The sequence below is a fragment of the Glycomyces sambucus genome, assembly GCF_900102815.1.
Classification (GTDB): Bacteria; Actinomycetota; Actinomycetes; order Mycobacteriales; family Micromonosporaceae; genus Glycomyces; species Glycomyces sambucus.
The window spans coordinates 1-111797 of sequence record NZ_FNGF01000001.1; the positions used below are offsets into that span (position 1 = coordinate 1).

A 111797-nucleotide genomic window follows, 5' to 3' on the forward strand; every position below is an offset into this window, starting at 1 on the left:
GGGGAGTTCGGTGCGGCGTGCTCGGCGGTCCCGGCCGACGGGGAGGGCTCCTTCACCGGCATGGCCGACGACCCGGTCGCCACCGCCGCGTCCAACAACCCGGTCCTGTCCACGCTCGTCACCGCGGTGGGCGAGGCCGACCTGGTCGACACGCTCAACACCGCCGAGGACATCACCGTCTTCGCGCCCACCAACGACGCCTTCGCCAAGATCCCCGAGGCCGACCTCAACGCCGTCCTCGCCGACCAGGAGACGCTCACCAGCATCCTCACCTACCACGTCGTGCCCGGCCAGCTCGCGCCCGACGCGCTCGCGGGCGAGCACACCACGCTTCAGGGCACGAGCCTGAGCGTCGAGGGTTCGGGCGAGGAGTTCACCGTCAACGGCGAGGCCGCCGTGGTCTGCGGCAACGTCCAGACCGCCAACGCGACCGTGTACATCATCGACACCGTCCTCATGCCCGCCTAGCACACTCGCACCGCACCAGGGGCGCCTCGGTTCCCGGCCGGTCTCGGCCGGGAACCGTTCCATCGGGCGTCCCGGTGCGGTGACCTACTCGCGCGCACTCGAGCAGACGGGCGGGGCTCCCGTGTCCGACACGGCACGGGAACGGCTTGACACGGCCGGCCCCGTCGAACGACTACACAATGCCATCGTCTGTGTCCGGGCCGGTGGGCCCGGACGCGAGCAGCGGCGGGAGAGCGCCGGCCAGAAGCCGTTCTGGCCGGCGCTCCTTCGTGTCCAGGTTCGGCACGGACGCGCGGCGATTCCCTCCGCACAGTGCTGTCCGAGCACGGTCGCCCCAAGGAGCCCGCGGGCCCTGAAGGATCGGTGGGCAGGCTCGCGTGAAGGAGCTCAAGTCGCCTCAGGGTGCGTCCGGGACGCCGATCGGGACGTGCGCGACCGCCGGTCGGGTCGGGGCGTTCGACCCGCCCGCCGGTTCCTGGGTGAGGGCAATGGCGGTGGCGTCGGCGAGGTCGTCGACGACGAGGGTCGCCGAAGTCTCGCCGGGGTGCATGATGCCCGCCGAGACCGGGCCGTCGGGCTCGAGCAGCCAGACCTGGTAGGCGCGGTCCTCACCGATCGCAGGAAGCTCCGCAACGGTGATGACGGCCTGGTCGAGTTCGATCGAGGCGGTGACGGTGACCGTGCCGCCGTTCGCGCCGGTCGCGGAGGCGACGGTGGCGTCCGGGGCGTCGATGACAGCGCTGACCTGGGCGTCGGGCCCGTCAGGAGTGAGCTGCGACCAGGTCAAGGCCGCACCGGCGAGGGTGATGGCGAGACCGAGTGCGGCCGCGGCCAGCGTCGAGACCACGCGCGGCGCCCGTGTGAGGCGCGCGCTCGCGACCGGGGGCACGGGGTCCGGTGCAGCGTCGCGGGGCGGAGGTGTGTCCTGCACGGTCCGCCGGGCCGCGGCGAGGACCCGTTTGCGCAGGCGCGGGGGCGGTTCGGTCGCGGCGGTGTCGGCGAGGCGGGCAACGGCTTCCAGCAGCGCGCCCGCCTCCTCGGCGCAGGAGGGGAAGTCGGCGAGGTGCGCCTCGACCAGGGCCCGCTCGCGGGCGTCGACCGCATCGACGGCCCAGGCGCCGATCAAGGAGTGCGCCTCGCTCATCGGGTCCCTCCGGCGGGCCCCGCCGGGCGCCCAGCGCGAGCAGCGGCCGGCTGCGAGTGCCCGCATGCCGCGGTCCGGTGTGCGGTCATCATCCCACCCCTTGTCGCTGAACGCCTGTACCCAGGATTCGAGACCGGGGCCCGCCCGGATGGGTGCGCCACCCGATCGGCTCGATCGCGATCCGGCACCCGTCCGCGGCCGCATCGGCTCCGAATCGGTTCGGACTGGACCGATCGATCACGGGGAGCGTTGATGTCCGAGCAGGGTGCCCACACCCATCGCAGGGAGAGCCGGCCGCAGTTGTCGGCGGTGTCGGGCATCGACCCCGACACCCCCGAGACCCTCCTGCACCGCACCGCCTTGGGCGATGAGGAGGCGTTCGCGATGCTGTACGACCGCTGCGCCCCGCGTGTGTACGGGCTGTGCCTGCGCATCGTCCGCGACCCCGCGCAGGCCGAGGAGGTCGCCCAGGAGGCCCTGGTCGAGGTGTGGCGCAACGCGACCCGCTTCGACGAATGCCGCGGCTCGGCCAGAGCCTGGATCACCACCATCGCCCACCGCAAAGCCGTCGACCGGGTCCGGTCGGCCCAGGCCGCCGGCGACCGCGAGCGCCGCGTCGCCACCGCGTCGGTGGAGATCGAGTACGACCAGGTCGCCGAGGCCGCCGAAGGCCGCCTTGAGCACCGCCAGGTCCGGCGCTGTCTGAAGACGCTCACCGAGCTGCAGCGGCAGGCCGTCACGCTCGCCTACTACGGGGGCCACACCTACGGCCAGGTCGCGACGTTGCTCGACACCGCCGTGCCGACGGTGAAGTCCCGCATCAGAGACGGCCTGCTGAAACTGCGCGACTGCCTGGAGGTGGCCCGATGAGCACCGACGAGCACGCCCTCATCGGCGCCTGGGCCCTCGACGCCGTCGACGCCGCTGAGCGTGAGCGCATCGAGGACCACTTCGAATCGTGCGCCTCGTGCGCGCAGGAGGCCGAGGAGCTTCGTGAAGCCGCCGCGCGCTTGGCCGACGTGACCCTCGCCGACCCGCCGATGCGCCTGCGCGGCAGCGTCCTCACCGAGATCCGCCACACCCGCCAAGCAGCTCCCGCTTCCCGCGCCGCCGAGCCCGACCGGCGCTCCCGTCGCACGGCGCGCCGCAACGACGCTCTTTCCTCACCGCACCGCCGGGCGCGGCACGGCCGCTGGCGGCTGGCGTCGGGCGCGGCCGCACTCGCGGTCGCAGCCGCCTTCGCCGGCGTGATCGCGACCTGGTCGATCATGTCGGGCACGGCCCCCCACCGAGCCCGATCCGATCGCGGCCGTCCTGGCCGCTGCCGACGCCGAGGTCGCCTCCACCGACGCCCAGGGCGGCGGCACCGTCACCGTCATCGCCTCGGCCGAACGCGATCAAGCGGTGGTCGTGGTCGCGGGCCTGCCCGACACCGGCAGACCGCGCGTACCAGGTGTGGACGGTCGAGGGCACGACACCGGTCTCAGCAGGCGTGATGAACCCAGGCGACTCCTCGGTGACCATGCTCATCGAGGACACGAGCGGCATCGAGGTCATCGCCGTGACCGAAGAACCCGCAGGCGGCTCCCAGACTCCGACGCTGCCCATGGTCGCCGACATCGCCCTCGACGCCTGACACCGCGGCACCGGTGGTGGGCGCCCCGCGCAGCCGGTGACCCGCCACCGCGCCTGCACAGCTGCGCGGGCCGAAGCCGCGTCGCCCGTGCTCCGCGGCGCTGCGCGGGGCCTTGCCAGGTCGGTCGAGCGTGCGGCGATCCTGTCGAGGCCGGTCAGGCTGCGATACCGCCAGTTGGCCGGTCCCAGGCGCGGTGTGCGGCGATCGCGTCGGCGAAGGCGTCGAGGAACGCGTCCGGCAGTTCGCCGCCGTCTGCGGCGGTGGTGACGACGCCGTGGTCCTCGACCGGCTCGGTCCCCTGTGCGACCTCGGCGTCGATGCGCGCGGTCTCCAGCAACTCGGCGCCGGTCCCGAAGGCCGCCAGCGCCTTCCCGTGCTTGTACGCCTCGGCTACGAAGTGGACCGCGCGCCCGTCGCGGCCGAGCGCGGCCACGCTGTCGGCACCTCCGGGGACGGCGACGGCGTCGTACAGGACCGAGGCCATCGTGGGCAGGGCGCGGTCGACCTCGACGTCCTCGCCGGACGAGGACCTGACGGCCCCGTCGACGAGTCCGACGACCTCGGCCACCGCGCCGCGGCGGCGCAGGTCGGCGACGAGGCTGGTCAGCCCGGCGCCGTCGACGCCGTCGGCGGCGAGCACCGCGATCTTGCGGGTGGCGACGGTGCGCACGGGCGCGGTCAGCTGCGACAGGGCCGGTGAGGTGCGGCCGTGGTTGTCGGCGCCCTGGTCCGGCGCGGGTACGCCGACGCCTTCGGCGACGCGCTGTGCGAGTCCGAGGTCGATCCAGCGGAGCTGGTCGACCACGCGGGCGCGGATGTCCTTGTCGGTCACTTTGCCGAGCTCGAAGCGGAACGCGGCGACGATGTGCTCGGCCTCGACCTCGCTCATGGAGTTCCAGAACAGGGTCGCCTGACTGTAGAAGTCCTTGAACGACTCCGAGCGCTCCCTGATCTTGGCGCCCTCCACTTTCTCGGTGTAGTGGCGGTAGGAGCCTTCGGCGCCGGGCGCCGGGTCGTTCCCGGAGATCGTGTTCTTGTTGTAGGAGGTTCCGGAGGTGTGGACGCGGTGCTGGCCGTAGCCGTCGCGCTGGTCGTTGTGGACCTCGGCGACGGGCCGGTTCACCGGCAGGTGCGCGAAGTTCGGGCCGCCGAGGCGGATGAGCTGGGTGTCGAGGTAGGAGAAGTTGCGGGCCTGGAGCAGCGGGTCGTTGGTGAAGTCGATGCCGGGCACCACGTTCGCGGTGTGGAAGGCGATCTGCTCGGTCTCGGCGAAGAAGTTGTCGGGGTTGCGGTTCAGGACCAGCTTCCCGACCGGGCGCACGGGCACCTGCTCCTCGGGGATGAGCTTGGTGGCGTCCAGGAGGTCGAAGTCGAACGCGAACTCGTCCTCCTCGGGCACCAGCTGCACGCCCAGCTCCCATTCGGCATGGTCGCCGGCCTCGATCGCGTCCCACAGGTCGCGCCGGTTGAAGTCGGGGTCGGCGCCGGAGACCTTCTGGGCCTCGTCCCAGACCAGGGAGTGCGTGCCGAGCGCGGGGGTCCAGTGGAACTTCACGAAGGTGCCGCGGCCGTTCGCGTCGACCAGCCGGAAGGTGTGGACGCCGAAGCCCTGCATCATCCGGTACGAGCGCGGCAGTGCCCGGTCAGACATGAGCCACATGATCGCGTGCAGCGTCTCGGGCTGGAGGGACACGAAGTCCCACAGGGTGTCGTGGGCGGAGGCGGCCTGCGGGATCTCGTTCCGCGGCTCGGGTTTGACCGCGTGCACGAAGTCGGGGAACTTGGCCCCGTCCTGGATGAAGAAGACCGGGAAGTTGTTGCCGACCAGGTCGTAGTTGCCCGCGCGGGTGTAGAACTTCACGGCGAATCCGCGCACGTCGCGGGGTGTGTCGGCCGAGCCGCGCGAGCCGGCCACGGTGGAGAAGCGCACGAACACCGGCGTGGTCTCGGCCGGGTCGGTCAAGAACGACGCGGTCGTGAACTCGGCGAGCCAGTCGTCGTAGGGCTGGAAGACGCCGTAGGCGCCGGCGCCGCGGGCGTGGACGACGCGTTCGGGGATGCGCTCGTGGTCGAAGTGGGTGATCTTCTCCCTGACGTGGAAGTCCTCCATCAGGGTCGGGCCGCGCCCGCCCGCCTTCAGCGAGTCGTCGGTGTGGTGGACGCGGACCCCCTGCTGCGTCGTCAGCGCCTCGCCGCCGTCGGCGATGCGGTCCTGGTCGAGTTGGAGGTCTTTGCGGTCGCGTGCGGACTCGTCGGTCATTGCGGTTCCCCTTCACGTGGTCTCGCGCAGCACCCTACCCACCGAAATCACTATCAAACGGTGAATGCTGCTCAAGAACGGTATTTCAGTCAGGGTCGCGCTACGCCCGGCGAATGAACGGCGGTGCCGCGGGTATTCGGCCGTGCCGGGCGAGGCCCCGGCGCGAACGGCAGCGAGCGATCAGAGCGTGAGGGGACGCGATGAAGGCAGTGGTGTGGCACGGGGTCGGGGACATCCGGCTCGACGAGGTGCCCGATCCGAAGATCCAGGAGCCGACCGACGCGATCGTGCGGATCACCCGCAGCGCGATCTGCGGCACCGACCTGCACATGGTGCGCGGGACGCTCCCCGGCATGGTCGAGGGCACGATCCTGGGCCACGAGGCGGTCGGCGTCGTCGAGGAGGTCGGCGCCGCCGTCCGCGGCCTGCGGCCCGGCGACCGGGTCGTCATCCCCTCGACCGTGGGCTGCGGCACCTGCTCGTACTGCCGCGCCGGCTACTACGCCCAGTGCGACACCGCGAACCCGAACGGGCCAGCCGCGGGCACGTGCTTCTTCGGCGGCCCCGAGTCGACCGGGCCGGTCGACGGCCTCCAGGCCGAGTACGCGCGCGTGCCGTACGCGATGACCGGCCTGGTCCCCATCCCCGACGCCGTCACCGACGACCAGGCGATCCTGCTCTCGGACATCTTCCCCACCGCCTGGTTCGGCGCGAAGCTCGCCGAGGTGAGCCGCGGCGACACCGTCCTGGTGCTCGGCGCCGGAGTCGTGGGCCAGTTCGCGATCGCCTCGGCGAAACGGCAGGGCGCCGGGCGGATCCTCGTCGTGGACGGCATCGGCTCCCGCCTGGACAAGGCGCGCGAGCAGCACGCCGAGACGATCGACTTCAACGCCGAGGACCCCGTCGCGGCCGTCAAGGATCTGACCGGCGGCATCGGCGTCGACCGGGTCATCGAGGCCGTGGGCGTCGACGCCCAGCGGCCTGAGGCCGGGCCTGCCGCGGCGCAGGCCGCCGAGAAGGCAGAGCAGTTCGCGCAGGAGGTCCGCGCCGCCGCCCCAAGCGCCGAACCCGACGGGGACCTGTGGGTGCCGGGGGACGCACCGAGTCTCGCCCTCCAGTGGGCCGTCGAATCGGTCGCCAAGGCCGGGAGCATCGGCGTCATCGGCGTCTACCCGGCCGGGTTCAGCAGCTTCCCGATCGGCGACGCGATGAACAAGAACCTCACGGTCAAGATGGGGAACTGCAACCACCGCAGGTACATCCCCGACCTCCTCGACCTGGTCCACACCGGAACGGTCGACCCGACCGCGTTCATCACGCGGCACGAGCCGCCCACGAGCGCGATCGCCGCCTACGAGTCCTTCGACCGCCGCGAGGACGGCTGGCTCAAGACCGTCCTCGACGTCGCCGAGGGGTGAACTCCGGTTCGCGCGGTTCTTGCAGGCTCTGCTTGCCGCCTCGGCCGGTGGGGAGGTCGGCGACGCGGGCGCCGGCTCGGAGCAGCGCCGCGGCACGAGCGGCGATGTCGCCGAGTCGGCTGATCGCGAATCCTTGACGCCGGCTCCGCTGCGCGCTTCGCACGTCAGGTCGGTGTCAGCGCCGTGTCAGCGGGCCGGACCACTCTTGCGGCATGAGCAACCACACCACCACCACCGACACCACCCGCCCCGAGCTCCAGCAGGTCCTGCAGGACATGGTCGACGCCGGCATCACCGGCGTGCAGCTGCGCGTCAGCGACGAGCACGGCGACTGGTACGGCACGGCCGGCACCGGCGAGCTCGACGGCACCGAGCCGCCCGCGCCCGGCGCGCACTTCCGCATCGGCAGCAACACCAAGACGTTCACTGCCGTCGCGGTCCTGGCGCTCGTCGCCGAAGGCCGGATCGGGCTCGACGAACCCGTCGCGACCCACCTCCCGGCCTTCGGCTTCGACGAGCGCATCACGGTGCGCATGATCCTGCAGCACACCAGCGGCGTCTTCAACTTCACCGGCGAGTACTTCGAGGACGGCACCTTCAAGCCCGGCATCACCTGCCAGGGGCAGGCGTGGGTCGAGGCCCGCTTCGACGACCACACCCCCGAATCCCTCGTCGAACTCGCCCTCGCCAACGAGCCCCGCTTCGCCCCCGGCGAGGACTGGAGCTACTCCAACACCAACTACGTGATCGCCCGGCTCGTCGTCGAGGCCGTCACCGGCCGCACCCTCGCCGAGGAGATCGAACGCACCGTCCTGGCGCCCCTGGGCCTGAAGGACACCGTGGTCCCGGGCTACTCCCCCGAGATCCCCTCGCCGCACCTGCACGCCTACTACCGGTACGAGGAGGACGGCCAGGAGCAGATCGTGGACGTCTCCCGCCAGAACCCGTCCTGGATCGCCACCGGCGGCGACATGATCTCCACGAGCGCCGACCTCCAGACGTTCATCACCGGCCTGGTCGGCGGCAAGCTCCTGCCCGCCGACCTCACCGCCGAGATGTTCACTCCCGAGGCCAAGGTCGGGTACGGCCTGGGCGTGTTCGTCCAGGACACCGAGTACGGCAAGGTCATCACCCACAACGGCGGCATCACCGGCAACGCCGGGCTCATGTACTGCTCCGCCGACGGCACCCGGTCCTTCACCGCCGCGCTCAACTACGTCGACGACGCCGCCATGACCGCCAGCACCGCCTTCCAAGCGGGCCTGGCCGCGCTCCTCGGCGCCGTCTTCGCCAAGCCCTCGGCCTGAAAGCCGCGTCGCTTGAGCGCCTGACCGGCGAGCACGGCAGCGCCCGCAGTCCCGATATGGAGGCTGCGGGCGCACTTCTGCTTCTGCGCTCGGGGCCGAATGCCCTGGTGCGAGGTCAGTGGGAGCGGCGCAAGGCCGTGAAGCGGTCGCCGACGAGGTTCACGCGCTCTCGTCGTCTTCGAGCCCGACGGCCCGGCGCAGCTGCTTGCGGCAGTCATCCAGGTCGTGGGAGTCCGGGTCCTCCTTGGCGGTGTGCTGCATGAGATCGGCCAAGCCGTCGGCGAGCGCGTTGAGCTTGTGCTGCACGGCCGCATCGTTTCGCGACTCGGTGTTCTGCAGCAGCGCCACCATGAGGAACGTGATGATCGTGGTCGTCGTGTTGATGATCAGCTGCCACAGCTCCATCGGCAGCCAGATGATCGACGGCGCCCAGATCAGTACCAGTAGCAGGCAGAACAGGAAGAACGGCGCGCGAGCGGCGAGCTCGGACGCCTTGGTCGCGAACTTGTCGAACGGACTGGTGCGGCGCGAGATGTCCTCCGGCATCGTCGCCGCGTCGCCCTTGTGCTTCTTCTCGGTCATGGTGCCCAGATCCCCCGCCGCTCAGGTGCGAACAACCGGTTCGCTCCAACGTATCGCTGTCAGTGATGGGTACCCGGTTGCGGCAGCGCGTATCCGCACGGGCATTGCCGCACCGCGCTCCGTGCGGCGATCAGGCGCGCCGGGAACGGCTTGGCGGCCCTATTTCGTTGCGGTGAGCATGCGTTCGCGCAGTTCGTCCAGGGTCTGCTTGAGCAGGCGGGAGACGTGCATCTGCGACAGGCCGACCGCCTCGCCGATCTGCGCCTGGGTCTGCTCCTCGAAGAACCGCAGCGCCAGAATCCGCTGCTCCCGCTCGGGCAGCTGCTGCAGGAGCGGCGCCAGGGCCTCGATGTCGTCGACCAGACCCAGCGCCAGATCCTCAGCGCCCAGCGTCTCGGCGAGCACCCCCGCCCCGGTGCCGGTGTGCGCGGGCTCGTCCAACGACACCGAACGGAACGCCTGGCGCGCTTCGAGCCCTTCGGCGACCTCCGCCTCGGACACGTCCAGATACTCGGCCAGTTCCGCCCCGGTCGCGGGGTGGCCGAGGGTCTGGGCGAGGTCGGCGGTGGCGTTGTTGATCGCGATCCGCAACTCCTGCAACCGGCGCGGGACGCGCATCGGCCAGGCGGTGTCGCGGAAATGGCGCCGCACCTCACCCATGATGGTCGGCACGGCGTAGGCCAGGAACTCCTTGCCGAAGGCCGGATCGAAGCGGTCGACGGCATGGATCAGGCCGACCGTGGCGACCTGGATGAGGTCGTCGGTCGCGATCCCCTTGCGCGAGTATCGGTACGCGATGTGCTCGGCCAGCGGCAGATGGCCGCAGATGAGCCGGTCGCGGACCGTCTGCCGGTCCGGATCGGACTCGGGCATCGCGGCCAACCGCTCGAAGAGCGGACGGAACTCGCCGTACTCGTCGCGAGCGCGGGCCGGTCGATGGACGGATTGCTCGGTACGTGCGTCGTGCTCGGGTGCCATGGCAGGCCACCGCCTCGCGGTCCTCTGGCGCGTCAGACCGGTACGAGACCGGTCTCGGATCGACCAGGTGAGCGTGCGCCCGGGCTGGGACCGGCAGACCGTGCCCCCCTCTGCGGTGAGCGTGCGCCCCGGGCGGTTTGAGGACCGCCGTCTCCGGCATCGGCGTGGGCCACTCGGACCGTTCTCTTCCTGCTCCGGGTCCTTCACCTCAAGGAAGACCCTGCACATCGAACGAGCGGCTCCATCGATACCCCCACCGTAACCCCGATCCCCGCAGAAGTCGCCCTGGTGACCGTTCCGGGCTTTTCCAAACTCAGACACCATGCCAGATCCGACCCAGAGCGTCCTTGCACTACTGCGCTGGGTGCGAATCGGAGAACGGTTGCGGACCCTCACGCCGGGTACCTGGGACGAGACACGGCGGCCGGACTCGGCCACTGAACTTGCCGAAAGCCTGGAATCGGAGGACGCGACGAGGATGAAGGCCCACACAGCACTCGACCGAGCGGGCATTGAGCAGGTCCGAGCCGCGGTCGCACCCGTGCGGTCGCGCGGCCCGTTGAGCGACGCCCTCTGCTCGATCCTGTCGCGGCCGGGCCCGAGGCCGGTTCCTTCGCAGTCGATCGGGCATCTGCCCGAGGCGGCGAGGGAAGCGCTGGCGTCGAGCGGAAGTGTGATCGAGGACGAGGACCTCCAGTTGTCGCTGTTCCTGCTGTACGGATCGGCTTACGGGTCGCTGCGGTGGATCGACGCCTCATGGGAGTGGCACCCGGACCTGATCGCCACCCGCGGGCTGCTGGAGCAGGCGTTCGAGGCGCACATGCGATCAGCGGTCAGCGTCGCGGACCCACCGCGGGCATCGCGCGAAGCGGTCGCGGCCTGGCTGTTCACCGCGACCGCCCCCGGCCCGGGACCGAGCCTGGCGCGGTTCGTCGCCAAGCGGGCGTCACTCGAACAGGCGCGGGAGTTCCTGATCCAGCGCAGCATCTACACCCTCCGCGAGGCCGACCCGCACTCGTGGGCGATCCCGCGGCTGACCGGCCGGTCGAAGGCCGCGCTGGTCGAGATCCAGTCGGACGAGTACGGCGGCGGCGATCCGGCGCGGGTGCACGCGGCCATCTTCGCGCGGACGATGCGCGGCGCCGGACTCGACGACCGCTACGGCGCCTACGTGGACGACGTCCCCGCCCTCACGCTCGCCTCGCAGAACATGATGTCGATGTTCGGCCTCAACCGGCGGCTGCGGGGCGCGATCGTCGGACACCTCGCGGCGTTCGAGATGACCTCCTCGCTGCCGAACCGGCTCTATGGCGACGGGTTCCGCAGGCTCGGCTTCGGCCCCGAGGTCACCGCCTACTTCGACGAGCACGTCGAAGCCGACGCCGTCCACGAGCAGATAGCGGCCCGCGACCTCGCCGGCGCCCTCGCCGAGGACGAGCCCGCCCTCCTCGACGACATCCTCTTCGGTGCCCTCGCCTGCCTGCGCATGGACGCATGGGTCGGCGACCGCTTCCTCGACGCCTGGCAGAACGGCCGGACCACCCTCAGGCGGGCCCGCACACGGGGAGGCGAATGATGCGCGACGACGACCCCGTGACCTTCACCGCGTGCCCGGACGGTCCGCTCATCGTCCGCGGGCCCGCGACGTTCATCGACGAGGACGGCAACCCGATCGACCAGCCCCGGCGCGCGGTCGCGCTCTGCCGCTGCGGCGGATCAGCGATCAAGCCCTGGTGCGACGGCACCCACAAGGTCACCGGGTTCACCACCGGTCAGAGCGATCGCGATTGACCCGACGGGTACGGCTCGCCCTCGGCCGGTTCGGGGCGCCGGAAGGTCCAGGAACGCCGTGATCCATCGAGTCGCCATGCGCGTCAGACCGATTCGTCGCGGAGCGGGGTGGTCGCCGGTCCTTGGAGGACGGTGCCGTCGGTGTCGAAGCGGGAGCCGTGGCACGGGCACTCCCAGGTGCGCTCGGCATCGTTGAAACCGACGACGCACCCCATGTGGGTGCAGGTGGCCGACCGGGTGTGGAGGTCGCCGTCGTCGTCGCGGTAGACCGCGCGCAGGCGCCCCTCGACGCGGATCACCGCGCCCTGCCCGGGTTCGAGCTCGTCGGGCGAGTGCGCGGGCGCGTGGCCGATGCGGTCGCCGACGAGGTGCTTGACGGCGGTCTTGGAGTTCGCGGCGATCGGGCCGGCCTCCTTGACCGGATGGAACCGCGCGGGGTCGAACAGGGCCGCCCACGGTGGCGGCGCGTCCGTGACGAGACCGGTGATCAGCCGTGCGGCGACGACGCCGTTGGTCATGCCCCAGCCGCCGAACCCGCAGGCCACGTACAGACCGTCGCCTCCGGGCATCCGCCCGATGTAGGGGACGCGGTCGGGCGTCGTGTTGTCCTGGGCGGCCCACCGGTACGCGATGTCCCTGGTGCCGAAGCGGTTCGCGGTCCAGGCGGCGAGCTTCCCCAGTTGCCTTCCGGCGCCGGGGTCGCCGGGGGTGAAGGCGGCGCCGGTGACGAGCAGCAGCCGCTCCCCCGCGCCGTAAGGGGCGGTGCGGACCGAGCGGGTGTCCTGCTCGGTCGTGACGTACATGCCGCCCGGGTCGGCCCCCGCGGGGATCGGCGCGGCCACCACGAACTCGCGCTTCGGCGTCAGGCGCGGGAAGAGGCGGACGCGGTTCACGATCGGGAAGTGCGTGGCGATCACGGCCTCGCGGCATAGGACGGCGGCGCCGGACTCGACGGTGAGCCGCTGGCGGTCGCCTTCGGACTCGACGTCCACGACACGGGAGTGCTCGAAGATCCGCCCGCCACGGGCGATGAAGTCCGCGGCCAGCGCGAGCAGGTAGCGGCGCGGGTGGAACTGCGCCTGGTACTCGACGCGGACGGCACCGGCCACGTCGAACGGCAGCCCGGTGTCGGTGGTGAAGGACGCCTCGAGTCCGGCCTCACGGGCGGCCTCGGCCTCCGCCTTGAGCCCTGCCACGGCCTCATCGGACTGGGCGTAGGCGAATGCGGGGCGCATCTCGAAGTCGCAGTCGGCGCCGAGTTCGTCGGCCGTGGCGGCGACACGCGCGATCGCCTCGGACTGCGCCGTGGCGTAGTCGCGGGCCGCGTCGATACCGAAGGCGTCCTTCAGATGCGCGTAGATCGACCCGTGCTGGGCGGTGAGCTTCGCGGTGGTGTTGCCGGTGACGCCCTCGGCGATCCGAACGGCCTCCACCAGTACCACCGACAGGCCCGCGACCGCGAGCTCACGGGCCGCGGACAGGCCCGCGATCCCGCCGCCGACGACGGCCACGTCGGCCTCGGCGTCGGATCGCAAGCGCGGGTACTCCGGGCCAGGCGCCGTGGCCGTCCAATAGGAGGCGAGATCGTGACGGGTTGCGTTCATGGCCACCGAGTACCCGGCCCGGCCCTCCGCACTCACTGGCCGCGTGCTTCCAACGGGCGCAGGCCGCGGGCCGGAAGGGCGCCGAGGAGGGCGAGGCGCTCCTCGCCGGGCGCTTGACCGGCGTACACGGCAGCGCCCGCAGTCCCGGTGTGGAGGCTGCGGGCGCTCCTCGCTCACCCGGAGGTCTCGGTCGTGTCGTGGGACTCGCCCACGGGCTTGGACTCGGGTGAGCCGCGCTGGCGCAGGTAGACGCTGATGACGGCGATCGAGCCGATCGCCAGGAACTCGGACTGCCAGTTCTGGAGGGTGCGGTTCCAGAAGTCGGCGCTGCCGACGTAGCCGAGCCACGTGAGCGGGTCTTGGAGCTGGGCGAGCCGTTCGGCATTGTTGGCGCTGCGGCCGGCGATCGACTGCGCGAGCCAGGACAGGCCGAACAGGACGCCCATGACGGCGCCGAGGGATCGCGAGAACACGGCGGTGCGCCAGCCGCCCGCCCGCGCCCAGGCGGGCGAGTCCGCGGTGGCGAACCGCCCGACCTTCTGCTCCCGATCGGGCTCGGTTCCGGTCTCCTCGACCCGCTTCGACTCGGGTGAGCCGCGCTGCACGAGCCAGACCGTGGCGAACACGTACAGGAAGAATTGGAGGTACTCCGACTGCCAGTTCTCGGCGACGTCCACGGCGAAGTCGCTCGACGTCACGTACTGCACCAAGGTCACCTGCGCACCGGCGTCGGCGAGCTGCCGGTCGTTGTAGGCCGCCTGCCCGGCGAACGCCTGACCGATCAGGGCGGCGAGGAACAGCAGCCCGAAGCCGATGCTCAGGCCGTTGTCGCGCAGTGCTCGCTTCATTCCTCTCCTCACAGCCGCAGCAGACCGACGACGATGAGGTAGGCGAGCCCGATGAGCGTGAACGCCAGGTACGCGGTGAACATCGTGCGCTTCACGCGCCCACCTCGCACTCGTAGGGCCGCTCGCCCTGCGGGCGGCATCCGGCGGCCACGACCTTCCAGCCGTCCTCGAATTCGGCGAGGAACAGGACGTCGTCGCGAGTGCGCACCTGCGCCCTGTCGCTCCACACGTCCACCGCGCTCGGGGCCGCGTCGGGCAGGCCGAGCGCGCCGATCGCCTCCTCGCAGGGCGCGCCTTCCGACGCGGCCAGGCCCTGGGCGGTCTCGGTCGCGAGCGCCGCGCAGGCGGCCGCGCCGTCGCCCTCCCGCAGCGCCGACACGAACGCCTCCGCAGCGGCCGCGGCGGCGTCCCCGCGCTGCCCTGCACCGCACCCGGCGACCGCTCCACCGCAGACCGCCAGCGCGCAGGCCAAACCGCCCCATCGACGCATCACCGCTTCATCCTCGCTTCCCAGGTCTCCTCCGGCATGGCGAACGCACCGAAAACGTCACTTCCGGGGCGGGTAAGGGTCGTGCTTGAGGACGCGGGCGAGGTGGGCGGCGTTGGCCGCGAGCGCCTTGTTCGTTGCGGCGACGGCCTCGGGGATCTCGTCGAGGTCGTTGTAGTCCTTGGGCTTCATCGCCTCGGAGTTCCAGTAGGTGCAGCCCTGGGCCGGGACGGTGAAGCCGATGTCGTCGAGCGCCTGGAAGCAGTCGGCGACGATCTTGTGCGCGCCGTCCTCGTTGCCGACCACGGCCACCGCGGCGACCTTCCCGTACATCGACGGCCGGCCCTCGTCGTCGGTCTCGGAGAGCTCGGCGTCGAGGCGTTCGAGCACTCGCTGCGCGATGCTGGAGGGGTGGCCGAGCCAGGTCGGGGTGGACAGCAGCAGGATGTCCGCCTCCAAGACCCGTGCGCGGATTGCCGGCCACTGGTCGCCGTCGCCCATGTCCGTCTCGACGCCGGGCCGGACGTCGAAGTCGACGACCCGGATCGAGTCGCCGCCGACGCCGTGGCCGCGCAGCTCGCCGAGGACCTGGCTTGCGATCAGGTCACTGCTGGACGGCGCGGGCGAGGGCTTGAGCGTGCAGGTGAGCGCGAGCGCCTTCAATTCGTGATGCATGGGCATGCGTTACCCGGAAATGCCGGCATCATTCGGACAGGACTCGATGCCGGACTGCGAGCGGATGGGTGAAGCGGGGCCCGCCGGGGTACGAGCCGACCATGGTGCGGTTTTCGGTGCGCGGCGGCTTGGAGCGGGATCTGCGCGGGGCGTGGGGTTTCGCGCGCGACGTCCCCCGCCGCGGATCGTGGGCCCAGGAGACGGCGGTCCAGGCGCTGAAGGCCGGGATCGCGGCCGTGCTCGCCTGGTTCCTCGCCGCGCACGTCCTGCACCTCCCCCAGCCCTACCTGGCACCGTGGGTCGCGCTGTGCATGGTGCGCCCGACGGTGCACTGGTCGGTGCTGACCGGGCTGCGCCAGGTCGCCGCCGTGGTCCTCGGCGTCCTCATCGCGGTCGCCGCGGTCGCCCTCATGCCCGGCAAGGAGCTCGCGCTCGCTGTAGCGGTGCCTGTGGCCTTTCTCGCGAGCACCTGGCCGCGCCTGGACGACCAGGGTCTCAACGTGCCCTTCACCGCACTGTTCATGGTCGCGCTCGACACCGTGGAGGGACCGTTCGTGCTGTACCGCCTCACCGAGACCGTCCTGGGCGCAGGGGTCGGGATGGGCGTCAACCTGCTGCTGGCGCCCCCGTTCCGGGTCCTGACCGTCGCGGCCCGCGCGCGCCGCAACGCAAGGGACGCGGCTGCACTGCTGCGCGACCTCGCCGCACGGCTTCGCGAGACCGAAGCCGGCGCCGTGGACTGGTCGGCGCGAGCGCGACGGTTGGAAGACGACGTCGCCGCGACCGGGGAGGCGCTCCAGCACGCTCGCGACGGCCTGCGGCTCAATCCGCGCAAGGGCGAAGCCCGCGTGCAGGATTCGGTGTCCGACGACGCGGAGGCGCTGGATCTCGTCCGGCGGATCGCCCGTGCCACGCGCGCCCTCGCCGACCTCGTCGAGGACACCCGCAGCGACCGGATGCCGGACCTCTCGCTCGACCCCGGATTCCGGCCCGCGTGCGCTGACGTGCTCGACGCCGCGGCCGACGCCACCGAGCGGCGCATCACCGCGCTGCTCTCGCGCGAGGACGACCCGGGCGATGACGGCACCGACCTGACCGCGGCGCTGGACGTGCTGGAGCGCCGGGCCGACCCCGACTGCGACGACCGCCCCGAGACCGAGACGCAGGGCGCCCTGCTGATGGCCATGCGCCGACTCGTCCTCGCGATCACCCGCTGAGCCCGCGTACCAGCCCCTATCCGGGCATGGTCTCGCCGCCGAGCGGGGCGAGCACTTCGCCGCTGTAGAACGAGGACAGGCGGTTCGACGCGAAGAACACGTACGAGGGCGCGATCTCGTCGGGATCGGCGGCCCGGCCCATCGGCGTGTGCTCGCCGAACTTCGCCACGTGCTCCTCGGGGAGCGTGGAGGGGATGAGCGGCGTCCACACCGGTCCGGGCGCGACGCAGTTGACGCGGATGCCGCGCTCGGCGAGCGCCTGCGCCATCGAGTAGGTCCAGGCGATGACCGCGCCCTTGGTCGCGGAGTAGTCGATGAGGGTCTTGTTGCCGCGCAGGCCGTTCACCGACGCGGTGTTGACGATCGAGTCGCCGTCGCCCAGGTGCGCGAGCGCCGCCGCGGTCACCCGGAAGTAGCTGGTCACGTTCACCTCGAAGGTCCGCAGCCACTGCGCGTCGGTGATCTCCTCGGGCCGCTCGACCGGGGTCTGGGTCGCGATGTTGTTGACCAGCAGGTCGATGCCGCCCAGCGCTTCGACCGTCCCGTCGACGGCCTTCTGGCACTGCTCGGCCGACCCGAGGTCGCCCGGGAGCAGCGCGCACTTGCGGTCCTCGGCCTCGACCAGCTCGGCCGTGCGCCGGGCGTCGTCGTCCTCGGAGAGGTACGCGATCGCCACGTCGGCGCCCTCCTTCGCGAACGCGACCGCGACGGCCCGCCCGATACCGGAGTCCCCGCCGGTGATGAGCGCCTTGCGGCCCGCGAGGAGGCCGCTGCCCTCGTAGCCCTCCATCGCGTCGCGCGGCCGCGGCCGCATCTCGTCGGTCCGTCCGGGCGGCTCCTGCCGCTGCTCGGGCTTGCCCATCGCACCGTCCCCCTCCGTCGCCTGCGGCCCCTCGCGGGGCCTTGTGGCCGGCGGGTACCCGCGCCTGGTGGGCGTACTCATTGCGGGACGGGGCGCCTCCGCCGGAGGCGCCCTGTTGCCGGTGCTCGGCGGACCCGGTCGTAAACCACGGCGATGGCGCCGAGTTCGCAGCGCTTCTGGCTCACCAGTCTCCATTGGCTCGCCGGGAAGGGCCGGTCGAACAGGCGCCCGGGCGGCGCGGCCTCAGGCGGTCCGGTCGGCGGTGTGGGCGAGGACGGCGGCGACGACCTCGTCCCAGACCCGCGGCGGGGCGATCTCGTGGCCGGTCCGCTCCATCGGGAGCAGGCGGGCGCCGGGGATCGCATCGGCCAGCGCCTCGCCGTGGCCGAAGGGGAACATGGGGTCCTCGGTCCCGTGGAGCACCAGGGTCGGTGCACTGATGTGAGGCAGCCGGTCGCGCCAGGGCTCGCCGGCGTCCAGCAGGAACGGGTTGGTCATCTGCGCGGCGAGGTCGGCGGCGCGGTCGAAGGTGAGCGCGGCCGACTCGCGGACCGCGGCCTCGTCGAACGGGGCGGTCCGGGCGGCGTAGGGGCGCTCGCCTTCGACGATGGCGTCGACGGCGGCGGCGCGGTCCGACCAGTCCACCGGTGCGGGCTCCGCTTCGAACAGCGCCTGGATCTCGGGGGCCGGGGCCGGCAGGTCCGGGTGGTGGTGGCCGGGGCCGCCCGGGGTGCCGGAGGCGAGGGTGAGGGTCGCGACGCGCTGCGGGTGATCGAGTGCCAGGAGCTGCCCGACGGCCGCGCCCTGGGACATGCCGACGACGTGCACGGCCGCGAGTCCGAGTGCGTCGATGAGGCCGGCAGCGTCGTCGACCAGGTCGCGGAGGGTGTAGGCGGGGGCGCCGGCCTCGCTCGTGGTGGAGCGTCCGGTGTCGCGGCCGTCGTAGCGGATGACGAACCGCGGGCCGTCGGCGAGGCGCCGGCACAGCGCCTCGGGCCAGTTGACCATGGAGTGGGCGGCGCCGTGGATGAGCAGGACGGCCGGGTCGCCGGGCTCGCCGAACGTCTCGGTGCACAGTTCGACGCCGTTGGCGGTGAGGAGCTTCTCGTCGGAGGACATGGCTGCGGACCCTTCTCGAAATCTTCGTTACGTGTAACGAAGATGACCGTATCCCGATGTTGGTTACATGTCAACAACGGGCCTATGCTCGGAGGATGACCGACACCGACCGGCCGCGCCGAGCCTCGGTCGCCTGGGCGCGCTATCGCCGGATGCGCCAGATCCTCGACGCCGCGGTCGCCCGCGACCTCGAGCGCGAATGCGACCTCTCCCTGCCCGAGTACGAGGTGCTCGCGGCGATGGAGTCCACCGAGGACCAGTGCATCCGGGTGAGCGCCCTGGCCGACCGGATGGGGTGGGCGCACAGTCGGCTGTCGCGCCAGCTCGGCCGGATGCAGCGGCGCGGCCTCATCGGCCGCGAGCCCTGCGACCTGGACGGCCGGGGCGACGACGTGGTCTTCACCGACGCCGGCACGAGCCTCCTGCGCACGGCCGCCGTGGCGCACCGCGACGCCGTCGAACGCCACTTCACCGACGCGCTGACCGAACGCCAGCTCGACGAGCTCACCGCCATCGCCGAGTCGATCGACGACCACCGCGCCTCCGGTGCCGAGACCCGCCCGCGCACAGAACCGGACACGCCGAGCGCCTGAGCCCCGCATCCGACGCTCCTCCGACCCTGGCCGGTCACGGTACGACCGATATTTTGACGTGATTTTGAGTTCACTGCGAGTTCACTTGAACCTGCCGAAACTTAACTACTGGTGTTCCCAAGCGTGAAGGAGCACCATGAGTCAAGCCGACGGACCTGACGCCGGCCATCTGCGGCGCACCGCGAGTGCGCTGCACTCGTTCAACCGGTTCGAGATCAAGTACCTGCTCTCCTATGAGGACGTCCCGCGGCTGCGAGAGGCGCTGCGTGCGCGCATGGAGGCCGATCCCTACTCGGTCAAGGGCGGGTATCCCGTCTGCAGCCTCTACTACGATTCGCAATCCCTGCGCTACTACTGGGAGAAGATCGAAGGGCTCCACTTCCGGCGCAAACTGCGGATCCGCAACTACGGTGAACGCCACGAGCTGACCGACGAATCCCCGGTCTACGTGGAGATCAAGCAGCGCGTCAACCGGGTCACGCAGAAGCGGCGCGTCAAGGTGCCGTACCTGCTGGCCCGGCGCCTGTGCAACGACGGCGTCCTCATCGACCACCTCCCCGAGCAGCGGCCGTTCCTCGAAGAGGTCATGGGCCTGGTCGATCGACACGGCCTGCGTCCCACCGCGATCACCGCGTACAACCGAGAGGCGTACCTGGGCTCCGACGCGGACCTGGGGCTGCGGGTGACGATCGACCACCGGGTGCGCGGGCGCGACCGCGACTTCCACCTCGGCGCCGAGGTCGAGAACCGCCTCATCATCCCGCCGCAGAAGGCGGTCGTGGAGGTCAAGGCCAACGAGCGGGTCCCGTACTGGGTCACCGACACGGCCGCGCGCCTGGGCATGGAGGTCGTGCGGGTCTCCAAGTACTGCCAGAGCGTCGAGGCGCACGGCCTCGCCCCCCGCTCGGTGTTCCACGTCCCGGTCGAGGAGGACCACGACGTGCACTCCAAACCCGAGCACAACGCGGTCGCCGCACCCGTCCACTAGTCAGCGCCCCGGACCGCCCGCAGCCGGGCGGGACCGGTGGTCCTCCCCGGGGCCGGCGTGCCCCAGTCAACGGAAAGCGAAACGCTTCAATGGATTTCCTGAACACCCTCAACGACAGCACTGGCGAGTTCAGCTACCTGGACATCGCACTGTCGCTGTCGTTGTCGTTCGTGCTCAGCTGCGTCATCGGCATCGTGTACCGCAAGACGCACCGCAACGTCTCATACAGCCAGTCCTATGTGCAGACCATGATCGTCATGGGCGTCATCATCGCGATGATCATGCTCATCATCGGCTCGAACGTGGCCCGGGCCTTCGCGCTCGTAGGCGCCCTGTCGATCATCCGGTTCCGCAACGCGCTCAAGGAGACCCGCGACGTCGGGTACATCTTCCTGGTGATGGGCGTGGGCATGGCCTGCGGCACCAGGTTCTACACCCTCGCGGTCATCGCCACCGTCGTCATCTGCCTGGCGCTGCTGATCATGCACCGGTTCAACTGGTTCCACCACGCCGTGCAGCGCCAGGTCGTCAAGGCGCAGGTCCCGGCGCACGAGGACCTCTCCGGCGAGATCGACGACGTGCTCATCCGCCACACCGACGAGTACGAGCAGGTCAGCATCGAGACGATCAGGGGCGGTGCGCTGACGGAGATGACCTACACGGTCAAGCTCAAGAAGGGCACGAGCGCCGCCGACCTGCTCGCCTCCCTGCGCGAGGTCATCCAGGGCCAGCAGGTGACGGTGCTGACCGGCTACGACCAGACGGACCTGTAGCCGTGCGCGCCCAGGGCCGGAGACTCCGCCACCGCCTGCCGGTGAGCCTGCGCCACTACTGGCGGCTCATCGCCGGCTCAGTGGGACTGGTGCTCGCGCTCGCCCTCGTCATCGGCACGGTCCGGGTCTCGGCCCTGGCCTACTCCGACGACAACGAGGGCTTCACGGTGAACTGGGACGTCGAGGGCACCGTCGACCTCTTCGACACCTCGGCGGCCCATGAGATCTCGCTGGAGTATGACGAGGCCGACTACCAGGACATGGTGGCGACCTTCCAGGACTCGGGAGAGAAGGAGTGGATCAAGGCCGACATCACCATCGACGGCACCACCATCAGCGACGTCGGCATCCGCCTGAAGGGCAACTCCACACTCGCGAGCCTCGGCGGCGGCATCGACACCGGCGGCGCCGAAGGCGGGAGGGAGATGCCCGAGGGCATGGAAATGCCTGAAGGAATGGAGATGCCGGAGGGCATGGAGTTCCCCGGCGGGGGTGAGATGCCCGAAGGCGGCATGGAGTTCCCCGGCGGGGGTGGCGGCATGGGCGGGATGTCCTCGCTCAGCTTCGACGAGCCCGAGAACCTGCCGTGGCTGGTCGACTTCTCCAAGTTCATCGACGGCCAGGTCTACCAGGGCAACCAGCAGATCACCTTCCGGGTCGACTCCGGCATGGGCTCGTCGTCCCTGGCCGAGGCCACCGCGATCGGCATGGTGGGCGACAGCGGCGAGGCGAGCTACGACTACACGTACTCGACCATGTCGGTCAACGGCTCCGAGGCGGTCACCCGCCGGGTCGTCGACGCCATGGACACCACGTGGGCCACCGAGGAGTACGGGGCCGAGGCCGGGGTGCTCTACAAGGCGCGCGCCGGAGGCGACCTGTCCTACCAGGGCACCGACCCTGAGGACTACGAGGACGACTTCAAGCAGGTCAACATGGAGGGATCCGATGAGCTGCAGTACATCGTGGACTTCCTGCAATGGCTTGAGGACGCCGACGACGCGACCTTCACCACCGAGCTGGGCCAGTGGGTGGACGTGGACTCGTTCGCAAACTACACGGCTCTGCAGAACCTGATCACCAACGGCGACGACATGGCCGGGGCCGGCAGCAACTACTACCTCTGGTACGACTTCGACACGGGCCTGCTCAGCGTCATCACCTGGGACCTGGACCTGACGTTGAACAACGCGACCCTGGCGCCCGATGAGACCGCCTCGATCGGCGGTTTCGGCGGCGGCGGTGACGGCGAGGGAGGCGGATTCCCTGAGGGCATGGAGATGCCCGAAGGAATGGAGATGCCCGAAGGCATGGAGTTCCCCGGCGGCGGTGAGATGCCCGAGGGCATGGACGGCGGCGGGTTCGGCATGGGTTCGGGAGCCTCGGACTTCAAGTCGCGCTTCATCGAGTTGTTCGGCGACGAGTACATGTCCGCCTACCGCGACCTGTACGAGCGCTTGTACGCCTCCGGCGCCGCGATCGAAGCGCTCGAGACCGCGCAGCGGGCGGCCGAGCTCAACGGCGGCGACGTCGGGGAGGACGCCGAGGCGCTGCGGGCGGTCATTCAGGAGCGCACCGAGTTCCTGGAAGGGGAGCTCAGCGCCTCCGCCACGGGTGAATGACCGAAGGCCGCGTGGGCGGTGCCGGCCTCGGCACCGCCCACGCGATCGCGTGCCTCACACGTGCGGCGCGAGGTCACGGGCCGCTGACGAATCGGGCAGCAGCACTTGGAACGTGGCGCCGCCGCCCGGAGTGGCCGACAACCGCACGCAACCGCCGTGGGCGGTCACGATCGCCACCACAATGGACAGGCCGAGGCCGGAGCCGCCTTCGTCGGTACCGCGGCGCCGTGCACGGCCCTGGTCGAGGCGGAAGAGTCGCTCGAAGATCGCCTCCGCGTGCTCGGGCGCGACACCCGGTCCGGTGTCGGCCACTTCGATGACGGCGGCGGGGAAGGACGGGGAATCCCCGATCTGCGCGAGCCACGGCGTATCCGGCTCGGGTCCGCGGCCGATCCGGACGGTGATGTCGCTTCCAGAAGGCGTGTGCCGCAACGCGTTCGCAACGAGGTTGGTGACGACCTGGCGCAACCGGGGCTCGTCGCCTTGAAGCTCGACCGCGTCGAGGAACTCGTCGTCACCGCCGATGAGCGGCTCGAGGGCGATGAACCGGTCCGGTTCGCGCAGATGCGCGGCGCCGATGACGTCGGCCGCGATGCCGAGCAGGTCGACCTGTCCGAACTGGAGCGGCCGTTCGCGGTCGAGGGCCGCCAGGAGCATGAGGTCGTCCAGCAGCAGCCCCATGCGGCGGGCCTCGGCTTCGATCCTGCCGATGGTCTCGTCCAGGACGGGGCCGATCGGCACCCCGCCGCGGTGGTACAGCTGCGCGAAGCCCTTGATGGACGTCAGCGGTGTGCGCAGTTCGTGCGAGGCGTCGGCGAGGAACTGGCGCAGGCGCCCCTCGGACGCGGTGCTGGCGTCGAGCGCGGACTGGATGCGGGTGAGCATGGTGTTCAGCGCCAGGCCCAGCCGGCCGGTCTCGGTGTGCGGGTCGCAGTCGGCCACCCGCTCGGCGAGCCGCCCGTCGGCGATCGCCGCGGCCGTGGACTCCATGCGGTCCAGGGGGCGCAGGCCGGCTCTGACCACCCAGAAGGCGCCGCAGGCGAGGAGTCCGAGGATGGCGAGCGTGACGGCGCCGCCGATGAGCAGCAGGCTCTCGGTGGCGGCCTCGACCTGGTCGGCGGAGAGCGCGAGGACGGCGAAGCCGCTGTCGTCCGGAGCGGTGACCACCAGGACCCGCCACGCGTGCCCGTCGTCGTCGGTCACGGTGCGCGACTCGCCAGACGCCGCTCGCTCCGCCAGGTCACCGAGGTCGGTCAGGGCGGCGGGCTCCGACTCGGTCCGGGCCTCGCCGATCGCGTACTGGTACTCCCCCGCGGCGTCGTACGCGTAGACGCGCGGGTTGTCGGGCATGTCGGCCGCTCTCGCGCTCAGCGGGAAGGACTCGTCCGGCGGCGTGCGCGGCAAGGGCATCTCGCCGCTGAGCTCCGCCGCTCCCCGGAGCTGGTCGTCGATGCGCTGGGTCAGGACGTTCTGCAGGAGCGCGGTGGCCGTCAGCATGGCGAGTGCGAGCGCCAGCCCGCAGATGCCGACGATCGTGACGGTCATGCGGGAGCGGATCGTCCAGAACCGCCAGCGCCGGGGAAGCGGCGGCTTCCTCACCGCGGGAGCCGCAGCGCGTAGCCGAAGCCGCGGATCGTCTGGATGAGCGGCGCTCCGCCCGCGTCGATCTTCCTGCGCAGGTAGTACACGTAGGACTCGACGATGCGCCCGTTGCCGCCGAAGTCGTAACCCCAGACGCGGTCGAGGATCTGGTCCTTGCTGACGACCTTCCCCGCGTTGACCATCAGGTAGTGGAGCAGGCGGAACTCCGTCGGCGAGAGCTGGACGGGCCGCTTCGCCCGGCGCACTTCGTGCAGTGCCTCGTCGAGTTCGAGATCGGCGTACCGCAGCACCTGCTCGTCCCGCGGCACGGCGATCTTCGAACGCCGCAGGATCGCCTGGACCCGGAGGATGACCTCTTCGAGGTCGAACGGCTTGGTGACGTAGTCGTCGGCGCCGACGGTCAGTCCGGCGACCCGGTCGCGCACCGAGTGGCGGGCGGTGAGGAACAGGACCGGCAGCTCCGGGAGGTCCGCGTGGAGCCGCTTGGCGACCTCGAAGCCGTCCAGGTCCGGCAGCATCACGTCGAGGACGACCAGGTCGGGGCGAAACGACTCGGCGGCACGGAAGCACTCGGCGGCGTCGGTGGCGACCACGACGTCGAAACCGGTCAGGCGCAGGGTCGCCGACAGGAGCGCCCCGATGTTCTCCTCGTCGTCGACGACGAGGATCCGCGACTTCGCGGCGGCCTGATCCGCACCTCCGTACATCCCGGTGACGGCGGCCGCGGAGCCGGAGTTGGCGTCGGTCATCGTCCCTCCCTCGCGCGGTTCGGGTCGCGCGACGGAGGTGACGACTCGCTCGTGGCGGCAGGATCGTGCCGGTTCGGCAGGGCGCTGGACTGGTGCATGACCTGATCGTGGCACCGGTGACTGAATGCGGCCTCAGTCCCAACTCAAAGATCGCTCAATGATGCGGCTCCCACGCGCCTTCGAGCGGGTTCCGAGCCGCTTCTGGTACTCGCGGGCCTTCAGGATCAGGAGACGGGCAGACCCCCGAGCCCGGCGGCGAGTCCCAGGCCGGCGCAGACGCCGAGCACGCGCAGGACCGGCCACTTCAGGACGAACACCAGGACCAGGGCGACGACGGTGATCGTGAGCGCGACGGGCTGGAGGGAGGCGAGTTCGGGGAGGGTGAAGTGGAGCGGTCCGGCGTCGACGTCCCGGCTGTCGGTGAAGAGGGTGTTGAGGGCGAAGAAGAGGGCGAGGTTCGCGATGACGCCGACCACGGCGGCGGTGATGCCGGTGAGGGCCGCCGAGAGCTTCCGGTTGTCGCGGAGTCGCTCGATGTAGGGGGCGCCGAGGAAGATGAACAGGAAGCAGGGCACGAACGTCACCCACGTGGTGAGGAGTGCGCCGAGGACGCCTGCGGCCCAGGGGTTGAGATCGCCGGGATGGTGGTAGGCGCCGAGGAAGGCGACGAACTGGACGACCATGATGAGCGGCCCCGGCGTGGTCTCGGCCAGGGCCATGCCTTTGACCATGTCGGTGGCCGAGAGCCACGCGTAGTGCTCGACGGCCCGTTGGGCGACGTAGGCGAGGACGGCGTAGGCGCCGCCGAAGGTGACCACGGCGGTGCCGGAGAAGAACAGCCCCTGGGCGGTGAACACCGAGCCGGTGCCCGTCCACAGTGCGACCGCGATCACCGGTGCGGCCCAGAGGATCAGGCCGACGGCGATGATGCGGATCGCGCGCTTGGCGCTGGGGGCGTCGTGGTGGAGGACGTCATCGGCGATGAGCGGGGCCGGGCCGTCGTCGGCCTTGCCGTGGCCGCCGTGCTTCAGCACGCCGGGCTTCCAGCGCCCGATCGCCCATCCGGCGAGAGCGGCCGCGGCGATGACGATCGGGAACGGGATACCGAACAGCGCCAACGCGATGAAGGCGGTCGCTGCGAGTGCGATCAGCAGCGGGTGGGACAGGGCGCGCGTGCCGACGCGGTGGACGGCTTGGGCGACGATCGCGACCACGGCGGGCGCGAGCCCGGCGAAGAGGGCGGTGACGATCGTGGTGTCGCCGAAGGCGACGTAGACGATCGAGAGGATGAGCAGAGCGAGCATGCCGGGGATGACGAACAGGATGCCGGCAGCCAAGCCGCCCCGAACGCCGTTGAGGAGCCAGCCGACGTAGATGGCGAGCTGCTGGGCTTCGGGGCCGGGCAGGAGCATGCAGTAGTTGAGGGCGTGGAGGAACCGCTGCTGGCCGATCCAGCGGCGCTCGTCGACGAGGGTGCGCTGCATGACGGCGATCTGCCCGGCCGGGCCGCCGAAGGTCTGGAGCGAGATCAGGAACCAGGCGCGGAGTGCGGTCCGGAACGGGACGGCGTCGCCTGGGACGACGGGCGGGTCCGGTACGGCGGCGGGGCCGGTGCGGTCGGCTTCGGTGCTCATGGGCAAGGGGTCCTTCGCGTCTCAGGCGGGTTCGCGGCCGAGGAGGGTGGCGCGCCGGTAGTACTCGTAGAGGCCGTCGAACAGGGGAGCGGTGAGGGCGACGGTCTGCTCGTCGTCGCCGACCATGGACAGGGCGCGCAAGGCGATGTCGATGCCGTGGGCTTCCGGGACGTCGAACCGCTCGTCGTCGAGGTCGGCTTCGTGGACGGTCTGGGCGAGGCGCCACAGCACCGGGTCGGTCAACTCGTAGCGGCGCAGGATGGTCTCGAACGTGCAGTCGCCGCCCTGGTGGCCCAGGTCGACGCCGCGCATGTCGAACGGCGTCGCCTCCTCGGGGACGTCGGCGGGGTCGGCGACGAACACGAACTCGGCGTCGGGGTCGACGGCCCGGCGGATGAGCCAGATGCACGCGGCCCGGTCGATGTGAATGCCCGCGCGCGTCGCCCACTTCACGACTCCACCGCCTCGGCCGCGCTGGTGTCCTGGAGGCCGGCGACCGCGAGGCGCGCCTGCTCGCGCTCGGACGGCGGGAAGTAGTCGCGGCGGTTGATGCGCCGGAGTTCGGACCGCAGCCGCCGCGCCACGGCGGCCCGCTCGGCCTCGGGCAGCTCGACGGCGGCCGCGGCCGCCCCGAGGACCGCTCGGTACTCCGCGGCCCGGGCCTCGGCCATGCCTGAGGCGAGCTCGCGCTCCTGCGCGGCCGCGGCGGGCCGGGCGATCCAGATCGCCGCCGACCCGCCGCCTTGGACGGCTTCGTCGGCGATCCACTCCAGATGCTCCCGGGTCCTGGCATCGGCCGGCAACGCGACCAGCCCATCGGAGATCTGCGCGACCCCGAGCCGCTTGAGCTTGCGCCACAACGCGATCCGCGGACTCGACGGCTCCCGCGGCATCCGGTACGACAGCAGCACCCACTCGCCCGATGAAGACTCGCCAACACTCATGTAACCATGGTTGCATGAAACCATGGTTACATCAAGCGTGGGCTGCGAACCCTCGGTTCGCGACCCGGCTCGAGCTCCACGGGATCGCCGCCGTCGGCGCAGGTCGGCCACGAGGCGGGTCGGTCTCAAGGGCCGGCATCCGCGCGATCGGCGCGGCGGTCCGCGGGCCGGTCCTCTTCTCCGAGACCCTGGCACTCGCCAAGGCGCTCTGGCCACCGCCCGGGTCGGCGTAAATCGTTGAACGCGGACGGAATCGGTCCTGGTTCGGCATGATCATCGCGGTGTCATGTTCCGTGAGAAAGGACCAGCAATGACCGCAACGCCTCCTGTCCCGGCCGGCTCGAACACGGTGAACCCGTTCATCGTGGCCGAGGGCGCCGCCGCGCTGATCGCGTTCCTGATCGAGGTGTTCGGGGCCGAGGACGTCCCCGAGGCCCGCACCCTGGACACCGACGGGCTCATCCTCCACGCCGAGCTGCGCATCGGCGACTCGCTGCTCACCGTGGCCGACCGCAAGCCCGACTGGCCGTTCACGCCCGCGCTCACCCGCATCTACGTCGACGACGTCGCGGCGGTGCTCGACCGCGCCGAGAAGCTCGGCGGGCGCGTGCTCACCCGGCCGACCGACTTCTTCGGCGACACCCTCGCCCGGTTCCAGGACCCCGCGGCGAACCTGTGGTGGGTCTACCAGCACGCACCCGAGGCCGTACAGGACTGGTCGGCCGACGCGGCGGGCGAGGGCGAGTGGCAGGCCGACGGCGATGAGGCCGCGGACTGGAGCAGCTTCACCACGCCCGAACTGGAGTACATCAACACCAGCCTGAACGAGGCGATGCGCGGCCTCACCGACCCGCGTACCGCCTGACGACCGGCTCGCGGCACTGGACCGTCACCCCCTCGGGTCACCGGTCCAGTGCCGCGAGCATGCGCTGCAGCGACTCCCGGAGCTCGGCGCGGTCGCCCTCGGCGATCTCGACCCGGTATGAGGTACCGGCCGGGAGCCAGGACAGGCCGTAGGCGATGTCGCGAGCGCTTTCGCCGCCGACCGGCCAGCGCGTGCGCTCGGGGCCGTCGGCCTGCGCACCCTGGGCCCACTCACCGAACTCCGCGGTGAACTCGGCGAGCGGCATGTCGACGACCGCGACCGCGTCCCGGGAGCGCGGGCCCCAAGTGCGGGAGACGGTGACGAGCGCGTCGACCCGCTCGGGCGGCAGCTCCCGGGGCGCGAAGCCGACACGCAGGTGCTCGACCTCCCCCACGCGGTCGACGCGGAAGGTCCGCCAGTCGGCGCGATGGAGGTCCCAGCACACCAGGTACCAGTGCCCGGCGGCCGGGACGAGCGCGTGCGGCTCGACGCGCCGCTCCTGCCTCTCACCTCCCGCAGGCGTGTACGCCAGGCGTACGCGTTCGCGGTCGCGGCATGCCAGCGCAAGGTCGGTGAGCACCTCGGTGGCGACCCCGCCGGTCCCCGGCGAGTGCCGCAGCGCGGGGGCGAGGGCGCTCACGCGGCGGCGCAGTCGAGGAGGGAGGACCTGTTCGAGCTTGGCCAGGACCGACAGCGCGGACTCGGCGCCGCGCCGCAGGCGCCCGGCGGCGACCAGGCGCAGGCCGACGGCGATGGTGACGGCCTCCTCATCGGACAGCAGCAGCGGCGGCATCGACGCGCCCGCTTCGAGGCGGTAGCCGCCGTGGGCGCCTGTAGTGGAGTCGATGCGGTAGCCGAGGTCGCGCAGGCGCTCGACGTCGCGGCGCACGGTCCTGACCGTGACGCCCAGGCGCCCGGACAGTTCGGGCGCGGACCAGTGCCGGTGGGCCTGGAGCAGGTTCAGCAGCGCGAGCGCGCGGCCGGTCGAGTCGGACATGATCCGATTCTGCCGTACAACGAGGACAGGAACGGTCCTGGTTCGCTTCTACGCTGGCCGGACCGGCCCTACCGGACCGGTTTCCGTCGACGCAAGGAGCATCATGACCATTCTCGTCACCGGGGCGACCGGCACGGTCGGACGCCATCTCGTGGAGCAGCTGTCCGGTGCGGGGCACCGGGTGCGGGCGCTGACACGCGACGCCTCGCGGGCCCGGTTCGCACCGGACGTGGAGGTCGTCGAGGGCGACCTGACCGATGCCGCGAGCCTGCGCGCGGCATTCGCGGGCGCGACGGCCGCGCATCTGATCACCTTCGGCGGCGACGACGGCGCGGACCTGTCCAACGGGCACGAGCTCGTCGCCCTGGCCGCCGAGTCGGGAGTGGGGCGGGTGTCGGTGCTCAGCGGGTGGGCACCGACCTCGGTCGAGGCGGCGTTGCGGGCCTCCGCGATCGGGTGGACGCTGCTCGCACCCGTCGAGTTCATGTCCGGCGCGCTCGAATGGGCCCCGGAGGTCAAAGACAGCGGCACCGTGAGCACCCTGGCGACGTTCGCGAGCGCGGTCGTGCACGAGGCGGACATCGCCGCGGTCGCCGCCACGGCGCTGACCGAGGACGGGCACGCGGGTAGGACCTACCACCTGACCGGGCCCGAAGCGCTCACCCCGCAGGATCGGGTGCGCCTGCTCGCCGAAGCGCTCGGCCGCGACATCGCCTACGTGCACTTGACCGAGGACCAGGAGCGCGAGCGCCTGCGCGCGTTCGGCTATCCGCAGGACTACGTCGAGTTCGGCATCCAGCTCGCGACGAACCCGCCCGCGCAGGCCGGCGACGTCCACGACACCGTCGAAGCCGTCACCAAGCACCCGGCCCGCACCTTCGCCCAATGGGCGGCCGAGCACACCGACCACTTCCGCGCCTGAGGAACCCGACCGGCCTCGCCCCGCCACGAGAGGCGGGGCCGTGTCCGATCGCCGCGGAGCCAGTCGTGCAGCGGTCATGGCGGCTCTGCACTTGCCGCGGGGCTGGTTCGTCGGCTTACGCTGGTGGGGTGGAGCCTGATGCGGTGGTGAGTGATTCCGGGGTGCGCGAGTGTGCGATCGCGGACGCGCTCGAGGTGATCGGTGACCGCTGGTCGCTGCTGGTGATCAGGGAGATCAGTTACGGGACGCGGCGGTTCAACGACTTCCAGGAGCGGACCGGGGCGCCCAGGCAGATCCTCGCGGCGCGGTTGAAGAAGCTCGAGGCCGCCGGCGTCATCGAGCGGCGTCCGTACTCCGAGCACCCGCCTCGGTTCGAGTACCTGCTCACCGAGGCCGGGCTGGCGCTGACCCCGGTGCTGCGGGCCTTGCGGTCGTGGGGCGAGGAGTACGCCCGGCCCGCCGGGGGCGAGTAGACCGCCCCGCAGTGGACGCCGAGCCGCACGGGCACTACAGTTCCAAGTGAGTTCGATAATCGAACTCTGTTTGTCGGTTGCGGCTCGGCCAAGGGGAGCGTCATGAAGCAGCGAACGGTCGACCACGTCGTCGCCGTGACCGGGATCGGTGCCCTCGCACCGGGCGGCATCGGTGCCCGGGCGTTCTGGGATGCCTTGTTCGCGGTCCCCCGGCACCGGCCGGTCCGGTCGGTCGAGGGCTTCGATCCGTCCATGTGGCTCGGCTTCAAGGACGCCAAGCGCCTGGACCGGGTCTCGCAGATGGCCGTTGCCGCCGCCGACGAGGCGCTGCGGGACGCGGGCCTGCTCGCGCACCCCGACGCCGGCCCCGCGACCCCGGACGGTACGGCGCTCCTGGCCGGGATCGATCCCGAACGGACCGCCGTCAGCCTCGGCACCGGCATCGGCGGCGTGGCGACCCTCGAGGCGCAGATGGGAGTGCGCGAGCGGCGCGGGAACCGCCTGGTCTCTCCGTTCACCGTGCCGATGACCATGCCCAACGCCCCCGCCGCGGCCTTGAGCCTGCGGTACGGCCTGCGCGGGAGCGCGCAGACGATCACGACCGCATGCGCCTCCGCGACCGACGCGATCGCCGCCGGCGCCCGCCTCATCGCCGAAGGCCGCGCCGACCTGGTGGTCACCGGCGGCGCCGACCACAGCCTCACCCCCACCTGCATCGCCGGGTTCCGCAACATGCGCGCGCTCAGCCCGACCGGCGTCTCGCGGCCCTTCGACACCGGCCGCGACGGGCTCGCCGCCTCCGAGAGCGCCGGCGTCCTCGTGCTCGAACCGCTGGCGGCCGCGCTCGATCGCGGCGCCCGCGTCTACATGACCGTGCTCGGCGCGGGCTCGTCCTCGGACGCCCACCACATCACCTCACCGGCCCCGCACGGGGCAGGCGCGCTGCGCTGCATGACCGAAGCGCTCGACGACGCCGACCTGCGTCCCGGGGACATCGCCCACGTCAACGCCCACGGCACCTCGACCCCGGCCGGCGACCTCGCCGAAGCACAGGCCCTGGCGGCGCTGTTCGGTGCGCACCGGCCCCCGGTCACCAGCATCAAGGGCGTCACCGGGCACTCCTTCGGCGCCGCGGGCGGCATCGAGGCCGTCGCGGTCGCTCTGACCATCGCCGGCCGCACCCTCCCGCCGACGATCGGCCACGAACGCGCCGGCGAGGGCATCGAAGCCGACATCGTCACCGCGCCGCGAGACTGGACCCCGGGCCCGGTGATCTCCAACAGCTTCGGCTTCGGCGGCCACAACGCCTCGGTCGTCTTCGGCCCCGCGCCCGCGGCCTGAACCGCGAGCCTCGCTCAGGAGATCGGTTCGAGCAGCGGGCGCGGCGTGTCGATGAGCGCCGAGACCGGATCCTCGGCGGGCGCGCCCGCGTCGAACCCCGGACCGGGCTCGACCAGGAGGTCCGGCGCCGGTACGTCGCGACCGCACGCCGCGCAGCGCCCGCCGGCGTCGACGAGCCCGCCGTCGGCCGCGTGCCGGAACGACCTCCGCGGCCCCTGGGGTGAGTAGAAGGCGTCGCCCCAGCCCATGAGGGCCCGCAGCACCGGCCACAGCTCGCGGCCCTTGCCGGTGAGGCGGTACTCCAAGGCGCCCTGCTCGTCCTTGCCCCGCTCCATGACGCCTTCCGCGACGAGGGTCTTGAGACGGTCGGTCAGCACCGCCCGCGGTACCCCGAGCTGCACCGCGAAGTCGCCGTACCGGCGCACCCCGTAAAAGGCGTCGCGGACGATCAGGAGCGTCCACCGCTCGCCGACGACCTCGAGCGCGCGGGCGATCGAGCAGTTCCGGTCCCGGTAGGTGCTGGGCAGTGTCATGGCACCAGCATACTCGCGCAGTTCAGTGATTGAACTACCGTGCTACGCTGGACCAGTTCAGTCACTGAACTAGTGATTTCCAGTTCGAGCGAAAGGCACCGCCATGTACCAGTTCCTCGTCGCCTTCACCGTCGAGCCCGACCGGCGCGACGACTTCGTCGCAGCCGCGCTCAAGACCGGCCGCGACTCCCTCGCCGACGAACCCGGCTCCATCCGCTTCGAAGTCCTCGCCGATGAAACCGACCCGAACCGCTTCTACCTCAACGAGGTCTATCGGGACCTCGACGCCCTCAACGCCCACGCCGCGGGCCCCCACTTCGCGGCGTTCTTCGCCGAGGCCACCGCCTACGCCCAGGGCCCGGAATGGCTCATGAAAGGCCGGCTCGTCACCCGGCCCGCAGTCGAGACGGCACGGTAGTCCGGTCTTCGCACCCGCGGTCGCCGGCGCGCATATTCCGAACCCGAGACGTCAGCGGCCATCGAATCGATGCCCGCTGACGAGCACCACCGAATCCGTCCGCGCGGGTCCGGAGTGTTCGGGTCAGTAGCCCACAGTGAACCGGCGCTGGACGTGCCGCGCGGTCTCGGCTTCGTCGACCGCGGCCATCGCCAAGTCCTCGAGGCTGATGTCACTGCTGCCGTCCTCACGCACCAGGAGCCGGTCGCCGCCGACGCGGAAGCGGCCGGTCCGCTCTCCCGGCCGGATGAGGCCGGCCGACGGGCTGATGTAGGTCCACCGCCGGTTCGAAGTGCGGTAGACCGCCAGCGCCTCGACACCGGCCCTGATGGCGTTCACGTACTCCACGGGCACGCCGAGCGCTTCCGGCAGGCCCGCCGCGAAGCCCTCAGCGTCGACGACCATCAGGCCGGGGGCCACTTCCAGGCTTCCGGCGCCGCCCATGACGATGAGCCGGACCGCCGGGTGCGTTTCGAGCGCTTTCACCATTGCCGTTGCGGCCCTGGGGAGGACGTCGGCGTTGGCGATGGTGTCGGAGATGCCCCGTCCAGCGTTGATCGCCAGGACGACGACGTCGAGTCCGCCGATGGCATCGGCGATGCTCACCGGGTCGAGGACGTCGGCGACGGCCCAGCGCACCGATGCACCGTCCCGTCCGAGGCGGGCCGGGTCGCTGGTGAAGGCGGTGACCTGGTGTCCGCGCTCCACCGCTTCGAGGACGATCTGACCTCCGATGGCGCCTGTGGCGCCGAATACTCCGATGTGCATTGCGGGTCTCCGTTCTCGCTCTCGTAACGATATTCAACGACGATCAGATATTGAACGCCGTGTAGTTTCTATACGGAGCTTAGTTTCCGCACGGGGTATGCTGTCAACGTGACGAACACGACTCCGACGCGGCGCGAACAACTCCGGCTCGACACCACGGCCGAGATCAAGCGGGTCGCGCTGGTGCTCCTGGCCGAGGGCGGGCCGGACGCGATCGCGCTCCGGGCCATCGCCCGCCGGATGCGGATGACGGCCGGAGCGCTGTACAGCTACTACGCGACCCGCGACGACCTCATCACCGCGCTCACCCGCGACATGTACACCTCCCTGGTGGACCGGACGGAGGCAGCGCGCGACGCGCACCCGGCCGGCGCGCCCGCCGCGCGGCTGCTCGCATGGGGCGAGGCGTTCAGGTCGTGGGCGGTCGACCACCCCGCCGGGTTCCGGCTCGTCTACGGCGACCCGGTCCGCGGCTACCGTGCCCCCGAAGGCGGCGCCGCCCCCGAGGCCGCGTCACGGGCCTGCGCCGGACTGACCGGCCTCGTCGCCGCAGCCTGGCCGCTCCCGAACCGAGGACCCGAGGACGACTACGACTGGGACGACTTCGACCCCGGCCTGGCCGCCCTGGTCAAGGAGAAGTTCCCGAACCTCCCGCCCGCCGCAGTCGCGCTCGCCCTGCGAGTCTGGGGCCGGATGCACGGACTGGTCGCCCTAGAGGTCTACGGCCACTTGCGATCCCAGGCCAAGGACCCCGCACGGCTCTACCGGGCCGAACTCCGCGACCTGACCCGCTCCCTCGGTCTCGACACCTAAGGCGCCGAAGACGGGAAAGACGACGCTCGTGGCCGTCAAGCGACGGACGTCGAGTTTGCGCGGCTCCCGTGCCGCGAGGCAGATGCCGGCATTCCCCATGCCGCCCAGGCCCCCTCGCGAACCCTGAAGGCCACCAGCATCGCCGACACCACGGCCACACGCACGGACGGCCCCAGGGTATTGACGCACATCGGTGAATGCACTATTCCTATAGGAGAACTCTGCTTTAAGAGAGGAAGTGCCCCATGAGCAGTGAGTCCCCCTCCGGCGATGCCCCCGCCACCGCAACGCCCGACCCCGACGAACCCCGTCCGCGCGCGTTCAACGAGGACTGGGCCGCGGTCGTCGTCGGCCTCGCCCTCCTCGCCCTCGTCCTGATCGGCGCCATCCCCGAAGGAGTGATCCCCTAATGGCCACCGAGAACGCCGACGCCCAGGCCGCCGCGGAGCCCGCCGCCCCCGCGACCTCCGAGACGGCCGCCCTCACCGACACCGCCCCCGCCACCCGCGCACCCTGGGGCTTCATCGCTCTCGGCGTGCTCATCGTGCTCATCCTGGGCGCGGTCACCCGCTTCCTCGAACAGCACGTCCCCGAATGGGCCGCCGGCACCGCCTTCGCCGAGGTCGCCGCCGCCGTCGAGTACCCCGTCTACGCGATCGTCCTCGGCCTCCTCGGCGGCCTCGTCATCACCCTGACCGGCCTGCGCGACAAGGTCGCCGACGGCTTCCGCACCGAGTTCTTCATCAAGACCGGCCTCGTGCTCCTCGGCGCCTCCATCAACCTGTCCGTCATCGCCCGCGCCGCGGGTCCCGCGATCGCCCAGGCGCTCATCGTGGTCCCCACCGTCTTCCTGTTCACGTGGTGGCTGGCCGGACGCCTCGGCCTCGACGAGAAGCTGCGAGCGCTCCTGTCCTCGGCCGTCTCGATCTGCGGCGTCTCCGCCGCCATCACCGCCGCGGGCGCCGTGCGCGCCCGCCGCGAGCAGCTCGCCTACACCGCGAGCCTCGTCATCCTCTTCGCCCTGCCCTCGATCTTCCTGCTGCCGTGGCTCGCCGACGTCCTCAACCTGTCCACCCCCGTGGCGGGCGCCTGGATCGGCGGCAACATCGACACCACCGCCGCGGTCGCCGCCGCCGGCGCGCTCGTCGGCGAGGAGGCCCTCCAGATCGCCGCGGTCGTCAAGAGCACCCAGAACGTCCTCATGGGACTCGTGGCCGTCGCCCTCACCGCGTACTTCACGTACCGAGTCGAGCGCACACCCGGCTCGGCCCGCCCCGGCCTCGGCACACTGTGGACGCGCTTCCCGAAGTTCGTCCTCGGCTTCATCCTCGCCTCGGTCGTCGCCACGATCTACCTCAACCAGGTCGGCGACGCCGGAGCCGACACCATCGGCGTGGTCAACGACCTGCGCACCTGGTTCCTCATCCTCGCCTTCGTCTCCATCGGCCTCGAATTCCGCCTCACGCGCCTGCGCGAGGCCGGATGGAAGCCCATCGCCGTCTTCGGCGGCGCCGCCGTGTTCAACCTGGCCTTGGCCCTGCTGCTCGCGTCGCTCCTGTTCCGCGGCTTCGAAGCCTGACCCCGCGGCGGGCCGGCCACTCCCAGGACCGGCCCGCCGACCGGAAACGACAGCCCCCTGGACGCGAGCACATCAGGCGCGCCACCGATGCCGGGGCCGGAGTGATCACGGTGACCCCGTGCGCGTGTTTGCGGGCCCTCCAGCGACGGTATACATCGATATCACTCGATTCCAGGAGTCTCGTTCACCTCCTGGATCGCCGTCGTCGACGACGTCGCCGCCTTCAAGAGAGGCCAGATCATGCTCGTCCAGCACCTCCCGGTTCCGTCGACCCCCACCAGGGCCGATGAGTTCACTCCCCTGCTCGCCCAGCTCCAGGGCCTGGCGGACGGGGACCCGCGCGCAGGTCTGGTGCGCGAGGAGGTCGTCATCGCCGCCGTGCCGCTGCTCCACCACATCGCCTACCGGTTCACCGGGCGCGGCCTGCCCCAGGACCAGCTGCTCGAGATCGCCGCAGCCGCCCTGAACGCCGCCGTCGACCGCTTCACCCAGGCCCGCAGCGGCGACTTCCTCGCCTACGCCGTGCCCCGCATCGCCGACGAACTCCGACGCCGCTGCCACACCGAATCCTGAACACCCAAGACGCGAACCCCGCCGCCACCGCGCGACCGCGGACCCGAGCGCTTTTGTCGCTCCGGGTCGCGTCTGCACCGACACCATCGACAAAACAGGGTCGGTCACCCCCACCGGCCGTCCCGAAGGCCCCATCAAACCTGCATAGCAAAACAGGCCGAACCTTTGCAGGTTCGACCTGTTTCCGATCTCTTGAGAGATCACATGGTCGCCCTAAGTCGTGCTTATTTGAACCTGAACCCCCAGCTCACGGGCCTACTCGAACGCCTCCAAGGCCCGTGGCCCGCCCGCGGCCCCGAAACCGGGCCCGTGACCCCCGACTCCCCCGACGACCAGCCCGACGTCGCCTACCCGCCAGCGCCGCCACGAGCGCTCCGCACACGCTTCTCCCCCACCGAGCGGGCCGAACTGATCGCCGCCTTCAACGCCGGCACCACCCAGAAGATCCTTGCCGCGAAGTACGGCATCAGCCCCACTTCCATCAAACGCCTCGTCCACGGATCCTCCAACCGACCCCAAGCCACCGCCAACCGCCTCACCCCCGAACAACGCGTCGCCATCGCCGCCATGCACGCGACCACCGGCATCACCAAGGCCGAACTCGCCCGCACCTACGGCGTCGGCCTCAGCACCATCAAACGCATCCTCCGCGAGCATCGAGGAGCATGACTGCGGAGCCTCCGCCTACCGCTCCCCGCCAGGCGCATCGGACCAGAGTGCACCGATCATCTGTAGTAGTCGGGCTTCATCTGAGTCGGGGTCATCCATTCTGACTGTTTGGATGTCAGCGAGAGCACCTACAAGCGTCACCTCGGGAAAATCTGCAGACTCCATTTCCTGTTCGACCTGGTCGAACAGGATCGTGAGCACAGATTCCTTCCTTGGGTGCCACTGTCCCTCGATGATGCTGCGCTGGACGGCCTCAAGTTCATCACGCACAGAGGGTGTCGCCTCGCCCCACTGCTGGGCCCGTCGCCGGTGAAGAACGGACATCCATGAGAGGTGCACGAGTTTGCCAAGGACCGCCGTCGCGGGCTGGCCGGCGCCCATCTCCGCCACTTGCAATCCTGCAGCTGTTGCGTAAGCATGCGCAACACCGGGGGAAGTCGGAAAGTACGGCTGCGGTCCGAGGCGTGCGACCTGGATGCCTCCGACACTAACCTCGTCACCCACCCGCGGCGCGACTATCACATTCGCTTCAAGCTGCCTCCTCAAACTGTCATCAAACCGTTCAGCTGCCGCCAGTGCGGTATGCCAGGCGCCGAGAGGCATCGTCACGAGGAAGGCGAGGTCTTCAATCCCAAAGCGAGTCTGCTCTGGAAGATGAAGAACCTGGATTTCCCGCTCCGGCACCTCGACGAAGACTGCGTCGAGGATCGCTGTTTGTCGATCGATCACTCTACTTTCAGATGTCTCGAGGAATTCGTGCACGGCGCGCTCGTCGTCAAGTCGCAACCGCTTGAATTCAGATGGGTCACGTAGGGACGCCGCAGCCAGCACAGACAAGAGCGTGAATCGCTCGATGAGCGTCTCTGGAATCGGTTCGCCGAGGTCAGAGAGTATCGGCGCACCAACCTGCCGTGCCTTGCTCAAGCGGTTGGCGGCGTCCTTCAGAGTTTTTGCCAGCGCCGACCTCGGAGTGTCGCGGACGATAGCGCCAAGTGCAACGGTGGCGTGCGCAAGTGACGTCGCGGTGGGATCTGGCTGTCTTTCGCGTGCGTCTGCCTTCGCATGCGAAGGGGAAGGCCATCGTCAAGGGCTGGTGGTTCGGGTTGCAGCATGTTCGCTTGTCGCTGGACTGCGTCAACCTTCGTGGCCCATTCGCTGCGGCGGCGGACGTTGTCGGTGGTCTTCAGGCGGTAGGGCGCTTCAGCGGCAAGTGCGAGAAGTTCAGCACCGAGGCGGGCTTCCTCGGTCAGGAGTTCGGTCCAGGTTTCGGCCGCGGCGAGCCGGCGCAGGGCGGCGCAGAACCCGACGTTGCGTCGAACTCCGGTGCGTTCTGCCCTGACCGTTGAGGAAATCAGGCGCCGCGCGGGCTCGTAGCCGTCAGCCATGAATGGCCTGCCCGACGGCGAGTAGGTGCGTACTCCTACCGCGGGCGCGTCTGGGCAGGCGGAGGCGATTCGGTTGGATAGAGCTATGGCGATTGCTTCGAGCGTATCTGCGTTGGGATGCTCATCCGGTTCCCAGGATAGTGAGTCACTGATGGTCTCAATCTCGCTGGCTTGGAGGATGGAAACGTGGGGAACGTCGTCTTCCATCGCGATGGCGAACGCCCAGCGTTCCGCCTTTGCGACTATGTTGGCGCGATGCTCAATCGATCCGAGTGCGGTGGCTGCGGTGTCGCGGGGAAGCAGATGGAAAAGCGCTTCCGTGAGGCGGGCCCAGTATGCTGCCTCGGCACGGTTGGAGGGCAGCGAGAAGTGTCGGTGCACCTGTTCGATCTGGGTTTGCTCAAGGGGCACAGTGCCGGCGAGTGCTTCGAGCAACCGCACCACGTCCACCAGACCAGCGTTCTGTGCCAGTTCGGCGATGTTGTTGGCGTTGAGTGCCGAGGACAGTTCGACCAGGACCTCCTCAGATCGCTCCGGCATGGCTCGGACGAGAGGGCTGAGGGCTAGTCTGATGACTCGTGAATTGGCGTCATTGGCCTCGGCAAGCGTGCCTTGCCGCTTGATTGCATATGCAAAGGAAGCGGCGGTATCAATCGACCAGCCTTCCGGGAGCTCGGCGGTGAATACTCGCAGGCAGGCGCGGGCGTAGATGAGATTGTCGGCTCGCTCCGCGCCTTCGAGGAGTTCGGCAAGCGTCGCCGCATCCAGGTTCGGCGACCTGCGGAGGTGCTCAGCGAGCGCGCCCGCTACGTAGGGTGCCGAACGCGGGAAGCGCTCCGCGGTTCGTCGCAGTAGCCAACTCGCTTCGCTGGTGGTCACAATCCGTGCCACCTCAGCAAGCGTTTCACCGAACGAGGGAGGCGGTGCATCATGGAGCTGCTCGGTGAGCGTGCGAGAGCGCAGCTCGTGAAGGCCACGCCAGGTGTCTCCGTCGAGGACGATGAGATGCTCTCCTCGGAGGACTCGGAGGGCGTCGCTAAGATCCTCGGCTGACACGCTGGGCGCGAACGCGGCCTTGATCGTTTCGACAGGGAGGGCGAAGCCGAGACTGTGAGCTCCCGTGATCAACCGTGCTGCACGGCGTTGCAGTTCGCGGCCTGGTTCACGGAGGCCAGCCGCCTGTTCGGACAGGATGAGCTGCAGTCGCTGGCCTTTGAGTAGCAGCGCAAGGTACTCCATCAGATGTCCCTCGCAGCGCTGGAAGGCTTCGGCCGAAGCCATCGCCGACGGCAGTCCTGCCGTATTCAATCGTTGTGCGATTCGCTGGGCGGTCTGGTCATCGAGCATGGGCCGGACGATCTGCGCGGCACCACGTGCCAGTCGTGGATGGAAATCCTCGGCGCGGCATGCGCCAAACAGAATGACTCCAGGCAGCTCTCGAAGCCCGCTCACCACGTCGGGCCAGTGTTCCATGTGCGGTCGGCCAAGATTGTCAGCGACGACGATGACCGGCGACTGCACCGTCGGTCTCGCCAGCTGAACATGGCGAATCAAGAGCGACACGTCCTCGTCGCTCCTGACTCGCCGAACCCGGACTATCCGCGATCCAAGCACCGCGTCACGCGCGGCACGCCAAAGGAGAACCGACTTCCCGCAGCCGGACGGCCCGACCACGAGCGCACACCGTTGATCCTGGGCAGCTTCGACCATAAGGGTCATTTCGCGAGGACGAAGAACATCGAGGTCGGCCGCAATGTGGCCGGGGGCCCCATCCACACCGAGGTAAAACTGGTCGGGCCGAACACCGGAGTCGGTAATGAAGTCCGCCGATCCGCATACTCCAGCAGCAACCGCCGCGTCGAGTCCTGCGACATCGACGGTCGACTGAATCTGCTCGATCAAGGTGTCGATGTCGCCAGGGGCAATAGCCACGGCATTGGCCCGAGGTCGGGAGCGCTGCTCGGCGGCGGCAGCATGAAGTTGCGCATAGAGCTCGCTGACAACCAAGGTCGCTACCGACGGATGGATCCCTGAACTGGTCCGCAGGAGTAGCTCACTTGAGGCTCGCAGGTTCCATGGCAGACGGACAAGATGCGTCTGTGCCACGAGCCGGTTCGCGAGCTGAGGGTCAATATCCCTGCTGATGAGCAGTTCGATCAGCCCATCGCGCGCGGTCGAGGGGGTGCTCAGGGTCTCATCCCATTCAGTGAAGGAGAGGCCCGACCCCAGCTCGCCATCGGTGACGAGCACAATCGATCGCACATCGACGTACCTGCCGGCCTTGGCGGCGTGTGCCAGGACATCGGCGACTTCTGAGGCCGGCATGGTGCCTGCTCCGGCGCCCTTCTCCTTGACCTGCAAGAGGACCCGTGAGCCGCTGGAAGTGAGGCAATCGATGTCCTCGTATCCCTCGGGCACAATCCGGGTGAAGTCACGCTCGCCAGCATGCGCCTCGATAGCCAGGTGAGCGGTGACAGCGATCTGCCAGGTCACACCTGCGACATTGCGGGCGCCCTGCCGCAAACTCATCCACAACGCGTCGGCATCGGCGCCTTCGCTCAAGGCCGGTGGGGCGGCCGAGTTCGAATCTATTTGCGGCCGGCGGGGGCGTTTGGGCTTGCGCGGTGGCTTCACCACGAGCGTCTCCATTCAACTGGCTCCGCTATTTTCGGGCTTCCCTATGTCCGCCATCTCCGGTTACCAGACTAGGAAATCCTCGACTGCCTGCGAGTCTACTGCAGAGCCGATGACACGCGGTCGTCCACTGCGCGAGGCATCGATCCGATGACCCGGCTACGAGTACTTATGATCTGTTCATGGCAATCGCATTCGCTCCGATAAGAGCCCCACAGCACAGCTCCGAACTCATCGAGCTCGTCCGTGCCGTTCACGCTTCCAGCGACCATGATGAGGACACCGCGGTTGAGTGGAAGTCATCGCTCGATCTAGAGAGACTTGAGGTCATCGGCCATCAGGTCGCACGCCAGATCATCGGCTTCGCGAATCGGATGCCGAAGGATGCCCTGAAACGGTTCGAAGGCCACGCCTACCTGCTCATCGGTGTTGAACCGGGCAAGCTCGATGGTGTAGACGCGATCGATCCAGCAAGACTGACCGAACGCGTGCAGTCGTTCATCGGCCACCGGATCGGCTGGTCACCTGAGTATGTCGTGGTCGACGGTGTCACCGTGCTTGTCGTCATCATCGACCCGCCAAAATATGGCGATCCGATCCATGCACTGTACCGGGCGATCGGAAACTTCCCTCCAGGCACGATCCTCGTGCGACGGTCAGGGACCGTGGCAAGTGCCAGACCCGAAGACATCGATCGACTCACCGCACGCTCGCAACCCGAACCAGCCGCCACCCAGATTGCCGTCCATGCCTCCGAAACCCTTGAGGCGTGGCCCGACCCCACCGACCTCGACGACTGGGTGAAGACCACAGCAAAACGGATCCTCGCCAGCGCCAAGGACCCCGCTCGGCTGCCTGACTCCTATGCAGAAGACCTTCACGAAGCACTCACAATCCGGGGACTGTGGTCGGCGCACAAGAACCCCATGTCCTCGCTCCGATTGACCATCGAGAATCCATCGGAGACCCCGCTCAGGGACTTGAAGATCACCCTAAGCACCAGCGGTGCAACCATCCTCGATGAGGACTACCTCGACGAATTCGATGATGATGAGCCTCCCAAAGTGCCAGCACCTCGCAATCGAACCGACGTCGAATTGGCGATCGCTTCGATGCCCGTCCCAAACGCGCCGGGGCTGGTGTTTCGCGATTTTATTGTCAGATCCCGAGAACCTCTGCAGGTAGAGTTCGACCCTTTCAATATTCACCCCCACGGCAGCATCGAACTAGCACCTCTTCCCTTGATCACTTACAAGCCAGGCTCGCTGACAGTCCAATGGAAGGCTGCATCAATGAACCTCAACGGGATTGCTTCCGAGTCATTCACCGTGCCGATCGTGAAGAGCCAGCATAGTAGAAAGTCGATCTTCTGGGGAATCACGCTATCGTGACTCAGCTCTCGGATACGGTCCTCCAGGAGAGCAGCCCCTTTCGACTTCGGCCACCGGGCTCTGGACAGCTGGCCTGGCCTAGAATCGAAACCGGCCGAGGACCCGGCTAGACTTCCCACTCTGGACGATCAACTGGTGAACGGGATGCTCGGGACCGACTTGGAACTGCCGATGCCCGGCGCGCCGTCCGACATTTGGACCGCACGCCGCCGCGCACTGTCCGCTGTCCTGGGGCAAAGGGACAGGATCTGCTCCGACCTGTACCGGCGCGCGATCGATACACTTGGGGAATCGCCGCTGTCCGCAGTAGCGCTCATGACCGCCTCGCACTGCTTGCGAGAGCTCGTCAACCGACTGCCCGGCGTACTCGGTGCTGCTCCATCGCACTCCGGAACTGATCTCAAGCTCGCTGCTCGGCGGCTCGCGCTGGTCTGGCGGGACCACCGGGAGCCGCTCGTCCGGGCAGCTGAGGACGGCGGCAACGCGCCGGTCGAGAACCTCGCAGCCGTGATCGAGCGGATCGACCCGGTCGTCCACGCGTACAATGCCGGCGGCGAGAGCGCGAAGGCTAAGCGGAGTGCAGTGGCCCTCGGGCACTCGAAGGACCTCGACAACCCGACCGTCCTCTCGTTCAAGGCGGCGACCGATTTCTTCGAGGAGTTCCGGCATCCTCAGAGCGGAGCGGCCGACTGGCCCACTGAGGTCGACTCCCTGCTTCCCGAGCTCTTGGTCATAGAAACCGCCATCGAAGGCCGCATCGGGAACTTCTTCGCCATTGTCGACGACCTGAACCTGCTGCTCCCCCACGCGAACTCGCGGGACGACGCCACCGGAGTCTGGTCGGAGCCCTCAGAGGATCTCTTTCGCGAGGTCATCTCGCGCATCGGCAACCTCAAGCACCGGAGCATCTTCTTCGCGGGCCTACAGAATCCCAGGTGGGCGTTGAAACTCTGCAACGCCGGCGCACTCGACCCGCCGCCCCCCGAGGAGCCTGACGAAGATGTCCCCTCCTACACACCCTGGCCTGCGGGCCCGTATCTGATCCTGGCAGCGGCCGAAGCCCCGGAAGCGGTCACGTCAGCGCTCCTCCGCACGTCCGCGAAGACAGACGCTCACGAGGTGCAGCGCATCCTCGTTGCAGCGGGGAAGAAGCTGCCTCCCTAATACATCGCTAAGCTGAAGCCGGTCTTGCTGAGAATCTGCGGCGGTTCACTCGATCCGATTACCGGCCTCGGCATCGCCGAAATGACGGAGAGCCTCGCGCTCGACGGGCATCACAAGACCGCGCTGCAGCTCGGCAACGCGTTGCTCCGACCTCGGCCCCCGCAAGAAGGCGCTGCGCGTCGTCGCGCCGCGGCCGGGATCGGTTCGCACTGGTATGGGAAGGCGCTCGGCCACTTCCTCACCGGGTTGAACGGCCACAAGCGCCTGCTGCCCACGGTAGTGGCATGGCTCGAGAACGCACTCGACTCCGACACCGATACCGGTCCGTACGATCTGAGCTACCTGGACCGTCCGTCGATCGGAGCGGCATCGACCGGGTCCAGCCGCAACGAGATCATCGGGTACCTGGTGGATGCCGTTCGGGACGTCTGCATCACGGTGATCCAGGATCGGGAGACCGCAGAGGCGGTTACGGAGCATCTCGAACGGGGCGGGCATCCGCTACTGAAGCGGATCGAGCGGCACGTCTTCGCTGTCGCGGCGACCGAGTTTCCCGAGGCTGCGCTACCGGCCGCATGGAGGTGCCTGCTCGACCGGGCGCCGCTGGACGGCCACACGACACCGCGAGAGTACTTCGAACTCGCCCGGGCGGTGCTCCCGCTGCTCGGCGAGAACGAGTACCAGGAGTGGGAAGCACTGATCCTGTCCGGTCCCCTCGATACGCCGGAGCGGCGGCGGAATATTCAGGAGCACCTCGGCGCAGGCGAGACCGAGGCCCAGGTCTGGACGAATTACGTGGAACGCTGGCAGCTCGACCGCCTTGGAACCATCGGCTCCGAGTCTCTGCGAGGTCGAACCGCCGATCTGTTGGCCACGCTCGCGGACCGCCTCGAAGCACCCATGGACCCGTCACCCGAGGGAGTTCGCGTCACATGGTCGGGCGGCGCCTCCGAGGACCTCGTCCCGAAGTTCCGCGAGCTCACCCCCTCCGCCGCGATCGAGCTCGCTGACGAATGGACCTCTTCCGGCGACGACATCATGGGCGCCGCTGAGTTTGACATGGGGAAGGCGTTCGCCACCGCTGTAGCGGAGCGAGCGCTGGAGTTCTCACGGCTCGCGGAGACGGCGTTGCAACTGCCGGAAGTCTTCGCGACACGGTTCCTCGACGGCATCAGAAGCGCACTGGACGCCAATGTCCCCATCGCCTGGGACCCGCTCCTTGCGGCACTCCTCGAACTTCCTGGACCAGTGCCGGAACCGACGATCCATGGCGAGCTCCGGTGGCCCTACCAGGTCGTGACGGCACTGCACGCCATCGAGAAGGCCCTCAGCAGACGCGACTCCGGGTTCTCGGCAGAGCATCTCGAACCGGCCCTCGAATTCGCAATACGCTACATCCGTCCCGTCGGACCCGCGCCGGACTCCCCCTCGTCGGCCGTCGAGATCCGGAGCGATCCGCTGGTCAGCGCACTCAACTCATTCCAGCCCGCAGCCGTCACCGCCGCCGTTCACCTGCTCGTGCACGCGAAATCGAATGCTCTCCAGCAGACCGATGTGTACGTCGACCGAGTCTGCGAAACGCTCGATACGCTGCTGACGCCGACCCGCTACTTCTCCCCTCCGATCGCGGCCGCACTCGGGGCCGCACTCGGCCGACTTCAATGGGTCGCGCCAGATTGGGTCGCGGCGCGGACACCCGACCTGCTCTCAGCGGACTGGTACGGCGACATCGTCGCGTCGATCGCACTGCTCTACCATTCCCGGATCGACGGATTCTTCGATGTGCTGACGCCGAAGCTCTCCGAATTCCTCACCCGAGCAGCCGACGGGGAGGAATTCGACTGGAACTGGACCAACCAGGAATCGGTAATCAAGCGCATCGGGCTCAGCCTCGTGTTCATGACCCTCAACCGAGCGGAGACCCTCGCCCGCCCTCTAATGGACGAGTTCTTCGACAAGACCCCGATCGCGATTCGCGCATCCGTGCTCGGGTCGAGCGGACGCCTGCTCGGAAACGCCGATAGCGTCCCGGCCGAGGTAATCACACGGGCACGAGAACTCTGGGACCGCCGAGCCGACGCCGTGGGCGACCATGCCGAAGACGTTGCCGAGCTCAGCGAGTTCCACACCTGGGTCCACTCCGGCCTATTCCCCGTCGAATGGTGGCTGCCCAGGCTCGGCGACCTCGCAGAGCACATCGACGTCGAGGGCTTCACCTACTTGGGCGAGGACCTGGCGGAGGCCTCGAAGTCGGACCCCAGGGCAGTAGTGTCGGTGCTCAATCGGCTGGTTCGGCGCACGACGGCCTCCTGGCTCCGTCACGACCTGGTCGAGCACGCGCCTGCCGTGATCGTGCGTGCGCTGTCCATAGGCGGGGACGCCGCCGAGGCCGCTGAGGAGCTCATGGACTACCTCGGCCGCGAGGGATACGTGAACCTCAACACCCAAGTCGAACGGGCCCGAAATGAACTCGACCAGGAGTAGCGAACGGCCCAGGGCAGGATTCCGAGCACCTGGCCGAGGTCCCGCGCTCCGGATCCCCGCCTCTCCGGCAGGAAATACCCGCGAAGCCCGACATCACCTCGTGGACTTGGATGGACCATGTCTGGACTTCGGGACGCCGAAGATGAGGACCGCGTTGGTGAACCGGGCCGAAGCGGACCGAGCTGTCCCACTCGTTGCGTTCGCGTACAAGTGGTAGTCGGTGCCAGCACCGCAAGCCGCGTGCCGCCGCTGTGAGCGGGTCGGATGCTCCTGTTTTTCGAAGGAGCTGATGGCAATTCCCGCTGTGCCTGGAGTGCGACACAGCGCTGCACGAGCTTGTTGCGCATCTGTTCCCAGTCGAACTCTTCGGGCTCGGCAAACTAAAGCTCGTGTGGCAAGCCAGTCAGCGTATCCGCGGCTTCGGCTGTGGCGGGCGCGACGGGGCACTTTGAACACGATGTGGCCCGCGTAGTGAACCCTGTTAAGTCGCAGACGAAGTCTTCAGGCTTCCACGTGCCTGATCTCGAGGGTACTTCAGCAATAACAGCGAACTGGACCCTGACCGCCTACAACTCCCCGTCACGGCAGAGGATCGCGATCTCCTGAGCGATTCACTGCTGTGGCCTCGTCCCCTTTGCAACCCCGCACCATGCCCGGGGCATCTCCGGCCGATGTTCTCCGAAAGCGAAAGGTCCGACTGTTGGCCCTTGCGAACCGGTCGAGCGTCTTCACGGGGACCACCTGTCTAGGAACGCCTGCCAGGAGACACTCCCGGTCGCGGCACCTATGAGGCCTAGGAGCGCTGCCGCGATCATCATGAAGACAGTGACTACCTTCCAGCCTCGTTCGGCGCGGGCGGCCGTTCTCGCGATCCAGGAGGGCGGGTCGGGGATCCGGTCGATGCGCACCGCCTGCTCGTCCGCATCGATGACGCCGACGGGAGCCGCGAGTGCGATCACGGCGCGGTAATCAGAGGAGTTCGCGATGACGGCCCCCGCGCGTTCGAGCAGCGCAATGCCGGCCTCGTCGAGAACCCGTGTGTCGGTGCGCTCTGGGAGCTGCCGGTACACGTTGATGCGGTCGCCGAATCCCTGTAGAACCCGGCCGTACCATCCCTTGTTCGTTGCCGCGCGGAACGCAAGCCGATCGAGTCCACGTTCAATACGCTGTAGCGGAGGCCCAATCTCCGGCTTCTTGCGCGCCCCCTTCGGCGATCTCGGCAGTGCCTCTGGATGGTGCGCGGCCAGGAGCATATCGATCTGCTCGAATAGCCAGGCCCGGAACATGACTGCCTTGGCTCCCTTGACCATCAGAAGCGCGGTTACGGCGACCGACACCGCGAACACCCATCCAGTGACATCGCTGGGGCTGTCATCGGCGTCCGTTGCGGCGAAAAGCTCTGCAATCTTGGGAAGGCACAGGAACGCGAAGGCGAAGATGAGGATGCGGCACTCACGGAGCAGGTTCAGCAGCGCGACCATCCAGTGTCGCTCTTGACTCGGGAGGTCGTACCCAGGACTGGCGGCGAGGTAGCTGGTAGGAGGTGCCATCGAGGAGGCCGGGTAGGGAAGTGCGCGATCCCCACGGACGAACTGCCAGGGTCCGGCAGTCCACACGATCATCAATGCCACAACCACCGCCATAGGAGCATCGTCACCGGTGAGCGCTGGAGCAACGCGTGCATGCACGAGGCGATAAAGCAGGTACAGTGCCAGACCCCACATGTAGGCGAACGCGGCTGTTCCTACGATGCGGCTCGCGACGGAACCGAGCCCCGGGGTGGTCCCGGATCTCCAGCGGCTCCAGCGGTCTTCGGCCCAGTCAAAGAGTCCTCGTGCCAGTCCTCGCTCGGAGCTGCGCTCTCGCACCGGGTGCACGACCAGTTCGTGCAGGAGGAGGAGGCTAAACCAGGCGAATGCGGCGAGCACGATTGCCACAATCGTGATCCCGGCGGACTGCAGGGCGAGGAGGATGCCGTCCACGACGGCCGGTGGGGTCATTCGTCCTTCATACCGCAACGGGCCCGCAGGTGAGATCCCCGTCACGTACTGGTGGAGTTCATATTCTGGGCATGAGCATGCCCAGTCCTCAGCTGCCACGCTCGGCCATGCACTGATACTGAATCGGTACCGTTCCTCTCAGGGGGGATCGGGCCGGTCAGGTTCGGCAGCGAAATTGCTTGGAGATCGAGACAGCGGTGTCCGGCTCGGATCGAGCCGGACACCGCTGTCTTACTTGTGGAACCGGAGAAGCCAAGCCCCAGCGCCGCCCATGATCCCTCCAACGAGGGCAACTGCTACCCCTTCTGCCCCTTCCCTCAACGCCACAATGGCTACCGTTGAAGCGCAAAGGATGGCGACGAGAAGAACCCAGGGCCAACCTGGAGGACTCTTCATGGGGCCCGTGGCTTGAGCTCAACCCGTTCTTCTGGGTCGGGCATGGCCCTCCCTTCATTTGAAGACCCGCTGCACTCGGCAACGAGCCGTTGACCGCGGCACCGTGACGGCACCGTGGGCCCCTGGGCGTGCAAATTCAGGGGCCCACACCAAGTACGCACCCAAGGTGGCGCCTCTTAACGGCCAGCACACTTGGCCGCATTGGAATTGTCGCGACGGTTTGGGCTGTCCTGTGCCGCTGAACCGGGCTGGCGCTGTGGCGATTGCGAGTGAGCGAGGGCAGCCAGGACCTGGAGGGTGTCACACCGGACGGCATAGACGCCGACTTCGACTCGCGGCTGCTTCTGGGGACCGTGCCCCTTCCCACGTGTCCAGTCTTCGAAGTGCATCAGCGCGTCGCGCAAACGCTTGATTCCCAGGAGCGCGCGTGTGATCCGCTGGCGGGCCTCAGCGAGCACTGCACCAACGGACGGATCCACGCCGAGTTTTGCCAGCACCGCCTATTCGGCGGTGAGGAACTGCCTCAGGGGCAGGATAAGCTGCCGCGCGTCGATCTGACAGGATCTGAACTAGTCGACATTGCGGTCATCGTCATTTCCATCCAGTAGGCGCTGTCAGCGATCCTCTAACCACCCGCGAGAGCGCATGACCTGTACCGTCGCTACCTGACCCCGTTCCTCGACGGCTTCCGCATCGATTGAGCCGAACTCACGCCCCTTCCAACGAAAGCACTCAGCTCCGAATAGACACACGCGGCGTCGACCATCCGCGGGGGCCGCCACTGAAGCCGCCCTGCTCACAATCATCGTCGGCCGAAACCGAGCAAATATCCCAGCAAATCGCTCAGATCAACCCGGGCACTTGTCGAGTGACGACAAACAGCGCCCGTTTCTCCCGAATCCATATTTGACAGGCCATGAAGACTCGGGAACATGAGTACCCCCGGCGCCCGGCGCCTCTCGCCCCCTAGTCACCTTGCACGCCTGCATCATCGGTGCCGCCACCGTGGCATTGCCGTTCGTGGTCTGGACGATCCTCATGTCGCGGGACCTCGACTGGTCGAGCTATACCGGCGAGCCCCTCACCGACGCCGAACAACGGGCATTCGACGCGAAGGACCGAGCAGCCGTCATCGCCACCGCGGCAGGGCCGGCGGCCATCCCTGTACACCGCCATCGTGCGGTACCCGAAGACCGCCGCCGTCTCCACATGTGTCAGCAGGTGGTTCGGGGCGGGGTTGCCGGTACCTGGGGCCTCCTTCAGATGGGTAACGTTGGGAAGTGACTATTTCCAGTGATGACTTCTTCGACCTTGTCCTCGAGGAGGACGTCTGGGGCGGTCCCTCAAGGACGGTCGAGACGCTCAACATCGGTTTTCTCTCTTCACTCGGCAAGGCACCTGATCCTGAGCACACCGATCCGGACGTGGCAGTCGCGCTCCTCAACCTGGTCCGTGACGATCTGACCCGATCCGGAACCGGCAAGGACCCGCGCCTGTCCGACACTCAAATGAGGCTGGCCATCCGCACGCTGAACCAAGTTATGGCACGCGTAGGACAGGGCTTCTCACTTCCGTTCCGCGACCATGCAAGCTGGAAGGAATGGTGGCTCCGGCAGGGCGCCAAGAACTCCTACCAAGCTCGCCGCGACCTCCTCCACGACCTGTTCGATGCCGCAACGAAAAACATCGAGAGCGCCCCTGCCCCTGCCCCTGCCCCTGCCCCTGCCCCTGCCCCTGCCCCGACTGAACCACACCTCATCGCGTCCGCAACGGATCAGCGCCGTGATGAGCTGCCGGTAGTCCAATACATCAGTCACTTCTACGGGCCCGCGCAACAAGTCCAGACCGCTGATTCGGTGAACATGCACGCTTCTGAAACCAAAAGAAGCGCGGGCGCCAGGACGACGTTGTTCTGGACGATCGTCGGCAGCGTTGCCGGGGTGATCGGGGCGGTGTTCGCGTACTTTCAGGTTCGTGGTTGACCGACCATTGATGAAGCGCCTGGCGAGCGATGGCTGCTCCGTCGACGAGCTTGAAACGCCCGATGAGATCCCTGTCCTCGCCGAACTTGCCGACCGCACGCCCCACCTGTATCTCATGTTCAACGGCAGCTGAGGCAACCTCTAGGCGCGACAAGCTCTCCCGGCGAGGCGCGTCGGCTCAGCACCTGCCGGACGTAGTGCCAGCCCGTGCCGGCCAGCGCCACGACAGCGTCAGCGTTTCCACGTTTGGGAGACTGACTGCATGCGCTCACCTGACGCTGACTCGTACTTGGACGGCCCTCTGGGATGGACCCACCAGTCCATGCAGCGGCTACTGCGGGAAGTGCACCTCGCCGACGAAAGCGAACCAGCGACAAAGAAGCAGCGAGCGGGCCGGCACCGTGCCATCGAGTTCCAGCGCAACGCAGTCACTGCGATGCGCAGCGCCGGGCGCAGATCCATGACCGGAGCGGTCGCCCTCGATGTGGACTTCACCTGCAGCGAACGCAATCCACCGTCGATCCACCACCTGGCGAAACACCTCCTCGACGTCCTCGGTCCGGCGATCAACCCCAAGGACCTCGGGCGCCAAAGCGTCGTCTACCGCGACGACCGGCAAGTCAAGCTGCTCCACGTCACCCTCGACCAGGCATGGAACCCCAGCCCCGATACGGCACCGAAACCCGCAGGCACGCACGTGATCGCACGCCCTATCCGCGACGTCGCCGAGGACCTCCGAGTCGCCGACGAGATCCGCTCACACCTCGACCGGTGGCCCTACGAAGACGACACCAGCCCGTTTCACATCCCAGTCGAGGACTTCGACGAGGACCCCATGCCCTGGCCGCCGCAGGACGGATTTCCGCCGGAAGAGGCCGAATCCCTCGCAGGGCTGGCCCGCTTCGACCAGCACTGGAGCCTGCTGCGCGCCCAGGAAGCCCACCTGGCCGCCACCAACGCCTACCTGCTGTCGTACCTGTGCGCATGCCCCAATGACATCGCCGGGACCCGCGAGTTGCCTGCCGGCGGATTTGAAGCTCACACCGAGCACGCTGCATCGCTCAGCGAGATATACCGACCCCTGCTCCTGACCCTGCCCTTCGGTCTCCCGCTGCCCGGCTTCGCCCTGGCATCCGGCGAATGGAAACGCTACGGGCAGCTAGCACGGGCCGCTCTTGCCTCGTTTCTCGACCAGTGGCCCCTGTTCCGACCGCTGCTGGTACCGGTCACGGTCACGTTGCTGGTCACGCCCTCGATCCGCGGCATGGATCTGGACAACATCGCGCTGACCCTGCTCCCGATCATCCACGAGGTCCTCAGACCCCATATCGATCCGTTCACCGTGCACCAGCTCGGACTCACCCCGCCCGTGAGCGGACCTGAGCATGAGGAACACGTGCAGGCACTTCGCCGGCTCCGCTCACTCAACGAATACAGCGTCACCGCGTACCAGGTCATCGAACTGAAACGCACACCCCGGACACCCGCTGAAGGGACCATCACCCTGCTCCTCGGCGACGGCATCCGGCGACAAAGCGTATGGGGGGCCGCCTCCGACTACCTCCGCCACAACCTCACAGCACTCCTTGAGCACGAATGATCTTCGTACGGTATTGGTCCGGCCGAATCGTTCACGACGAAGCACCTACAAGTTGGCGGACGACGTGACCAGGGTTCGCGCACTAGGTCCGGTCGAAGTGGTGTCACCGCCCGTGGAACGAACGGTCCGAGGACCTAACGGGCTCTCTTACACCGAATCCGATCCTGTTGCACACCAAGCAATCCTGCGGAAAGCAAGACAAGGGAACTTGCGCGAGATGAGTCTATCTCACACGAGTTCCCTTGTCGCACAATGAATATGAATCATATTCATGCTCACCTATATAGTTGTCGGCCTAAGTCGCGCTTATTTGAACCTATACCCCCAGCTAGACGGCCTTCTCAAACGCCTATCAGGCCCGTGGCCCGCCCGCGGCCCCGCAACCGGGCCCGTGACCCCCGACTCCCCCGACGACCAGCCCCCGGTCGCCTACCCGCCAGCACCTGAGCGAACGCTCACCACACGCCTCTCCCCCACCGACCAGACCGAACTGATCGCCGCCTTCAACGCCGGCACCACCCAGAAGGCACTCGCCGCCAAGTACCGCATCAGCATTACATCGGTCAAACGGCTCGTTCGCGGATCCTCCAACCCACCCCAGGCCAACGCCAACCGCCTGACACAAGACCAACGCGACGCCATCGCCTCCACGTACGCCACGGGCGGCAACACCAAGACTGAACTCGCCCACACCTACAGCGTCAGCCTCAGCACCATCAAACGCATCCTTCGCGAGCACACGACTCTGTAGGGTTTGACTCCCGCCTCCGCTGGCCCGGAATGGCACATACATCCCTGACCCAACCAAGGCGACTTCTCCCACCTCGATTGCTTCACGCCACCCTGAGGAGGTGAGCGTGCCAGTTCCCGGCCTGGTTCCGGTACACATCGGCGATCAGGACGCTCACCGCCGCCGGGGTACCGCTCGCGCGGGTCCGGGTGCTGCTGAATGCCACTCCCGAGGAGTTCGCCGCCGCGGTCTCTGAGATTGACACGCGCCTGCGCGAGGAGATTCGTGTCAGGCAGCAGCACCGGGAGCGGATCGCAAGGCTGAGCGCCGGAGACGCCCTGGCCCTGCCGGCCTAGGTCGCCGAACTCCTTGAGCGGCTGCGCGAACTCGAAGTGGACGAGCGGATCGTCCGGATTGAACACGACGGCTGAATCATGCTGGCCGCGCACGCGCCCGACAGCGCCCGGATGTGGGCGCTGGACAAGCGCAGACAGCTCAGTGACGGGCCGCTCCTGGAGTGCTATCGGATTCTCGGACAGGCGCTCGACTACACCGAGGACGACCCGAGACTGGTCGAGATCGCCGACCGGATCGGTAACTGCATCGAACATCTGGGGGCCGGTCAAGCGTCGCATTTGATCGGTGGCGGCATCGAATCGCCGCTGGCGCGGCCACTCGACGCACTCGCGTTCGACTCCGCGCTCAGCCAGGCGGCTGATCGGACTCCTGCGCCGGCGTGGCTGGACCGGCTGGGCCCGCATCGACCACGACCACCGCTGAGCGCATTGAACGCGCAGTCTGCCTGCAACCCTCCTCAACACTCGTCTGGCCTCAAGGCAGCCCTGCAACGTTGGCTTTCGCCAATCTCAGCTCGCTTGGTGGCCTCTCCATATCGGTGTGGTCGACTTAGTGCGTGTCTCGGCCCGGTGGCGTCGAGCGTCGGTACACCTCCACCTCCGTGGAGAGCAGCGTTGCCTCCACGCCACCTCGATGGTTTCGAGCGAAAACACCTCCACGTCCGTGGAGATCAGTGGTTCGAGGACACCTTCGGCAGCATCGGCGACGGAACACCTCCACGTCCGTGGAGGTGTTCCGACCTGGAAGCAGCGCGGCCAGTCGGCTATCGTCTGCTCTCCACGTACGTGGAGGTGTTCCGTCGCCGAAGAACCGGGCGCCGTAGCGTTCGGCCTGCTCTCCATGGACGTGGAGGTGTTCCGTAGGCGCGCTGGGACTGAGACATGGTGCCGCCCTGCTCTACACGGACGTGGAGGTGTTCCGAAGACGTACGGCTTCGACTCCGACAAGTCTCCTGCTTTCCAGGGATGTGGAGGTGGTCTGAACGAGGCCCGGGCACACTGGCGCCGTTATCACTTTTCGTAACTGACTGTCGCCCAGTTGCATACGTAAATTATCCTCGGGTTCTTCCAGGTGCATCCATCTAGTCTGGGAGGTCTGCTCGATGCCCTCACTTGACAACCCGTTCGCTGCAGACGGTTTGGATATCGAGGCGGTCCGTGAGCGGTTGCGGACGCTGCAGGAGAGCGCACAGGAGCGCGTCGAGTCGACCCGCCGGCTCGCCCAGACGTTGGAGACCGTCACCGGGAGGGCTTCGGATGCTTCGCGAGTGGTGACCGTCACTGTCGATTCGAGCGGGAGTGTCGTCGACCTTCAGTTGACCGAGCGGATCCGCGGGCGCCAGCCGGACTGGCTGAGCACCACCATCATGGACACGATCAAAGCCGCTCGCGCGAACCTGGCCGACCAGACGCGCGCCGCCGTCGAGCAGACCATCGGCGCCGACTCCTCGACCGGCCAGGTCGTGATGCGCCGCTTCGAGAGCGGGGCCTGAGGATGCCGAACGTCGACCCGCAGCAGCTGCGCGACCACGCCCAGCACCTCGACGGCCTCGCCGATGCCTTCGGCGACGTGATCGGCGCCGGCGACCACATCGTCCAGGACGGCGAAGCGTACGGCCTGCTGTGCCAGTGGATCCCGCCGATCCTCGAGGAGCGTCAGCAGAAGCAGCAGGACATCACCGAGCTGCTGCAGACGAACCTCGGCAAGATCGCCGCGGCACTGCGCGAAGTCGCCGACAACTACGAGTCGACCGATGACGACACCGCCACCAGCATGAAGCGCATCGGATCCGACATACCCGGGAGCGCCACCCCATGAGCGACAACCCCCTCGTCGCCGACGTCAAGTCCACTCGCACCGCCACCACCGGGTTCTGGCCGATCGAAGACGCCAAAGGCGTGGTCACGGCGATCGAGTCGGGGAACTGGATCAGCGGCGGCCTGGCCGTCACCGGCGCGGCGCTGAGCGGCGCGTCCATGGTCATGGACCCGATCGGGTCGCTCCTGTCAGCGGGGATCGGCTGGGCCATGGAGTACTTCGAGCCGCTGCGGGAGATCCTCGACGCCCTGGCCGGCAAACCCGACGTCGTCACCTCCCACGCCGCCACCTGGACGAACGTGGCCGGTGCGATGGCGCAGATCGGCGAGCAGATCGACGCCGCCGTCCAAGCGGACCTGACCGAATGGGACGACGACGCCGCCGATGCCTACCGGCAGAAGATCCTCTTCGGCGTCGAGGCGGCGTTCGGGCTGGCGGGCGCCGCCGAGACCCTCGCCGCGGCGACCACCGCGGCCAGCAGTCTGGTGCAGGCCGTCCGCGACACCGTCCGCGACCTGATCGCCGACCTGGTCGCCCGCGTCATCGTGTGGGCGGTGGAGGCGATCTTCGTGGTCACCATCCCCGTCATCGCCTCCCAGATCGCCGCCGCCGTGGTGCGGTGGCTCGGGATCATCACCGGCCTGGTCGACGCGCTGGTCAACAGCTTGCAAGACCTGCTGACCCTGGTGCGGGGGTAGGCGATGGGCGCGTTCAAGCAGACCCTCAAGGTGCTGGTCGTCCTCGGCGTCATCGCCGCGCTCGGCAAGCGCAAGCCCGGCAACGGGAACGGGAACGACGGCGACTCCGCGCGCCCGGCCAAGCGGCCCCGCGGCGGCGGCGAGAGCTCCAGCACCGCCGACATCCAGCAGAAGGCCGAGGACAACGCCACCAAGCTCGACCCCGACCAGTCCAGCACCGACGGCTCCGACCCTGCCGACCCCCGCGCCGACGACCCCGACGACCAGGGCGGGCCGCGTCGCGACGACGACGGCAACGTGGTCGCCGACCGCAACGACAAGGACTCCGTCAGGGCGCTCTACTCGCAGAAGGACGAGAACGGGAAGTTCCCCCCGGACGCGGAGTTCCCGCCGGGCTGGGGGATCCGCAAGAACAACGAGGACCCCGACGCTCCGGACGTCCTCCACGATGAGAACGGCTACCCGGTCCGCGACCCGGACAAGCCCTACACCTCCGACCGCGAGAAGTACTTCCCCGGCAAGTTCAACCAAGAGGCCCACGACGCGATGGTCCGCGGCTACACCGACCAGGGCAGGCAGCCGGACGGGACCACCGGGACGTTCAACGCCGGCCATCCCAAGCCCGACAGCCCCAAAGTCGACTACGAGGTCCGAGACGGCATCCCGGTCGACCGCGCGACGGGCAAGCCGGTCGATCGCGACCGGCTCACCTGGCGCGACCCCGAGGGCAACAAGATCCCCTACTACCGGGAGAACTCCGAGGGGAAGACCGTCACCAACCTCACCTACGACCACAAGACGCCGGTGGTGAAATACTGGAAGGAAGAGGGCTACCGGGCCTCCTGGGAAGACCGGGAGACCTGGTACAACAAGCCCGAGAACCTAGAGCCGATGGGCTCGAAGGACAACTCCTCGAAGTCCGGGGACGCCGATGACGGCGAGAAGCACCGCTACAAGGACCGCGCGCCCGAAGGGCCGCCGAACGGGAACTACACGCCGAAGGGAACGAGATAGCGCATGGACGTCGTCGCCGAGTTCCGCTCGCAGATGCCGCTGGAGGAATTCCCCGGGGTCGCCCACGCCTGGGTCAGCACCGAACCGAACCCGTTCGCGCGCCTGATCTACCTCGCTCGCCCGGACGGCCAGGCGCTGTTCCAGGTCAACGTGAAACCGGAGACCGACTGGGACGACGTGGGCGCGTTCGTGCGGTTTGCCCAGGCGAACATGGCGCGGCTGGCGTTCGCAGCGCCGATGGTGGCCGTCCCCGGCCTGTCACTGCGCCATTACCGCTTCGACAGCGCCATCGCGGTCCTGCCCGCCGCCGCCGACCTCGCCCCCACCGACATCGCCCACCTCGACTCCCGCATCTACGGGCTCTTCCCCGGCTGGCAGTGCGAGGTCGCCGGAACCGAGTCCGAGAGCCTCGCCAACCGCCGCTACCGCCGCGAGATCCGCCCCAGCGACTGGTCGCGGCGGCCGAACCCCTTCTTGAAGCTGGCCTACGGGTTCCAGCGCACGAACGAGTCCCCGGTCGAACACTCCAAGCCGTTCAGCACCGACCTGGACGACGCGGCCTCGACCCTGCGGCTGATCGCCGAGGCCGACACCGGATGGCTGTCGGTGACCAACTGGCTCGGCGACACGGCCGCACTCGAATACCAGCGCGGCAAGGGCCTCACCTGGGACGGCGCCCGCCTCGATCTCGACGCGGCCACCGACCGGATCCAGGCGTTCACCACGGAAGGGCGGTGACCGTGTTCCTGCGCTCCGACTTCGACCTCGAAACCGAGCACGCAGACCAGGACCAGGTCGTCGACCTGCTCGAATCGCTGGGCCGCGTCGACAAGCTCATCGCGATCCTCGGCAGCGCCCCGCAGACCTACATCTCCACGATCTACTTCCCCGAGACCGAGACCTTCACCCTCGACTTCCGCGACGGCACTCCGGCCCTGCACTACAGCGCACCGGCCCAGACCCGCGAGACGGTGATCGGGGCGTTTCTGAGCTACCTCGCCGGCGACAACCGCTGGAAGACCGCCGCCGAATGGAAGCGCGACACCCACTACGAGCTGATCCAGGGCTGACCGATGCGATACCTCAACGACGCGACCGTCGCCGAATTCCTCGCCGGCCCCCGCCTGCGCCTCCTGGTCTTCGGAACCGGCACCGACCTCAGCAGCCAGGTGTTCGGACGCCAACTCACCGAGTTCGACGACCTCACCGGCACCCGCATGCAGATCGGCGTCCTCGACGTCGAGCAGAGCCCCGAGACCACCGCCGAGTGGGGCGTGGGCGAGACCCTGCCCATCCAGATCCTCTTCCAAGACGGCGTCATGCAGCAGGTCCTGCGCGGCGTCCGCTCCCCCAAAGCCCTGTGGCAGGCAATGAACGACTACCTCGAACCCCCTACCGTGTAACCCAAGAGCACCACCCATGGTGGAAGCCACGCCCGCTTAGCAGGCGGGTCGCAGGTCAGCCACAAAGCCTCTCTGACCAGCATCGCAGCGCGAACCCAGCGCCAGGAACACAACTTTGGCGAAACTTGGGCGGGCGAAGCCCGCCCCGGCACCTGGCTGCACCCCGCTACGCCCAGGAAAATCCCACTAAGGCAGTTCGCCCCGAGCATGCTCACAATGTAGGTACCGGGCACCCGACGGTGATCTTCTAAGATGTGAGGATGCCGTCACCCCCCGGCGCATGGTCGCGTGCCCGCACCGTCATCGTCTTCGGTTCCCTCATCGTCGCGACCGCAGCGCTCGCTTGGTGGCTCGCCCGAGAACCCGGGCGCCGCGACCTGTTCGACGCAGTGACCCTCGGCACCGCCGTACTCGCACTCGTCGTCGCCGCAGTGACGCCATTCAAGGCCACCAGCGGCACACGTCCTAGATCTTCCCCTGAAGAGCAGCTCGAATCACTCGCCGTCCTCATGCACAAGGCCGCCGCGAACGAGAAGCGGACGCTCAAACTCACCGGCTCGGACTACATCCAAGTCGAATGGCAGGTCGACACCAGCACGGTCCCTGGCAAGGCGACGCCGAAGGTCACCGGGGACATCGCGTCCATCGGCGAGGACTGGCTCGTCCACCGCCCGCACCTGACAGTCATTCTGGGGGCGAAAGGCGCCGGCAAGTCGGCAACGGCGCTGCTGCTCACACACCAGCTCCTCGAGCTCCGCAGCCCAGGTGACACCACCGTTCCCGTCCCCCTCCTCTTGCACGTCGGCGGCTGGGACCCTGCAGTGCCCCTGCTCGAATGGACCGCGCAGCAGCTCGCCGACCAGTTCCGGTTGAAGCGACCACGCAGCCCTGACGGCGTCGACCTCACCGCCTACCTGGCACGTGGCGGGGACATCATGCTGGTCATCGACGGGTTCGACGAGATCCCTGCGCCTGCACGCCCGGCCGCGTTTACGGGCCTCCAGCACGCGCTGGACTCAAGCGCGGCACCGATCGTGGTGACCTCCCGGCCCGACGAGTTCACCGGCGCTCACGCCGCCAGCGGCCTCCACGTCGAAGGCTGGTCAACCGTGGCCCTGCGACCGGTCAGCCCGGTACAAGCGCGCACCTACCTCGAAAAGGGCCACGATCCCGACCATTGGACTGCCGTGTTCGACAAGCTTGGCCGCGCTAACAGTCCGGTCGCCCAGGCGCTCTCCACACCGCTGATGGTCTTCCTGTGCCGCGAGGTCTACCGGCACCAGCAACCAGACTCAGCAATCCTCGCGGGCCTCGAAAGTCGGAGCGCAGTTGAACAGCACCTAGTCGCGCACTACCTTCCCGCGGTCTATGACACACACGGACAAAGCACCAACAGCGAGGAGGTGTCGTCGGATCGGTCAGCATCGAGCGCCGAACAGGCTGAGCGCTACCTCCGCTTCATCGCCACACACTTGCAAAAAACAGGCGCCTCGACATTCGCTTGGTGGGAACTGCCCCGATCGTGGAGTTCCAGGAAGATGTCTGTGGCGATAGGGTTGATGGTCGGTCTGATGACCGGGCTGGGGTTCGGGCTGACGGGGGGACTAGCGTTCGGGCTGGGGTTCGGGCTGGGGTTCGGGCTGGCGTTCGGGCTGGGGTCCGGGCTGGCATTCGGGCTGGCACTCGGGCTGCCGCTCGGCCTGATGTTTGGGCGGATGGCGAAGGACCGTCCAGTCCTTCGACCAACGACTATTGCCTTCGGCCGAAGGCAGCTTCGCGACGGAGTGGTGGCCGGGCTGGTTACCGGGCTGGTGGCTGGGCTGGGGGTCGGGCTGTTGGTCGGGCAGGGGGTCGGGCTGTTGGTCGGGCTGGTGGTCGGGCCGCTGTCCGGGCTGATGACCGGCCTTTGGCAATCGATCAGTTCCGTCCAGCTGCAGATGCTCACCTCAAGAGAGGTTTTCGTAAGCGAACGGAAAGCGAGCAATCTGCTCGGGCTGGCGGTCGGGCTGGCGTTCTGGCTGTCGATTTGGTGGGTTATCAGGGAACAGACCGGACTGACTCCCCGGCTGGCGGTGGAAATGGGTCCCGGACTGCTCCTCGGGCTTGTAGTAAAGTTGGTGTCCGGAATTGCCTCAACTGCTTATCGCCTCTGTCATATTTCTCTTGCCTTCCCCAACGGCCGCAAACTGCCTTGGCGCTTCCTGGCATTCCTTGAGGGCGCACACGACCGCGGCGTCCTGCGCCAAGTGGGAGCGACCTACGAATTCCGCCACGAAGCACTCCAGACCTACCTGAGCGAGCCAGCTGACAGGCCCCGCTCCGAAGACTGAGCATGATCAATCTCCACCAGGATTCGTGACATCAGGCCCGGCGACCTTCCGCTTCTCAGGCGGACTTGCGTTTCTGTAGCGCATGCCTATTTACCTGCATGAGCGACACCGCCGAACTCGAGCGGTTGAGCCTCGGGGCCGACGGCGTGCGGGCCGTGCAGCACCAGGTCGACCGCACCTGGGGGCGAGCCAGCCTGTTGCACTGAAGTGGCGGGTGATGTCGGAGGGGCGCCGTAGGCTGCGTGCATGTGCGGGGACCTGGTACGACGGCGGGACTGGCCGCTCTACGCCCTGGACGCCCGCTTCACATTGGGCTGGTAGGAGCTGCACCTGCACCCCTTCATGCCCGGGGCTGACGAGTTCTTCTCCGTCCTCGCCGGTGACTTGGAGGTCGCGCGGGCGCACCTCGACCTCCGCACGGTGCCGCTCGGTCCCTGGCCCGGCGTGCCGGAGCCGGATCGGCCGGTGGTCCGGTTGCAGTTGCTCGAGGTCGCCTCCGGATATTGGGGCCGGGGTATCGGGCGCGCGACCGTTGACCATCTCAGGTTCCTTCACCCGGGGACACGCCTCGCGGCCGTCAGTGTCCAGGGTGCGGCCGGGTTCTGGGAGGCGTTGGGCTGGGACCGGTTCGAGCACCGCGACGGTCGCGGCCGGCTCCCGCTGTACCTCGCACCGGACTCCCCCTCGGCCCCGCTGGCGCGGCCCGCAAGTCAGGTTAGAGGTAGGGGATAAGCGGGCGATGCCGCACCTCGACGATCCCAACCCCGCCCAAGCTACAAACCATCTCTCGCCGAATAGCGGGACAGCCTTTAGCGGGCTGAGATCGAATTGTACTGTTATCAACTCGCGACCCTGTTGTTTGCAACCGAGCCCAGTTGGCGAACGTGGGTCAATCAATCAGTGAAGCGTCAACGATTGAATTAGTGGTAATCGGAGAGATCCCTGATCACTTAATCAGCCTTATCCTTACATTTGAAGGCGTAGCTCCGCAGACTAGGCAAAGGAATGAATGATCAGAATTCGACCTCAAAAGATTCGACTTGGATGAAATGGGGAGTAATTGTAGCCGTGTTGAGCCTGCTGGTTACAATCGTGGGATTGTTTCTGAATCCTTCATCAAATCAGAATGAAGGGAGCGATGGTAGCACTGATTCACCTACCTATTCCCCAGGAATGGAGTCCAGTTCCACAAGTTCTAGCGGTTATGGCGAAACGCCAACCAATACTGCGGCCGAGACCCAAGGCAATGGCTCGAGCGGACTTGAGACTGAGGACGGACCAGCTCGACCAAGCCATAAACGACTCGGGCTATGAATGTCCGGAATACAACGACGGCGGATGTGATTGGACGTACACGTACTGGGGATCCGATTTCGATGATCCATGGCCTCTCGTGCTAGAACATGCTGAACATTTCGCTCGCCAATGGACCGATCTAGAGAAGGATTTTACTATTTTGATCGGCCCCAGTTGGGAAGTTGAATGCTACGAAGAGCGTTGGGCCTGTGAGCACGTGCAGGAGGTTCTCGGCGGATATCTTCTCTACCCCTGGAATTGGGAAAGTGAACTCGCCACCCATCATAGCGAATGCGCTTGCTTATACGGTCTAGCGCCTCCCCACGAAATACGGGACAGGCTTTAGGCCCAGGCTCGCACCCGCCGAGCGAACCCCGTCCACCCGTGCGCGATGGCGGCTCATGCCGGTGGGGCGGTCACCACGGTCTCGGAGCACTCGGCCGCGATCGCTGTGAGCGCATCGACCTCGGCACTATCGACCGAGAGGGCACTCGATATAAAGCACACGCATCAGCGCACTTGCACTCGTTGCCCTCTTGACAACTTCGCGGCCGCACCCGCCCAGAGTGTACGGCATTCTTAAATGAAGAAGACTCGATGAATCGGGTAATTCAATGAGCCTGGATCGACTGCGCGGGACCGAGGAGAGCGCAATTGACCAATACCTCACAGCCGATGCCAAGCTGAATTGTGAAATCGTCGCTACCACCATGTAAACAGCAGAGAATATACCCAAGGGAATTATGCCAGTTGTAACAAGAAACTTGAGAACTCCCCAAGTGCCCGCTTGTCCCAGCAACAGCAGAATAACATTAAGCATGAGGTTGATGACCAGCCCAATAATGAATATCCACTCACTGACAAGCATGATCCCTATGAGCGGAAAAAAGAACATGAAGTGCCACGTTCTTTCTTGACTCACAAATACAGACACAAGTGAGGTAGCGGTCATGAGAATCGCAAAAAGTAGTATGATCCAGCTAAAATCCAATATCTGCGCCAGAACCCACAAGTCGATCATCGCCAGAGGATGTGATCCAAGAAGCTTCAGCTCAGCTCGTTCCCCTGCATCAAACATTCCTACGACAAAAAACAATGACGAATAGGAAGCCAATAGTAGCAAGCTAAGTGCCACGATGGCGCCAAAGGTTGAGATGGCGGCCACCGAAAGTGAAGCCCATTGATTGTCAGCTACTGCTCCTGTGAGCCTTCCCGTGAGCTTGTGTATTTTGCGCGCGAACTTGTATACTCTTTTGCCGTTAGAATACCAAGATTCAATACCAAATATTGTCGCAATAAGGACGAGAATTGCGATGGGGAACCCGAAGCCTTCCAACACCAAAAGGAGAGTGTTGACAAAGTCAGGTATGAGGGGTTGAACCGGTTCCGGCGCATCTGCAAGCATCGGATACTCTCAATCCGGAGAAAACGGTGCATTATACGACCTAGGGGATCTACCTGGACCTGAATAGGGATGAAGTCAACATCGTACGACGAAATCAGTCCGTGTGCGGAACACGCCAAGATCTGGTTTGGTTGGACGAGCTGAACATATTGTCCCGCTTGCTGTTCGGAGTGCTGCGCCGGTTTTGAGCGACTCCGAGGAGTCAAGGTCCGCTGGACAATCCTGGACCTAGCTTCCGCGAGCACCGGCAAGGACATCCCCCGCGCCTAGACGGCGTTCGCGGACCGAGGGTCTGCGGTGCGCCGTGCGATGGCGGTTCGGCCGCGATGGCAAGCGGCCCAGTCGAACCGATACGGCCAGGCGATGCTCTGGCCCTTCCCGCGTGCCGCCCGCATCCCTGCGAGCGACACGTCATCGGTCGCGCTTGCGGCGCCGCCGCGACCCGCCGCCCGCGCGGTAGGCCATCACCGTGAAGGCGATGACGACGAACGCAAGGGCGAGCAGTGCGACGGGTGTGTTGATATCGCCGGATCGGGACATCGAGGCTCCTTGGTTTCCGCTGCCGTTCATCCACATTCGTCGAGGCCGCAGCCGGGGTCCTTGCAGTCGCGATCGTACGATCGGGCTTCCACAAGGCTGATGTTCGGCGGGCGGTCTGGACGGGCCGCTTCGAGGCCGGAGGGCTCAGCGCCAAACGGTGCCGCGGCGGTCGTACTCCATGAACTGCTCGCCTAGGCTGCGAGGACGGTATACGCAAGCATCCGAATCCATGCGGGAGGAAAGTGTGACGGGCACGCTCACCATTGAAACGCTCACCTCGGCGACCGAGCAGGAGGTCGAGGCGCTCGCGCGCCTCATTCCGCAATTGTCGACGAGCGCGAAGGCCATCGACCAGGTCGCCGTCGCTCGCCTCATCGACCACGAAGCGACCACTGTCCTCCTCGCCCGCCTCGATGGCCGGATCGTCGGCACACTGACACTGGCGACGCTGCCGCTGCTGACCGGCTTTCGCGCCCGCATCGAGGACGTCGTGGTTGACGCGGCCGCACGCGGCCTCGGCGTCGCGCGGGCGCTGACCGACCGAGCAGTCGCGATCGCGGCCGAACAACTGTGCCGCACCGTCGACCTGACCTCACGGCCTTCCCGCGAAGCGGCGAACCGCCTGTACGAGAAGGCCGGATTCGAACGACGGGACTCAATCGTCTACCGGCGCACACTCGAACCGTGACTCCGATCCCGGCCACGGTCATGCAAGTGGCGGTGCGGATTTTCCTCAACCTGGTCAGCATGCCAGATCCGGCGCATACCGTCTCGGGCACGGACGGACGGTCGCAATGGCGTCAGCGGCAGCGGCGTGGGTGGAGGTGGGCGAGCGCCGTGTCATGATCCCGCACCACGATCGGATCCTGTTCCCCGGCGAGGGCGTCACCAGAGCCGACCTCGTCGCGCACTTCGGGAGCGTCGCGATGGCCGCCGGAACGGTCGCTTCGCCCCTCGCGGACTCCTCTCGTACCCGCCTGGTTCGACCCGGAGACCTGTCACCGGATCTCAACGCCGCCCTCTGGTTTCGTGATTGAGTTCTCGCTCCACCTGTTGCAGATGAGTTGGCTCCAGGGGTGTTCGGCGAGGATTCGTTCAAATGGGATCTGGCCCCACCTGGTGCCTTGTGGGAGGATCAGGGTGATCCGTGTGGTGAGGAGGCGAGACCATCATTGGTCGATTCCCGTTCATGGCGGGCTGATCCACACCTGCATGGCGGCGGCCGCTGCGAACTTGATCGCCGAGGCCAGCAGTGCCTGCTGCGGTTCGGTGAGCTGCCCAGGCAGGGACCGTTCCGGATTCGGTTTGGCACGCCAGGAGGGCTTGCCGCCGACGGAAGCGACCAGGACGTCTTCGCGAAGGTCGCCGCAGATCCAGATCACCCCGATGCCGTCGGTAATGTTTCTCCATCCAGCTGTGGGCAGCGGATCGATGTTCTTGAAGGTCTGGATGATGTTCTGCTCGGGGTCGAGAATGTGGAATTCGCTGCGGTTGTCCATGCGGCACGGCCATGCCTGCCATGGGTACTGCCGCATGAGATCGTCAACGCGAGACTCACCGCTGTCGGCCATATGCATGAAGCTCGCGACGATGACAGTGAGGACGGACAGGGTGCAGGTGATGCCGTACACCACGTCCGCCCAGTCGGCTCGGTCCGCGAAGTTCCACACTGCAATGCCACCGAAGAGGAAGCACGCGGCAGCAGCCCACGTGGTGCCTTGCACCCACGTTGGCACCGTCTTGGTCTTCGGGCCCGGCCGTGCCGTGGCAGGGAACTGCGCGGCATGCTGTCTCGAGACCCAGTAATCGAACTGGTGGGCTTTCATCCGGGCTCCAACGCGCAGGGGTGACCCTCAACGATACGGAGACAGCGCCACCAGCCGCCAGGCACGCGGCCTCGATCATCCCCACCGGGAAGTACAACGCTTGCCGGCGCCCCTTCTCCTTCAGCTCGGCCCGCACTACGGCACCCCCATCAGACCGGGAGACCTGGTTAGGGTCTCGGTATGCCCCCGCTTCGCTCAAGGCACCCCTCGATGACCGCTGACCAGGACGCACGCTACGCCCTCCGGCACCCCAGGTGGTAGGGCGGGGCCAGCCTGCCCCAGGCCAACCCCGCGTTTCCCCCGAGAAGAAAGTCCGTGCGCAGCCCTGCGGCCGCTGGTGCCAGTTCGAGGATGGCTCGACGGCGTGGTGCACCGAGCGCCTGGAGCGCCCGTCCGCTGTCGAGGCTCATGCGGCAATGCGCCGGCATCTCGGAGCGGGGCCGGGCGCCCCGCTCCAGGGGTGCGTTCCGTGAGCTCGGTGCTCGTCCATCAGCCCACCGGCGCCGTGCTCGGTTCCGTGTCTGCTTCGTCGTTCTTCGGTGCCGCGTTCCGGTACTGCCGGGCGAGGAAGCGGTACTGCGGGGTGAGCAGGGCGGCGACGGCGAGCAGGACGAGCGCGAAACCGGCGAAGGTGAGGATGAGCGCGATGCCGCGCGAGTCGCCCGTGCCCAGGAGCCACGACCATTCGCGCTGTCCTGCCTCGGTGCGCAGATGCGGGATGATCCAGAGTTCCGCGATGGGCGCGATCATGAGCGCGGTGATCGGTGCCGCCGCGGCCTCGAAGGTGTTCGCGAACCCGAACACGCGCCCCTGCTTCTCGTAGGGGACGACCCGCTGGACGACGGTCTGCTCCGCGGCCTCCACGGCCGGCATGAGCGCCATCGTCAGCCAGATGCCGGCGACGAACAGCCAGCCCCATTGCCGGATCGTGAAGAGCATCCCGATCACACCGATCGCGCCGGCGACGAGGAGCATCGTTCGGATCGGGTTCTGCCCCAGGCCCTTGGCGGCGATGAGTCCGCCGCCGACGAACAGCCCCGTCGACGCGACGGCGAACCACACGCCCCATTGCTGCACACCGAACAGGTCGATGCCGTAGGGGTCCATCAGCGCCATCGAGACCCCGCCGAACAAGTTGTTCAGGGTCGTGAACAGCACCAGCGCGAGCAGGCCGGGCACGGCGAGGACGGCGAGCCATCCGCCCTTGACGTCGACCCACTTCGACTGCTGCTCGGTGTGGTCGACGTTCCGCTCGGGGATGTGCAGACCGAGCAGGTGCAGCAGCGTGAGTGCGAGGGCCGCCAGGCCGATCACGAGGGTCCATCCCATGCCGAGGAAGCCGATCGCGAGTCCGCTGAGCACACTGGTCACCAGCATGGCGAGGCCCTGCACCGCGCCGACGAGGCCGTTGGCGTTCGCGTGGCGCTCATCGGGTACCAGCAGGGTGACGGTGGTGGAGAGCGCGATGCCGCGCAGTTGCTCGACCACCGCTCCGGCGAGCATGACGACCGCGAAGATCCAGAACCACGGCAGGCTCAGGTCGGCGACGGCGTCCTCGCCGACGGCGAAGAAGAACCCGGTGTCGAGGACGAACACGACGAGGGTGGCGAGGGTCGCCCACACCATCACCGACTTCTTGCGGAAGCGGTCGACCAGTGTCCCGAAGAACATGCTGAACAGCGAGGCGAACAGCATGTACGCGGCGCCGATCACACCGGTGGCGATCACGTTGCGCGTCTCGGCGTAGATCCAGAACGTCAGCGCGAACCACAGGAAACTGGTCGTCACATTGGCGACGGCGGTATTGACGAGGACCTGCACGAAGATGCGGAATCCGTTCGGCGGCACCTGGACGCCCTGCGAGGACCCCGGAGGCGCCGGCTCGGCGGCGCCTCCGGGTGAGGGAAGGGGCTCATTCATGCGGGATGCTCCGATCTAGCGGGACTCGGCGTACTCGGCTTCGGCCTTGGCCCATTCGGCGGCGCGGAGCTTGGCGAGGCGGACCTCCTCGGCCTCGTCGAACTCGTACCACTCCATGCTCGGCCGGTCAGGAAGGACGCCGCGCAGGTACTCGCCGAGGAAGTGCAGCGGGCCCTCCCAGCCGATCGCGGGACTGAACTTGTCGCCGGACAGGTCGGTGTGGAAGACGTCGGCGATGGAGGCGTGCTCCAGTTCCAGCCAGGTCGCGTCGTCCCCGTCGGAGGTCAGCCGGACCTCGACCTGGTCGGCCTCGGTGCGGTCCGGCGGAATCCACTCCAGCCGGAGCAGGTTCGGGGCGTCGCAGGCGAGGATCCTCCCGCTGGCCTGGCCCTCGAACGCGTAGTCGCCGCCCTCGCGGAAGTCGCCGCTGACGGGCAGGAAGAAGCGGTCGATGCGATCGGGTGTGGTGACGGCGGCCCAGACGTCCTGGACCGGTGCGTCGAGATGGCGGCGGAGTACGACGGCGTGGGCGGGCCCGTCGCCGATCTTGCGGTTCGTGACGCGGCGCTCCACCAGCGGGATGCTCGCGTCCTGTGCTGCGATGTCGGACATGTCAGTTCTCCTTCTTCTCTTCGTTGGTTTCGCCGGCCGATTGGCCGGCGTGATGGTGCATTTGGATCAGGTTGCCGCAGGTGTCGTCGAACACCGCGGTGGTCGTCTCGCCCATGGCGGTAGGGGGCTGGATGAAGTGGACGCCGAGGTCGTGGAGGCGCCGGTATTCGGCGTCGACGTCGTCGACGGCGAAGGAGGTGAACGGCGTGCCTTCGGCGGTCAGCGCGTCCCGGAACTGCCGTACGGCGGGATGGCTGGTCGGTTCGAGGACGAGCTCGATGCCGTCGGGGTCCAGGGGGGAGACGACGGTGACCCATCGGCAGTCGCCGACCGGGACGTCGTGCTTGGTGATGAAGCCCAGCACCTCGGTGTAGAACCGCAGCCCGTGCTCCTGGTCGTCGACGAACAGGCTGACCCAGGTGACCTTCATGCCCATCCGCGCCGTCCCGGTGGCCGGGGCGGTGGTGCGGGCGGGTGCCGGTGCGGTGCGCTCGGCAAGCCAGCGCTCCACGACCGGTGTCAGGGGCGCGGTGTCGAGGAAGAGGAGTTTGTACCGCCCCTTGCGCTCCGAGCGCACCAGTCCGGCCGCTTCCAGCACGCCGAGGTGCTGCGAGACGGCCTGCCGCGAGGAGGTCGACCCGTGGTTGGTCGCGAGCCGCGCGCAGAGCTCGAACAGCGACTGCCCGTCGCGTTGGCGCAGCTCATCGACGATCGCCCGCCGCGTCGGGTCGGAGAGCGCCTTGAAGACATCCGTCATGCCGGCGACTATAGGCAAGTGAATGCTTGCATGTCAAGCGCAAGTCGTTACTTGCATGAGAATAGCGCGGTGACCAGTGGCGCGCGACACAGATGGGCGTTCCGACCGGTCACCGCGCACGACCGAACGGGCCGCCCGCACGGAACGCCCGCTCCACCTGCACGAACCGGCCGATGGTCAGGGCTTGAATGCGGGTCCGGTCAGAGCCGTGCGCTGCTGCTGCGCGCTGAGAAGCGTTTCCACTTCCGCGAATGCGCCGGGCAGCGGCCCGGCGGCATCGGTAGGGTCCCCGTGCGGCTCGGCACGCACGCGCCGTAGAAGGTTGAGGAGCGGCCCGTACAAGGCGTCGCTCGGCGCCCCAGGGCCTGCCGCTTCGAGAGCGGTGATCGCCTCGTCGAGATGTCCGCCGTCCCCGGAGTCGCGGAACCGCAGGTAGTTCACCCATGCAAGGCCGATCAGGCACGTCCGCCGGAGCGGACCGGCACCAGGCGCGGCCCGGACCGACCGTTCGGCGGCGTCGAGGGCCGCATTCAAATCACCGCGCTCCCGGAGGCTGCCGTACCGCAGCGCGAGCGCCCCGGCGAGGTTGGACGCGATGACCGGGTACTGGGGATCGGCGGCCCGCCTGGAGCGTTGCGCCGCTTCCCGGAGCGCTGCGACCGCCCGATCCAGATCCGCGGCATCGCCTGAGCAGAGGTACCGGCTCTTCAACGTGCCCGCGAGCGTGGACAGGGCGCCGGCCCGGTGCGTGTCGTCGGCCCGCGTGGCCGCGGCCAGGCCCCGTTCGGCGAGAACGATCGCGGCATCGAGGTCCGATCGCTGCCGTCGCAGTTCGTAGCGCCGCCAGATGAGACCGCTCAGGTTCACGAGACCGGCGGGTTCATCGGGCTCGAGGTCGACCGCCTCCTGGGCGACCTCGCCCGCACGGTCGAGCGCCGCGGCGTCCCCGCACCGGTCGAATCGGAACGTGAGTGCATTGCCCAGTGCGGTGAGCCGACGGGGACGGCTGCTCGCCGCCGCGGGCGTGCGATCGACGACGCCGTGGAGGATGTCGACGGCGGTGTCGAGGTCGGCGAGGTCGCCGGTGCGACTGCCTTGGAGTGCATAGGCGATGCCGCAGGAGCAGGTCAGGAGCAGGCGCTCCTCATCGCTCACCTCCGCGGTCGCCAAACCGGATCGGAAGAGTTCGATCGCCGCCGGAAGGTGGCCGGGGCCCGCACTCGTCACGGCAGCGTCGACCAGGCACATCGCCAGGACGGCCTGGTTACCCGCGGTCCCCGATGCGAGCGATTCCCGCACCAGTGCGTCGACCACTTCCGAGGGCACCAGATGCGGGCGGTAGGCGAGCGCTTCGAAGAACGCGTCGAGCGCGTACTGGTACCCCGTCTGGCTCTCGGGGTCCGCGAGCAGTCGACTCCGGTACCAGATCACGTACGGCAGCAGCAGTGTCGATGCGTCGGGCTTGCGCCCGTCGACATAGTCCTCACTGGACAGCGCCGCCGCGATCTCGCGACCGGCTCTCGGCGCCAGCAACGCGCCGACATCGCCCGCAAGGTACGCGTCGTACCGGATCTCAAGCCGCCGCATCGCGTTGTGGCCTGACAACGAACACCTCCAGCGCACTCGGGGGGAGGAGCCCCCATTGAAGCGGGCGCCGACCGAATCATCAACCGGCCGTTGCAATCCATTGGACACCGGCCCGGGCCGCCTGCACGAGGCTGCGCCACCACCGGCAGGTCCGCGCCGGGGCGGCCGGTGTTCGAAGGGATTGCAGGGTTTGCCGAGTGGCTTGGGTTGACGCTGGTTTGAGGCTGTCAGTGCGTCGTTAGCGTCGCATCTCGACCGGCTCGCGTGAGCCACCTCACCGATCGAGCTCCAGCGGGAGTGCCGGCGTCCCCTTGCAAGCGAGGAAACCTCGATGAAACGACGACTCAACCACCCCAGACGATGGCTGCTCATACTGGCGGCCGCAGTGGCGGCCACGGCGGTCGCGGCCCCTCCTGCGACCGCCGAGACCGCACAGGACGTCGGCGTCCTGTGCACCGTCCCCTCAGGCCACGACCCCGCGGTGATCGCGACGGTCTACCAGGTCGCCATGAGCCGCCAGGTGTCGGATCGCGTGCTGCTGGCGGGCTTCGAGGCCGGCTGGATCGAATCCCACATGAACAACCTGCCCTGCGGCGACACGGCCGTGCCGAGCTGCTCCCAGGAGACGGGCCGCCCCGGATTCAGCGCCAGGATGGCCAGCATCGATCGCAGGCGGGCGGTCGTCAGCGCCAGATCGGCTCCGTCGACGCCGACGCCGAAGGGCCCCAGCATGTGCACGCGCAGACCGGACATCGCCCTCCCCCCGCGGAGATCGGCACGGATCGAAGCTATAGCACCCGGTGCTCCCGAGCCGAGATCCACATGGGTAGTTTGGAAACGGTTGGAATTGCTTCACCGCGTCCGGACCGCGTGCAGATAGAGGCGACTCGCCTGGCGGGCGGCGGCACATCGGTTCGGTGCACAGCGCATGCCGACCGCCGCGGAGACCGTGGCCGCACTGGCGGATCGACGAGCGTGCGGCCGGGCCAGTCCCGATCGGTGTTGTCGGGGCCGTGTGGGCGCAACAGGTGTACTCTGCGGAGACTTATGCGAGAACCCTTCGTTCGACCGATGCTGCTGGTGGACGTGGACGGCGGCTTGGCGCTGCGCGCCCGGGCTTCCGCGCGCGATCGGGAGCACCTCGTCGTCGCCGGCGACGGTAGCCGGCATCGGGTCTGGCTCAATCCCCAACACGGCGGTTGGCTCACCGGACTCGCCGAGCAGTTCGACGTCGTATGGGCGACCGGCTGGGAGCACGATGCGCCGCGACTGCTCGGTGACCTGCTGGGCGTGCCCGACTTCGCCGTACTCGAGTTCACCGAGCGCCCCAGCGTGGGCGTGAGGTTCTCCAAACTCGGCGACGTGCGCGCCCTGGTCGGCGACCGCCCGGTCGCATGGGTCGACGACGACCTCGGACCCGAAGTCCTGGCATGGGCAGCGGCCCGGATCGAACCGACACTCCTGGTCCAACCCTCGGCGAGCGAGGGCCTGCGAATCGAGCACGTGAACGAACTCAACGTGTTCGCGCGATCGCTGACCATCGATGGCGCCGCTCGAGACGCCCCGAATGCGAGCAACGCGTGCGACACCGGGGTCGAACCGTCCGACGAACGCCGCGACGGAGAGTGAGCAATGTGATCCCAGTGAGCATGTGGACGGTTCCCGGATGGGGCCTCGCCTTCTCCATGTGGGCGCTCGCTGCACTCGGCGGAGTGCTCATCGTGCTCGTCTCCGGATTCATCGCCCTCCGCGGCCGCCGCAGGCGCGACGCAGGGCGGCGATGACCGGTGAACGAGCTCTGGACCGCGCTCGCCGTGGGGATCGCGGGCCCACTCGGTGCGGTCGTCATCCTCATCGTATTCGTGGCGCTGGCGGCGGGACTGGCCGAACGGATCTACCCCGCGCCCCGGCCCCCGGCCGAGGAGGAGGCACGCGAGGCCGTCGAGCGGCCCCCTTTGCAGGAGCAGCTTGACGAGCAGGTGCCCAAGGGGGAGGGCCCGCGGGGCCGCGAGAGCGTCGACAGCACGCACGTCTCCTTTCCGGCGTTCGCCATCACGTGCGGCGTCGGGCTCGTGCTCACCTCTTGGACCGCCGCGCTCGAGCACCTCAACGACCCGGGAACGGGCTTCCCGCTGATGCTCGCGCTCCGACCGCTGTGGTCCTCGCTCATCGCCGCACTCGCGGTGGGCACCGCGTCGGGATTCCTCTACCGCCGCTGGTTCCGCCACCAGAGCCGAGAACGCAGAGAGGCGATCCGCACCCGGCTCCGCGACCGACAGCACCGCGCCTTCCGACTCCGCCTGCAGCCGCCGCGACGACCCGGCAACGAGCGGATGCTGCAGTGAGCGGCGTCGACAATCTCGCCACAGCATGGTGCTTCACCTCGTCGGCTAGCGCAGCAATCGCGGCCCGCAGGCCCCCGGCATCCATCACTCCGCCAGGGTGAGGACTACACCCCTGGTCGGGTGCGAAAAGTACGCTCCTGCGCTGATGCGCTCGTCGTCCATTCGGCTCAGAATCAGGGCCATGACCGCACCCACTTCAATGAGCACGGCTCATTCGGCGCTGCTGGCCGTGATCGACTGCGCTACCGCCACCGGTCTGGATGTCGGGACCTGGCAGCTGGCCTCGACGCTCGTCTCCTGTTTCGAGCAGGTCAGTCACGCGGCAGAGGGCGTCAGTGCCGACCGGTCGCACGATCCGACTACGCAGGCACGCAGCCGCCGCTTCCTCGCTCACGCGCTCAGTCGTGTGGGGCGGCGTGTGGAAGCCACCGGCATTCTGAAGGACTCGCTCATCCACCTGCGCACCGCCGGAGACCGGACCGGGCAGGCCCATACCCACCTCACGCTCGCCATCACTCTCAGCCGCAGCGGCGACGACGTCGAAGCGCTCGCTCATGCCCAAGCCGCGCTCGCCCTCTATCGAGACGTCGAGCATCGAGCCGGCGAAGGACACGGCCTCAACGCCGTCGGATGGCTTCACGGCCAGCTCGGTGATCACACCGCCGCCTTCACGCACTGCGGACAAGCCATGGATCTGTTCCGCAAGCTCGACGACCGCAACGGGGAGGCGGTGACCTGGGACAGCCTGGGCTACGTCAACCACCGACTCCGCCGGTACACCCAAGCCGGCCATTGCTTCCGAACCGCCCGGGAACTGTTCCGATCGATGAGCGACCAGACCAGGGAAGCGCTGACACTCCTGCGACTCGGCGACACCTTGCACGACCTCGGCGATCGCCGTGCGACCCGGGACGCTTGGCGACGCGCCCTTGAGATCTTCACCGATCTCGACCATTCCGACGCTGTCGACATTCGCATCAGACTCGCCGGCCTCCCTCGTGTCGAGCAGTGAGCGGCGGGGATCAGGCAGTCGGTGAAGTCGCAGTAGATCGCGCAGCTCAAAGACAGTAGGTAGATGACGGGCCAGAAGAGAGGTCGAGGCAGAGGAGTGTTCCGCCGATCGGCCAAGCGACGAGGCTTGTGGCTGTCCTGCGAGTCTTGTTACTGCCGAGGGGGCTATGGGGCAAGGGGTCCACTCTGCGGCGCTGGGGGCCGCTGCTGCGGCGGGCAGAACGGGGCCTGGCCCGGCTGCTGGATCGGTGTCCGCGCGGGCGCGGGGTAGCGCGCGAGTGTGGTCCGCTCGGCCATGAGCATCATGCCCGGGCCCGGGACGCCTTCGATGGCGATCTCGCCCCGCTGCGCGCGGTGCATGAGGATCCACTCGCGCACCGGTTTGGAGTACAGCAGCGCGACCTCGACGTGCATCTATGTAGGTTTGCCAAATTTATTCGCGTTTGCGACCCATCCGCGGGCCCGGCGGCGGCGAATCCCTCTTGAACGTCTTCCGAAGGAGGTGATTCGATGAAGACGAACGCAAACGCGGTAGCGGAAGACGGGCCTCGAGCCCGGATCCTGCTGCGGCGCATCGGCACGAGCGCCGGACTCTCCTTCGGCTTCCTGCTCCTGGGCCTTGCCGTGGCCGGGAGCGCGAACGCCGAGGACGCCGAGGACGGCCTTCTCAGCGGTGTCGGGGGCGCACTCGATGCGACCCTCGATCCGCTGCACGAGGACCTGTCCACTGTGACCGAGCCGGTCGGATCGGTCGCCGAACCGATCACGGAGGCCGCCGAACCGGTGGTCGAGGACGTGGCCGAGCCGCTGGTGACCGAGGTGGTCGAACCGGTGGCGGCCGAGACGCTCGAACCGGTGACCGAGCCGGTGCTCGAACCCGTCGCCACTGCGGTGGCGCCGGTGCTCGACTCCGTCTCGCCGCTGGTCGAGCCGATCACGGCGCCCGTACTGGACGCCGTCGCCCCGGTCGCGGACCCCGTCGTCGAGGCCGCCGGTCTCGACCCGGTGGTGGAGGCCGCCGGCCTCGAACCGTCCGCCGCTCCTCCGCCAGAGGAGGCGGTTCCGGTTCCCGACAGGCCCTCCGGGGCACCGCCTGAATCGGGCACGTTGCAACCGTTCGAAGAACGGCCCGTCCCCGCGGACGCCGTGACCGACTCGCGCAGTACCACCGGGGGCGAGGTCCGATCCGATCCAGCGCACGGCCAGTGGCCCACCGGTGGATTTGTGATCGGGACGACCGCTCCGTCGGGGCTCTCGGTCAGCGCGAGTGCATCGCCCGCCGCCGACCATGCCACGACAGTGGGGTGGCCGAGCGCACGCGGCGAGTCCATCGCCGATCCCGGGCCGCCGGGCTCCGAGCCGTTCAGTGAGTGGTTCGGGTACGGGGACCGGGACCATCCTGGCTAGACGCCCTTTCTCTTCCGCAGATTCACATTCGAAGACGCAAAGGAAAAGGAAGGAACGTCATGCACAGATATGTGCGACGCGGTCTGGTGACCGCAGTGATGTCCGGCGGGCTCATCCTGCTGGGCAGCTCGATGGCCAGCGCCGACGAAGGCTCGGGCGACCTGCTCGGCCTCGGCGGGGTCGTCGACTCGGTGACCTCTGGTCTGACCGGCGACGACCAGGGCGACACCGCTTCCGGTGACGCCTCGGCCGACGGCAACTCAGATGCCGCCGCCAACGGCGGGAACGGTGGCGACTCCGGCAACGCCGGGGACGCGACCAGCGACAACACCGCAACCTCCGGGAACTCCGGCGACTCGGGGAACTCCGGTGACACCGGCGGCAACAGCGCGCTGAACGTGTGCGTGCTGGCCGAGTGCCACGCGAGCGCCGACTCCGGCGACTCAGGTGACACCGGTTCCACTGGGGACACCGGCGACGCCGCGAACTCCAGCCACACCTCCGGTGGGAACTCCGGTGACGCGGGCGAGGGCGGCAACGCCGACGCCGGCGCCGAATCGGGGAACACCGCCGACTCCGGTGAGGTCTGGAGCGAGACCGGCTGGTTCACCGACAGCTCCGGCGACACCGCTTCCGGTGACGCCTCGGCCGATGGCGACTCTGACGCCGCCGCGACCGGCGGCAACGGGGGCGACTCCGGCGATGCCGGGGACGCGACCAGCGACAACACCGCCACCTCCGGGAACTCCGGCGACTCGGGCGACTCCGGGTCGACCGGTGGCAACAGCGCGCTGAACCTGTGCGTGCTGGCCGAGTGCCACGCGAGCGCCGATTCAGGGAACTCGGGGGACACCGGTTCGACCGGTGACACCGGGAACGCCTGGAACACCAGTCACACCAATGGCGGTCACTCCGGTGACGCGGGCGACGGCGGCAACGCCGACGCCGAGGCCGGGAGCTGGAACTCCGCGCACATCGGTGACGCTGTGAGCGACAACGGCAACGACTGGTGGCACTTCACCGGTCAGAACGCTCACGGCTGGCACCACGGCACCACCGGCGACACCGCTTCCGGTGACGCCACCGCAGGCGGCGACTCCGATGCCGCCGCGACCGGCGGCAACGGCGGCACCTCCGGCGATGCCGGGGACGCCACCAGCGCCAACACCGCCACCACGGGGGACTCCGGCGACTCGGGGAACTCCGGTGACACCGGCGGCAACACCGCGCTCGGGCTCGGCGAGTCCGACCAGAACCGCCACGGCTGGCACCACTGGTGCGGCTGCTGGAAGCACGATGACGCCTCCAGCACCGAGGTGAACTCGGGCGACTCCGGCAACACCGGCTGGACCGGTACGACCGGCGACGCCTGGAACACCAGCCACACCATGGGCGGCCACTCCGGTGACGCGGGCAACGGCGGCGACGCCTGGGCCGGCGCCTGGAGCGCCAACACCGCGCACACCGGTTGGGCCCACGCGGTCTGACCTGAAGTGAAATGAACATCGAGCGGGGCATCCGGCAACGGGTGCCCCGCTCTACTCGTTCAGCCGAGGCCCGGGGCAGATGCGGGCGACGGTGAGACCGCGCAGGTACGTGCTGGAATCAGTGCGGCTGCGGCGTCCAGGATTCGACCGGCGAAAGGCGGCGAGGTGAGTCCTCAACGGCAGCGGGAATCTCGGCCCGGACGGGCCGACCGGAAATGCTCGATGTGGACGGGTTTACCGAGCGAGCCGGATTGCGATGGGCAGTGCCCGGCCCGGACGCCTCGGGTCGGCCCCGAGGGTGGCGGCCAGGCGAGCGCGTAGACGAGCACCTGGAGATCCGACACGCTGAGGCATGCAGGCATCGTGCACGGCGCGTGCGCCCTGGCTCCAGACTCGTTCCAGGCCGCAGAAACCCGGCGTCAGCAGACCGGACACCGTCTTGGAGACTGGATACGACGCAGGCGAATCACCGCTCTCGTCCCCATCAGCTGCGCCCTCGCGGCCGCTGAGAACATTGAACCCGATGCGGGCCAACAGGTCCTGAACGCGATGGCCGCCGCGTTGTCTGTCACGGCCCGGGACACCGACCTGCTGGCCGCGGTCGAGCTCACGGTGCTCGCGGCGGTGGCGTGCTGGGGCCTGGGCTGGCCCGGCGAGGCGACGGCGGGCGCGACCACTCCGAGCCCGACGCGCGGGACGGCAGCGACATCCACCGCGCCCCGAACCGACAAGACTTCGCAGGAGCGACCATGGACCACACGACCCCGACCGTTCGAGTCTTCAACACCGACGAGCACGACAGCACGCTGCGTTTCGGCGACCGCCGGATCACCGTGACGCCCGCGGTGGAGCGGGCCGAGGGCGGGCCGCTGAGCGCGTACTCGGCCCACTTCGGCCGCGGCGAGCGCGCCGACCTGCCCGCCCCGTACGAGGAGGTGTGGGTCGTCGTGCACGGCCGCCTCCGGATCCGCAACGGCGACAACGTGGTCGAGGTCGGACCGGGCGGCTTCGTCCACGTCCCCGAAGGGTCCCCGGGCGAGGTCGAGGCGGTGGAGGACACCGCGCTCGTCAGCGTCTCCGTGCCCGCCCACTGACCAGGCCCGCCCGGTCGGAACGGTGCTGTGGTAGCAGGACCGCTGCTGGCGCTGCATCGAGGGGGCGCCGGATCGCGACGCTCGTTCACCAACGGCGGCTCCCCGCACCCCCGGCCCCTTTCAACATCGACGACGGGATGTCCACGAACGAGCGACCGGAAATCCGACACGGTGATCCACCACGGGGTGCCCCTGAGCTTGGCAGGTGCTCGGGTCAGGGAAGATGGACCGGTACCCACCAAGAGCAGTATGGAACGGCTGGCCCGCATGACCGGACCCGACGAGCGGACACCCCCTCCCGGATACCCCGACCTCGACGAGATCGGATGGCTGCGGAGCGAGGAGATCCAATACCTCGGGCTGCAGATCCGGATGACCGTCACCCCCGGCGAACGCGTCGTCCAACTCTGGGAACTCGAAGAAGGCCATCCGGTGTCGTGGATCGGCAACGTCTTCCGCATCGACGCCCAACCGCCGTGCCTGTACCTCAACTACAGGTACGAGCGCCTCTTCACCCGCACCCAGCGCGAACCCCTCGCCCAACTCGGCGCCAGGTTCTGGAAGTCCTCGCCACCGGCGCCTCGCTCCGCGGGCGAGCACTCGCCGAACCGATCGGGACGCTGTTTCACCCCGACGCGTACCCGCCGCCGTATCGCCTGTTGCATTCGTACGCCTCTCGGCGTTTTCGGGCCGCTTCCGTCCACGGCGCGTGCAGGCGAACCATGGCCCTCGAACCCCTGACCGCAGCGTTGATCTGCGCATACACCGCCATATGCTCCGCCGCGACCGCGGCCATCAGCTCATCACAGCGCCGTACGGCGGGCACTCCAGCTCCGCCCCGAAGATCGCGTTCGGCATCCCGCGCGATCGAGCGCAGCGCCCCCAGCACCGCCCGCTGCGTCGTGACCCATCTGCCCAATTCCTCTTGCGTGACCTCGGCATAGAAGCCGTACCGGCCGTCCGCCTCATGCAGAAGATGTCGACCGCTGTAGCGGTTGAGGAACTGCCGGCTCGCCCTCGGATCGTCGAAGAGCCACAAGTCGAAGTAGCGATTCCCCGTATCAGACGGCAGGGTCCCGCGACGCCGGTATCTCCCCAGATCGATCTCGAGGCGGTACGGCCAGACCCGCTCCATCTGGCGGTCAGCAGCGTTCACAACACCCTGCCCCTAGCACTCCGGAGTGGCCCGCCCCCACCCATCCGCGCCTCCACCACGCGATCCCGCTCCTTGAGCGGGTCCAGGAGCGGCACGCCCAGCAGCGCGCAACCCCAGCGACTGCGGGAGGTGAAGCGAGGTGAGAGCAGCACTCCTCACCGATACATCGCTCCGATCCTCCCACAACACACCAGTCGAGACCAGCACTCGCTGCACCGCACTCGCGGTGATGCGTTGCGCGGTAGCGGTTTCGCGCCGCTGCAGGGTCGTGCGCAGGCGAGCGCGCCATCACCCGCCCAGCGCGAGCCCTCCGCACGGCCCGGCGCGGTGTTCTGGAAGCCTTGGCGCGTGAGCGGGCCCCGGGCTAGGCGGGGTCTGGAGTGCGGGGGTAGGCGGGCCGGTCGGGCGGGTCAACGCGCTGCGTGCGGGCGAAGCGGGCAATGAACTCGAGCATCAGGCTCTGTCTGCGGTAGCGCACCCAGAAGCCGTGGCAGATCGCCGCCGGCGCCCCCGCAGGGCGGTGTTGCCCGCTGTCGTGGCACACCACGTACCCGTCCTCGGCCGCGACCCGATCGGTCCAGGCGTCACGCTCGGCGTCCGAGATCGGGTACCGGGCCGGGTCGTCCTCGGACGCGAAGATGCACGAGGAACACCGGGAGGCGCAGACCCGGACCACGCCGGTCTCCGGATCGGCGGCATCGAGCGGGTGCGGCCCTTCGGCCACAGGCATGCTGTTGCGCTCCTGCATCGTCACTGCTCCCCCGGCTGCGGCGCGTTCGCTTCGGCCATGGCCTCGAACGACGCATGCAGTGCGGGCCAGTCCTCGCCCGGCGTCAAAGCGTCAGCCGGCACCCGCCCGAGGGCGAGGCCGAGCCGAACGGTGAGGTTGTCCAGACCGCACACCGCCAGCACCCCCGCGCACGCGATCGACTCACGTCCCGGGGTCGGGGCGGTCATGTGGCAGGCGAACACCGGCGGCCAATCCCCGGTGAAACCGCCCACGGGCTGCTCGACGGTCTCACGCATCGCCGCGAACTCTGCAGGAGAGAACTTACCCGGCTCAGCGTCGAGCCGCCACGGGCACTCCTCGCACGGCCGCCGCCGCCGGGCGAACGCCTCGGCATGCGGCAGTGCCGCTTCAGGGGAGGGCTCGGCCATGGGTGCTCCTTCGTCGGAGGCGGGCTCAGGTCGGGGCTGGGGCATCGGGCGGGGCCTCGATCCAGGTCACGGTGTCGGGCTGGTCGGTGATGTCGACGGCCATTATCGCACCTGCGAGGAAAGTCGCCGGAACAGTCGCCTCGCCCGGCGACGGGTTTCAGGACGTCGCCCAGAGATCTCCGGACCGCTGCGGCGCGGCCCTGAACAGGGTGTCGACTTCGGTCAGGAGCTGCGTGAGCCTTTGTACTATTCGGTTGATGCGCAACCTGACTGGGCCACGCGGCGAACACGCCTGGGGTCAAGCGGCGATGGCGGTGACGACCCCGACGACGACGGCGATGACGCCCAGCGTCCAGTACACCAGCGACCAGGCTCCAATCGGCACGTTCCACACGGTATGGTCCGAGAAGCGTCGCCCTGGATCGTCGTTGAGGGTGCGGTCCATATAGCGCAGCAGGAAAGCGGCTCCGATAAAGTACGCCCCAGCCAGGAGCCCGCCCACCAGGGTCTTGATCCCGATGTCCGCCCCGGGCACCAGTAGCTCCGGCACCCCGAGAACGAAGCAGCCCACCACTCCGGGCAGCAGCGCGACCGGTCCCCAACCCCTCCATGTGAACAGCATGAGCCCAGTCCTCCAGCCACGCCGGTACCCAATGGCGCCCGACCCCGAACATCGAATACGCCTACGGTACAAAGACTCTGCAACCGGGCGAAAGTCTGAAAGTCCGCCCTGGGATGCGCGGACTCCCCCCGTGCGAGCCGAAGAGCGCTGTACCTGATGGATGCTTGCTAAGAACCGGTTTCAAGTCGACTGGGGCTGGACAGATCGTGCAACCTGAGGTCTCGGATTTCAGGCACCAAGCGAAGTGGCACCCGCCCGCACCGGTGACGTTGCTGCGCAAAGGCTATACACCGCACTGCGCGGGCACTCGTCCGTGGCCTACATGGAGCACAGCTACCCATTCACATTGGTGTTGCTCCGAGCGAATAGGGAATTTGTCGAATGCGTTATCATGCTGCCAGTATTCGGGAAGTCAAGGAGCGCATGAATGGCTAAGAAAACGCAGGTCCTGCTGATCGATGATATCGATGGCGGCAAGGCGGACGAGACGGTGAAGTTCGCGATCGACGGCGAGGCGTACGAGGTCGACCTCTCCACCGCCCACGCCACCGAACTGCGTGAGGCGCTGGAGAAGTTCCAGGAGGCCGGCACGCGGCTGGGCCGCTACAGTCTCGGGTCCGGGCGCGGCCCGGTCCGCGCAGGTACGGCGTCGCCGCGCGCGAGTGTCGACCGGGAGCAGAACAAAGCGATCCGCGACTGGGCTGAAGCGAACGGGAAGCAGGTCTCCCCGCGCGGGCGGATCCCTGCCGCGATCGTCGAGGAATACCACGCCGCCCACAAGTGACCTCCGGGCGCCAGTGAAGCGGGGCGCGGCCGGGACGTCATGAACTGATCCCCACCGGACCACCTCCCGGCCGCCTCAACACGATAGCGACCGCAGTGGCACCGCCCCGGCAGCGACGCACCCGGCGTTCACGAACCGTTAGGACGCGAGCGATACCCTGAATCGCGGTAGGGTGACCGTATGGACCAGCATGAACGGCTGCGCCACGCTTCGTCCTTCGGTGCAGCGGCGAACATGTACGCCGAGCATCGACCGGACTACGCGCAGGCCGCAGTGCGGTGGGCGCTGGCGCCCGCGCCCGGACCACGCGTGCTTGATCTCGGCGCCGGGACCGGGAAGCTGACCGCCACGCTGATCGCACTGGGCGTCGATGTCGTCGCCGTCGAACCCGACCCGGCGATGCTGACCGAGCTGCGCCGATCGCTGCCGGGCGTCGATGCCCGGTCCGGCAGCGCCGAGGCGATTCCGCTGCCGGATGCCTCTGTCGATGTCGTGCTGGCCGGCAACGCCATGCACTGGTTCGACATGGCCCTCGCCGGACCCGAGATCGCCAGAGTCCTGGCACCGGGCGGGATCCTGGCCGGCCTGTGGAACGTCGTCGACGACCAGGTCGAATGGGTGGCCCGGCTCGCGCGAGTCAGCGGAAGCGCCGCCATCGGCCCGCGTGACACGCCCGCCGCCTGGCGCGCCGAGACAGCAGACATGCACCTGCCGAGAACAGGGCGGCCGCGCAGTTCGGCTCACCAGAACAGGCGGACTTCGCGCACGGGCAGCGCCGCACTGCCGAGTCGCTCGTCGCGACGCTCGGCACGAGGGCGGGCATCCTGGTCATGCCGGGCCCGGAACGAGAAGCCCTGCTGGGCCGCATCCGCGCCTTCCTGGCGACCCGAGCAGAGACCGCCGACGGCGAGTTCACCCTGCCGATGCGGACCGCAGTGCTGCGCGTCCGGCGGCTCTGAATCATCACCCGCGCCCGCACTGAGCTGACCGGGCACCGGACGATCCGCCCCAGGGCACGGCTTCTTGGCCGACTACGACCTGGTGGCCTCCGGTCCGCATCCGGTCCGCTCGGTCCTCCTGGCCGACGAAGCTCCTGCAATCCACTCCGCCCCCGGAGCGGGCCACGGCATACCGCGGCCCTGCTCCTGGTGCTGGGCCTTCGCCCGATCAGCGGGAGGGCATGTGGGCCAGCGGGTTGGGCAGTGCCCACTCCATGTCGGGGGACGACTCCTGGCAGGCCCCGCAGGGGACGACATCATCGGGGTCGGAGTTGAGGGTGACGCGTTCGGCGGGGCCGGGCACGGGGAGATCGGACTCCTCGACCGGTGCGATGATGGCCCATTCGAGCCATCCGGTGCCGGCGCAGACCAGGCAGTCCTCGGAGCCGGGATAGGGCACCGGCAGGCCGATCAGGGCCTCCAGCTCGGCGTGCGAAGGCATCGGGGTGGGCCGGTGATCCATGCTGGTGTAACGAGAACCCGGCGGCGAGGATGCGGCCGGACCGGACGCCGCGACCCCGCCTGGCGGTGAACGTCGGCTTCTCATCGTCGTCGCATGCTCCGTCAGCGTTCACGGTCGGCTGCACTCGAGCGGGACGATCCCCGTGCCGCGCCGGTGATCGTTCCGCCGGGCGGCTGCTGGCCGTCGGGGACCCACTGCCGGTAGATCCCCCGCGTGTCTGGGTCGTGTGTGACCTGCTCGGCGGCCCAGAGGGCCGCCAGGTCAAGCGGGTAGGGGTCGTATTCAGTTGCCGCGTACTGGTCGTGCGTGATCGCGACCCACAACCGCAGCTCCCGCACCTCGACCCTGCGACTGGTAAACGCCCCAGTGGGGGCAGCGCGCATGCTCCAGAGCGGCTCGCGGGCCCAGTCCATCAGCACGTCCAAGTGCAGGCGGGCACATGAACTCCCCGAATATCCCATCAAGCGATTATCGAACACATGTACGATGAATGGACGGGGGACGGCTTGCCTGTGGCGGACACCTGACGTGCCACTGGTCCGGCCCTTCCCGGTCAACAGCACCGGTTGCTGGGCGGTGCGGGCGAGGTCGAAGGTGTGGCCGGGGGTGAGGATCGCGAAGATCCCCGCAGCCCAGAGCTGACCGGCGTCACGCCAACCCTGATATCAAAGCGCGGCTGCACCCCGGCTCGCCGCGACCGGGTTCGGGCCCGACAGCCGCCCCCGACACGCGCCGACTCGCCGCCATCGTCCCTCTGTGACGCGTACCAGCGTTCCAACACATTCCAGCGGTTGCTGTCACTACATCGCTACTGGTGGTTCGCTGGCAGAGTCCGGCCTCACCGGGCCCACTCCACACCCTCGCCAGCGGCGCGGTCGCATCGCGGGGACGACACCGAAAGGCACCGCACATGCAGCAATCACGAAGACCGCAGGGCCGCACCAGCGCTCGCCTGCTCGCCGCGATCGCCACGGGAATCCTGCTCCTGTCCACCATGATCGGCCAGCAAGCCGCTGCGGCCCATGAGAACTCCCAGTCCGGCGTGCAGGCGCAGATCGACACGATCCTCGCAGCGACGCCGGGCGGAACCCAGATCAACGAGAACCAGGTCTCTTGGGAGGACGGCGCCGTCATCATGACCGTGCCGCTCCCCGGCGAGCGCTACGCACTCGGACCCGGCGAGGAAGTAGGGGCATCTGGCACCCCTGACTGCGACTACACCTTTACCTGCCTGTACGAGCATGAGCAGTTCGAAGGCCGGCGCCTCGATTTCTCAAAGTGCGGGGTCATCTACGACCTGGGGAACTGGAATTTCAACGACATGGCGTCCTCCTACCACAACAACCAGTCCGGCGGAGCGCGCACGACCGTCTACAACTGGGAGGGCCGCTGGGTGCAAATCTGGATCACCCGCGCTGCACCCACGTGGAGCTCCAACGTGGGCGAAGACAAGAACGACATCGCCGACGGCATCAAACCCTGCTGAGAGCGCGTGTCTCAGTTCGCTTGCATGGCATCTGGTGTATCGCGAGTGGACAAGATCGCCGGCCGCCTTGGACCAAATGGCCTGTGTCTAAGGGGAACGATCCTCGCTGCACCGGCTACCGAACTCGATCAAGCGGCCCGGTCGACGCTCTAGCACCAACGCCGGCACCGGGGATGGCCGGCCTGCGGCGGACTCCTGACGTGCCGCGGCCCAGCCGTCCCCGACCCGACACCACTCGCGCTTGCTCGAGGCCGGATCATCCGGCCGCGACACCAGCCTCGGTCCCCTGCTGCTTGAGCGCCATGACGTGCTCGTAGGTCGCAGGCAGGTAGTCGCCAATAATCCAGTCGGTGAACGTCGCGTCCGTGAACGGGAACACCGGGTCCCTGCCTGACGTAACGCCAGGGTCGTTGGAGTAGTCGATGAACGCATACAGCACGCAGTCGCCGCCGCGGGCGATCGCCGAGAGCATGTAGCCCGTACTGGACCTGCCACCGTAGTAGTAGGACTCGTCCCACGACACCACCGCCGAATCCGGGATCTCACCGGTGACGACGCCGCTGTATTCGGTCCCGCCGGTCTCCAGCGCGACATCGAGCTGCTCCACCCGGACCCGGAAGTTCTCGGCCGCCTCCTCGTCCGAATCCCAAGGGGCCACGGCGATATCGATGCTCGCGGTCCCTGCGAACGTCCGGTCACCGGTGACTTCCGACCGGTGCTCATACGCGGGCAACTGCGCCAAAAATCCGCCCACTGCAAACGCCGCGCACGCTCGATCCTAAACGGATTCCTCACGTTCGCCGCCGAACGCCACTACGTCCCGACCAACCAGGTCGGATCGCGTACCAAAAGCCGAGAAACGACGACCGCGCAAATCGACGAACGTCGACTGCCGAGCCTCGACCAGCGAATCGACTTTATCCGCAACGTGGCGCGCCTGGTCAACGGTTGGCGATACGTCCCCTATTTCGCGCTCATGGCCTTCGGAGCTCTGCGCCCCGAGGAGTCGATCGACTTCCGTAAGTACGACCTCGAACTACCCAAGGAGATCCGGCACATACCGATGCACCAGTTGACCGACGAGCAGAAGGAGACCTGGGCAACTCTCTACATCCATGAGACCGCGCCTGTGGTCGGTAGCGCCTGGACCGACTCGCGCGAGATCCGGGACGACCGCGGCCTGAAGCAACGCGAGGAAGGCGAAGTCCGCACCGCCCCCTCCGAGCCGATGCTCACACGAATCCTCATCGATCACATGCTGCATCCTGAGTTCCAGGAAGGGCCCGGGGGCCAGATCAACACCCGGCCGAACGGCGAACTACTCGCCGACTCAACCATTCGCCGCAAGTTCCACGAGGCTCGCGCGCTCACCTTCACAAAAGTACAGCTGGCGTCGAAACTCCTGGCCCGGCCGTACGACTTCCGACCCGCCTGCATCACCGAGTGGCTCGCCGACGTCGGCGACCCCACCCCGGTAGCCGCTTGGGCCGGGCACACCGTCGCAGTCCTGCTGCGCATCTATGCCAAGTGGATCGACGGCCGCGAACAGACTGCCCGTGAACGCGTGAAGCGAGCGCGTGCTGGATCACGCTTCGCTCCAGTGATCTAGCGCTTTTCACTCTCGAATCGCGATACACAAGGCCGGGCTCCACTGATCCGTTGAGCCCGGCCTTCCCTCTGGTCACCTCACAGGCGAGAGCGCCAAACAGTCGGGCCATGGCCGGACGCCCTCACTTCAATCGGGTCGATGAGCCTGCACGTCGCACTCGCTGACGCCGGGCTCGGCTACTTCACTGGGCCGTTCGGAGCAGTTCAAGTTGACTTCCGCACCGGGCGGAGCTCAGGCCCGGCAATGAGCTGGGCCATCGCGCTTCCGCCATTCCTGTTCGTACTCTCCGAAGGCGCCAGCGCCCCGATCACAGCCACCCGATTCGACCAGTGGCTCACCTACCCGACCAAGCGCCAGTTCTCGAAAGCCGACCGGCGGCAGTTCTACCAGCCAGGCGACCTTCGCGACACGCTCGTTGCCAAGCTATTCCAAGACCAGCGGAACATCTCGAAGACCCGCGCCGCCTACAGACATGCGGAAGGGCGAGGGGAGGCCGCTGTGGCAGCACGTTGCCGAATGTTCTGCGCCGCAGCGGGTTCGGCTGCATTCAGCGTCGTCGCGGCACCTGAATCCCGCCCTGATGATGTTTCATGTTCTCCTGCTGCCGGAAAGTCTGTGGCCACGCTGAGGCCACAGCACGCCTGACGCAGTCGCAAACGGATCCTTAGATGTCCGGCCATGTCCGGGCAGGAGGTCATCCCGGCCGTTCATTCGCGGACAAATGCCGCACTCATTGAGGCCAGGGCTCGAGGTCACGGGTTTTCGAAGGCGATCTCGGGCCATGTGGTGCTGGGGCCGTCGAGGATCGGGGAGTCTTCGCAGTCGAGGGCCCGGTCGATGAACGCGAGGACGTAGGCGCGGGTGAGGTCGAGGGCGCGCTCGCCCGACGGGAGGGGGACGCCGGTTCGTTCTGATTCGACACTGGTCGCACCCCCTTCCCTCGCTCGTTCGGATGCGCCGAGCCTACGCACTCGGGCGCGGTCCTGCCGCCTCGATTCGGGTCCGATCACCCCGCGGAACCGGGTGCACGCCCCGCCGGGCCGTGACCCCGCGTGCGCGGCTAGCGCGCGGACGGCGGCGTGTCCGCCGCGGGTCCCCGCAGGCCCGCCTGCCGGAAGAGGCGTTCGAGGTAGTCGCGGGCCGCGGCCGGGTCAGGGGTGTCGTCGGCGAGCAGCAGGTACTGCACGACCGCGCCGTTGAGCATGTCGATGAGCATGTCGAGGTCGGCGTCGGGTGCCAGGACGCCGGCGTCGCGGGCGCGGCGCAGGGTCGCCAGCGCGCGTTCGCGGCGAGGTTCGAGGTGGTGCTCGCGGTAGGCGGCGAGGAGCCGCGGGTGGTCGGGGCCGGCGCCGAGGAGGCGGGCGGTGAGCATTCGCAGCTCCGGCCGGACCAGGGCCTCGCTCCATTGCGGGAGCAGTTGGTCGATGATCCCGGGCAGGTCCTCGGCGGGGGTCTCGGTCTCGTCGGCGGCCGGGATCGCGTCGCGTGCGGCCTCGATCGCGTCGGCGAGGAGGGTCTCCTTGGAGGACCAGCGGCGGTAGACGGTGACCTTGGCGACGCCGGCGCGTTTGGCGATCCGTTCGATGCTGGCGCCGGCGAAGCCCTGTTCGACGAGGACTTCCATGGCGGAGCGCAGGATCGCGGTGTCGGCGTCCGGGTCGCGGGGACGTCCCGGACCGGGAGGCTGCTCACGTTTGGTGCTCATGGGTCTCCTTGGTGCCGAGCGTGCCGGTGAGCCAGTGTCGCAGGTCGTCCGGGTCGTCGCCGCGCCAGGCGAGGTGGCCGTCGGGTCGCACGAGCATCGGGGTCGCACCGGTGCCCAGCAGGGACGCGACGGGGCCGAGGTGGCGGCGAGCGGTCGCGGCCAGCTCGGGGTGCGCGGTGTTCGCGACGAGCGCCCATCCTGTGCGGAGTGCGGTGTGGAGGCCGGTGGGCTCGCCGTCCGGGCCGGTGCAGGGGAGGTCGGGGACGCGGTCGCCCGGGCGCGGGGAGGGGCCGCGCCCGCCGAGCGGGCCGCGCCGGTAGGAGACCCAGAGCTGCGAGGCGGTCCGGGTCGCCCGGCGCTGCACGGCGGGCAGGTCCATCACGGGGATGAGCAGCCGGTCGCGCACGAAGCGGGTGGCGGGGGTGGCGCCGGCGAGGAGGCGGGTGTTGGCGGTGGTGTTGCGCAGGACGACTTCGGCGAGGGGGCGGCGTTCGGCGGTGTACGTGTCGAGGAGGGCGGCGCCGGCACGGCCCTGGACGACGAGGGCGAGTTTCCAGGCGAGGTTCTCGGCGTCGCCGATGCCGGTGTTCATGCCCTGGCCGCCGATCGGGCTGTGGGCGTGGGCGGCGTCCCCAGCGAGGAGGAGGCGCCCGCTGCGGTAGTCGGCGGCGAGGCGCCGCTGGACGCGGAACACGGAGGTCCACACCGCTTCGCGGATCCCGGGGGCCTCGCCGGTGCGTTCGCGGAGGACGGCGCGGACCTGGTCGAGGATCTGGTCGGGGGTGAGGCGCCCGCTGGTGTCGGGGACGTCGGCCATGACCCGCCACAGGTCGTCTTCGCCGGTGCCGCGCATGGGGATCGCCAGGACCATGCCGTCGGTGTGGAACCAGCCGACCGAGCCTTCGCGCGAGCGGTCCCAGTCGGCGCGGACGTCGGCGAGCAGGAACCGTTCGACCACGGGCACACCGGGAAAGGCGATGCCGGCCTGTTCGCGGACCGCACTGCGGGCGCCGTCGCAGCCGACGAGCCATCCGGCGCGGAGGGTGTCGCCGTCGGCGAAGGCGACCGTGACGCCGCCGCGGTCCTGGGCGCCGCCAACGACCTCACGGCCGTACTCGACCCTGCCGCCGCTGGCCTCCAGCCGCTGCCGGAGCTGCGTCTCGATGTCGGCCTGGGAGATGAAGAGGGCCTGCACGGATTCGCTCGCGTCGGGGGCGAAGCGCATGGTCGCGAGTTCGCGACCGCGGGCGTACATGGTCATCCCGACCGGGCTGAGGGCACGCTCGGGCAGGTCACCGAGGGCGCCGAGCCGGGTGAGGACCTCGACGCCGCGGGCGTGGAGGATGTTCGCGCGGGAGGTGGTCGCGGGGCGGTCGGCGCGGTCGACCACCCGGACCTTGACGCCGCGTGCTGCGAGCGCGCATCCCATGACCAGGCCGGACGGACCGGCTCCGGCGATCAGTACCTCGGTGTCCATCGGGGCTCCTCTCATTAGCATACGCAACCGTTTACGTATTCTAATACGGCCGCGAGGCTCCCGTCGAGTGCGTTCGGGCGGCGGTCGGGCGCGCCGTGCTCGTCGCGGACCCGCGCCCGAGCCGGGCGAACCATGGCGCGACGTGCGGTTCGACACCGCCGCAACGCCTCACGTGCTAGGCGTCGCCGTCGTGCTCCTCCATGCGGGCGGCGATGCGTTCGAGGGCGGCGAGGTCGGCGGCGGCGAGCCGGTCGATGAAGTGGCGGCGCACGGACGCGAGGTGCGCGGGCGCGGCGTCCTCGAGCACGGCCATGCCCTCGTCGGTGAGCACGAGGAGGCAGCTCCTGCCGTCGTCGGCGTCGGGGTCGCGCCGCAGCAGGCCGCGGGCCTCCATGCGGCTCGCGTGGCGGGACAGGCGGCTGCGCGACCAGCCCATCTTCCGGGCCTGCTCCCGCAGGGTGCTGGTCCGTTGCGGCCGTTCGGAGAGGGTGCTCAGCACCTCGTAGTCGGCCTCGGAGAGCCCGATCGCGGCCAGGTCCCGCGCGGGATCAGGTGTAGACGAGGTTCTCCGGTCCTCGGGCGGATCGGTCTTGGTCAGGCCCGAGGCCGAGCCGTCCGCGAGCAGGACCGTGGTTCCGGCGATATCGCTGTCGCCCTTGGGGTCGGCGAGCAGCGCCGCGCACCTGGTGTCGGTCGGCGACCCGTCGTCGTTCTGAAAGTCGTCGGTCTCTCCGATGAGAGCCGAGCAACCGCCGGTCCTCGAACGCGGCCACGCGCATCGGCTGCTCGGCACTGGGCAGGCGGCACGCCTCACCCGGCACCCACGGCAGCGGCACCCTCCCCGCCCTCGGCTCGTCGCGGGAGAGGAGGGTGCGCACGGCCTGCTCGGTCTGGGCGCCGACCAGGCGGGGCCCGGCCTCGCCGCGCTCGAACATGATCAGCGTCGGGTCGAGGTCACCCCGTACTCGGCCACCAGGTCCGGTGACTCGTCGGCGTTGACCTTCACGAACCGGACCTCGCCTGACCGGTCAGCGGCGAGGCGGTCCAGAAGCGAAGCCATGCGGCGACAGGTGCCACACCAGGTCGCGGAGAACTCCACCAGCACCGGTCCCTCGGACGCGAGCACACTGCCGGCGAACTCGGCCTCGGACACCTCAGGCATCGTCGATGCGGTCACGACGGTCGCTTCTTGCAGGTCAGGGAACTGCTTGACAGGCATCAACCGTAAACCCGTACCTCGGTACCGGATGCAACCGAGAATGACCAGCGTCACATGGGACAGCCGCTCATCGTGCGGGGCCGAGGAGGCGTTCGATCAGGCGGGGGTTGCCGGGCCAGGCGTCGAGGAGGGTCTGGCGGGGAATGACGCGTCCGGCGTAGCGCAGGGCCAGTGCGACCACGACGATGTCGTCGAGGGGTCCGATGACGGGCAGAAACTCCGGGATGAGGTCGATGGGGCTGGCGACCCAGACCGCGGCGACCAGGAGCGCGATCTTGGCTCGGCGCGGGACCTCCGGGTCGGATCGGAGCCTGCGGACGGTGGTGACGAGGTCGGGGATGAACGCGACCAGGTCGCGCATGATCCCCGGCGGTAGCCGCCGCGCAAGGAGCACCAGGACCGCCCACGAGGCGAGGAGGCACGCGAGGGCGATCGCGAGGCCGATGAACCAGTGCCGCAGTGTGTCAGGCATCGGCGGGCACCGTCACCTCTTCGTCTCGTCGTGGGTGCAGCAGCCGTCCTCGCAAGCGGTGGCGTCGGCGCCTGCCGCCGGGGCGGCGTTCGGGGCGCAGCAGTTGTCGCCTCTCCACGCCTCGACGCCTTCCTTCACGGCGACGCCCGCGATGACGAGCGCGGCGAGAGGATCGGCCCAAGTCCAGCCGAAGAGGCTGTTGAGCGCGAGCCCGACCAGGAGCACCGCCGAGAGGTAGGTGCACAGGAGCGTCTGCTTGGAGTCGGCCACGGCCGTCGCGGAACCGAGTTCGCACCCGGCCCGGCGCTGAGCCCAGGACAGGAACGGCATCACGGCGAGCGAGACCGCCGCCAGGATCAGGCCGACCGAGGAGTGCTCGGCCTCGGAGCCGAAGAACAGGCCCCGCACGGACTCGACCGTGACGTAGGCGGCGAGGGCGAAGAACGAGACCGCGATGATCCGCAGCGCCCGATGCTCGCGGGCCTCGCGCACTGCGGAGTCGGTGGCGGAGAACTGCCAGGCGAGCGCGGCGGCGGAGGAGACCTCGATGACCGAGTCGAGGCCGAACCCGATGAGGGCGGTCGACGACGCGATGGTCCCGGCGGTGATGGCGACGACCGCTTCCACGACGTTGTAGGTGATGGTCGCGGCCACAAAGATCCGGATGAGCCGCGTCAGATGCGCGCGGCGCTCCGGACTCGGGTCGGAGGGCTTGCGGGCGAGCGTGATCGGGGTGGTCATCAGCAGCAGCCGTCCTCTGCGGTGGCGTCGCACGCGGCCGGGTCGACCGCGAGCACGGTGCTCAGCAGGCTGCCCAGCGCGGTCGCAAGGCCGGGGTCGGCCAGTTCGTAGCGGGTGCGGCGCCCCTCGGGGGCGGCCACCACCAGGCCGCAGCCGCGCAGGCACGCGAGGTGGTTCGACAGCGACTGCCGCGAGACCCCAAGCGCCTCAGCGAGCTCAGCCGGGTACCCGGGCGCTTCACGGAGCGCCAGGAGCAGGCGCGCGCGGGTGGGATCGGACAGGGCGTGGCCGAACCGGGCCAGGACCTGCCCGTAGGTGAGCGTCTCCATGATAGCAACAGTACATCGAACCGTGTATACACGCGATAATGTACTTAGGAAATCGAAGTCTGAGACTACGCAACCGGACTGGTTCTGGTCACCCGCTGGCCGGAGGGCTGATGAGGCGGACGTTATTGATGCCTCCTTGGTTGATGCAGTCAGTCGCCAGACCATGGATCTGCCAGTGGAAGTCGATGGGCTCGGCGTCTGCGGTCACGGTCGCCGTGACGGGCGTGTATCGAGCAAGGGGGATGGAGCCTCCGTCGAATACGAACCCGAAGTCGCCGGTCGTCTGGATGATCAGTGGCTCGCCGGTACGCCATTCGATTCCGATCTTGACCGCGTACTCGCTGGTGCCACGAGCCTGGCTGACAGCCAGGAGCAGGCTCATGAAGTCGGCGATTGTTGCCTCGACGCGATTGGATTCGATGCGGGTGTCGGGCAAGTAGGTGTCGGGGCCATTCGGTGCCCCGCCGAGTACGGCGGCGAGTGTGACTGCGCCGTCGTGGTGGAGGTTTCCCCATGCTCGCTTCCATCGATCCTGTGGGAGGTGGGCGATATTGGCAGCAGTCCAGCGGCGCAGCCCGACCCGGGGGTTGAGCAGATCCATGGAGTCGAAGGCGTGCACGACCCCGTTACCCGCAAAGAAGCGGCCGTGGTCGCGTGCCGCTCGGAACATGGCCTGGGCTTCGTCCTGGGTTGGTGCGGACGGAGCTGTTGCCGGTGTTCGAGGGGCTGCGACGGCGATGACCCAGGCATGGCTCTCGGTTGTCTTTCCGTACGCCAGTTCCTGGTACAGGTTGTCCAGGGCAGTGTCGGCATGCTGGCGCGAGTCGAATCGGGCACGGTAGGCTGCCTCGATTTCGCGCTCCTTCATCCATTCTGTGTCCGGGCCGTTGCGGACAGGTGCGCCGAACATTTCGCCGCGGAAGACCAGATGGGGGCCGTCAAGACCGGCGGGGATAACCACGACCACTGCGCGTCGATCACCACTGCCGAGCGGGAATACCCTGAGGCCGAATACTGGAGGGCTGATCCGTGAGACGGCGACTCTGGTCAAGGTCCGCTGGTAGTTCTCGTCGGCGAGGCCAGCGTCGCACCGGTCGAATGCAACGCCTTGCCGCTCCTTCACACCGTAGACGAGCACCCCGCCGCCGCGGTTGGCCATCGCGGCCACGTCCTTCGGGAAGTCGGAGTTCACCAGATCCTTGGCATCAATGAGATTCTTCTTCCAGTCGAGGTCGTCGGCTTCTTCGACGCCTGCTTCAACAGCGTCGTTGATCATCTCGTCGGTCAACGGGCCGGGCTGCCTGCCGAGGTAGCGGTGAAGCGGGGTGAACAGCATCTAGTCTTCTTTCTTCGGTCCCGTGAGGTGTCAGCCCTTGAACTGGAGATACGCCATAAGCACGCTGGCGATACCCGCCAGGCTCCCCACAATCGTCCAGATCAGCCGCGAGCGGTTCTTGCCGCTCTCACCGGGGGCGTTCGACTGCATGGAGACTGACTCAGAAGACCCGATGGCCTGGGCGTTCACGACGACCTGGTTGCGCTCACCTCCTTGAATGACAATGCGGACGGCATCCGAGGCAGCTTCGGGCGAGGGCAGGTCTTGCCGATCTTCCGTCAACGCCTTCATTTCGGCAACGAGTCCGATCAGCATCGTGCGGATCTGGGAGACGATGCCCTCCAGCACCGCCACGTGCACATCCCAGTAGAGCCTCGTGATCTGCTGGAAGTCGCTCGCGTTCTCTTGGTTCATCACCGACACCAGCTCTGAAGATCCGGGGGGAGCCAGTTGGACGGTTGACTTGCCGGACCGGTGAGTGCTTCGGATCAGTGCTTCGATACTGGCAATGCCATGCCCGATCTGCACCTCATTCGTCACAGCCTTTTGCGCGAAATCTGGCAAAGCGAAGGAGCTGATGGACTGGCCTGTGATTCGATTGTGGAAGTTCACGCCGTCGATCTTCAGGTCACCAGCAACCTTGCGGTAGGAGGGCAACTCGGCGAAGGAGCCCGTCAGCTCAGCCCGAGCCCAGTCACGTAGCTCCGCACTCCCTGCCTTCCCCCCAAGCACAATGCACTGCTGGAGGACCGGGGTAAGCGGACGGGACTCGTTCAGCGCCCCCGCTTCGATCTCCTTGAGCAGATTGCGATCACGTAGAGACATGGAGTGATTCTGACCTATAGTCACGTTCCATAGGGATCGGCCGTTAGTGCAAGTTTCGGCGAGCGAGCGGACCATCGCCTCACTTGCCGTCAGGAAATCGACCGAGCCAGAACCAAACTTCGAGCTACATGGGATACATCACAGGCCGGGCGGTTCCATACCAGACATAACCGAGCATCCTGGGGAGTCATAACAAGCGAACGACAAGCGAGAACCAAAAGAGCCGATCCCCTCTTCCGAGGAAATCGGCCCTTAGCTGGACTTTCATAGTAGCGGGAGGCGGATTTGAACCACCGACCTCCAGGTTATGAGCCTGGCTCTCCCGGAGCGCGTTGAGACTCATGAAGGTTCAGTGCAGGGGCGCGTGCTCAGCATCGTCGCGAAGTCTGCGGTTCGGCAGGAGGAGCGCCAGTACCGTGCCGACCAAGATCACCGGGGCCAGCCCAAGGAAGATCGGCAGCAGTGCATCCGCGTACGCGTTCACCACCTGGTCGCGCAGGGCGTCCGGGAGGGATCGCACGATCGCGGGCGTGATCGACTCGGCCCCGGCGCCGCCGAAGTCCGTGCCGATGCTGGCCAGGGCGTCGGTGAGCCGGTTGGTGAAGATCGCCCCGACCACCGCGACGCCCACCGTCGCGCCGATTTCGCGGAAGAAGTTGTTCGACGAGGTGGCGGTGCCGACCTCGCTCTGCGGGAACGCGTTCTGCACCGCGAGCACCAGGTTCTGCATGACCAGACCCATGCCCGCGCCGAGCACGCCGATGTACGTGCACAGCAGCACGATCGACGACGAGGGCGTGAGCGTTGACATGAGCCAGATGCCGATCGGCATCACGAGCATCCCCGCGATCACGAACCCTTTGTACCGCCCCAGTTTCGATACCAGCGCGCCCGAGGTGGTGGCGGTGAGCATCATGCCGACGACCATGGGGATGAGCAGCAGCCCCGACTCGGTCGCGGAGTACCTGTAAACCATCTGGAGGTATGTCGGCATGTAGCTGATGACCGCGAACATGCCCAGGCCGATCGCGATCATGCCGATGAGCGTCGCGATGGAGAACACCGGGTTCTTCAGCATCCGCAGCGGGATGAGCGGCTCGGCGACCCGGCGCTCCACCACGCAGAACAGCACCGCGGACACTACGGTGACGGCGCCCAGCCACAGGATGGTGGGCGAGGTCCAGTCGTACTCGGTGCCGCCCCACGTGCACACCAGGATCAGCGAAGTGACGGCGGCGGCCATGAGCGCGGTGCCGAGGTAGTCGAACTTCACCTTGACCCGCTTGCGCGGCAGCCGGATCGCGGCCGCCGATATCGCGAGGGCGGCGACGCCCAGCGGCAGGTTGATCCAGAATGCCCACCGCCAGTCGGCGTTGTCGGTGATCCAGCCGCCCAGGAGCGGCCCGGCGACGGCGGCGAGGCCGAACACGGCGCCCATGGGGCCCATGAACTTCGCCCGCTGGCGGACCGGGACGAGGTCGGCGATGATCGCCTGCGACATGATCATGAGCCCGCCGCCGCCGAGGCCCTGGAGGGCGCGGAAGGCGATGAGCTGCGGCATGTCCTGCGCGAATCCGGCGAGGGCGGACCCGAGCACGAAGACCGCGAGCGCGGCGAGGAAGAGCCGGCGGCGGCCGATGAGGTCGCCGAGCTTGCCGTAGACGGGCATGCCGATCGTGGCGGCGAGGATGTACGCGGTGGTCACCCACGCCATGTGGGAGAGACCGTCGAGTTCGCCGACGATGGTGGGGAGCGCGGTGGAGACGATGGTCTGGTCGAGCGCCGACAGGAGCATCGTGACCATGAGGGCGGCGTAGATCCACCCGAAGTGGGAGGGGAGCGCGGCCGTGCGTTCGGCGGGCGGTTCGAGGGTGTCGGTGGTCATGGCCGGACTCCAAGCGCGGGAAGGACGACGTGGTCGATGAAGCGGGTGAGGTAGTCGCGGTCGGGGAACTCCCCGGTGTGGACCTTGTGGGCGATGAGGGACGCGAACAGCAGCTCGGGCACGAACTCGCGGGAGGGGGCGTCGGCGTCGATCTCGCCGCGGGCGGCGGCCCGGTCGAGGACGGTGTCGACGGCGCGGCGCATGGGCGCGGCGAGGATCTCGCGCTGGGCGCGGTCGAGGTCGGGGTCGGTGCGGGCGGCGTTGGCGAGGCCGCTCATGAGGTCGTGGTCGTCGGGCCCAGACTCGACGATCGCAGTGGTGCCGGCGAGGAAGTCGCCGCGCAGGCTCCCGGTGTCGACGTCCTCCAGGGGCGCGGGCCGGCGGTGGCGCACGGCCTCGACGACCAGGCGCGGCTTGCCGTTCCAGTGCCGGTAGAGGGTCGCGGTACTGGTGCGGGCCTCGGTGGCGACCTGCTGCATGGTGACGTTCTCGTAGCCGTGCTCCATGACCAGACGCACGACCGCTGCGAAGATCTCGGCCTCGCGCTCGGGCGAGAGCCGTGAGCGACGTTCCATCCGCCGCCTCCTATCGAAACGAAGCGTTTTCGTTTCGAACGATAGCGTGGGGTGATGCCCAGATGCCACTCCTGCCGCCGAGACCTCCGGCACGCGCGGAGCCGCCGGATTCCGCGGAGCCTGAGTTGAGGTCGGTCATCGCCGCTCCCCCAGAAGGGAGGCGCTGCGGCGGGCCCCGTTCGCCCCAGGCGCCCGACGCGCCACCCGGATCAGGTCGAGTGACACGGGGAACGGTCCGCTCACTGCGGTCGGATTATGCCGGTTCGGCAGGCGCTGAACTGGTACATGGCCCGATCGTGGCACCGGTGACTGAATGCGGTCTCAGTCCCAACTCAAAGATCGCTCAATGATGCAGCTCCCACGCACCTTCGAGCCGGTTCCGAGCCGGTTCTGATACGAATCGGGCATCGTGGCCGCTTGTGCGAACCCTGATCTCACCTTCACGACCGCTCCGACTCGCCGCGATGGTCGCCGCAGCCGGCTTCGCCCTGGCAGCCTGCGGGTCCGGCGACGACGGCGGCTCCTCAGAGGAGACCTCCACGGCCGGAACCGACCCGATGGCCGCGTACACCGAGTGCATCGCCGAGCAGGGCATCGAGTTGCCCGAGGATTGGAGCGCCGGGTTCGGCGGCGGCGAGATGCCGAGTTTCGATCCTGAGAACGCCCCCTCCGACATGCCCACGGACATGCCGACCGACATGCCTTCGGGTGGGTTCGGCGGCGGCGGGTTCAGCGCCCCTGAGGGCGTCAGTGACGAGGACTGGGCCGTGGCGCAGGAAGCCTGCATGAGCACGCTGCCCCAGGGTGGCGGATTCCCCGGCAGCGGTTCCTGACATCGACCGGGCGGGTCTTGCACCGCACCCGGGACCCGCCCTCCTCCCCCTCCCTGACAACGACCATCGAGGACATTCCGCCGATGGCGGACGACCTGGACGAAGCCCTTGCTGGGCTGAGAGCGCCGGCAAGAACGTCGCACCACGCGGCCGTATTCCCCAGGCGATCGTCGACGAGTACAACGCCGCCCATAGCTGATCTCCCGAGCACCTAGGCCCCGACAGGCGTCGGGGTCTTTCGCGTTCCATCCGCTTTGCCCAAGCCCGGGAACGAATCAGAAGCTGAAGTTGGAGAGATGTGAAGCGGCTCAATGAGACCGCAGAAGCACTTAGCCCCGTGACTGAGGTCACTCACGTAGGGGCTTTCGATCGCCAGCGTGCCGGGGGATCCTGGTTCATCAGACCAGCACGTGACCAGCATGAGCCGGTCAGTCGGGCTTCCTGAGTTCCGGAAAGCCCTCCTGACCACTGGTTTTAAGTCGGGACGACAGGATTCGAACCTGCGACCCCTCACTCCCAAATGTAGGGGCAGTGCGGATGTCTCGCCGCGGCGATTGCCTGGGCCTAGTGGGTGCTCAGATTCCGGGCGACTCGGGTTTCCACTCATCGACCTCCAACAGATCGGGAGTTCCCGCTACGTTGCGATTCTGAGCGTCGGACTCCTCGCGCAGCTTGCGACGTGCCACCCGAAGCAGAAGCGCCGCTAGCGCGTCGGTGTCGATCTCTGCTCGCCGCTCGCCCGTGACACGAATCCTCAGCTTGTCCTTCGGCATTGCGACTCCCCCAGGTTGCACCTCGCGACAAGGTCGGTGCCATGGTGTCGGATCGGACTCCACACCCTGGCACACGAATCGAGCGCAGATCGCGAACTCAGGGAACTCCGTCTTCAGGGTTGCATCAGACAGGTCGGGGCTTCAAGGACTGCCATAGTTCATTTGCTCATCACCTCGGCCGCTCCCCTGAGACCGCGACGACGGACCAAGTACGAAGCGTCTTGGTTCCACCGCTTCACATCGCCCCAAGGCGGTAGAAGAACTTCAGGCGGTCCAGATTCGTTGCGCGATCCGCGTGGTCTCTGCTGATGCCGTTGACCCCAAACAGGCAAGTAATCTTGTGTGACCGATGCCACACGCCCTGGAGCTTCCGTACTTGGGCGTACCGAGGCATCCTGGAGCATCCAGACAAGCGAATTACAAGCGGAGAGATACTACGACGAAGCCCCAGACCGGGGACTTCGTCCCTGGCCTGGGGCTTAACGGTCGGGCTGACAGGACTTGAACCTGCGACCCCTTGACCCCCAGTCAAGTGCGCTACCAAGCTGCGCCACAGCCCGTTCTTGCCGCGTTGCCGCAGCGTGGACAACTGTAGCGCATGGCCCCGGGGGCCTCTGAGGCGAGGTCCCCCGTGTGAGGCGGGCTATTTGCGTTTGTCTTTTTTGCGGGATTCGCGGGGTTTGACGACCAGTTCGATGGGGGTACCGGGGAAGCCGAAATCCTCGCGGAGCTTGCGCTGGATGAACTTCAGGTACTGCTTCTCGAACGGGGCGTTGGTGAAGAGGATGAACCGCGGGGGCTCGGCGGCGGCCTGGGTCGCGTAGATGACCTTCGGGGCCTTGCCCGAGCGGGTCGGGTGCGGTGTGGCCGCCTGGAGCGTGCTGATCCACTGGTTCAGCTCGCCGGTGGTGATGCGCTGGCCCCAGCCCTGGAGGGCGACGCGGAGCGATCGGGCGACCTTCTCCACGGCCCGGCCGGTGAGGGCCGAGACGTTCACCCGCGGGGCCCACGACACCTGGCCGAGCTCGCGGTCGATCTCCTTCTCCAGGTAGTACCGGCGGTCCTCGTCGACCAGGTCCCACTTGTTGAAGGCGAGCACGAGCGCGCGCCCGGACTCCACGACCTGGGTGAGGACCCGCTGGTCCTGCTCGGAGATGGGCTCGGAGGCGTCCAGGAGCACCAGGGCGACCTCGGCGGCCTCGACGGCGGCCTCGGTGCGCAGGGCCGCGTAGTACTCCGTGCCGGACGCGAACTTGACGCGCTTGCGCAGGCCCGCGGTGTCGACCAGGATCCAGTCCTCGCCGTCGATCTCCACCAGGGAGTCGACCGGGTCGACCGTGGTGCCGGCGACGTTGTCGACGACGGCGCGGTCCTCGCCGGCGATGCGGTTGAGGAGGCTGGACTTGCCCACGTTCGGGCGCCCCACCAGCGCGATGCGCCGCGGGCCGCGCTCCTTGAGCTTGCCGGTCGGCACCTCGGGGAACGCCCACACGATCTTGTCGAGCAGGTCCCCGGAGTTGCGGCCGTGGAGCGCCGAGATCGGGAACGGCTCGCCGAGCCCGAGGCTCCACAGGTCGTGGACCTCCGACTCCTGCCGCTCGGAGTCGACCTTGTTCGCCACGAGCACCACGGGCTTCTGCGTCGAGCGCAGGATCTTCACCGCGGCCTCGTCGGCGTCGGTCGGGCCCACGCGCGAGTCGACCACGAAGACGATGACGTCCGCGGTGCGCATCGCCAGCTCGGCCTGGTACGCGATGGACTTCGCCATCCCGTCCGCGTCCGGGTCCCAGCCGCCGGTGTCGACCAGGCTGAACTGCTTGCCCGCCCACTCCGCGTCGTAGGCGATGCGGTCGCGGGTCACGCCCGGCTCGTCCTGGACCACCGCGGCGCGGCGGCCCAGGATGCGGTTGACCAGGGTCGACTTGCCCACGTTGGGGCGGCCGACCACGGCCACCGTCGGGACCGGGCCGCGGTCCTCCGTGTCGTCGAGGTCCACCTCTTCGAACTCGAGGTCGTCGGCCCAGGTCGGTTCGTCACTCATCGATGTCCCTGTTGTTCAGCAAGGCCAGGATCTTGGCCACTACCTCCACGATCGGCAGCGCCGTGGAGTCGATCACCACGGCCCCCGCAGGGGCCTCCAGGGGCTTGGTGGTCTTCGAGTCGGCGGTGTCGCGCCGCTCGAGGTCCTGCTTGGTCGCCTGGGCGTCGGCGCCGAGCTCGGCGGCGCGGCGCTTCGCGCGCTCGACGGGGTCCGCGGTGAGGTAGACCTTCACGTCGGCGTCGGGGGCCACCACTTCGACGATGTCGCGGCCTTCGACCACGATGCCCTTCTTCGCACCGGCGATGATCCGCCGCTGCTCGTCGATGAGGAACTTGCGGACCGTCTTGTTCCCGGCCACGGCCGAGACCGCCTTGGTGACGTCCTCGCCGCGGATCGCCAGGTCGGCGTCCTCGCCGTCGACGCGCGTGAACGGGTCGGCGGGGTCGGTGCCGAACTCCAGCTTCGCGTTCTTCACCGTCTTGGTGACCTGCGCGGTCTGGGACGGCTCGACGCCGGCCTTGAGGACGGCGAGGGTGGCCGCGCGGTACATGGCGCCGGTGTCGAGGTAGGCGGCGTCGATCGCGGTCGCGAGGGTCTTGGACACCGTCGACTTCCCGGCCCCGGACGGACCGTCGATGGCGACGACCGGTCCGCTCTTCTGCTCAGGCATGTCGGCTCCGTTCTTCATGTGCAAACCCCGCAAACCTACATCATGCCAAGTCACGCGCGGTATCCACGGCGAACGCTCCCCCGCGGGAGCGGTCCACTGTCGTCCTAGCGGTCCACGACCCGGGCCCCCAGCGGCCACAGCGCGAGCGGGACCATCTTCCAGTTCGCCACCGCCAGCGGCAGACCGATGACGGTGATCGCCAGCAGCAGCCCGGTCACCAGGTGGGCCACGGCCAGCTCCCAGCCGAACAGGATCAGCCACAGGAGGTTCGCCACCAGCGTCAGGCACCCCGCCTGCCGGTCGTAGACCACGGTCCGCCCGAACGGCCACAGGACGTAACCGGCCAGGCGCATGTTCGCGATGCCGAACGGGATCGTCACGATGAAGATGCAGAACACCAGGCCCGCAACGAAGTAGCCGATCGCGAGCCACAGCCCCGCGAGCACGAACCAGATGATGTTCAGAATCGTCTTCATGACCAGACCCTAACCGGGCCTTGCCCATCCCGTCGCTACAGCAGGCTGTACGACTACAGCCCGACCTCGCGGAACAGCTCCCCCACCTCGTTGGGGGTGAGCCGCCGCAGCGTCCCGGGCTTGAGGTTGCGCAGCTGGACCGGGCCGATCTCGGTGCGCACCAGGCGCGAGACGTGGTGCCCGACCTCGTCCATGAGGCGCCTCACAATGTGCTTGCGGCCCTCGTGGATGGTGATCTCGATCAACGACTGCCCCGCGTGCTCGTCGATGATCTTCAGCTTGTCGGCCTTCGCCAGCCCGTCCTCCAGCTCGACGCCCTTGAGCAACCGGTTCCAGGTGGGCTTGTCCATGATCCCGTTGACCTGCGCCCGGTACACCTTCGGCAGGCCGTGCGAGGGGTGCATGATCCGGTTGGCCAGCTCGCCGTCGTTGGTGAGCAGCAACAGCCCCTCGGAGTCGGTGTCGAGCCGCCCCACGTGGAACACGCGCTGGTCGATGCCCTTGGCGAACTCCGCGAGCGAGGGCCGACCCTCGTCGTCGTCCATGGTCGAGACGATCCCGCGCGGCTTGTTGATCGCGAAGTACACCTTGTCGACGTCGGTGATCACGCGCTTGCCCGAGACGTGGATGACGTCCTTCTCCGGGTCCACGCGCTGGCCGAGCCGGGCGGGCTCGCCGTTCACCTTCACCTTGCCCCGGGAGATCAGGTCCTCGGCGGCGCGCCGGGAGGCGATCCCGGCCTGCGACAGGATCTTCTGCAGTCGTACGCCCTCGGCGTCAGCGTTGTTCATCTTCCTCGATATCCGTCACATCGTCCGGTAGGAACGGGGCCAGCTCAGGCAGCTGGTCGACCGAGTCCAGTCCGATCTTCTCCAAGAACAGGGTGGTGGTGCGGTAGAGCGTCGCCGTCGAGTCCGGGTCGGTCCCGCACTCCTCGACCAGGCCGCGCGCCAGCAGCGTGCGGATGACGCCGTCGCAGTTGACCCCCCGGATGGCCGAGATGCGGCCGCGGGTGACCGGCTGGCGGTAGGCGACCACGGCAAGCGTCTCCAGCGCCGCCTTGGTGAGGCGGGCGGAGGCGCCGTCGGTCACGAAACGCTCCACGTAGCGGGCGTAATCGGCCCGGGTGTAGAAGCGCCAGCCGCCGGCTTGGCGACGCAGATCGAATCCGCGTCCGTCACCAGTGTATTCGGCGCTGAGCCGACCCAGCGTCTCGCGCACCTGTGAGCGCGGTCGCTCCAGCACCGAGGAGAGGAACTCCTCGGACAGGGGCTCCTCGGCGATCATGAGGATCGCCTCCAGGACGGCCCCCAGGTCGACGTCGTCGGGGACGGGGCTGGAGGCGATGGCCTCGGGTTCGTCGTCGGCCTCGGGCTCGGCTGTGGCGACGGCCAGCGCGGCCGAGTACTCGTCGCCCGCGCCGAGCGGTTCGTCGGCGGGCGTGTCGGAGCGCATCGGCGCGGCCTCCTGGCGCGCGCTCGGCATCCGCCAGGCCGCCAGGCCCTCCTCCAGGTCCCCTGCTCGTTCGGTCATTGGGCTGCGTCCTCCCCCGGCTCGGTGGCCGCGCCGGCGGGAGCCTCGGGCTCCTCGGGCGCGCCCGCGTACTCGTCGACCTCGATGTCGGTGGTGCCCATACCGCCGAGCCAGCGCACGGTGAGCTCCCCGAGGGCCTGCATCTGCTCGAACCCGACCAGGGCCTCGCGGTAGAGCTCCAGGAGCGCGAGGAACCGGGCGACGACTTCGAGGTGGGTCTCGCAGTCGGAGGTCAGGGCCCGGAAGGTCGCGGTCTGGACGCGCTGGAGGCGGCGGGAGAGGATGACGGCGTGCTCGCGCACGGAGACGCGCTGGACGTGGATGTGCCCGGTGCCGACGGTGGGGGGCGGCTTGGGCTTCATGGCCTTCCCGGCGAGGGCGGCGAGGGCGTCGGGGGTGAGGTCGAGGACGAGTTCGGGCAGGAGGCCCTTGTAGCGCTCTTCGAGGGCGACGTTGCGTGCGACGCGGGTGGCGGCGCCGTCGGCGAGCTCGGAGAGGGCCCCGGCGGCCTCCATGTACGCCTTGTACTGGAGGAGGCGGGCGAAGAGGAGGTCGCGGGCTTCGAGGAGCGCGAGGTCCTCTTCGTCGTCGACGACGGTGCCGGGCAGGAGCCGGGCGGTCTTGAGGTCGAGGAGGGTGGCGGCGACGAGGAGGAACTCGGAGGTCTCCTCGAGGTTCCACGCCTCGTCGAGGCCGGTGACGTAGGCGATGAACTCGGAGGCGACCTCGTGGAGGGCGATCTCGGTGACGTCGAGCTTGTGCTTGCCGATGAGCTGGAGCAGCAGGTCGAACGGGCCCTCGAAGTTGTCGAGCCGGACGTGGAAGCCGGTCTCGGCCTCGTCCGGTTCGCCCTCCCGCTGGGTCGGGAGCTGGGGCGTCTGCTGCTCGCTCACGCACGCAAGCTTAGACGGGCCCCGCAGACGCTACGGGGTGAACTCTGGGTTTCTTGGGGTGGAACGCGTTCGGGGTGGTCGGGCGGTCACTTGCCGCTACGTGTCGGTGTCGCTACTTCGACGTGCCGCTATTTATCCGTGGCGGCGATGAGCTCGCGGGCGAGCTGGCGGTAGGCGCGGGCGCCGGAGGAGGCGGGGGCCCAGGTGGTGATGGGCTCGCCGGCGACGGTGGTCTCGGGGAAGCGCACCGTGCGGGTGATGACGGTGCTGAAGACCTTGTCGCCGAAGGCTTCCACGACGCGCTGGAGGACCTGGCGCGAGTGGGTGGTGCGCGAGTCGTACATGGTCGCGAGGATGCCGTCGAGTTCGAGGTCGTAGTTGAGGCGCTCGCGGACCTTGTCGACGGTGTCCAGGAGCAGGGCCACGCCGCGGAGGGAGAAGAACTCGCACTCCAGGGGGACCAGGACCGAGTGCGCGGCGGTGAGCGCGTTGATCGTCAAGAGCCCCAGGGACGGCTGGCAATCGATGAGGATGTAGTCGAAGTCGGGCATGACCGGGCGCAGGACGCGGGCCAGGGTCTGCTCGCGGGCGACCTCGTTGACCAGCTGGATCTCGGCGGCGGAGAGGTCGATGTTGGCCGGGAGGAGGCGCAGGCCGGCGACGTTGGTCTTGACCATGACATCGTCGATGTCGACGTCCTCCTGCATGAGGAGGTTGTAGACCGTCAGGTCGAGGGTGTGGGGGTTGGTGCCGAAGCCGACCGAGAGCGCGCCCTGCGGGTCGAAGTCGACCAGGAGCACCTTGCGGCCGTACTCGGCAAGGGCCGCACCGAGGTTGATAGTCGTGGTGGTCTTGCCGACCCCGCCCTTCTGGTTGGCCATGGCGATGACGCGGGCCGGCCCGTGGCGTTCGAGCGGCTGCGGCTGCGGGATCTCGCGCTTGCTCGTGTAGGTCTCGGGGTCGGGCGAGGACAGGTCCCCGTCGCCGTCAGTGGGAGGCATCTGCGCGGCCCCGCGCAGGGCCGCCCATTTGTCGTTGCTGTCCACACTGCTCATTTCCGCCTCCGGGTGCGAGTCGGCACCGGGTGCCGGGCGTCTCACCATTGCCTGTCATAGCGACTGTACGTCAGTGTATCGAGGCTGTCGACGGCTTGCGAGACTCCGAGGCACCCGGTGTGGGATCGCCCGCTCGGCGGTGGGACGCGAGCGTCCCGTGTGTCCTCAGTTCTCGGCGAGGACCTGCGCGATCGGCTTGAGCGGCAGGTGGTGCGTGATCGCGACGGGCTCGTTGACGACCTGCCCGGCGTAGGTGTTCAGGCCCCCGGCGAGGGCGGCGTCGGTGCGCAGCGCCTCGGCCCAGCCGCGGTTGGCGAGCTTCATGACGTACGGGAGCGTCGCGTTCGTCAGCGCGTACGTGGAGGTGTTCGGGACCGCGCCGGGCATGTTGGCGACGCAGTAGAACAGCTTGCCGCCGTAGGTGAACGTCGGGTCGTCGTGGGTGGTGGCCCGCGAGTGGGCGAAGCAGCCGCCCTGGTCGATGGCGATGTCGACGAGGACCGCGCCCTCCTTCATGTCGGCGAGGACCTCGTCGTCGACCACGGTGGGGGCCTTGGCGCCCGGGACGAGGACGGCGCCGATGACGAGGTCGGCCTCGCGGCAGGCCCGCTTGATCTCGAAGCGGTTGGAGACGATGGTGCGCAGGCGCCCCTGGTAGAGGTCGTCGGCGGCGTGGAGCTTGTCGAGGTTGAGGTCGAGGAGCTCGACGTCGGCGCGCATGCCGACCGCGACGGCGGCGGCGTTCATGCCGGAGACGCCGGCGCCGATGATGACGACGCGGGCCGGCGGGGTCCCGGGGACGCCGCCCATGAGGGTGCCGCGGCCGCCCTCGGGGCGCTGGAGGTGGTAGGCGCCGGCCTGGACGGCCAGGCGGCCCGCGACCTCGCTCATGGGCGCCAGGAGCGGCAGGCGGCCGTCGGCGGTCTGCACGGTCTCGTAGGCGATGCCGGTGACGTGGCGCTCCAGGAGGGCGTCGGTGCACTCGGCGCTCGCGGCGAGGTGGAGGTAGGTGAAGAGGGTCTGGCCCGGGAGCATCCGGTGGAACTCGTCCTGGACCGGCTCCTTGACCTTGAGGACGAGGTCGCCGGTGCTCCAGGTGGAGTCGGCGTCGGGGCAGATGACGGCCCCGGCCGCGCGGTAGTCGTCGTCGGTGATGGCCGAGCCGAGCCCGGCTCCGGTCTCGATGCTGACGTGGTGGCCGGCGGCGACGAGCTCGTGGACGCCGGCGGGCGTGAGGGCGACGCGGTACTCGTTGTTCTTGATCTCGCGGGGGACGGCGACTTTCACTCTACGGGTTCCTTCCGAAGCGTTGTGCCAGTTCGGGGCCGGTCGGCGACCCGCACGGGCAGTCTAAGACGCGCAGCGTCCTCGGCCCGGCATTCCTTCTGGGTCAGCGGTTCGGACGGCGTCGTCGCCGTGATCGTAAGTCAGGCCCGCCGCGCGTGCGCGCGACGGGCCCGTGGTTTTCGGTAACACCGCTCGGTGGCGCCGACGTGCGACTCAGCGTCGTTCGAGGTGGAGCCTGGTGAGATTGAGCGCGAGCGCGCACACGCCGTTGCGGATCTCGCCGTCGGCGACGGCGGCGAGGGCCTTGTCGAGGTCCCACCAGACGAGTTCGATGCAGGTCTCCTCGTCGGTGCGCTCGTGCCGGTCGGCCTCGGGCACGGGGGTGAGGCCGGTGGCGAGGAAGTAGTGGATGAGCTCGTTCGAGATCCCCGGGGTGGTGTAGAACTCCCCGAGTTTGACGAGGTCGGCCGCGGCGAGGTCGACCTCCTCGGCGAGCTCGCGGCGGGCGGCCGCGGCGGGGTCCTCGCCCTGCACGTCGCGCAGGCCCGCCGGGAACTCCCACATGAGCTCCTTGGGCGGGACGCGGTACTGGCGGATGAGGCCGACGCGGCCCTCCTCGTCGAGCGGGACGGTGACGACGGCGCCGCAGTGGTCGAGGAACTCCCGGCGGGCGCTGCCGCCGCCGGGCATCGCGACGGTCTCGGCGGTCAGGTCGTAGCACCAGCCGTGGTGGAGCACGGCGCTGTCGAGGACTCGGTAGTCATGCACGGAGCCACAGTAGCCGGGTTTCACCGCGGGTTCAGGATTCGCCGGCGGCGTCCTTGAGGCGCCGCACGACGCCCTCGATCACCGCCGCGGACGGCAGGGGGACGCCCGCCAGCGCGGAGAGGAACAGGCCGTCGCCGACCAGCCGCACGATCTCGGCGGTGACGGGGTCCTCGACGCTCTCGTGCAGGAGTCTCGCCCAGCCGTCGAAGGAGAACAGGACGTCGCTGCGGGCGGCGGCGGACAGCTCCTCGTTGCCGCGCAGCGCGGTCAGCAGCGCCCACAGGCTGGCCGCGGACTCCTTCGAGGGGGCGGTGGAGTCGCGCAGGTAGGTCTCGACGACACCGTGGCTGCGGGCCTCCTGGAAGTTGGCCTCCTCCCGGGCCCGGAACCTCGCGGCGAGGCCGTCGTACAGGTCGGACTTGGACTTGAAGTGGTAGAGCAGGCCGCCCTTGGAGACGCCGGCCTCGGCGGCGACCTTCTCCAGGGTCACTCCCGAGGAGCCCTCGTTGACGAGGATGCGCTGGAGCGCGTTGAGAATCCGGTCACGCGTGCTCGGTTCGTCCTTGGTCATGCGACCTCCCGCTTGCTACTATACCGTCTGGACGGTACAGCGATCTCGCCTGAACCGTCGATTCGATCACAAGCTTCGCCGAAGCGCCCCAGGTGCCCACCTGCGGGCCGCCCGTTCCGTAGGCGGCCCTCGGCCCGCGAACCGAACCAGAGGAGGACACCATGACGACGACCCTGCCGCAGGACGCGGGCCGGCGCCCGCGCTTCACCGTGAAGCAGTGGTGGGCGCTGGCCGTGCTGGTGCTCCCCGTGCTGCTCATCTCCATCGACATGACCGTGCTCGGCTTCGCCGTCCCGTTCCTGTCCGAGGATCTCGAACCGACCTCCTCGCAGCTGCTGTGGATCGTCGACGTCTACGGGTTCACCCTCGCCGGACTCCTGGTGACCATGGGCACCATCGGCGACCGCGTCGGCCGCCGGAAGCTCCTCGTCATCGGCTCCGCGGCGTTCGCCGCCGCGAGCGTCGTCGCCGCGTACGCGACCTCGGCCGAGATGCTCATCGCCGCCCGCGCGTTCCTGGGCCTGGCCGGCGCCACCCTCATGCCGACCACGCTCGCGCTCATGCGCAACCTCTTCACCGACGGCCGCCAGCGCAAGTTCGCCATCGCGATCTGGGCCTCCGGGTTCTCCGCGGGCTCGGCCGCCGGGCCGATCGTCGGCGGCTGGCTGCTGGAGCACTTCTGGTGGGGCTCGGTGTTCCTCATGGCCGCACCCGTCTCGATCGCGGTCATGATCGCCGCGCCGCTGCTGCTGCCGGAGTCCAAGGACCCGAAGCCGGGCCCGCTCGACCTGCTCAGCGTCACCATGTCGTTCCTGGCGATGTTCCCGTTCGTCTACGGCGTCAAGACCATCGCCGAGAAGGGCGCCTCCTGGACGGCCGCCGCCGCGATCGGCTTCGGCATCGCCATGGCGGTCCTGTTCGTGCGGCGCCAGCGCCACCTGGAGCACCCGCTCCTGGACCTGAACCTGTTCGGCATCAGGCGCTTCAGCGCCTCGCTCGCGACGAACTTCACCATCGTGTTCGCGATGATCTCGTCGCTGTTCCTGCTGACGCAGTACCTCCAGCTCGTGCTCGGGTACTCCCCCATGCAGGCGGGGCTCCTGCTCTTGCCGGAGATGGCGGTGTCGGTGGTCGCGGGCCTGGTGGCCGTGCGGCTCTCCGAGCGGATCGGCATGGCGCGCACCATCGTCGGCGGCCTTGTGTTCGTCATCACCGGGTTCGCCGCCATGGCGCTGGTAGGTGTGGACGAGGGCGCGCTGGTGGTCGTGGGGGCCTCGGTCCTCATCGGCACCGGCGCCGGGCTGGCGCAGACCGTCACCAACGACGCGATCCTCGCCGCGGCCCCGGCCGACCGGGCCGGGTCGGCCTCCGCGATCTCGGAGACCGCGTACGAGCTCGGCGGCGCGATGGGCGTCGCCCTGCTGGGATCCCTCGCGACCGGGATATACCGGAGTGAACTCGGGGACGCGCCCTCCGGCGCGTCGGAGACCCTGGGCGAGGCCGTGCACGTCGCCGCGACGCTCCCGGCCGAGGCCGGCGACGCGCTGCTCACCGCCGCGCGCACCGCGTTCACCCACGGGCTCCAGACCGTGGCACTCATCGCCGCCGGACTGATCCTGGTCTCCACGATCGCCGTCGGCCGGGCCCTGCGCGAGAAGGCCAAGGCGTAAGGGACGCAAGCGGAAGGGGCGGGACTCATGCGAGTCCCGCCCCTTCCTCATATGTCTTATTCGATGTCGAGGCGCTCGGCGGCCTGGCGCTTGAGCGCCGCCGCGACCAGGCCCGCGAACAGCGGGTGCGGGCGCGTCGGGCGCGACTTCAGCTCCGGGTGCGCCTGCGTCGCCACGTAGTACGGGTGCTGCTCGCGGTCGAGCTCGATGAACTCCACCAGGCGCCCGTCGGGCGACAGCCCCGAGATCACGAACCCGGACTTGCCGAGCTGGTCGCGGTAGGCGTTGTTGACCTCGTAGCGGTGCCGGTGGCGCTCGTTGACCTCGGTCGCGCCGTAGACCTCGGCGACGATCGAGCCCTCGGCGAGCTGTGCCGGGTAGGTCCCCAGGCGCATCGTGCCGCCCATGTCCCCGCGCCCGGCCACGATCTCGGTCTGGTCGGCCATCGTCGAGATGACCAGGTGCTCGGCCCCCCGGTCGAACTCCTCGGAGTCCGCGCCGACCAGGCCCGCGATCTCGCGCAGGCCCTCGATCGCCATACACTGCAGGCCCAGGCACAGCCCCAGCGTCGGCACCCCCCGGGTGCGCGACCACGTGAGCGCCTGGATCTTGCCGGGCACGCCCCGGTCCCCGAACCCGCCGGGGATGACGACCGCGTCGACGCCCGCGAGGGACTTCGCGGTCGCCTCCGGGCTGCCGCACTCGTCGGAGACCACCCAGCGGACGTTCACCTTCGCGCGGTGCGCGAACCCGGCCGCGTGCAGGGCCTCGACCACCGACTTGTACGCGTCCGGCAGCTCGACGTACTTGCCCACGATCGCGACCTCGACGGTCGACGCCGGGTTGTGGACCCGGTCGAGCAGGTCGTCCCACGCGGTCCAGTCCACGTCCTTGAACGGCAGGTCCAGCTTGCGGACCACGTACGCGTCCAGGCCCTCCGAGTGCAGGGTCTTGGGGATCTCGTAGATCGACTTCGAGTCGGGCGCCGAGACGACCGCCGCGTCGTCCACGTCGCAGAACCCGGCGATCTTGCTCTTGAGGCCGTCGGGCAGCGGGCGGTCCGAGCGGCAGACGATCGCGTCGGGCTGGATGCCGATGCTGCGCAGCTGCGCCACCGAGTGCTGCGTGGGCTTGGTCTTCATCTCCGACGACGCGGCCAGGTACGGCACGAGCGAGACGTGGAGGAAGAAGCAGTTGTCGCGGCCGATGTCGTGCCGGTACTGGCGGATCGCCTCCAGGAACGGCAGCGACTCGATGTCGCCGACCGTGCCGCCGACCTCGGTGATGACGACGTCCGGGACGCGCCCGGTCTCCGGGTCGGCGTCGGCCATCGCCGCGAGGCGCGACTTGATCTCGTTGGTGATGTGCGGGATCACCTGGACCGTGGCCCCGAGGTAGTCGCCGCGGCGCTCCTTCGCGATGACGTCGGAGTACACCTGCCCGGTGGTGACGTTCGCGTGCTTGGAGAGGTTCCGGTCGAGGAACCGCTCGTAGTTGCCGATGTCGAGGTCGGTCTCCCCGCCGTCGTCGGTGACGAAGACCTCGCCGTGCTCGTACGGGTTCATGGTCCCCGGATCGACGTTCAGGTACGGGTCGATCTTCTGCATCACCACGTACAGGCCGCGGGCCGTCAGCAGGTTCCCGAGACTGGCGGCGGTCATGCCCTTGCCGAGGGCGGAGGTGACCCCACCGGTGACGAAGAGGTGCTTCGTAGTGCGGATCTGACCATTTGCGGCGCTGGCCAAGGCGGACTCCCGTGGTGTTCGTGTGCCGAACGAGCTGCCGAGCGGTGCCCTTGTCTAGCTCGCAAGCTTCGCTAGATGCAGCCGGTGGATCGCTTCATCCACGGGATTCCACACTAACACTTTCGCCGCTGTTTTCCTCATCGACCCACGAGGGTGCGTCGACGATCATGTTCGAGTACTCCCCGTCCTTCACGTGCGCGCGGGCCAGGACGCGGTGACTCATGATGACCGCCAAGGGAACCATGACGGCGAGCGCCGAGCCGAGGCTCACGATGCCCTTGCCGAGGAGGAACCCGGCGATGCCGGAGCCGACGACCGCGGCGGAGAACGCGGCGCGCAGCGGCGGGTACAGGCCCCAGGCGCGGCGCAGGCCGCCGCCGGGGCGCAGGAGCACCAGCCAGCAGTAAGCGCCCGCGAGGACCGCGAGGAGGCTCATGGGCGAGGTGAAGATCGCCACGACGTTCGAGCCGACCCCGGAGGCGATGACGCCGTTGGTGTCGCCGAGGACGTCCCCAAGGAACGCGCCGAGCTCGCCGCGCTCGGCGGCGGGCCGCTGGTAGTCGATCCAGCTCAGGCCGAACAGGACCGCGACGCCGGCCAGGCCCGACCACACGAAGCGCTGGAACGTGACCCAGCCGCCGGTGGCGAGCGCGGCGGCGAGGCAGGTGCCGACGATGA

115 protein-coding genes, 1 tRNA gene and 2 pseudogenes (1 of these 118 running past the window's edge) are annotated in these 111797 nt (G+C 68.4%); 54 read left to right on the top strand and 64 right to left on the bottom strand.

The features are described 5' to 3' along the window. Positions 1 to 468, top strand: a 468-nt coding sequence (locus BLS99_RS00005; protein ID WP_143034619.1) for a fasciclin domain-containing protein, incomplete at its 5' end; no start/stop codon positions are given. A gap of 397 nt (positions 469 to 865) precedes the next feature. Here the strand turns inward: BLS99_RS00005 and BLS99_RS00010 are convergent. Beyond that, the gene (locus tag BLS99_RS00010) at positions 866 to 1612 is read right to left on the bottom strand and encodes an anti-sigma factor (RefSeq protein ID WP_176953136.1); all 747 of its coding nucleotides are present in this window, start codon (positions 1610 to 1612) and stop codon (positions 866 to 868) included. A 252-nt stretch (positions 1613 to 1864) separates the two neighbouring features. Here BLS99_RS00010 and sigK point away from each other — a divergent pair, with 252 nt between their 5' ends. Genes sigK through BLS99_RS25910 form a run of 3 tightly spaced genes read left to right on the top strand, consistent with a single transcriptional unit; the run spans position 1865 to position 3248 of the window. Further along, positions 1865 to 2482 carry an ECF RNA polymerase sigma factor SigK gene (gene sigK, locus BLS99_RS00015; protein WP_091041428.1) on the top strand — a complete coding sequence of 206 codons (618 nt, stop codon included), beginning with the start codon at positions 1865 to 1867 and terminating at the stop codon, positions 2480 to 2482. Continuing rightward, positions 2479 to 3108 carry a zf-HC2 domain-containing protein gene (locus BLS99_RS25450; protein WP_143034620.1) on the top strand — a complete coding sequence of 210 codons (630 nt, stop codon included), beginning with the start codon at positions 2479 to 2481 and terminating at the stop codon, positions 3106 to 3108. The genes sigK and BLS99_RS25450 overlap by 4 nt, the downstream gene beginning before the upstream one ends. After that, positions 3066 to 3248 (top strand): anti-sigma factor, encoded by a 183-nt coding sequence (locus tag BLS99_RS25910; RefSeq protein WP_425432600.1) that lies wholly within the window; start codon positions 3066 to 3068, stop codon positions 3246 to 3248. Before BLS99_RS25450 ends, BLS99_RS25910 begins: the two co-directional genes overlap by 43 nt. Before the next feature lie 154 nt (positions 3249 to 3402). Here the strand turns inward: BLS99_RS25910 and BLS99_RS00025 are convergent, their stop codons facing one another. After that, entirely contained in the window at positions 3403 to 5508 is a 2106-nt protein-coding gene (locus BLS99_RS00025; protein WP_091041433.1) for a catalase, read from the bottom strand. Positions 5509 to 5708: 200 nt separating this feature from the next. On the opposite strand from BLS99_RS00025, the gene BLS99_RS00030 reads away from it, so the two are divergent. Together BLS99_RS00030 and BLS99_RS00035 are read left to right on the top strand one after the other, a co-directional pair. Beyond that, the gene (locus tag BLS99_RS00030; protein ID WP_091041436.1) at positions 5709 to 6926 is read left to right on the top strand and encodes a zinc-dependent alcohol dehydrogenase; all 1218 of its coding nucleotides are present in this window, start codon (positions 5709 to 5711) and stop codon (positions 6924 to 6926) included. A 212-nt stretch (positions 6927 to 7138) separates the two neighbouring features. Further along, complete coding sequence (locus BLS99_RS00035; protein WP_091041438.1) at positions 7139 to 8233, top strand: serine hydrolase domain-containing protein; 1095 nt, start codon at positions 7139 to 7141, stop codon at positions 8231 to 8233. A gap of 159 nt (positions 8234 to 8392) precedes the next feature. Here BLS99_RS00035 and BLS99_RS00040 read toward each other — a convergent pair whose 3' ends face one another. Together BLS99_RS00040 and BLS99_RS00045 are read right to left on the bottom strand one after the other, a co-directional pair. Next, a complete protein-coding gene (locus tag BLS99_RS00040) occupies positions 8393 to 8815 on the bottom strand; it encodes a low affinity iron permease family protein (RefSeq protein ID WP_218126120.1) in 423 nt (140 codons plus the stop codon). A gap of 159 nt (positions 8816 to 8974) precedes the next feature. Next, the gene (locus BLS99_RS00045) at positions 8975 to 9793 is read right to left on the bottom strand and encodes a SigB/SigF/SigG family RNA polymerase sigma factor (protein ID WP_091041442.1); all 819 of its coding nucleotides are present in this window, start codon (positions 9791 to 9793) and stop codon (positions 8975 to 8977) included. Between the two features lie 673 nt (positions 9794 to 10466). On the opposite strand from BLS99_RS00045, the gene BLS99_RS00050 reads away from it, so the two are divergent. Then, complete coding sequence (locus BLS99_RS00050) at positions 10467 to 11369, top strand: iron-containing redox enzyme family protein (protein WP_218126121.1); 903 nt, start codon at positions 10467 to 10469, stop codon at positions 11367 to 11369. After that, positions 11366 to 11584, top strand: coding sequence for a CDGSH iron-sulfur domain-containing protein (locus BLS99_RS00055; RefSeq protein WP_091041447.1), 219 nt, complete (start codon positions 11366 to 11368; stop codon positions 11582 to 11584). The genes BLS99_RS00050 and BLS99_RS00055 overlap by 4 nt, the downstream gene beginning before the upstream one ends. Before the next feature lie 83 nt (positions 11585 to 11667). Here the strand turns inward: BLS99_RS00055 and BLS99_RS00060 are convergent, their stop codons facing one another. The 4 genes from BLS99_RS00060 to BLS99_RS00075 form a co-directional block, all read right to left on the bottom strand. Further along, positions 11668 to 13188, bottom strand: a complete 1521-nt coding sequence (locus tag BLS99_RS00060; RefSeq protein WP_091044606.1) for an FAD-dependent oxidoreductase — start codon at positions 13186 to 13188, stop codon at positions 11668 to 11670. Positions 13189 to 13361: 173 nt separating this feature from the next. After that, positions 13362 to 14036, bottom strand: a complete 675-nt coding sequence (locus tag BLS99_RS00065; protein ID WP_091041450.1) for a DUF6766 family protein — start codon at positions 14034 to 14036, stop codon at positions 13362 to 13364. A 91-nt stretch (positions 14037 to 14127) separates the two neighbouring features. Beyond that, positions 14128 to 14526, bottom strand: a complete 399-nt coding sequence (locus BLS99_RS00070; protein ID WP_091044609.1) for a hypothetical protein — start codon at positions 14524 to 14526, stop codon at positions 14128 to 14130. 57 nt (positions 14527 to 14583) lie between these two features. After that, the gene (locus BLS99_RS00075; protein ID WP_091044612.1) at positions 14584 to 15198 is read right to left on the bottom strand and encodes a flavodoxin family protein; all 615 of its coding nucleotides are present in this window, start codon (positions 15196 to 15198) and stop codon (positions 14584 to 14586) included. 101 nt (positions 15199 to 15299) lie between these two features. On the opposite strand from BLS99_RS00075, the gene BLS99_RS00080 reads away from it, so the two are divergent. Next, positions 15300 to 16415, top strand: a complete 1116-nt coding sequence (locus tag BLS99_RS00080) for an FUSC family protein (RefSeq protein WP_091041453.1) — start codon at positions 15300 to 15302, stop codon at positions 16413 to 16415. A gap of 16 nt (positions 16416 to 16431) precedes the next feature. On the opposite strand, the gene BLS99_RS00085 is transcribed toward BLS99_RS00080, so the two are convergent. After that, positions 16432 to 17277 (bottom strand): SDR family oxidoreductase, encoded by an 846-nt coding sequence (locus tag BLS99_RS00085; RefSeq protein ID WP_091041457.1) that lies wholly within the window; start codon positions 17275 to 17277, stop codon positions 16432 to 16434. Between the two features lie 243 nt (positions 17278 to 17520). Further along, positions 17521 to 18396, bottom strand: a complete 876-nt coding sequence (locus BLS99_RS00090; protein WP_091041460.1) for an alpha/beta fold hydrolase — start codon at positions 18394 to 18396, stop codon at positions 17521 to 17523. Between the two features lie 95 nt (positions 18397 to 18491). Here BLS99_RS00090 and BLS99_RS00095 point away from each other — a divergent pair, with 95 nt between their 5' ends. The 4 genes from BLS99_RS00095 (at position 18492) to BLS99_RS00110 (ending at position 22372) form a co-directional block, all read left to right on the top strand. Beyond that, positions 18492 to 18989 carry a MarR family winged helix-turn-helix transcriptional regulator gene (locus BLS99_RS00095; RefSeq protein WP_176953138.1) on the top strand — a complete coding sequence of 166 codons (498 nt, stop codon included), beginning with the start codon at positions 18492 to 18494 and terminating at the stop codon, positions 18987 to 18989. Between the two features lie 136 nt (positions 18990 to 19125). Then, positions 19126 to 19977, top strand: a complete 852-nt coding sequence (locus tag BLS99_RS00100) for a polyphosphate polymerase domain-containing protein (RefSeq protein ID WP_091041467.1) — start codon at positions 19126 to 19128, stop codon at positions 19975 to 19977. Positions 19978 to 20066: 89 nt separating this feature from the next. Beyond that, a complete protein-coding gene (locus BLS99_RS00105) occupies positions 20067 to 20750 on the top strand; it encodes a DUF4956 domain-containing protein (RefSeq protein WP_091041470.1) in 684 nt (227 codons plus the stop codon). Between the two features lie 2 nt (positions 20751 to 20752). Further along, positions 20753 to 22372: a CotH kinase family protein gene (locus BLS99_RS00110; RefSeq protein WP_091041474.1), complete on the top strand. Its 1620-nt coding sequence runs from the start codon at positions 20753 to 20755 to the stop codon at positions 22370 to 22372. 54 nt (positions 22373 to 22426) lie between these two features. On the opposite strand, the gene BLS99_RS00115 is transcribed toward BLS99_RS00110, so the two are convergent. The 5 genes from BLS99_RS00115 to BLS99_RS00135 form a co-directional block, all read right to left on the bottom strand. After that, on the bottom strand, positions 22427 to 23917 hold the full coding sequence (locus BLS99_RS00115) for a sensor histidine kinase (protein WP_091041477.1): 1491 nt from the start codon (positions 23915 to 23917) through the stop codon (positions 22427 to 22429). Positions 23918 to 23967: 50 nt separating this feature from the next. Beyond that, positions 23968 to 24681, bottom strand: a complete 714-nt coding sequence (locus BLS99_RS00120) for a response regulator transcription factor (protein WP_091044615.1) — start codon at positions 24679 to 24681, stop codon at positions 23968 to 23970. Between the two features lie 266 nt (positions 24682 to 24947). After that, a complete protein-coding gene (gene chrA, locus BLS99_RS00125; RefSeq protein WP_091041480.1) occupies positions 24948 to 26357 on the bottom strand; it encodes a chromate efflux transporter in 1410 nt (469 codons plus the stop codon). A 21-nt stretch (positions 26358 to 26378) separates the two neighbouring features. Next, positions 26379 to 26810 (bottom strand): chromate resistance protein ChrB domain-containing protein, encoded by a 432-nt coding sequence (locus tag BLS99_RS00130; RefSeq protein WP_091041483.1) that lies wholly within the window; start codon positions 26808 to 26810, stop codon positions 26379 to 26381. Beyond that, a complete protein-coding gene (locus BLS99_RS00135; protein WP_091041486.1) occupies positions 26807 to 27301 on the bottom strand; it encodes a Chromate resistance protein ChrB in 495 nt (164 codons plus the stop codon). Before BLS99_RS00135 ends, BLS99_RS00130 begins: the two co-directional genes overlap by 4 nt. A gap of 310 nt (positions 27302 to 27611) precedes the next feature. On the opposite strand from BLS99_RS00135, the gene BLS99_RS00140 reads away from it, so the two are divergent. Continuing rightward, the gene (locus BLS99_RS00140; protein ID WP_091041489.1) at positions 27612 to 28166 is read left to right on the top strand and encodes a VOC family protein; all 555 of its coding nucleotides are present in this window, start codon (positions 27612 to 27614) and stop codon (positions 28164 to 28166) included. A gap of 37 nt (positions 28167 to 28203) precedes the next feature. Here the strand turns inward: BLS99_RS00140 and BLS99_RS00145 are convergent, their stop codons facing one another. Next, positions 28204 to 29163 (bottom strand): helix-turn-helix transcriptional regulator, encoded by a 960-nt coding sequence (locus tag BLS99_RS00145; RefSeq protein ID WP_091041493.1) that lies wholly within the window; start codon positions 29161 to 29163, stop codon positions 28204 to 28206. A gap of 103 nt (positions 29164 to 29266) precedes the next feature. Between BLS99_RS00145 and BLS99_RS00150 the strand changes: the two genes are divergently transcribed. The 3 genes from BLS99_RS00150 to BLS99_RS00160 all read left to right on the top strand — a co-directional run bounded on the left by BLS99_RS00150 (position 29267) and on the right by BLS99_RS00160 (position 31899). Continuing rightward, positions 29267 to 30085 carry an NAD(P)H-binding protein gene (locus tag BLS99_RS00150; protein WP_091041497.1) on the top strand — a complete coding sequence of 273 codons (819 nt, stop codon included), beginning with the start codon at positions 29267 to 29269 and terminating at the stop codon, positions 30083 to 30085. Between the two features lie 128 nt (positions 30086 to 30213). Beyond that, positions 30214 to 30558 (top strand): winged helix-turn-helix transcriptional regulator, encoded by a 345-nt coding sequence (locus BLS99_RS00155; RefSeq protein ID WP_218126123.1) that lies wholly within the window; start codon positions 30214 to 30216, stop codon positions 30556 to 30558. A gap of 102 nt (positions 30559 to 30660) precedes the next feature. Next, entirely contained in the window at positions 30661 to 31899 is a 1239-nt protein-coding gene (locus BLS99_RS00160) for a beta-ketoacyl-[acyl-carrier-protein] synthase family protein (protein ID WP_091041504.1), read from the top strand. Between the two features lie 14 nt (positions 31900 to 31913). Here BLS99_RS00160 and BLS99_RS00165 read toward each other — a convergent pair whose 3' ends face one another. Next, positions 31914 to 32432, bottom strand: coding sequence for a winged helix-turn-helix transcriptional regulator (locus tag BLS99_RS00165; protein ID WP_091041507.1), 519 nt, complete (start codon positions 32430 to 32432; stop codon positions 31914 to 31916). A 103-nt stretch (positions 32433 to 32535) separates the two neighbouring features. Between BLS99_RS00165 and BLS99_RS00170 the strand changes: the two genes are divergently transcribed. Then, positions 32536 to 32850, top strand: a complete 315-nt coding sequence (locus tag BLS99_RS00170; RefSeq protein WP_091041511.1) for a putative quinol monooxygenase — start codon at positions 32536 to 32538, stop codon at positions 32848 to 32850. A gap of 123 nt (positions 32851 to 32973) precedes the next feature. Here the strand turns inward: BLS99_RS00170 and BLS99_RS00175 are convergent, their stop codons facing one another. Continuing rightward, entirely contained in the window at positions 32974 to 33657 is a 684-nt protein-coding gene (locus tag BLS99_RS00175) for an NAD(P)-dependent oxidoreductase (protein ID WP_091041514.1), read from the bottom strand. A gap of 108 nt (positions 33658 to 33765) precedes the next feature. On the opposite strand from BLS99_RS00175, the gene BLS99_RS00180 reads away from it, so the two are divergent. From BLS99_RS00180 to BLS99_RS00195, 5 genes are all read left to right on the top strand, one after another. Further along, positions 33766 to 34470: a TetR/AcrR family transcriptional regulator gene (locus tag BLS99_RS00180; protein ID WP_091041518.1), complete on the top strand. Its 705-nt coding sequence runs from the start codon at positions 33766 to 33768 to the stop codon at positions 34468 to 34470. 245 nt (positions 34471 to 34715) lie between these two features. After that, on the top strand, positions 34716 to 34880 hold the full coding sequence (locus BLS99_RS25915) for a hypothetical protein (RefSeq protein WP_176953139.1): 165 nt from the start codon (positions 34716 to 34718) through the stop codon (positions 34878 to 34880). Continuing rightward, positions 34880 to 36049, top strand: a complete 1170-nt coding sequence (locus tag BLS99_RS00185; protein ID WP_091041522.1) for a YeiH family protein — start codon at positions 34880 to 34882, stop codon at positions 36047 to 36049. Before BLS99_RS25915 ends, BLS99_RS00185 begins: the two co-directional genes overlap by 1 nt. Before the next feature lie 240 nt (positions 36050 to 36289). Further along, a complete protein-coding gene (locus tag BLS99_RS00190) occupies positions 36290 to 36622 on the top strand; it encodes a sigma factor (RefSeq protein WP_091041526.1) in 333 nt (110 codons plus the stop codon). A 309-nt stretch (positions 36623 to 36931) separates the two neighbouring features. After that, complete coding sequence (locus BLS99_RS00195) at positions 36932 to 37291, top strand: hypothetical protein (RefSeq protein ID WP_091041530.1); 360 nt, start codon at positions 36932 to 36934, stop codon at positions 37289 to 37291. Positions 37292 to 37306: 15 nt separating this feature from the next. Here the strand turns inward: BLS99_RS00195 and BLS99_RS25455 are convergent, their stop codons facing one another. Both BLS99_RS25455 and BLS99_RS25460 read right to left on the bottom strand, forming a co-directional pair. Next, positions 37307 to 38215 (bottom strand): hypothetical protein, encoded by a 909-nt coding sequence (locus BLS99_RS25455; protein ID WP_143034621.1) that lies wholly within the window; start codon positions 38213 to 38215, stop codon positions 37307 to 37309. 17 nt (positions 38216 to 38232) lie between these two features. Next, on the bottom strand, positions 38233 to 41325 hold the full coding sequence (locus BLS99_RS25460; RefSeq protein ID WP_143034622.1) for a hypothetical protein: 3093 nt from the start codon (positions 41323 to 41325) through the stop codon (positions 38233 to 38235). Between the two features lie 167 nt (positions 41326 to 41492). On the opposite strand from BLS99_RS25460, the gene BLS99_RS00210 reads away from it, so the two are divergent. The 3 genes from BLS99_RS00210 to BLS99_RS00220 all read left to right on the top strand — a co-directional run bounded on the left by BLS99_RS00210 (position 41493) and on the right by BLS99_RS00220 (position 46349). Next, the gene (locus tag BLS99_RS00210; RefSeq protein WP_091041540.1) at positions 41493 to 42701 is read left to right on the top strand and encodes an RNA-binding domain-containing protein; all 1209 of its coding nucleotides are present in this window, start codon (positions 41493 to 41495) and stop codon (positions 42699 to 42701) included. 135 nt (positions 42702 to 42836) lie between these two features. Beyond that, a complete protein-coding gene (locus tag BLS99_RS00215; protein WP_091041542.1) occupies positions 42837 to 43865 on the top strand; it encodes a hypothetical protein in 1029 nt (342 codons plus the stop codon). Between the two features lie 24 nt (positions 43866 to 43889). After that, positions 43890 to 46349 (top strand): hypothetical protein, encoded by a 2460-nt coding sequence (locus tag BLS99_RS00220; protein WP_143034623.1) that lies wholly within the window; start codon positions 43890 to 43892, stop codon positions 46347 to 46349. 728 nt (positions 46350 to 47077) lie between these two features. On the opposite strand, the gene BLS99_RS00225 is transcribed toward BLS99_RS00220, so the two are convergent. Further along, the gene (locus BLS99_RS00225; RefSeq protein ID WP_091041548.1) at positions 47078 to 48349 is read right to left on the bottom strand and encodes a hypothetical protein; all 1272 of its coding nucleotides are present in this window, start codon (positions 48347 to 48349) and stop codon (positions 47078 to 47080) included. Positions 48350 to 49014: 665 nt separating this feature from the next. Here BLS99_RS00225 and BLS99_RS00230 point away from each other — a divergent pair. From BLS99_RS00230 to BLS99_RS00290, 13 genes are all read left to right on the top strand, one after another. Next, a complete protein-coding gene (locus BLS99_RS00230) occupies positions 49015 to 49353 on the top strand; it encodes a hypothetical protein (protein ID WP_091041551.1) in 339 nt (112 codons plus the stop codon). 672 nt (positions 49354 to 50025) lie between these two features. Beyond that, positions 50026 to 50727, top strand: a complete 702-nt coding sequence (locus tag BLS99_RS00240) for a hypothetical protein (protein ID WP_091041558.1) — start codon at positions 50026 to 50028, stop codon at positions 50725 to 50727. Then, on the top strand, positions 50720 to 50860 hold the full coding sequence (locus BLS99_RS25920; protein WP_176953140.1) for a hypothetical protein: 141 nt from the start codon (positions 50720 to 50722) through the stop codon (positions 50858 to 50860). Before BLS99_RS00240 ends, BLS99_RS25920 begins: the two co-directional genes overlap by 8 nt. A gap of 189 nt (positions 50861 to 51049) precedes the next feature. Further along, entirely contained in the window at positions 51050 to 52327 is a 1278-nt protein-coding gene (locus BLS99_RS00245; protein ID WP_091041562.1) for a hypothetical protein, read from the top strand. Between the two features lie 391 nt (positions 52328 to 52718). After that, positions 52719 to 53078, top strand: coding sequence for a COG3415 family protein (locus tag BLS99_RS00250; RefSeq protein ID WP_091041566.1), 360 nt, complete (start codon positions 52719 to 52721; stop codon positions 53076 to 53078). Between the two features lie 1438 nt (positions 53079 to 54516). Continuing rightward, complete coding sequence (locus BLS99_RS00255) at positions 54517 to 54906, top strand: YbaB/EbfC family nucleoid-associated protein (protein ID WP_091041569.1); 390 nt, start codon at positions 54517 to 54519, stop codon at positions 54904 to 54906. A gap of 2 nt (positions 54907 to 54908) precedes the next feature. Further along, entirely contained in the window at positions 54909 to 55232 is a 324-nt protein-coding gene (locus BLS99_RS00260) for a WXG100 family type VII secretion target (protein WP_091041570.1), read from the top strand. Then, positions 55229 to 55930, top strand: a complete 702-nt coding sequence (locus tag BLS99_RS00265) for a hypothetical protein (RefSeq protein ID WP_091041574.1) — start codon at positions 55229 to 55231, stop codon at positions 55928 to 55930. The genes BLS99_RS00260 and BLS99_RS00265 overlap by 4 nt, the downstream gene beginning before the upstream one ends. 3 nt (positions 55931 to 55933) lie before the next feature. Further along, a complete protein-coding gene (locus BLS99_RS00270) occupies positions 55934 to 56944 on the top strand; it encodes a GH-E family nuclease (RefSeq protein ID WP_091041576.1) in 1011 nt (336 codons plus the stop codon). Positions 56945 to 56947: 3 nt separating this feature from the next. Then, a complete protein-coding gene (locus BLS99_RS00275; RefSeq protein ID WP_091041579.1) occupies positions 56948 to 57682 on the top strand; it encodes a hypothetical protein in 735 nt (244 codons plus the stop codon). After that, positions 57679 to 58014: a hypothetical protein gene (locus tag BLS99_RS00280; protein ID WP_091041582.1), complete on the top strand. Its 336-nt coding sequence runs from the start codon at positions 57679 to 57681 to the stop codon at positions 58012 to 58014. The genes BLS99_RS00275 and BLS99_RS00280 overlap by 4 nt, the downstream gene beginning before the upstream one ends. Before the next feature lie 3 nt (positions 58015 to 58017). Next, positions 58018 to 58347 (top strand): thioredoxin domain-containing protein, encoded by a 330-nt coding sequence (locus BLS99_RS00285; protein WP_091041585.1) that lies wholly within the window; start codon positions 58018 to 58020, stop codon positions 58345 to 58347. A gap of 260 nt (positions 58348 to 58607) precedes the next feature. Next, on the top strand, positions 58608 to 60677 hold the full coding sequence (locus BLS99_RS00290; protein WP_143034624.1) for an NACHT domain-containing protein: 2070 nt from the start codon (positions 58608 to 58610) through the stop codon (positions 60675 to 60677). A gap of 1768 nt (positions 60678 to 62445) precedes the next feature. Here BLS99_RS00290 and BLS99_RS25465 read toward each other — a convergent pair. Continuing rightward, entirely contained in the window at positions 62446 to 63378 is a 933-nt protein-coding gene (locus BLS99_RS25465) for a hypothetical protein (RefSeq protein ID WP_143034625.1), read from the bottom strand. A gap of 411 nt (positions 63379 to 63789) precedes the next feature. After that, positions 63790 to 63918: a hypothetical protein gene (locus BLS99_RS27250; RefSeq protein WP_281243491.1), complete on the bottom strand. Its 129-nt coding sequence runs from the start codon at positions 63916 to 63918 to the stop codon at positions 63790 to 63792. Between the two features lie 244 nt (positions 63919 to 64162). Here BLS99_RS27250 and BLS99_RS00300 point away from each other — a divergent pair, with 244 nt between their 5' ends. Then, positions 64163 to 64606, top strand: coding sequence for a GNAT family N-acetyltransferase (locus tag BLS99_RS00300; RefSeq protein ID WP_245712115.1), 444 nt, complete (start codon positions 64163 to 64165; stop codon positions 64604 to 64606). Positions 64607 to 65105: 499 nt separating this feature from the next. On the opposite strand, the gene BLS99_RS00310 is transcribed toward BLS99_RS00300, so the two are convergent. From BLS99_RS00310 to BLS99_RS25925, 7 genes and pseudogenes are all read right to left on the bottom strand, one after another. Further along, positions 65106 to 65744, bottom strand: a complete 639-nt coding sequence (locus BLS99_RS00310; RefSeq protein WP_091041600.1) for a hypothetical protein — start codon at positions 65742 to 65744, stop codon at positions 65106 to 65108. 489 nt (positions 65745 to 66233) lie between these two features. Next, positions 66234 to 67664 carry an MFS transporter gene (locus BLS99_RS00315; RefSeq protein WP_091041603.1) on the bottom strand — a complete coding sequence of 477 codons (1431 nt, stop codon included), beginning with the start codon at positions 67662 to 67664 and terminating at the stop codon, positions 66234 to 66236. A 15-nt stretch (positions 67665 to 67679) separates the two neighbouring features. Beyond that, positions 67680 to 68276: an SRPBCC domain-containing protein gene (locus tag BLS99_RS00320; RefSeq protein WP_091041606.1), complete on the bottom strand. Its 597-nt coding sequence runs from the start codon at positions 68274 to 68276 to the stop codon at positions 67680 to 67682. A gap of 1 nt (position 68277) precedes the next feature. Beyond that, on the bottom strand, positions 68278 to 68706 hold the full coding sequence (locus tag BLS99_RS27560) for a VOC family protein (protein ID WP_218126268.1): 429 nt from the start codon (positions 68704 to 68706) through the stop codon (positions 68278 to 68280). A gap of 150 nt (positions 68707 to 68856) precedes the next feature. Beyond that, positions 68857 to 69033 (bottom strand): annotated as a pseudogene (locus BLS99_RS27565) (ArsR/SmtB family transcription factor); the annotation flags it as partial. Between the two features lie 177 nt (positions 69034 to 69210). Further along, positions 69211 to 70638, bottom strand: coding sequence for a tetratricopeptide repeat protein (locus BLS99_RS00330; protein WP_143034626.1), 1428 nt, complete (start codon positions 70636 to 70638; stop codon positions 69211 to 69213). 477 nt (positions 70639 to 71115) lie between these two features. Further along, positions 71116 to 71373, bottom strand: a complete 258-nt coding sequence (locus BLS99_RS25925) for an AfsR/SARP family transcriptional regulator (RefSeq protein ID WP_176953141.1) — start codon at positions 71371 to 71373, stop codon at positions 71116 to 71118. Positions 71374 to 71691: 318 nt separating this feature from the next. On the opposite strand from BLS99_RS25925, the gene BLS99_RS00340 reads away from it, so the two are divergent. The 3 genes from BLS99_RS00340 (at position 71692) to BLS99_RS00350 (ending at position 73977) form a co-directional block, all read left to right on the top strand. Continuing rightward, positions 71692 to 72249, top strand: a complete 558-nt coding sequence (locus tag BLS99_RS00340) for a hypothetical protein (protein ID WP_091041620.1) — start codon at positions 71692 to 71694, stop codon at positions 72247 to 72249. Positions 72250 to 72407: 158 nt separating this feature from the next. After that, positions 72408 to 72965 carry a hypothetical protein gene (locus BLS99_RS00345; protein WP_091041624.1) on the top strand — a complete coding sequence of 186 codons (558 nt, stop codon included), beginning with the start codon at positions 72408 to 72410 and terminating at the stop codon, positions 72963 to 72965. 181 nt (positions 72966 to 73146) lie between these two features. Next, positions 73147 to 73977 (top strand): tetratricopeptide repeat protein, encoded by an 831-nt coding sequence (locus tag BLS99_RS00350; RefSeq protein WP_176953142.1) that lies wholly within the window; start codon positions 73147 to 73149, stop codon positions 73975 to 73977. A 164-nt stretch (positions 73978 to 74141) separates the two neighbouring features. On the opposite strand, the gene BLS99_RS00355 is transcribed toward BLS99_RS00350, so the two are convergent. Beyond that, positions 74142 to 74390 (bottom strand): hypothetical protein, encoded by a 249-nt coding sequence (locus BLS99_RS00355; protein WP_091041629.1) that lies wholly within the window; start codon positions 74388 to 74390, stop codon positions 74142 to 74144. Positions 74391 to 74486: 96 nt separating this feature from the next. Here BLS99_RS00355 and BLS99_RS00360 point away from each other — a divergent pair, with 96 nt between their 5' ends. From BLS99_RS00360 to BLS99_RS00370, 3 genes are all read left to right on the top strand, one after another. After that, complete coding sequence (locus BLS99_RS00360; protein WP_091041632.1) at positions 74487 to 75383, top strand: hypothetical protein; 897 nt, start codon at positions 74487 to 74489, stop codon at positions 75381 to 75383. An 86-nt stretch (positions 75384 to 75469) separates the two neighbouring features. Continuing rightward, a complete protein-coding gene (locus BLS99_RS25930) occupies positions 75470 to 76870 on the top strand; it encodes an autotransporter outer membrane beta-barrel domain-containing protein (protein WP_091041636.1) in 1401 nt (466 codons plus the stop codon). A 749-nt stretch (positions 76871 to 77619) separates the two neighbouring features. Further along, positions 77620 to 77964: a hypothetical protein gene (locus BLS99_RS00370; RefSeq protein WP_218126124.1), complete on the top strand. Its 345-nt coding sequence runs from the start codon at positions 77620 to 77622 to the stop codon at positions 77962 to 77964. A 625-nt stretch (positions 77965 to 78589) separates the two neighbouring features. Here BLS99_RS00370 and BLS99_RS25935 read toward each other — a convergent pair. From BLS99_RS25935 to BLS99_RS00390, 4 genes are all read right to left on the bottom strand, one after another. Continuing rightward, the gene (locus BLS99_RS25935; protein WP_091041641.1) at positions 78590 to 79120 is read right to left on the bottom strand and encodes a hypothetical protein; all 531 of its coding nucleotides are present in this window, start codon (positions 79118 to 79120) and stop codon (positions 78590 to 78592) included. Between the two features lie 364 nt (positions 79121 to 79484). Beyond that, positions 79485 to 79874 carry a hypothetical protein gene (locus tag BLS99_RS00380; protein WP_176953143.1) on the bottom strand — a complete coding sequence of 130 codons (390 nt, stop codon included), beginning with the start codon at positions 79872 to 79874 and terminating at the stop codon, positions 79485 to 79487. Then, the gene (locus tag BLS99_RS26480; protein ID WP_218126125.1) at positions 79871 to 80278 is read right to left on the bottom strand and encodes a DUF6283 family protein; all 408 of its coding nucleotides are present in this window, start codon (positions 80276 to 80278) and stop codon (positions 79871 to 79873) included. Before BLS99_RS26480 ends, BLS99_RS00380 begins: the two co-directional genes overlap by 4 nt. 298 nt (positions 80279 to 80576) lie before the next feature. Beyond that, positions 80577 to 80900: a hypothetical protein gene (locus BLS99_RS00390; protein ID WP_143034630.1), complete on the bottom strand. Its 324-nt coding sequence runs from the start codon at positions 80898 to 80900 to the stop codon at positions 80577 to 80579. A 427-nt stretch (positions 80901 to 81327) separates the two neighbouring features. Here BLS99_RS00390 and BLS99_RS00395 point away from each other — a divergent pair, with 427 nt between their 5' ends. Beyond that, entirely contained in the window at positions 81328 to 81684 is a 357-nt protein-coding gene (locus tag BLS99_RS00395; RefSeq protein WP_091041653.1) for a histone-like nucleoid-structuring protein Lsr2, read from the top strand. 180 nt (positions 81685 to 81864) lie between these two features. Continuing rightward, positions 81865 to 82643, top strand: a pseudogene (locus BLS99_RS00400) (class I SAM-dependent methyltransferase). Positions 82644 to 82851: 208 nt separating this feature from the next. On the opposite strand, the gene BLS99_RS00405 reads toward BLS99_RS00400, so the two are convergent. Both BLS99_RS00405 and BLS99_RS00410 read right to left on the bottom strand, forming a co-directional pair. Beyond that, the gene (locus tag BLS99_RS00405; protein ID WP_143034631.1) at positions 82852 to 83145 is read right to left on the bottom strand and encodes a hypothetical protein; all 294 of its coding nucleotides are present in this window, start codon (positions 83143 to 83145) and stop codon (positions 82852 to 82854) included. A 101-nt stretch (positions 83146 to 83246) separates the two neighbouring features. Next, positions 83247 to 83558 carry a hypothetical protein gene (locus BLS99_RS00410; RefSeq protein WP_091041661.1) on the bottom strand — a complete coding sequence of 104 codons (312 nt, stop codon included), beginning with the start codon at positions 83556 to 83558 and terminating at the stop codon, positions 83247 to 83249. A gap of 497 nt (positions 83559 to 84055) precedes the next feature. Here BLS99_RS00410 and BLS99_RS00415 point away from each other — a divergent pair, with 497 nt between their 5' ends. Beyond that, complete coding sequence (locus tag BLS99_RS00415) at positions 84056 to 84631, top strand: peptidase inhibitor family I36 protein (RefSeq protein WP_091041665.1); 576 nt, start codon at positions 84056 to 84058, stop codon at positions 84629 to 84631. 256 nt (positions 84632 to 84887) lie between these two features. On the opposite strand, the gene BLS99_RS00420 is transcribed toward BLS99_RS00415, so the two are convergent. Continuing rightward, the gene (locus BLS99_RS00420) at positions 84888 to 85289 is read right to left on the bottom strand and encodes a hypothetical protein (RefSeq protein ID WP_143034632.1); all 402 of its coding nucleotides are present in this window, start codon (positions 85287 to 85289) and stop codon (positions 84888 to 84890) included. 57 nt (positions 85290 to 85346) lie between these two features. On the opposite strand from BLS99_RS00420, the gene BLS99_RS00425 reads away from it, so the two are divergent. Beyond that, on the top strand, positions 85347 to 86240 hold the full coding sequence (locus BLS99_RS00425) for a hypothetical protein (protein ID WP_143034633.1): 894 nt from the start codon (positions 85347 to 85349) through the stop codon (positions 86238 to 86240). A 138-nt stretch (positions 86241 to 86378) separates the two neighbouring features. Next, entirely contained in the window at positions 86379 to 86885 is a 507-nt protein-coding gene (locus BLS99_RS25485) for a hypothetical protein (protein ID WP_143034634.1), read from the top strand. A 107-nt stretch (positions 86886 to 86992) separates the two neighbouring features. Here BLS99_RS25485 and BLS99_RS00430 read toward each other — a convergent pair whose 3' ends face one another. From BLS99_RS00430 to BLS99_RS00485, 12 genes are all read right to left on the bottom strand, one after another. Then, positions 86993 to 87211 (bottom strand): hypothetical protein, encoded by a 219-nt coding sequence (locus BLS99_RS00430; RefSeq protein ID WP_091041676.1) that lies wholly within the window; start codon positions 87209 to 87211, stop codon positions 86993 to 86995. An 89-nt stretch (positions 87212 to 87300) separates the two neighbouring features. Further along, positions 87301 to 87945: a TetR/AcrR family transcriptional regulator gene (locus tag BLS99_RS00435; protein WP_091041681.1), complete on the bottom strand. Its 645-nt coding sequence runs from the start codon at positions 87943 to 87945 to the stop codon at positions 87301 to 87303. Continuing rightward, positions 87929 to 89422 (bottom strand): FAD-dependent monooxygenase, encoded by a 1494-nt coding sequence (locus BLS99_RS00440; protein ID WP_218126126.1) that lies wholly within the window; start codon positions 89420 to 89422, stop codon positions 87929 to 87931. The genes BLS99_RS00435 and BLS99_RS00440 overlap by 17 nt, the downstream gene beginning before the upstream one ends. Positions 89423 to 89597: 175 nt before the next feature. Then, positions 89598 to 90020, bottom strand: coding sequence for a MarR family winged helix-turn-helix transcriptional regulator (locus BLS99_RS00445; RefSeq protein ID WP_342761246.1), 423 nt, complete (start codon positions 90018 to 90020; stop codon positions 89598 to 89600). Between the two features lie 339 nt (positions 90021 to 90359). Next, positions 90360 to 90641 (bottom strand): thioredoxin family protein, encoded by a 282-nt coding sequence (locus BLS99_RS00450; protein ID WP_091041688.1) that lies wholly within the window; start codon positions 90639 to 90641, stop codon positions 90360 to 90362. Positions 90642 to 90708: 67 nt separating this feature from the next. Next, on the bottom strand, positions 90709 to 91101 hold the full coding sequence (locus BLS99_RS00455; protein WP_091044628.1) for a YkvA family protein: 393 nt from the start codon (positions 91099 to 91101) through the stop codon (positions 90709 to 90711). Between the two features lie 24 nt (positions 91102 to 91125). Further along, positions 91126 to 91854 (bottom strand): cation diffusion facilitator family transporter, encoded by a 729-nt coding sequence (locus BLS99_RS00460; RefSeq protein WP_091041691.1) that lies wholly within the window; start codon positions 91852 to 91854, stop codon positions 91126 to 91128. Then, positions 91854 to 92183: an ArsR/SmtB family transcription factor gene (locus BLS99_RS00465; protein WP_091041695.1), complete on the bottom strand. Its 330-nt coding sequence runs from the start codon at positions 92181 to 92183 to the stop codon at positions 91854 to 91856. The genes BLS99_RS00460 and BLS99_RS00465 overlap by 1 nt, the downstream gene beginning before the upstream one ends. Positions 92184 to 92271: 88 nt before the next feature. Further along, entirely contained in the window at positions 92272 to 93519 is a 1248-nt protein-coding gene (locus BLS99_RS00470; RefSeq protein WP_091041699.1) for an AlbA family DNA-binding domain-containing protein, read from the bottom strand. Between the two features lie 30 nt (positions 93520 to 93549). Then, a complete protein-coding gene (locus BLS99_RS00475) occupies positions 93550 to 94344 on the bottom strand; it encodes an AbiTii domain-containing protein (protein ID WP_091041702.1) in 795 nt (264 codons plus the stop codon). 349 nt (positions 94345 to 94693) lie between these two features. Beyond that, positions 94694 to 96229: an MDR family MFS transporter gene (locus BLS99_RS00480; RefSeq protein ID WP_091041706.1), complete on the bottom strand. Its 1536-nt coding sequence runs from the start codon at positions 96227 to 96229 to the stop codon at positions 94694 to 94696. After that, entirely contained in the window at positions 96226 to 96804 is a 579-nt protein-coding gene (locus tag BLS99_RS00485; protein WP_091041708.1) for a TetR/AcrR family transcriptional regulator, read from the bottom strand. The genes BLS99_RS00480 and BLS99_RS00485 overlap by 4 nt, the downstream gene beginning before the upstream one ends. 464 nt (positions 96805 to 97268) lie before the next feature. Between BLS99_RS00485 and BLS99_RS00490 the strand changes: the two genes are divergently transcribed. After that, a complete protein-coding gene (locus tag BLS99_RS00490) occupies positions 97269 to 97637 on the top strand; it encodes a hypothetical protein (RefSeq protein ID WP_091041711.1) in 369 nt (122 codons plus the stop codon). Further along, entirely contained in the window at positions 97609 to 97836 is a 228-nt protein-coding gene (locus BLS99_RS27725) for an Lsr2 family DNA-binding protein (RefSeq protein ID WP_091041714.1), read from the top strand. Before BLS99_RS00490 ends, BLS99_RS27725 begins: the two co-directional genes overlap by 29 nt. 376 nt (positions 97837 to 98212) lie before the next feature. Here the strand turns inward: BLS99_RS27725 and BLS99_RS25490 are convergent, their stop codons facing one another. The 12 genes from BLS99_RS25490 to BLS99_RS00550 all read right to left on the bottom strand — a co-directional run bounded on the left by BLS99_RS25490 (position 98213) and on the right by BLS99_RS00550 (position 107704). Beyond that, positions 98213 to 98410 (bottom strand): hypothetical protein, encoded by a 198-nt coding sequence (locus BLS99_RS25490; protein WP_143034635.1) that lies wholly within the window; start codon positions 98408 to 98410, stop codon positions 98213 to 98215. Positions 98411 to 98896: 486 nt separating this feature from the next. Then, a tRNA-Pro gene (locus tag BLS99_RS00500) sits at positions 98897 to 98970 on the bottom strand. An 83-nt stretch (positions 98971 to 99053) separates the two neighbouring features. Further along, positions 99054 to 100451 (bottom strand): ribosome biogenesis GTPase Der, encoded by a 1398-nt coding sequence (gene der, locus BLS99_RS00505; protein WP_091041716.1) that lies wholly within the window; start codon positions 100449 to 100451, stop codon positions 99054 to 99056. After that, positions 100444 to 101121: a (d)CMP kinase gene (cmk, locus tag BLS99_RS00510; protein WP_091044631.1), complete on the bottom strand. Its 678-nt coding sequence runs from the start codon at positions 101119 to 101121 to the stop codon at positions 100444 to 100446. The genes der and cmk overlap by 8 nt, the downstream gene beginning before the upstream one ends. Before the next feature lie 104 nt (positions 101122 to 101225). Beyond that, entirely contained in the window at positions 101226 to 101597 is a 372-nt protein-coding gene (locus BLS99_RS00515) for a YccF domain-containing protein (RefSeq protein ID WP_091041718.1), read from the bottom strand. A 53-nt stretch (positions 101598 to 101650) separates the two neighbouring features. Then, a complete protein-coding gene (locus BLS99_RS00520) occupies positions 101651 to 102388 on the bottom strand; it encodes a pseudouridine synthase (RefSeq protein ID WP_091041721.1) in 738 nt (245 codons plus the stop codon). Continuing rightward, positions 102375 to 103130 (bottom strand): SMC-Scp complex subunit ScpB, encoded by a 756-nt coding sequence (gene scpB, locus BLS99_RS00525; protein WP_091041725.1) that lies wholly within the window; start codon positions 103128 to 103130, stop codon positions 102375 to 102377. Before scpB ends, BLS99_RS00520 begins: the two co-directional genes overlap by 14 nt. Continuing rightward, positions 103127 to 104023, bottom strand: coding sequence for a segregation and condensation protein A (locus tag BLS99_RS00530; RefSeq protein WP_091041728.1), 897 nt, complete (start codon positions 104021 to 104023; stop codon positions 103127 to 103129). Before BLS99_RS00530 ends, scpB begins: the two co-directional genes overlap by 4 nt. Positions 104024 to 104151: 128 nt before the next feature. Continuing rightward, on the bottom strand, positions 104152 to 105024 hold the full coding sequence (locus tag BLS99_RS00535) for an AAA family ATPase (RefSeq protein WP_091044635.1): 873 nt from the start codon (positions 105022 to 105024) through the stop codon (positions 104152 to 104154). A 219-nt stretch (positions 105025 to 105243) separates the two neighbouring features. Next, the gene (gene ald / locus BLS99_RS00540; protein WP_091041732.1) at positions 105244 to 106365 is read right to left on the bottom strand and encodes an alanine dehydrogenase; all 1122 of its coding nucleotides are present in this window, start codon (positions 106363 to 106365) and stop codon (positions 105244 to 105246) included. A 213-nt stretch (positions 106366 to 106578) separates the two neighbouring features. Then, a complete protein-coding gene (locus BLS99_RS00545) occupies positions 106579 to 107133 on the bottom strand; it encodes an NUDIX domain-containing protein (protein WP_245712117.1) in 555 nt (184 codons plus the stop codon). A 31-nt stretch (positions 107134 to 107164) separates the two neighbouring features. After that, positions 107165 to 107704, bottom strand: a complete 540-nt coding sequence (locus BLS99_RS00550) for a TetR/AcrR family transcriptional regulator (protein WP_091041735.1) — start codon at positions 107702 to 107704, stop codon at positions 107165 to 107167. A gap of 161 nt (positions 107705 to 107865) precedes the next feature. Here BLS99_RS00550 and BLS99_RS00555 point away from each other — a divergent pair, with 161 nt between their 5' ends. Continuing rightward, the gene (locus tag BLS99_RS00555; RefSeq protein ID WP_091041737.1) at positions 107866 to 109374 is read left to right on the top strand and encodes an MFS transporter; all 1509 of its coding nucleotides are present in this window, start codon (positions 107866 to 107868) and stop codon (positions 109372 to 109374) included. Positions 109375 to 109430: 56 nt separating this feature from the next. On the opposite strand, the gene BLS99_RS00560 is transcribed toward BLS99_RS00555, so the two are convergent. Then, a complete protein-coding gene (locus BLS99_RS00560) occupies positions 109431 to 111119 on the bottom strand; it encodes a CTP synthase (RefSeq protein WP_091041740.1) in 1689 nt (562 codons plus the stop codon). A gap of 94 nt (positions 111120 to 111213) precedes the next feature. Further along, positions 111214 to 111797, bottom strand: partial view of a hypothetical protein gene (locus tag BLS99_RS00565; protein WP_091041743.1) — the 3' end only. The gene runs 1657 nt beyond the window's last position; only the last 584 of its 2241 coding nucleotides appear in the window; its start codon lies beyond the right edge, outside the window; its stop codon occupies positions 111214 to 111216.

Excerpts from the sequence above, each read along its gene's own strand:
- BLS99_RS00010 (WP_176953136.1), bottom strand. The coding sequence starts at position 1,612 with ATGAGCGAGGCGCACTCCTTGATCGGCGCCTGGGCCGTCGATGCGGTC.
- sigK (WP_091041428.1), top strand. The coding sequence starts at position 1,865 with ATGTCCGAGCAGGGTGCCCACACCCATCGCAGGGAGAGCCGGCCGCAG.
- BLS99_RS25450 (WP_143034620.1), top strand. The coding sequence starts at position 2,479 with ATGAGCACCGACGAGCACGCCCTCATCGGCGCCTGGGCCCTCGACGCC.
- BLS99_RS00025 (WP_091041433.1), bottom strand. The coding sequence starts at position 5,508 with ATGACCGACGAGTCCGCACGCGACCGCAAAGACCTCCAACTCGACCAG.
- BLS99_RS00030 (WP_091041436.1), top strand. The coding sequence starts at position 5,709 with ATGAAGGCAGTGGTGTGGCACGGGGTCGGGGACATCCGGCTCGACGAG.
- BLS99_RS00035 (WP_091041438.1), top strand. The coding sequence starts at position 7,139 with ATGAGCAACCACACCACCACCACCGACACCACCCGCCCCGAGCTCCAG.
- BLS99_RS00040 (WP_218126120.1), bottom strand. The coding sequence starts at position 8,815 with ATGACCGAGAAGAAGCACAAGGGCGACGCGGCGACGATGCCGGAGGAC.
- BLS99_RS00045 (WP_091041442.1), bottom strand. The coding sequence starts at position 9,793 with ATGGCACCCGAGCACGACGCACGTACCGAGCAATCCGTCCATCGACCG.
- BLS99_RS00055 (WP_091041447.1), top strand. The coding sequence starts at position 11,366 with ATGATGCGCGACGACGACCCCGTGACCTTCACCGCGTGCCCGGACGGT.
- BLS99_RS00060 (WP_091044606.1), bottom strand. The coding sequence starts at position 13,188 with ATGAACGCAACCCGTCACGATCTCGCCTCCTATTGGACGGCCACGGCG.
- BLS99_RS00065 (WP_091041450.1), bottom strand. The coding sequence starts at position 14,036 with ATGAAGCGAGCACTGCGCGACAACGGCCTGAGCATCGGCTTCGGGCTG.
- BLS99_RS00070 (WP_091044609.1), bottom strand. The coding sequence starts at position 14,526 with ATGCGTCGATGGGGCGGTTTGGCCTGCGCGCTGGCGGTCTGCGGTGGA.
- BLS99_RS00075 (WP_091044612.1), bottom strand. The coding sequence starts at position 15,198 with ATGCATCACGAATTGAAGGCGCTCGCGCTCACCTGCACGCTCAAGCCC.
- BLS99_RS00080 (WP_091041453.1), top strand. The coding sequence starts at position 15,300 with ATGGTGCGGTTTTCGGTGCGCGGCGGCTTGGAGCGGGATCTGCGCGGG.
- BLS99_RS00085 (WP_091041457.1), bottom strand. The coding sequence starts at position 17,277 with ATGGGCAAGCCCGAGCAGCGGCAGGAGCCGCCCGGACGGACCGACGAG.
- BLS99_RS00090 (WP_091041460.1), bottom strand. The coding sequence starts at position 18,396 with ATGTCCTCCGACGAGAAGCTCCTCACCGCCAACGGCGTCGAACTGTGC.
- BLS99_RS00095 (WP_176953138.1), top strand. The coding sequence starts at position 18,492 with ATGACCGACACCGACCGGCCGCGCCGAGCCTCGGTCGCCTGGGCGCGC.
- BLS99_RS00100 (WP_091041467.1), top strand. The coding sequence starts at position 19,126 with ATGAGTCAAGCCGACGGACCTGACGCCGGCCATCTGCGGCGCACCGCG.
- BLS99_RS00105 (WP_091041470.1), top strand. The coding sequence starts at position 20,067 with ATGGATTTCCTGAACACCCTCAACGACAGCACTGGCGAGTTCAGCTAC.
- BLS99_RS00115 (WP_091041477.1), bottom strand. The coding sequence starts at position 23,917 with ATGACCGTCACGATCGTCGGCATCTGCGGGCTGGCGCTCGCACTCGCC.
- BLS99_RS00120 (WP_091044615.1), bottom strand. The coding sequence starts at position 24,681 with ATGTACGGAGGTGCGGATCAGGCCGCCGCGAAGTCGCGGATCCTCGTC.
- chrA (WP_091041480.1), bottom strand. The coding sequence starts at position 26,357 with ATGAGCACCGAAGCCGACCGCACCGGCCCCGCCGCCGTACCGGACCCG.
- BLS99_RS00135 (WP_091041486.1), bottom strand. The coding sequence starts at position 27,301 with ATGAGTGTTGGCGAGTCTTCATCGGGCGAGTGGGTGCTGCTGTCGTAC.
- BLS99_RS00140 (WP_091041489.1), top strand. The coding sequence starts at position 27,612 with ATGACCGCAACGCCTCCTGTCCCGGCCGGCTCGAACACGGTGAACCCG.
- BLS99_RS00145 (WP_091041493.1), bottom strand. The coding sequence starts at position 29,163 with ATGTCCGACTCGACCGGCCGCGCGCTCGCGCTGCTGAACCTGCTCCAG.
- BLS99_RS00150 (WP_091041497.1), top strand. The coding sequence starts at position 29,267 with ATGACCATTCTCGTCACCGGGGCGACCGGCACGGTCGGACGCCATCTC.
- BLS99_RS00160 (WP_091041504.1), top strand. The coding sequence starts at position 30,661 with ATGAAGCAGCGAACGGTCGACCACGTCGTCGCCGTGACCGGGATCGGT.
- BLS99_RS00165 (WP_091041507.1), bottom strand. The coding sequence starts at position 32,432 with ATGACACTGCCCAGCACCTACCGGGACCGGAACTGCTCGATCGCCCGC.
- BLS99_RS00170 (WP_091041511.1), top strand. The coding sequence starts at position 32,536 with ATGTACCAGTTCCTCGTCGCCTTCACCGTCGAGCCCGACCGGCGCGAC.
- BLS99_RS00175 (WP_091041514.1), bottom strand. The coding sequence starts at position 33,657 with ATGCACATCGGAGTATTCGGCGCCACAGGCGCCATCGGAGGTCAGATC.
- BLS99_RS25915 (WP_176953139.1), top strand. The coding sequence starts at position 34,716 with ATGAGCAGTGAGTCCCCCTCCGGCGATGCCCCCGCCACCGCAACGCCC.
- BLS99_RS00185 (WP_091041522.1), top strand. The coding sequence starts at position 34,880 with ATGGCCACCGAGAACGCCGACGCCCAGGCCGCCGCGGAGCCCGCCGCC.
- BLS99_RS00190 (WP_091041526.1), top strand. The coding sequence starts at position 36,290 with ATGCTCGTCCAGCACCTCCCGGTTCCGTCGACCCCCACCAGGGCCGAT.
- BLS99_RS25460 (WP_143034622.1), bottom strand. The coding sequence starts at position 41,325 with ATGGAGACGCTCGTGGTGAAGCCACCGCGCAAGCCCAAACGCCCCCGC.
- BLS99_RS00210 (WP_091041540.1), top strand. The coding sequence starts at position 41,493 with ATGGCAATCGCATTCGCTCCGATAAGAGCCCCACAGCACAGCTCCGAA.
- BLS99_RS00225 (WP_091041548.1), bottom strand. The coding sequence starts at position 48,349 with ATGACCCCACCGGCCGTCGTGGACGGCATCCTCCTCGCCCTGCAGTCC.
- BLS99_RS00245 (WP_091041562.1), top strand. The coding sequence starts at position 51,050 with ATGCAGCGGCTACTGCGGGAAGTGCACCTCGCCGACGAAAGCGAACCA.
- BLS99_RS00255 (WP_091041569.1), top strand. The coding sequence starts at position 54,517 with ATGCCCTCACTTGACAACCCGTTCGCTGCAGACGGTTTGGATATCGAG.
- BLS99_RS00260 (WP_091041570.1), top strand. The coding sequence starts at position 54,909 with ATGCCGAACGTCGACCCGCAGCAGCTGCGCGACCACGCCCAGCACCTC.
- BLS99_RS00265 (WP_091041574.1), top strand. The coding sequence starts at position 55,229 with ATGAGCGACAACCCCCTCGTCGCCGACGTCAAGTCCACTCGCACCGCC.
- BLS99_RS00270 (WP_091041576.1), top strand. The coding sequence starts at position 55,934 with ATGGGCGCGTTCAAGCAGACCCTCAAGGTGCTGGTCGTCCTCGGCGTC.
- BLS99_RS00275 (WP_091041579.1), top strand. The coding sequence starts at position 56,948 with ATGGACGTCGTCGCCGAGTTCCGCTCGCAGATGCCGCTGGAGGAATTC.
- BLS99_RS00285 (WP_091041585.1), top strand. The coding sequence starts at position 58,018 with ATGCGATACCTCAACGACGCGACCGTCGCCGAATTCCTCGCCGGCCCC.
- BLS99_RS00290 (WP_143034624.1), top strand. The coding sequence starts at position 58,608 with ATGCCGTCACCCCCCGGCGCATGGTCGCGTGCCCGCACCGTCATCGTC.
- BLS99_RS25465 (WP_143034625.1), bottom strand. The coding sequence starts at position 63,378 with ATGCTTGCAGATGCGCCGGAACCGGTTCAACCCCTCATACCTGACTTT.
- BLS99_RS27250 (WP_281243491.1), bottom strand. The coding sequence starts at position 63,918 with ATGTCCCGATCCGGCGATATCAACACACCCGTCGCACTGCTCGCCCTT.
- BLS99_RS00310 (WP_091041600.1), bottom strand. The coding sequence starts at position 65,744 with ATGAAAGCCCACCAGTTCGATTACTGGGTCTCGAGACAGCATGCCGCG.
- BLS99_RS00315 (WP_091041603.1), bottom strand. The coding sequence starts at position 67,664 with ATGAATGAGCCCCTTCCCTCACCCGGAGGCGCCGCCGAGCCGGCGCCT.
- BLS99_RS00320 (WP_091041606.1), bottom strand. The coding sequence starts at position 68,276 with ATGTCCGACATCGCAGCACAGGACGCGAGCATCCCGCTGGTGGAGCGC.
- BLS99_RS27560 (WP_218126268.1), bottom strand. The coding sequence starts at position 68,706 with ATGAAGGTCACCTGGGTCAGCCTGTTCGTCGACGACCAGGAGCACGGG.
- BLS99_RS25925 (WP_176953141.1), bottom strand. The coding sequence starts at position 71,373 with ATGTCCGGTCTGCGCGTGCACATGCTGGGGCCCTTCGGCGTCGGCGTC.
- BLS99_RS00340 (WP_091041620.1), top strand. The coding sequence starts at position 71,692 with ATGCTGCTGGTGGACGTGGACGGCGGCTTGGCGCTGCGCGCCCGGGCT.
- BLS99_RS00350 (WP_176953142.1), top strand. The coding sequence starts at position 73,147 with ATGACCGCACCCACTTCAATGAGCACGGCTCATTCGGCGCTGCTGGCC.
- BLS99_RS00355 (WP_091041629.1), bottom strand. The coding sequence starts at position 74,390 with ATGCACGTCGAGGTCGCGCTGCTGTACTCCAAACCGGTGCGCGAGTGG.
- BLS99_RS00360 (WP_091041632.1), top strand. The coding sequence starts at position 74,487 with ATGAAGACGAACGCAAACGCGGTAGCGGAAGACGGGCCTCGAGCCCGG.
- BLS99_RS00370 (WP_218126124.1), top strand. The coding sequence starts at position 77,620 with ATGGACCACACGACCCCGACCGTTCGAGTCTTCAACACCGACGAGCAC.
- BLS99_RS26480 (WP_218126125.1), bottom strand. The coding sequence starts at position 80,278 with ATGGCCGAGCCCTCCCCTGAAGCGGCACTGCCGCATGCCGAGGCGTTC.
- BLS99_RS00390 (WP_143034630.1), bottom strand. The coding sequence starts at position 80,900 with ATGCTGTTCACATGGAGGGGTTGGGGACCGGTCGCGCTGCTGCCCGGA.
- BLS99_RS00395 (WP_091041653.1), top strand. The coding sequence starts at position 81,328 with ATGGCTAAGAAAACGCAGGTCCTGCTGATCGATGATATCGATGGCGGC.
- BLS99_RS00405 (WP_143034631.1), bottom strand. The coding sequence starts at position 83,145 with ATGGATCACCGGCCCACCCCGATGCCTTCGCACGCCGAGCTGGAGGCC.
- BLS99_RS00410 (WP_091041661.1), bottom strand. The coding sequence starts at position 83,558 with ATGGACTGGGCCCGCGAGCCGCTCTGGAGCATGCGCGCTGCCCCCACT.
- BLS99_RS00415 (WP_091041665.1), top strand. The coding sequence starts at position 84,056 with ATGCAGCAATCACGAAGACCGCAGGGCCGCACCAGCGCTCGCCTGCTC.
- BLS99_RS25485 (WP_143034634.1), top strand. The coding sequence starts at position 86,379 with ATGAGCCTGCACGTCGCACTCGCTGACGCCGGGCTCGGCTACTTCACT.
- BLS99_RS00435 (WP_091041681.1), bottom strand. The coding sequence starts at position 87,945 with ATGAGCACCAAACGTGAGCAGCCTCCCGGTCCGGGACGTCCCCGCGAC.
- BLS99_RS00440 (WP_218126126.1), bottom strand. The coding sequence starts at position 89,422 with ATGGACACCGAGGTACTGATCGCCGGAGCCGGTCCGTCCGGCCTGGTC.
- BLS99_RS00450 (WP_091041688.1), bottom strand. The coding sequence starts at position 90,641 with ATGCCTGTCAAGCAGTTCCCTGACCTGCAAGAAGCGACCGTCGTGACC.
- BLS99_RS00460 (WP_091041691.1), bottom strand. The coding sequence starts at position 91,854 with ATGACCACCCCGATCACGCTCGCCCGCAAGCCCTCCGACCCGAGTCCG.
- BLS99_RS00465 (WP_091041695.1), bottom strand. The coding sequence starts at position 92,183 with ATGGAGACGCTCACCTACGGGCAGGTCCTGGCCCGGTTCGGCCACGCC.
- BLS99_RS00470 (WP_091041699.1), bottom strand. The coding sequence starts at position 93,519 with ATGCTGTTCACCCCGCTTCACCGCTACCTCGGCAGGCAGCCCGGCCCG.
- BLS99_RS00475 (WP_091041702.1), bottom strand. The coding sequence starts at position 94,344 with ATGTCTCTACGTGATCGCAATCTGCTCAAGGAGATCGAAGCGGGGGCG.
- BLS99_RS00480 (WP_091041706.1), bottom strand. The coding sequence starts at position 96,229 with ATGACCACCGACACCCTCGAACCGCCCGCCGAACGCACGGCCGCGCTC.
- BLS99_RS00485 (WP_091041708.1), bottom strand. The coding sequence starts at position 96,804 with ATGGAACGTCGCTCACGGCTCTCGCCCGAGCGCGAGGCCGAGATCTTC.
- BLS99_RS00490 (WP_091041711.1), top strand. The coding sequence starts at position 97,269 with ATGGTCGCCGCAGCCGGCTTCGCCCTGGCAGCCTGCGGGTCCGGCGAC.
- BLS99_RS25490 (WP_143034635.1), bottom strand. The coding sequence starts at position 98,410 with ATGCCGAAGGACAAGCTGAGGATTCGTGTCACGGGCGAGCGGCGAGCA.
- der (WP_091041716.1), bottom strand. The coding sequence starts at position 100,451 with ATGAGTGACGAACCGACCTGGGCCGACGACCTCGAGTTCGAAGAGGTG.
- cmk (WP_091044631.1), bottom strand. The coding sequence starts at position 101,121 with ATGCCTGAGCAGAAGAGCGGACCGGTCGTCGCCATCGACGGTCCGTCC.
- BLS99_RS00515 (WP_091041718.1), bottom strand. The coding sequence starts at position 101,597 with ATGAAGACGATTCTGAACATCATCTGGTTCGTGCTCGCGGGGCTGTGG.
- BLS99_RS00520 (WP_091041721.1), bottom strand. The coding sequence starts at position 102,388 with ATGAACAACGCTGACGCCGAGGGCGTACGACTGCAGAAGATCCTGTCG.
- scpB (WP_091041725.1), bottom strand. The coding sequence starts at position 103,130 with ATGACCGAACGAGCAGGGGACCTGGAGGAGGGCCTGGCGGCCTGGCGG.
- BLS99_RS00535 (WP_091044635.1), bottom strand. The coding sequence starts at position 105,024 with ATGCCTCCCACTGACGGCGACGGGGACCTGTCCTCGCCCGACCCCGAG.
- BLS99_RS00550 (WP_091041735.1), bottom strand. The coding sequence starts at position 107,704 with ATGACCAAGGACGAACCGAGCACGCGTGACCGGATTCTCAACGCGCTC.
- BLS99_RS00555 (WP_091041737.1), top strand. The coding sequence starts at position 107,866 with ATGACGACGACCCTGCCGCAGGACGCGGGCCGGCGCCCGCGCTTCACC.